This is a genomic window from Enterobacter cloacae complex sp. SHL009 (genome assembly GCF_049237205.1).
In the GTDB taxonomy this organism is placed as follows: Bacteria; Pseudomonadota; Gammaproteobacteria; order Enterobacterales; family Enterobacteriaceae; genus Enterobacter; species Enterobacter cloacae_M.
Window position 1 is genome coordinate 1 of the sequence record NZ_JBMKIW010000008.1, and the last position, 115,343, is coordinate 115,343.

General features: G+C 55.1%; 106 protein-coding genes, 10 tRNA genes and 1 pseudogene (1 of these 117 running past the window's edge). 64 read left to right on the top strand and 53 right to left on the bottom strand.

The genetic code is table 11. The features are described 5' to 3' along the window. Positions 1-5: 5 nt before the first annotated feature. From ACOTZC_RS17225 to mngA, 16 genes are all read right to left on the bottom strand, one after another. Positions 6-81 (bottom strand) — tRNA-Lys (locus ACOTZC_RS17225). Between the two features lie 3 nt (positions 82-84). After that, positions 85-160, bottom strand: a tRNA-Val gene (locus tag ACOTZC_RS17230). Positions 161-286: 126 nt separating this feature from the next. Beyond that, positions 287-362 (bottom strand) — tRNA-Lys (locus tag ACOTZC_RS17235). 161 nt (positions 363-523) lie between these two features. Continuing rightward, a complete protein-coding gene (gene cpoB / locus ACOTZC_RS17240) occupies positions 524-1,318 on the bottom strand; it encodes a cell division protein CpoB (protein ID WP_248161419.1) in 795 nt (264 codons plus the stop codon). Between the two features lie 9 nt (positions 1,319-1,327). Continuing rightward, positions 1,328-1,849: a peptidoglycan-associated lipoprotein Pal gene (gene pal / locus ACOTZC_RS17245; protein ID WP_003858578.1), complete on the bottom strand. Its 522-nt coding sequence runs from the start codon at positions 1,847-1,849 to the stop codon at positions 1,328-1,330. 35 nt (positions 1,850-1,884) lie between these two features. Continuing rightward, positions 1,885-3,177, bottom strand: a complete 1,293-nt coding sequence (gene tolB / locus ACOTZC_RS17250; protein ID WP_013097529.1) for a Tol-Pal system beta propeller repeat protein TolB — start codon at positions 3,175-3,177, stop codon at positions 1,885-1,887. A gap of 134 nt (positions 3,178-3,311) precedes the next feature. Further along, on the bottom strand, positions 3,312-4,550 hold the full coding sequence (gene tolA / locus ACOTZC_RS17255; protein WP_248168883.1) for a cell envelope integrity protein TolA: 1,239 nt from the start codon (positions 4,548-4,550) through the stop codon (positions 3,312-3,314). Positions 4,551-4,578: 28 nt separating this feature from the next. Then, the gene (gene tolR / locus ACOTZC_RS17260; protein ID WP_003858589.1) at positions 4,579-5,007 is read right to left on the bottom strand and encodes a colicin uptake protein TolR; all 429 of its coding nucleotides are present in this window, start codon (positions 5,005-5,007) and stop codon (positions 4,579-4,581) included. Positions 5,008-5,010: 3 nt separating this feature from the next. Continuing rightward, entirely contained in the window at positions 5,011-5,703 is a 693-nt protein-coding gene (tolQ, locus tag ACOTZC_RS17265) for a Tol-Pal system protein TolQ (RefSeq protein WP_008501101.1), read from the bottom strand. Continuing rightward, on the bottom strand, positions 5,700-6,104 hold the full coding sequence (gene ybgC, locus ACOTZC_RS17270; protein WP_003858593.1) for a tol-pal system-associated acyl-CoA thioesterase: 405 nt from the start codon (positions 6,102-6,104) through the stop codon (positions 5,700-5,702). Before ybgC ends, tolQ begins: the two co-directional genes overlap by 4 nt. A 148-nt stretch (positions 6,105-6,252) precedes the next feature. Then, complete coding sequence (gene ybgE / locus ACOTZC_RS17275; RefSeq protein WP_010428735.1) at positions 6,253-6,543, bottom strand: cyd operon protein YbgE; 291 nt, start codon at positions 6,541-6,543, stop codon at positions 6,253-6,255. After that, entirely contained in the window at positions 6,543-6,656 is a 114-nt protein-coding gene (gene cydX, locus ACOTZC_RS17280; RefSeq protein WP_003858598.1) for a cytochrome bd-I oxidase subunit CydX, read from the bottom strand. The genes ybgE and cydX overlap by 1 nt, the downstream gene beginning before the upstream one ends. Before the next feature lie 14 nt (positions 6,657-6,670). After that, a complete protein-coding gene (gene cydB / locus ACOTZC_RS17285; protein ID WP_023334940.1) occupies positions 6,671-7,810 on the bottom strand; it encodes a cytochrome d ubiquinol oxidase subunit II in 1,140 nt (379 codons plus the stop codon). A gap of 15 nt (positions 7,811-7,825) precedes the next feature. Beyond that, positions 7,826-9,394, bottom strand: a complete 1,569-nt coding sequence (gene cydA, locus ACOTZC_RS17290) for a cytochrome ubiquinol oxidase subunit I (RefSeq protein WP_163354087.1) — start codon at positions 9,392-9,394, stop codon at positions 7,826-7,828. A 680-nt stretch (positions 9,395-10,074) separates the two neighbouring features. Continuing rightward, positions 10,075-12,705, bottom strand: coding sequence for a mannosylglycerate hydrolase (gene mngB, locus ACOTZC_RS17295; protein WP_045402218.1), 2,631 nt, complete (start codon positions 12,703-12,705; stop codon positions 10,075-10,077). 23 nt (positions 12,706-12,728) lie between these two features. Next, positions 12,729-14,645 (bottom strand): PTS 2-O-a-mannosyl-D-glycerate transporter subunit IIABC, encoded by a 1,917-nt coding sequence (gene mngA, locus ACOTZC_RS17300; protein WP_421635891.1) that lies wholly within the window; start codon positions 14,643-14,645, stop codon positions 12,729-12,731. A 170-nt stretch (positions 14,646-14,815) separates the two neighbouring features. Between mngA and ACOTZC_RS17305 the strand changes: the two genes are divergently transcribed. Next, positions 14,816-15,532 carry a GntR family transcriptional regulator gene (locus ACOTZC_RS17305; protein ID WP_021241016.1) on the top strand — a complete coding sequence of 239 codons (717 nt, stop codon included), beginning with the start codon at positions 14,816-14,818 and terminating at the stop codon, positions 15,530-15,532. An 83-nt stretch (positions 15,533-15,615) separates the two neighbouring features. On the opposite strand, the gene sucD is transcribed toward ACOTZC_RS17305, so the two are convergent. From sucD to sdhC, 8 genes are all read right to left on the bottom strand, one after another. Then, positions 15,616-16,485 carry a succinate--CoA ligase subunit alpha gene (gene sucD / locus ACOTZC_RS17310; RefSeq protein ID WP_008501094.1) on the bottom strand — a complete coding sequence of 290 codons (870 nt, stop codon included), beginning with the start codon at positions 16,483-16,485 and terminating at the stop codon, positions 15,616-15,618. After that, positions 16,485-17,651 carry an ADP-forming succinate--CoA ligase subunit beta gene (gene sucC / locus ACOTZC_RS17315; RefSeq protein WP_006809579.1) on the bottom strand — a complete coding sequence of 389 codons (1,167 nt, stop codon included), beginning with the start codon at positions 17,649-17,651 and terminating at the stop codon, positions 16,485-16,487. Before sucC ends, sucD begins: the two co-directional genes overlap by 1 nt. Before the next feature lie 83 nt (positions 17,652-17,734). Continuing rightward, positions 17,735-18,955 (bottom strand): 2-oxoglutarate dehydrogenase complex dihydrolipoyllysine-residue succinyltransferase, encoded by a 1,221-nt coding sequence (gene odhB / locus ACOTZC_RS17320; RefSeq protein ID WP_028019435.1) that lies wholly within the window; start codon positions 18,953-18,955, stop codon positions 17,735-17,737. A 14-nt stretch (positions 18,956-18,969) separates the two neighbouring features. Next, positions 18,970-21,777, bottom strand: coding sequence for a 2-oxoglutarate dehydrogenase E1 component (gene sucA, locus ACOTZC_RS17325; RefSeq protein WP_421635892.1), 2,808 nt, complete (start codon positions 21,775-21,777; stop codon positions 18,970-18,972). A gap of 270 nt (positions 21,778-22,047) precedes the next feature. After that, entirely contained in the window at positions 22,048-22,764 is a 717-nt protein-coding gene (sdhB, locus tag ACOTZC_RS17330; protein WP_008501090.1) for a succinate dehydrogenase iron-sulfur subunit SdhB, read from the bottom strand. A gap of 15 nt (positions 22,765-22,779) precedes the next feature. Continuing rightward, positions 22,780-24,546 carry a succinate dehydrogenase flavoprotein subunit gene (gene sdhA / locus ACOTZC_RS17335; RefSeq protein ID WP_023310789.1) on the bottom strand — a complete coding sequence of 589 codons (1,767 nt, stop codon included), beginning with the start codon at positions 24,544-24,546 and terminating at the stop codon, positions 22,780-22,782. Next, complete coding sequence (gene sdhD / locus ACOTZC_RS17340; protein ID WP_008501088.1) at positions 24,546-24,893, bottom strand: succinate dehydrogenase membrane anchor subunit; 348 nt, start codon at positions 24,891-24,893, stop codon at positions 24,546-24,548. The genes sdhA and sdhD overlap by 1 nt, the downstream gene beginning before the upstream one ends. After that, complete coding sequence (gene sdhC / locus ACOTZC_RS17345; RefSeq protein WP_020684965.1) at positions 24,887-25,291, bottom strand: succinate dehydrogenase cytochrome b556 subunit; 405 nt, start codon at positions 25,289-25,291, stop codon at positions 24,887-24,889. The genes sdhD and sdhC overlap by 7 nt, the downstream gene beginning before the upstream one ends. A gap of 639 nt (positions 25,292-25,930) precedes the next feature. On the opposite strand from sdhC, the gene ACOTZC_RS17350 reads away from it, so the two are divergent. Then, complete coding sequence (locus ACOTZC_RS17350) at positions 25,931-27,214, top strand: citrate synthase (protein ID WP_023310788.1); 1,284 nt, start codon at positions 25,931-25,933, stop codon at positions 27,212-27,214. 99 nt (positions 27,215-27,313) lie between these two features. Here ACOTZC_RS17350 and nei read toward each other — a convergent pair whose 3' ends face one another. From nei to ACOTZC_RS17385, 7 genes are all read right to left on the bottom strand, one after another. Next, on the bottom strand, positions 27,314-28,105 hold the full coding sequence (nei, locus tag ACOTZC_RS17355; RefSeq protein ID WP_023310787.1) for an endonuclease VIII: 792 nt from the start codon (positions 28,103-28,105) through the stop codon (positions 27,314-27,316). 19 nt (positions 28,106-28,124) lie between these two features. Then, on the bottom strand, positions 28,125-28,865 hold the full coding sequence (pxpA, locus tag ACOTZC_RS17360) for a 5-oxoprolinase subunit PxpA (protein ID WP_063408977.1): 741 nt from the start codon (positions 28,863-28,865) through the stop codon (positions 28,125-28,127). After that, a complete protein-coding gene (gene pxpC, locus ACOTZC_RS17365; protein WP_023310785.1) occupies positions 28,852-29,784 on the bottom strand; it encodes a 5-oxoprolinase subunit PxpC in 933 nt (310 codons plus the stop codon). The genes pxpA and pxpC overlap by 14 nt, the downstream gene beginning before the upstream one ends. Beyond that, entirely contained in the window at positions 29,778-30,434 is a 657-nt protein-coding gene (gene pxpB / locus ACOTZC_RS17370; protein ID WP_045402199.1) for a 5-oxoprolinase subunit PxpB, read from the bottom strand. Before pxpB ends, pxpC begins: the two co-directional genes overlap by 7 nt. Before the next feature lie 14 nt (positions 30,435-30,448). Beyond that, positions 30,449-31,192 carry a type 2 GTP cyclohydrolase I gene (locus ACOTZC_RS17375; protein ID WP_023310783.1) on the bottom strand — a complete coding sequence of 248 codons (744 nt, stop codon included), beginning with the start codon at positions 31,190-31,192 and terminating at the stop codon, positions 30,449-30,451. A gap of 10 nt (positions 31,193-31,202) precedes the next feature. Next, entirely contained in the window at positions 31,203-32,615 is a 1,413-nt protein-coding gene (gene phrB, locus ACOTZC_RS17380; protein WP_421635893.1) for a deoxyribodipyrimidine photo-lyase, read from the bottom strand. Between the two features lie 391 nt (positions 32,616-33,006). Further along, positions 33,007-33,213, bottom strand: coding sequence for a YbfA family protein (locus ACOTZC_RS17385; RefSeq protein ID WP_008501079.1), 207 nt, complete (start codon positions 33,211-33,213; stop codon positions 33,007-33,009). A gap of 309 nt (positions 33,214-33,522) precedes the next feature. On the opposite strand from ACOTZC_RS17385, the gene kdpF reads away from it, so the two are divergent. The 9 genes and pseudogenes from kdpF (at position 33,523) to potE (ending at position 45,455) form a co-directional block, all read left to right on the top strand. Continuing rightward, complete coding sequence (kdpF, locus tag ACOTZC_RS17390; RefSeq protein ID WP_014069365.1) at positions 33,523-33,612, top strand: K(+)-transporting ATPase subunit F; 90 nt, start codon at positions 33,523-33,525, stop codon at positions 33,610-33,612. Further along, the gene (gene kdpA / locus ACOTZC_RS17395) at positions 33,612-35,291 is read left to right on the top strand and encodes a potassium-transporting ATPase subunit KdpA (protein ID WP_133293999.1); all 1,680 of its coding nucleotides are present in this window, start codon (positions 33,612-33,614) and stop codon (positions 35,289-35,291) included. Before kdpF ends, kdpA begins: the two co-directional genes overlap by 1 nt. An 18-nt stretch (positions 35,292-35,309) precedes the next feature. Beyond that, positions 35,310-37,358, top strand: coding sequence for a potassium-transporting ATPase subunit KdpB (kdpB, locus tag ACOTZC_RS17400; RefSeq protein WP_421635894.1), 2,049 nt, complete (start codon positions 35,310-35,312; stop codon positions 37,356-37,358). 12 nt (positions 37,359-37,370) lie between these two features. Next, positions 37,371-37,946, top strand: coding sequence for a potassium-transporting ATPase subunit KdpC (gene kdpC, locus ACOTZC_RS17405; RefSeq protein ID WP_023310778.1), 576 nt, complete (start codon positions 37,371-37,373; stop codon positions 37,944-37,946). Beyond that, a complete protein-coding gene (kdpD, locus tag ACOTZC_RS17410; protein ID WP_047173426.1) occupies positions 37,947-40,634 on the top strand; it encodes a two-component system sensor histidine kinase KdpD in 2,688 nt (895 codons plus the stop codon). It abuts the gene before it with no gap. Next, a complete protein-coding gene (kdpE, locus tag ACOTZC_RS17415; protein ID WP_008501074.1) occupies positions 40,631-41,308 on the top strand; it encodes a two-component system response regulator KdpE in 678 nt (225 codons plus the stop codon). Before kdpD ends, kdpE begins: the two co-directional genes overlap by 4 nt. A 279-nt stretch (positions 41,309-41,587) precedes the next feature. After that, positions 41,588-41,692, top strand: coding sequence for a leader peptide SpeFL (gene speFL / locus ACOTZC_RS17420; RefSeq protein WP_003858645.1), 105 nt, complete (start codon positions 41,588-41,590; stop codon positions 41,690-41,692). A gap of 254 nt (positions 41,693-41,946) precedes the next feature. After that, positions 41,947-44,145, top strand: a pseudogene (gene speF / locus ACOTZC_RS17425) (ornithine decarboxylase SpeF). Next, positions 44,142-45,455: a putrescine-ornithine antiporter gene (gene potE / locus ACOTZC_RS17430; RefSeq protein WP_095907516.1), complete on the top strand. Its 1,314-nt coding sequence runs from the start codon at positions 44,142-44,144 to the stop codon at positions 45,453-45,455. The pseudogene speF and the gene potE overlap by 4 nt, the downstream one beginning before the upstream one ends. Positions 45,456-45,559: 104 nt before the next feature. Here potE and pgm read toward each other — a convergent pair whose 3' ends face one another. Continuing rightward, the gene (pgm, locus tag ACOTZC_RS17435; protein WP_045356603.1) at positions 45,560-47,200 is read right to left on the bottom strand and encodes a phosphoglucomutase (alpha-D-glucose-1,6-bisphosphate-dependent); all 1,641 of its coding nucleotides are present in this window, start codon (positions 47,198-47,200) and stop codon (positions 45,560-45,562) included. Positions 47,201-47,224: 24 nt separating this feature from the next. Next, entirely contained in the window at positions 47,225-47,773 is a 549-nt protein-coding gene (gene seqA, locus ACOTZC_RS17440; RefSeq protein WP_008501070.1) for a replication initiation negative regulator SeqA, read from the bottom strand. 183 nt (positions 47,774-47,956) lie between these two features. On the opposite strand from seqA, the gene ybfF reads away from it, so the two are divergent. From ybfF to fur, 4 genes are all read left to right on the top strand, one after another. Continuing rightward, positions 47,957-48,730 (top strand): esterase, encoded by a 774-nt coding sequence (ybfF, locus tag ACOTZC_RS17445; protein ID WP_047173424.1) that lies wholly within the window; start codon positions 47,957-47,959, stop codon positions 48,728-48,730. Positions 48,731-48,858: 128 nt separating this feature from the next. After that, on the top strand, positions 48,859-49,146 hold the full coding sequence (gene ybfE / locus ACOTZC_RS17450; protein WP_023310772.1) for a LexA regulated protein: 288 nt from the start codon (positions 48,859-48,861) through the stop codon (positions 49,144-49,146). A 155-nt stretch (positions 49,147-49,301) separates the two neighbouring features. Continuing rightward, on the top strand, positions 49,302-49,832 hold the full coding sequence (gene fldA, locus ACOTZC_RS17455) for a flavodoxin FldA (protein ID WP_248168874.1): 531 nt from the start codon (positions 49,302-49,304) through the stop codon (positions 49,830-49,832). A gap of 290 nt (positions 49,833-50,122) precedes the next feature. Beyond that, positions 50,123-50,569: a ferric iron uptake transcriptional regulator gene (gene fur, locus ACOTZC_RS17460; RefSeq protein WP_023310771.1), complete on the top strand. Its 447-nt coding sequence runs from the start codon at positions 50,123-50,125 to the stop codon at positions 50,567-50,569. 141 nt (positions 50,570-50,710) lie between these two features. On the opposite strand, the gene chiQ is transcribed toward fur, so the two are convergent. From chiQ to nagE, 4 genes are all read right to left on the bottom strand, one after another. Continuing rightward, entirely contained in the window at positions 50,711-51,037 is a 327-nt protein-coding gene (gene chiQ / locus ACOTZC_RS17465) for a ChiQ/YbfN family lipoprotein (RefSeq protein WP_032668313.1), read from the bottom strand. Positions 51,038-51,084: 47 nt separating this feature from the next. After that, the gene (gene chiP, locus ACOTZC_RS17470) at positions 51,085-52,482 is read right to left on the bottom strand and encodes a chitoporin ChiP (protein WP_023310769.1); all 1,398 of its coding nucleotides are present in this window, start codon (positions 52,480-52,482) and stop codon (positions 51,085-51,087) included. A gap of 446 nt (positions 52,483-52,928) precedes the next feature. Further along, positions 52,929-54,596, bottom strand: a complete 1,668-nt coding sequence (glnS, locus tag ACOTZC_RS17475; protein WP_029740147.1) for a glutamine--tRNA ligase — start codon at positions 54,594-54,596, stop codon at positions 52,929-52,931. A 169-nt stretch (positions 54,597-54,765) separates the two neighbouring features. After that, on the bottom strand, positions 54,766-56,787 hold the full coding sequence (gene nagE / locus ACOTZC_RS17480; RefSeq protein WP_071949254.1) for an N-acetylglucosamine-specific PTS transporter subunit IIBC: 2,022 nt from the start codon (positions 56,785-56,787) through the stop codon (positions 54,766-54,768). Between the two features lie 328 nt (positions 56,788-57,115). Between nagE and nagB the strand changes: the two genes are divergently transcribed. From nagB to ACOTZC_RS17540, 12 genes are all read left to right on the top strand, one after another. Next, a complete protein-coding gene (gene nagB, locus ACOTZC_RS17485) occupies positions 57,116-57,916 on the top strand; it encodes a glucosamine-6-phosphate deaminase (protein ID WP_023310765.1) in 801 nt (266 codons plus the stop codon). A 56-nt stretch (positions 57,917-57,972) separates the two neighbouring features. Next, a complete protein-coding gene (gene nagA, locus ACOTZC_RS17490; protein WP_023310764.1) occupies positions 57,973-59,121 on the top strand; it encodes an N-acetylglucosamine-6-phosphate deacetylase in 1,149 nt (382 codons plus the stop codon). Positions 59,122-59,129: 8 nt separating this feature from the next. After that, positions 59,130-60,350: a DNA-binding transcriptional regulator NagC gene (nagC, locus tag ACOTZC_RS17495; protein ID WP_021242995.1), complete on the top strand. Its 1,221-nt coding sequence runs from the start codon at positions 59,130-59,132 to the stop codon at positions 60,348-60,350. Positions 60,351-60,395: 45 nt separating this feature from the next. Further along, entirely contained in the window at positions 60,396-61,148 is a 753-nt protein-coding gene (gene nagD, locus ACOTZC_RS17500; RefSeq protein ID WP_023310763.1) for a ribonucleotide monophosphatase NagD, read from the top strand. Between the two features lie 249 nt (positions 61,149-61,397). Further along, positions 61,398-63,062, top strand: coding sequence for an asparagine synthase B (asnB, locus tag ACOTZC_RS17505; RefSeq protein ID WP_023310762.1), 1,665 nt, complete (start codon positions 61,398-61,400; stop codon positions 63,060-63,062). A 226-nt stretch (positions 63,063-63,288) separates the two neighbouring features. Beyond that, positions 63,289-63,365 (top strand) — tRNA-Met (locus ACOTZC_RS17510). 8 nt (positions 63,366-63,373) lie between these two features. Further along, positions 63,374-63,458 (top strand) — tRNA-Leu (locus ACOTZC_RS17515). A 23-nt stretch (positions 63,459-63,481) separates the two neighbouring features. Continuing rightward, positions 63,482-63,556: transfer RNA gene (locus tag ACOTZC_RS17520), tRNA-Gln, on the top strand. A 32-nt stretch (positions 63,557-63,588) separates the two neighbouring features. Further along, positions 63,589-63,663 (top strand) — tRNA-Gln (locus tag ACOTZC_RS17525). Positions 63,664-63,680: 17 nt separating this feature from the next. Continuing rightward, a tRNA-Met gene (locus tag ACOTZC_RS17530) sits at positions 63,681-63,757 on the top strand. A 40-nt stretch (positions 63,758-63,797) separates the two neighbouring features. After that, a tRNA-Gln gene (locus tag ACOTZC_RS17535) sits at positions 63,798-63,872 on the top strand. A gap of 36 nt (positions 63,873-63,908) precedes the next feature. Continuing rightward, a tRNA-Gln gene (locus ACOTZC_RS17540) sits at positions 63,909-63,983 on the top strand. A 109-nt stretch (positions 63,984-64,092) separates the two neighbouring features. Here ACOTZC_RS17540 and ubiF read toward each other — a convergent pair. Further along, positions 64,093-65,268 carry a 3-demethoxyubiquinol 3-hydroxylase gene (ubiF, locus tag ACOTZC_RS17545; protein WP_163353561.1) on the bottom strand — a complete coding sequence of 392 codons (1,176 nt, stop codon included), beginning with the start codon at positions 65,266-65,268 and terminating at the stop codon, positions 64,093-64,095. A 135-nt stretch (positions 65,269-65,403) separates the two neighbouring features. On the opposite strand from ubiF, the gene miaB reads away from it, so the two are divergent. The 10 genes from miaB (at position 65,404) to rihA (ending at position 75,629) form a co-directional block, all read left to right on the top strand. Continuing rightward, the gene (gene miaB, locus ACOTZC_RS17550) at positions 65,404-66,828 is read left to right on the top strand and encodes a tRNA (N6-isopentenyl adenosine(37)-C2)-methylthiotransferase MiaB (protein WP_023310760.1); all 1,425 of its coding nucleotides are present in this window, start codon (positions 65,404-65,406) and stop codon (positions 66,826-66,828) included. 163 nt (positions 66,829-66,991) lie between these two features. Beyond that, positions 66,992-68,038, top strand: coding sequence for a PhoH family protein (locus tag ACOTZC_RS17555; protein ID WP_023310759.1), 1,047 nt, complete (start codon positions 66,992-66,994; stop codon positions 68,036-68,038). Continuing rightward, entirely contained in the window at positions 68,035-68,502 is a 468-nt protein-coding gene (gene ybeY / locus ACOTZC_RS17560) for an rRNA maturation RNase YbeY (RefSeq protein WP_008501052.1), read from the top strand. The genes ACOTZC_RS17555 and ybeY overlap by 4 nt, the downstream gene beginning before the upstream one ends. Positions 68,503-68,591: 89 nt before the next feature. Beyond that, positions 68,592-69,470: a CNNM family magnesium/cobalt transport protein CorC gene (gene corC / locus ACOTZC_RS17565; protein WP_021242574.1), complete on the top strand. Its 879-nt coding sequence runs from the start codon at positions 68,592-68,594 to the stop codon at positions 69,468-69,470. Between the two features lie 5 nt (positions 69,471-69,475). After that, positions 69,476-71,014, top strand: coding sequence for an apolipoprotein N-acyltransferase (gene lnt / locus ACOTZC_RS17570; protein WP_163353560.1), 1,539 nt, complete (start codon positions 69,476-69,478; stop codon positions 71,012-71,014). A 352-nt stretch (positions 71,015-71,366) separates the two neighbouring features. Next, complete coding sequence (locus ACOTZC_RS17575) at positions 71,367-72,272, top strand: amino acid ABC transporter substrate-binding protein (protein ID WP_008501049.1); 906 nt, start codon at positions 71,367-71,369, stop codon at positions 72,270-72,272. Between the two features lie 155 nt (positions 72,273-72,427). Then, a complete protein-coding gene (locus ACOTZC_RS17580) occupies positions 72,428-73,168 on the top strand; it encodes an amino acid ABC transporter permease (RefSeq protein ID WP_023310756.1) in 741 nt (246 codons plus the stop codon). Then, positions 73,168-73,842, top strand: coding sequence for a glutamate/aspartate ABC transporter permease GltK (gene gltK, locus ACOTZC_RS17585; RefSeq protein ID WP_014883002.1), 675 nt, complete (start codon positions 73,168-73,170; stop codon positions 73,840-73,842). The genes ACOTZC_RS17580 and gltK overlap by 1 nt, the downstream gene beginning before the upstream one ends. Continuing rightward, complete coding sequence (locus ACOTZC_RS17590) at positions 73,842-74,567, top strand: amino acid ABC transporter ATP-binding protein (RefSeq protein WP_014883001.1); 726 nt, start codon at positions 73,842-73,844, stop codon at positions 74,565-74,567. Before gltK ends, ACOTZC_RS17590 begins: the two co-directional genes overlap by 1 nt. A gap of 120 nt (positions 74,568-74,687) precedes the next feature. Next, positions 74,688-75,629, top strand: coding sequence for a pyrimidine-specific ribonucleoside hydrolase RihA (gene rihA / locus ACOTZC_RS17595; RefSeq protein ID WP_421635895.1), 942 nt, complete (start codon positions 74,688-74,690; stop codon positions 75,627-75,629). A 79-nt stretch (positions 75,630-75,708) separates the two neighbouring features. On the opposite strand, the gene ACOTZC_RS17600 is transcribed toward rihA, so the two are convergent. After that, on the bottom strand, positions 75,709-76,191 hold the full coding sequence (locus ACOTZC_RS17600) for a zinc ribbon-containing protein (RefSeq protein ID WP_045402228.1): 483 nt from the start codon (positions 76,189-76,191) through the stop codon (positions 75,709-75,711). A 214-nt stretch (positions 76,192-76,405) separates the two neighbouring features. Between ACOTZC_RS17600 and leuS the strand changes: the two genes are divergently transcribed. The 14 genes from leuS (at position 76,406) to lipA (ending at position 91,332) form a co-directional block, all read left to right on the top strand. Then, on the top strand, positions 76,406-78,988 hold the full coding sequence (gene leuS, locus ACOTZC_RS17605; protein ID WP_045402152.1) for a leucine--tRNA ligase: 2,583 nt from the start codon (positions 76,406-76,408) through the stop codon (positions 78,986-78,988). 14 nt (positions 78,989-79,002) lie between these two features. After that, on the top strand, positions 79,003-79,572 hold the full coding sequence (lptE, locus tag ACOTZC_RS17610) for an LPS assembly lipoprotein LptE (RefSeq protein WP_045356587.1): 570 nt from the start codon (positions 79,003-79,005) through the stop codon (positions 79,570-79,572). Beyond that, positions 79,572-80,603, top strand: coding sequence for a DNA polymerase III subunit delta (holA, locus tag ACOTZC_RS17615; RefSeq protein WP_059446433.1), 1,032 nt, complete (start codon positions 79,572-79,574; stop codon positions 80,601-80,603). The genes lptE and holA overlap by 1 nt, the downstream gene beginning before the upstream one ends. Beyond that, complete coding sequence (nadD, locus tag ACOTZC_RS17620) at positions 80,596-81,261, top strand: nicotinate-nucleotide adenylyltransferase (RefSeq protein ID WP_045402141.1); 666 nt, start codon at positions 80,596-80,598, stop codon at positions 81,259-81,261. The genes holA and nadD overlap by 8 nt, the downstream gene beginning before the upstream one ends. Positions 81,262-81,530: 269 nt before the next feature. Then, the gene (rsfS, locus tag ACOTZC_RS17625; protein WP_023334893.1) at positions 81,531-81,848 is read left to right on the top strand and encodes a ribosome silencing factor; all 318 of its coding nucleotides are present in this window, start codon (positions 81,531-81,533) and stop codon (positions 81,846-81,848) included. Positions 81,849-81,851: 3 nt separating this feature from the next. Next, positions 81,852-82,319 carry a 23S rRNA (pseudouridine(1915)-N(3))-methyltransferase RlmH gene (rlmH, locus tag ACOTZC_RS17630; protein WP_023310748.1) on the top strand — a complete coding sequence of 156 codons (468 nt, stop codon included), beginning with the start codon at positions 81,852-81,854 and terminating at the stop codon, positions 82,317-82,319. Between the two features lie 28 nt (positions 82,320-82,347). Further along, a complete protein-coding gene (gene mrdA, locus ACOTZC_RS17635) occupies positions 82,348-84,249 on the top strand; it encodes a peptidoglycan DD-transpeptidase MrdA (protein ID WP_008501038.1) in 1,902 nt (633 codons plus the stop codon). 2 nt (positions 84,250-84,251) lie between these two features. Continuing rightward, complete coding sequence (gene mrdB, locus ACOTZC_RS17640) at positions 84,252-85,364, top strand: peptidoglycan glycosyltransferase MrdB (protein ID WP_023310746.1); 1,113 nt, start codon at positions 84,252-84,254, stop codon at positions 85,362-85,364. Between the two features lie 16 nt (positions 85,365-85,380). Then, positions 85,381-86,457 carry an endolytic peptidoglycan transglycosylase RlpA gene (gene rlpA / locus ACOTZC_RS17645; RefSeq protein ID WP_163353559.1) on the top strand — a complete coding sequence of 359 codons (1,077 nt, stop codon included), beginning with the start codon at positions 85,381-85,383 and terminating at the stop codon, positions 86,455-86,457. 139 nt (positions 86,458-86,596) lie between these two features. Next, a complete protein-coding gene (gene dacA / locus ACOTZC_RS17650) occupies positions 86,597-87,808 on the top strand; it encodes a D-alanyl-D-alanine carboxypeptidase DacA (protein ID WP_014069323.1) in 1,212 nt (403 codons plus the stop codon). A gap of 106 nt (positions 87,809-87,914) precedes the next feature. Continuing rightward, positions 87,915-88,178, top strand: coding sequence for a DUF493 family protein YbeD (gene ybeD / locus ACOTZC_RS17655; protein WP_006177135.1), 264 nt, complete (start codon positions 87,915-87,917; stop codon positions 88,176-88,178). Positions 88,179-88,272: 94 nt separating this feature from the next. Further along, positions 88,273-88,914, top strand: coding sequence for a lipoyl(octanoyl) transferase LipB (gene lipB, locus ACOTZC_RS17660; RefSeq protein WP_045402138.1), 642 nt, complete (start codon positions 88,273-88,275; stop codon positions 88,912-88,914). A gap of 291 nt (positions 88,915-89,205) precedes the next feature. After that, positions 89,206-90,159 (top strand): YbeF family transcriptional regulator, encoded by a 954-nt coding sequence (locus tag ACOTZC_RS17665; protein WP_032665064.1) that lies wholly within the window; start codon positions 89,206-89,208, stop codon positions 90,157-90,159. Between the two features lie 207 nt (positions 90,160-90,366). After that, entirely contained in the window at positions 90,367-91,332 is a 966-nt protein-coding gene (gene lipA, locus ACOTZC_RS17670) for a lipoyl synthase (RefSeq protein ID WP_013097595.1), read from the top strand. 81 nt (positions 91,333-91,413) lie between these two features. On the opposite strand, the gene tatE is transcribed toward lipA, so the two are convergent. Both tatE and ACOTZC_RS17680 read right to left on the bottom strand, forming a co-directional pair. Next, positions 91,414-91,617, bottom strand: a complete 204-nt coding sequence (tatE, locus tag ACOTZC_RS17675; protein ID WP_023310742.1) for a twin-arginine translocase subunit TatE — start codon at positions 91,615-91,617, stop codon at positions 91,414-91,416. Between the two features lie 125 nt (positions 91,618-91,742). After that, positions 91,743-92,531, bottom strand: a complete 789-nt coding sequence (locus ACOTZC_RS17680; protein WP_163354086.1) for a deaminated glutathione amidase — start codon at positions 92,529-92,531, stop codon at positions 91,743-91,745. Between the two features lie 67 nt (positions 92,532-92,598). On the opposite strand from ACOTZC_RS17680, the gene crcB reads away from it, so the two are divergent. Next, complete coding sequence (gene crcB, locus ACOTZC_RS17685) at positions 92,599-92,982, top strand: fluoride efflux transporter CrcB (protein ID WP_023310740.1); 384 nt, start codon at positions 92,599-92,601, stop codon at positions 92,980-92,982. A 219-nt stretch (positions 92,983-93,201) separates the two neighbouring features. Here the strand turns inward: crcB and cspE are convergent, their stop codons facing one another. Together cspE and pagP are read right to left on the bottom strand one after the other, a co-directional pair. After that, the gene (gene cspE / locus ACOTZC_RS17690; protein WP_002439184.1) at positions 93,202-93,411 is read right to left on the bottom strand and encodes a transcription antiterminator/RNA stability regulator CspE; all 210 of its coding nucleotides are present in this window, start codon (positions 93,409-93,411) and stop codon (positions 93,202-93,204) included. Between the two features lie 190 nt (positions 93,412-93,601). Beyond that, positions 93,602-94,219: a lipid IV(A) palmitoyltransferase PagP gene (gene pagP / locus ACOTZC_RS17695; RefSeq protein WP_047173413.1), complete on the bottom strand. Its 618-nt coding sequence runs from the start codon at positions 94,217-94,219 to the stop codon at positions 93,602-93,604. A gap of 392 nt (positions 94,220-94,611) precedes the next feature. On the opposite strand from pagP, the gene dcuC reads away from it, so the two are divergent. Together dcuC and rna are read left to right on the top strand one after the other, a co-directional pair. Continuing rightward, on the top strand, positions 94,612-95,979 hold the full coding sequence (dcuC, locus tag ACOTZC_RS17700) for an anaerobic C4-dicarboxylate transporter DcuC (protein WP_023310737.1): 1,368 nt from the start codon (positions 94,612-94,614) through the stop codon (positions 95,977-95,979). 94 nt (positions 95,980-96,073) lie between these two features. Continuing rightward, positions 96,074-96,883, top strand: a complete 810-nt coding sequence (rna, locus tag ACOTZC_RS17705) for a ribonuclease I (RefSeq protein ID WP_047173411.1) — start codon at positions 96,074-96,076, stop codon at positions 96,881-96,883. Here the strand turns inward: rna and ACOTZC_RS17710 are convergent. After that, positions 96,877-97,494 (bottom strand): flavin reductase family protein, encoded by a 618-nt coding sequence (locus ACOTZC_RS17710; protein WP_047173410.1) that lies wholly within the window; start codon positions 97,492-97,494, stop codon positions 96,877-96,879. The genes rna and ACOTZC_RS17710 overlap by 7 nt on opposite strands. 267 nt (positions 97,495-97,761) lie before the next feature. Here ACOTZC_RS17710 and rnk point away from each other — a divergent pair, with 267 nt between their 5' ends. Both rnk and yldA read left to right on the top strand, forming a co-directional pair. Beyond that, entirely contained in the window at positions 97,762-98,172 is a 411-nt protein-coding gene (gene rnk, locus ACOTZC_RS17715; protein ID WP_023310734.1) for a nucleoside diphosphate kinase regulator, read from the top strand. Between the two features lie 139 nt (positions 98,173-98,311). After that, positions 98,312-98,401 (top strand): small membrane protein YldA, encoded by a 90-nt coding sequence (gene yldA / locus ACOTZC_RS17720; protein ID WP_023310733.1) that lies wholly within the window; start codon positions 98,312-98,314, stop codon positions 98,399-98,401. A gap of 8 nt (positions 98,402-98,409) precedes the next feature. On the opposite strand, the gene ACOTZC_RS17725 is transcribed toward yldA, so the two are convergent. Then, positions 98,410-99,648 (bottom strand): zinc-dependent alcohol dehydrogenase, encoded by a 1,239-nt coding sequence (locus ACOTZC_RS17725; RefSeq protein ID WP_421635896.1) that lies wholly within the window; start codon positions 99,646-99,648, stop codon positions 98,410-98,412. A gap of 180 nt (positions 99,649-99,828) precedes the next feature. Here ACOTZC_RS17725 and uspG point away from each other — a divergent pair, with 180 nt between their 5' ends. Beyond that, positions 99,829-100,257, top strand: coding sequence for a universal stress protein UspG (gene uspG, locus ACOTZC_RS17730; RefSeq protein WP_023310731.1), 429 nt, complete (start codon positions 99,829-99,831; stop codon positions 100,255-100,257). Positions 100,258-100,317: 60 nt separating this feature from the next. On the opposite strand, the gene ahpF is transcribed toward uspG, so the two are convergent. After that, positions 100,318-101,883 carry an alkyl hydroperoxide reductase subunit F gene (gene ahpF / locus ACOTZC_RS17735; protein WP_023310730.1) on the bottom strand — a complete coding sequence of 522 codons (1,566 nt, stop codon included), beginning with the start codon at positions 101,881-101,883 and terminating at the stop codon, positions 100,318-100,320. Between the two features lie 187 nt (positions 101,884-102,070). Then, positions 102,071-102,634, bottom strand: a complete 564-nt coding sequence (gene ahpC, locus ACOTZC_RS17740; RefSeq protein WP_008501015.1) for an alkyl hydroperoxide reductase subunit C — start codon at positions 102,632-102,634, stop codon at positions 102,071-102,073. 623 nt (positions 102,635-103,257) lie between these two features. Between ahpC and citR the strand changes: the two genes are divergently transcribed. The 3 genes from citR to ACOTZC_RS17755 all read left to right on the top strand — a co-directional run bounded on the left by citR (position 103,258) and on the right by ACOTZC_RS17755 (position 106,078). Beyond that, positions 103,258-104,157 (top strand): DNA-binding transcriptional repressor CitR, encoded by a 900-nt coding sequence (gene citR, locus ACOTZC_RS17745; RefSeq protein ID WP_045402116.1) that lies wholly within the window; start codon positions 103,258-103,260, stop codon positions 104,155-104,157. 86 nt (positions 104,158-104,243) lie between these two features. Next, a complete protein-coding gene (locus ACOTZC_RS17750) occupies positions 104,244-105,467 on the top strand; it encodes a phosphoadenosine phosphosulfate reductase (RefSeq protein WP_023310728.1) in 1,224 nt (407 codons plus the stop codon). Beyond that, positions 105,452-106,078 (top strand): IbrB-like domain-containing protein, encoded by a 627-nt coding sequence (locus ACOTZC_RS17755; protein ID WP_045402112.1) that lies wholly within the window; start codon positions 105,452-105,454, stop codon positions 106,076-106,078. The genes ACOTZC_RS17750 and ACOTZC_RS17755 overlap by 16 nt, the downstream gene beginning before the upstream one ends. On the opposite strand, the gene ACOTZC_RS17760 is transcribed toward ACOTZC_RS17755, so the two are convergent. Beyond that, complete coding sequence (locus ACOTZC_RS17760; protein ID WP_047173408.1) at positions 106,079-107,239, bottom strand: pyridoxal phosphate-dependent aminotransferase; 1,161 nt, start codon at positions 107,237-107,239, stop codon at positions 106,079-106,081. 122 nt (positions 107,240-107,361) lie between these two features. On the opposite strand from ACOTZC_RS17760, the gene ACOTZC_RS17765 reads away from it, so the two are divergent. Genes ACOTZC_RS17765 through ACOTZC_RS17775 form a run of 3 tightly spaced genes read left to right on the top strand, consistent with a single transcriptional unit; the run spans position 107,362 to position 109,201 of the window. Next, the gene (locus ACOTZC_RS17765) at positions 107,362-107,976 is read left to right on the top strand and encodes a methylthioribulose 1-phosphate dehydratase (protein ID WP_047173407.1); all 615 of its coding nucleotides are present in this window, start codon (positions 107,362-107,364) and stop codon (positions 107,974-107,976) included. Beyond that, on the top strand, positions 107,973-108,662 hold the full coding sequence (mtnC, locus tag ACOTZC_RS17770; RefSeq protein WP_047173406.1) for an acireductone synthase: 690 nt from the start codon (positions 107,973-107,975) through the stop codon (positions 108,660-108,662). The genes ACOTZC_RS17765 and mtnC overlap by 4 nt, the downstream gene beginning before the upstream one ends. Next, on the top strand, positions 108,659-109,201 hold the full coding sequence (locus ACOTZC_RS17775) for a 1,2-dihydroxy-3-keto-5-methylthiopentene dioxygenase (protein ID WP_174259787.1): 543 nt from the start codon (positions 108,659-108,661) through the stop codon (positions 109,199-109,201). The genes mtnC and ACOTZC_RS17775 overlap by 4 nt, the downstream gene beginning before the upstream one ends. Before the next feature lie 96 nt (positions 109,202-109,297). Here the strand turns inward: ACOTZC_RS17775 and ACOTZC_RS17780 are convergent, their stop codons facing one another. Continuing rightward, positions 109,298-109,768 carry an SRPBCC family protein gene (locus ACOTZC_RS17780; protein WP_045402093.1) on the bottom strand — a complete coding sequence of 157 codons (471 nt, stop codon included), beginning with the start codon at positions 109,766-109,768 and terminating at the stop codon, positions 109,298-109,300. A 42-nt stretch (positions 109,769-109,810) separates the two neighbouring features. Further along, positions 109,811-110,827 (bottom strand): S-methyl-5-thioribose-1-phosphate isomerase, encoded by a 1,017-nt coding sequence (gene mtnA, locus ACOTZC_RS17785; RefSeq protein ID WP_252040782.1) that lies wholly within the window; start codon positions 110,825-110,827, stop codon positions 109,811-109,813. A 104-nt stretch (positions 110,828-110,931) separates the two neighbouring features. Between mtnA and mtnK the strand changes: the two genes are divergently transcribed. Further along, on the top strand, positions 110,932-112,131 hold the full coding sequence (mtnK, locus tag ACOTZC_RS17790) for an S-methyl-5-thioribose kinase (protein WP_047173404.1): 1,200 nt from the start codon (positions 110,932-110,934) through the stop codon (positions 112,129-112,131). Positions 112,132-112,234: 103 nt separating this feature from the next. On the opposite strand, the gene ACOTZC_RS17795 is transcribed toward mtnK, so the two are convergent. From ACOTZC_RS17795 to ACOTZC_RS17805, 3 genes are all read right to left on the bottom strand, one after another. Beyond that, positions 112,235-113,476 (bottom strand): LVIVD repeat-containing protein, encoded by a 1,242-nt coding sequence (locus ACOTZC_RS17795; protein WP_213750975.1) that lies wholly within the window; start codon positions 113,474-113,476, stop codon positions 112,235-112,237. A 129-nt stretch (positions 113,477-113,605) separates the two neighbouring features. Beyond that, positions 113,606-114,670, bottom strand: coding sequence for a sugar ABC transporter substrate-binding protein (locus ACOTZC_RS17800; protein WP_163353554.1), 1,065 nt, complete (start codon positions 114,668-114,670; stop codon positions 113,606-113,608). 19 nt (positions 114,671-114,689) lie between these two features. Beyond that, positions 114,690-115,343 carry the 3' portion of an ABC transporter permease gene (locus ACOTZC_RS17805; protein WP_023310717.1) on the bottom strand. 342 nt of this gene lie beyond the right edge of the window, so 654 of the gene's 996 nt are visible here — the last part of the coding sequence; its start codon lies beyond the right edge, outside the window; it ends in the stop codon at positions 114,690-114,692.

Consider the following 115,343-nt stretch of genomic DNA (forward strand, 5'->3'; position numbering starts at 1 on the left):
AAAATTGGTGGGTCGTGCAGGATTCGAACCTGCGACCAATTGATTAAAAGTCAACTGCTCTACCAACTGAGCTAACGACCCGAGTGGTGGGTGATGACGGGCTCGAACCGCCGACCCCCTCCGTGTAAAGGAGATGCTCTACCAACTGAGCTAATCACCCACTCTGTACTGCCGATATGCGTTAAGTGGTGGGTCGTGCAGGATGACTCGGCTTCGCCTCGCCCTACGGGCCGTTGCTGACGCAACGTTATCCTTCACGTTTTACTACTACTTCCACCTGACTTAGTGGTGGGTCGTGCAGGATTCGAACCTGCGACCAATTGATTAAAAGTCAACTGCTCTACCAACTGAGCTAACGACCCACTTTTACGCTGTTTTCACGTTGTTTGATATCCCGTGGCAACGGCGGCATATATTACTGATTTAAGAATTCAGCGCAACAAAAATTTCGATGAAGATCACTTAACTGCTTACGAATCATGCTGCACGACCAGAAATAACGCGATTTCTGGTCATGCGATAATCATCCCATCGAATTCAGACGTTTTTGCGCCTGCTTAGCACCTTCGGTACCCGGGAATTTTGAGACTACCTGCTGGTAAACCGCTTTGGCTTTCGCAGTGTCGCCTTTGTCCTGCATGATGACGCCCACTTTGTACATCGCATCAGGCGCTTTTGGCGATTTCGGGTAGTTTTTTACCACGGAGGCAAAATAAAACGCCGCATCGTCCTTTTTACCCTTGTTGTAATTCAACTGACCGAGCCAGTAATTCGCATTTGGCTGATAAGTGGAATCAGGGTATTTCTTAACAAAGTTCTGAAACGCAGCAAGCGCGTCATCCTGACGAGATTGATCCTGCACCAGGGCAATGGCCGCGTTGTAGTCCGTATTCGCGTCACCGCTCTGTACAGGCGCCCCTGTTGAAGCAGAAGCATCCGCAGCCGGAGCTGATGTCGCCGCACCGGTCTGATCGCCCGCGGCTGGCTGTGCTTGTGTTGCTGCACCACCGCTATTCAGGCTATCTATCTGCAGCAAAATCTGCTTCTGACGTTCCACAACCTGGTTCAACTGATACTGGCTTTCCTGAATCTGGCCGCGGAGAGAGTCAATATCGTTTTGGTTATCGGAAAGTTGTTGCTGGAGTTGGGTTAAAAGCTGGCTGTGAGCGTTAGAAATACGCTCGAGTTGAGTGACCCGGTCTTCTACCGAGCCTGAGCCGACACTACTGATTGGTGCCTGAGCAAAAGCGGCCCAGGGGGCCGCTATTCCAACCAGTAACGACAGACTCAACAGATGATGTCTGAAGTTACTGCTCATGCAATTCTCTTAGTAAACCAGTACGGCACGACGGTTTTTGGAGTAAGCCGCTTCGTCGTGACCCAGTACTGCAGGTTTTTCTTTACCGTAAGAAACGATGGAGATCTGGTCAGCAGAAACGCCTTTACCCTGCAGGTACATTTTAACAGCGTTAGCACGACGTTCACCCAGGGAGATGTTGTACTCTGGAGTACCACGTTCGTCCGCGTGACCTTCTACGGTGACTTTGTAAGATGGGTTGCTACGCAGGAAGTTAGCGTGAGCATCCAGCATCGCAGCGAAGTCAGAACGGATGTCGTATTTATCCAGATCGAAGTAAACGATGTTGTTCTGCTGCAGCTGCTGCATCTGAAGACGCGCTTGCTCTTCAGAAGACATGTTGCCATTGCCGTTCGCGTCCATACCGGTGCCGGCACCCATCATGCCTTCGCCGCTCTGGTCATTGCTGGCGTTCTTGTTAGAAGAACACGCTGCGATTGCCATTACAGGCAGAGCGATCATCAGCCCCTTCAGCACTTTGTTCAGTTGCATTTCTATGATTCCTTTAGTAATCAATTAATTATTATTTACAGATACGGCGACCAGGCAGGTGATTTTACCTGTCCATCAGTTGCCGGAATACGCGCTTTGAAACGCCCATCTGTAGAAACCAGATTCAGCACAGATCCCATCCCCTGAGAAGAGCTGTAGATTACCATCGTGCCGTTAGGTGCCAGACTTGGCGTTTCATCCAGGAACGTTGACGACAGAACTTGAACGCCACCCGCTACCAGATCTTGTTTGGCAATGTGCTGCTGCCCACCGTTGGAGCTCACCATTACCATAAATTTACCGTCGCTGCTCACGTCTGCGTTCTGGTTCTGCGAACCTTCCCAGGTAATACGCTGCGGAGCACCGCCGTTGATGTTGACTTTGTAAATTTGTGGACGGCCAGCCTGGTCAGAGGTAAACGCCAGGTTTTGACTGTCCGGGAACCATGAAGGTTCGGTGTTGTTGCTGCGACCGTCGGTCACCTGACGAATCTGGCCAGAGCCAATGTCCATCACGTACAGGTTCAGGCTACCGGTTTTTGACAGCGCAAACGCCAGTTTGGACCCGTCCGGAGAGAAGGAAGGCGCACCGTTGTGACGTGGGAAAGAGGCCACCTGACGAACAGCACCGTTTGCCAGCGTCTGGATAACCAGCGCTGAACGACCGCTTTCGAAGGTTACATAGGCCAGTTTAGAACCGTCCGGAGACCAGGCTGGAGACATCAGCGGCTGAGAAGAACGTTTCACCAGGAACTGGTTGTAGCCGTCGTAGTCAGATACGCGCAGCTCATACGGGAACTGACCACCGTTGGTCTGAACCACATAAGCAATACGGGTACGGAACGCCCCTTTAATGCCGGTCAGTTTTTCAAATACCGCATCGCTGGCAGCGTGTGCCGCGTAGCGCAGGTACTGCTTAGTGACCTTGTAAGAGTTCTGTGCCAGAACGGTACCCGGTGCACCGCCGGTATCGACCAGCTGCCAGGCCACGTTGTAAGAGCCGTCCGGGTTAGGCGTAACCTGACCCACAACCACGGCATCAATACCCAGTGCAGACCATGCTGCAGGCTGTACTTCCTGCGCGCTGCCCGGCTGCTGCGGCAGACGAGAACGATCTAACGGGTTGAATTTACCGCTGTTACGCAGGTCAGCCGCCACGATGCCACCGGCATCTTCAGGTGCAGCGCCAGGACCGGCCCACTGGAACGGAACAACACCGATTGGGCGTGCCGAGTCCACCCCCTGGGTGATCTCGATACGTACTTCTGCGTGCAGTACTGCTGCCCACAGCATTAAAAAACTAAATGCTACACGTAATGCCTGCTTCATCATATCTCCCTTATCCGGGTAACCTTACCCACGATAATTTAGCAGAATGTTAACAAACTCAAATAGACAAAACTACCAGAACCCTGTGACTAAACCTGGTCTATTTTTCCCCGTTTGCACGGGGAAAATGTAACTTAAGGTTTGAAGTCCAGCGGCGCATTTTTGAAGACTTCGTAAACTGCCTGAGACGGCGGTTTAGGCATCTTCGCCTGACGCGCTGCAGCCAGGGCCGCAGTACATAAAGCCGGGTCGCCACCTTCAGACTTAATATCCAGCAGCATGCCGTCCGGAGCCAGTTTTATACGCAACGTACACGTTTTACCGGTATAGGAAGACGCATCATAGAATCGGCTTTCAATAGCGGATTTAATCTGCGCGGCATAACCGTTGATTTCAGCCCCTGTCGCACCGTTACTCTTAGTGTTACCACTTCCCGTCGGCGCTGCGTTGTTTCCTTTCGCCCCACCGCCCGTTTTCGGTGCATTCTTACCGGAGCTCAAATCGCCCAGCAGATCGTCAACCCCTGCGGCGGCAGCGGCTTTTTCAGCAGCAGCGGCCTTTTTGGCAGCCGCTTTATCAGCAGCAGCTTTCTTATCGGCAGCGGCCTTCTCAGCTGCAGCTTTCTTATCGGCAGCAGCCTTCTCAGCTGCAGCTTTTTTATCGGCAGCGGCTTTTTCAGCGGCGGCAGCTTTTTCTGCAGCCGCTTTCTCAGCCGCAGCCGCTTTCTTCGCGGCCTCGGCAGCAGCTTTCTTCTCTGCTTCCTGAGCGGCTTTTTTCGCGGCTTCCGCTTCGGCTTTCTTCTGAGCATCAGCTGCGGCTTTCTTCGCGGCTTCCGCTTCAGCTTTCTTCTGGGCATCAGCAGCGGCTTTCTTCGCCGCTTCTGCCGCTAATTTTGCCTGGGCATCAGCCTGTGCTTTCGCGTCCGCTGCGGCTTTTGCTGCCGCCTCTTCCGCCTGCTTTTGCTGTTCCTGGGCTTTCTTCGCGGCCTCTTCGGCTTGCTTCTGCTGTTCCGCCTGCTCTTTCGCGGCTTCCTGCGCCTGCAAACGCTCTTTCTCAAGCTTCTTCAGACGCTCCTGCTCTGCGGCCTGCTTTTCACGCAGTTCTTCCGCCTGCTGTTGCGACTGTTTTTCACGCTGCTCTTCAGCCCGTTTGGCACTCGCCTTCTGCTGTTGTTCGCGATTATAGTTCTGTACTACCGCACCGGGATCCACCATCACGGCGTCAATGGAAGACCCTCCACCGCCGCCGGCTGATGCATCAATATGCTCGTCGAACGAACTCCAGATCAGCGCTGCAAAGAGAATCACGTGCAGCACTGCGGAGACGATTATCGCTCGCTTAAGCTTGTCGTTCTGTTCGGTTGCCTTTGACACTATCGGTTCCCAAAAACTACGCGGATGATCAAATAGGTTGGGTCATTAAGCCAACTGACTTAACACCCGCACTATGTAGCAAGTTCAGCGCTTTAATAATTTCATCGTAGGGTACGTCTTTCGCGCCACCGATTAAGAAGACCGTTTTCGGATTTGACTCGAGGCGACGCTGCGCTTCAGCAATAACCTGCTCAGGCGGCAGCTGATCCATACGATCTTTCTCAACCACGACGCTGTATTGCCCTACGCCGGAAACCTCAATGATAACAGGAGGATCGTCATTGGTGCTCACCGCCTGTGATTCTGTCGCATCCGGCAGATCCACTTCCACACTCTGGGTAATGATTGGCGCTGTCGCCATGAAGATCAGCAGCAGTACCAGCAGGACGTCCAGCAGTGGAACGATATTGATTTCGGACTTGAGCTCGCGACGACCTCGTCCACGCGATCTGGCCATGGTTTACCCCTTGTTGCTCTCGGTGCTGGTAAACGCCTGACGGTGCAGAATCGCAGTGAACTCTTCCATAAAGTTGTCGTAGTTCAGTTCCAGTTTGTTCACGCGCTGGTTCAGACGGTTGTAAGCCATAACCGCAGGAATTGCCGCAAACAGACCGATAGCGGTCGCAATCAGTGCTTCAGCGATACCCGGTGCAACCATCTGCAACGTTGCCTGCTTCACCGCGCCCAGCGCGATAAAGGCGTGCATAATCCCCCACACGGTACCAAACAGGCCGATATACGGGCTGATGGAACCAACAGTGCCGAGGAATGGAATATGCGTTTCGAGATTTTCCAGCTCGCGGTTCATAGAGATGCGCATCGCACGCGAGGCACCTTCTACCACCGCTTCCGGAGCATGATTGTTTGCACGATGCAGACGAGCAAACTCTTTGAAACCGCTATAAAAAATTTGCTCGGAGCCTGTAAGGTTTTCACGGCGTCCCTGGCTTTCCTGATACAGACGAGAAAGCTCAATACCCGACCAGAACTTATCTTCAAACGCTTCAGCTTCACGGCCAGCGGCATTGAGGATACGCGTTCTCTGGATGATGATGGCCCAGGATGCGATTGAAAAACCAATCAAAATCAACATGATAAGTTTAACCAGAAGGCTTGCCTTCAGGAACAAATCAAGGATATTCATGTCAGTCACTGCTTAAACTCCGCGACAATAGACTTAGGAAGCGCACGAGGCTTCATTATGGTTGGATCAACACAAACAATCAGCACTTCAGCTGAGTTCAGTACGGTATTCTCTGCGTTGACTATCCGCTGCGTGAAAACCAGTGAGGTCCCGCGCATTGATGTAATTTCAGTTTGGACTTCGAGCATATCGTCGAGTCTGGCAGGCGCAAAATACTCAAGCGTCATCTTGCGTACCACGAAGGCAACTCGCTCAGCCAACAGCACCTGTTGACTAAAGTGATGATGGCGCAGCATCTCTGTGCGTGCCCGTTCATAAAAAGCAACGTAGCTGGCGTGGTAAACCACACCACCGGCATCGGTATCTTCGTAATAGACACGAACCGGCCATCGAAACAGCGTTGTATTCACTTTACATCCCGGTAATGCAACAAAAGTTAATGCTTTTAAACTTCGCTACTATACGCGCGGGAAAGAGGGTTGGGAATGGGAGAAAGTAAACGGAGAGTAAATTTTTATGGGCTCGGGTAAGCCCATAACGTTAACGGACATTTCTTATTCAGAAGAAGAAGAAAATCAAACCGGCGAGAAGCACCAGATCGGCAATCAGCGGGCAAAAAATTCCCTGCCAGTGAACGGCTTTCGGACGAAAGCCCACGCCGTGGATCACACCTGCACACACCGCCCACATAATGAGGAAGCCGTGCCAGATTTCAAGCTCGCTGGTTTTCGCTGCAAAGCGCGAAGGGTCCCAGAAGATACAACCTGCCAGCAGTAATGCCATCACTAAAGAAAGCGCCCGTAACGGGCGCTTGTCCATTACCGCGTAAAGCGTCGCGATAATATTCATCAGTGTTTTTCTTCACCCGCTTTGGTCGCTTCGACGTGCTCAAGCGCCAGGGCAGTGATGACACCAAATGCACAGGCAAGAAGCGTCCCTAAAATCCATGCGAAATACCACATATTCAGCTCCTTACTTAGTACATAGAGTGGGTGTTGCTTTCGATATGTTCTTTAGTGATACGACCGAACATTTTCCAGTAACACCAGATGGTGTAGGCCAGAACAATCGGAACGAACACGCAAGCAACATACGTCATCAGGTTCAGCGTCATATGGCTGGACGTTGCGTCCCACATGGTCAGGCTAGCATTCAGCATGGTGCTGGATGGCATGACGAATGGGAACATCGCGATACCCGATGTCAGGATGATGCACGCCAGGGTCAGTGATGAGAACACGAACGCCAGAGCGCCTTTCTCCAGACGAGACGTCAACACGGTCAGCAGCGGCAGCAATACGCCCAGAGCCGGGATAGCCCACAGCGCAGGGGTATTGTTAAAGTTCACCAGCCATGCACCTGCCTGACGCGCCACTTCTTTGGTCAGCGGATTAGACGGCGCAGTATGGTTGATTGCAGACGTCACCACGTAGCCATCGATGCCGTACACCACCCACACGCCGGCCAGTGCAAAGCAGACCAGCGTGACCAGCGCAGCGACCTGAGCCGTCGCGCGAGAACGCAGGTGCAGTTCACCAACCGTACGCATCTGCAGATAGGTTGCGCCCTGAGTGATGATCATCGCCACGCTCACCACGCCGGCCAGCAGGCCAAACGGATTCAGCAGCTGGAAGAAATTACCGGTGTAGTAAAGACGCATGTATTCGTCCAGGTGGAACGGTACGCCCTGCAGCAGGTTACCGAACGCCACGCCGATCACCAGCGGTGGAACGAAGCTACCGATGAAGATGCCCCAGTCCCACATGTTGCGCCAGCGGGTGTCTTCAATCTTGGAACGGTAGTCGAAACCGACCGGACGGAAGAATAAAGAGGCCAGCACCAGAATCATCGCCACGTAGAAGCCGGAGAACGCAGCCGCGTAGACCATCGGCCAGGCAGCGAACAGCGCGCCGCCAGCGGTGATCAGCCACACCTGGTTACCGTCCCAGTGAGGGGCGATGGAGTTGATCATGATTCGACGCTCAGTGTCATTACGACCGAGGAAACGGGTGAGCATCCCCACCCCCATGTCGAAACCATCCGTGACGGCGAAACCGATCAGCAGAACGCCGATCAACAGCCACCAGATAAAACGCAATACTTCATAATCGATCATTTGATGACTCCTGTCTTAGCGTGCCGGCTGAGTAGTCGTGGTGGACTGCTCGTAGTGATAGCGACCGGTTTTCAGGCTGCTTGGGCCAAGGCGCGCGAACTTGAACATCAGGAACAGTTCAGCCACCAGGAACAGGGTGTACAGACCACAGATCAGCAGCATGGAGAAGATCAGGTCGCCCGCTGTCAGGGACGAGTTAGCTACCGCCGTTGGCAGTACCTCACCAATCGCCCATGGCTGACGGCCGTACTCCGCAACAAACCAGCCGGATTCGATCGCGATCCACGGCAGTGGAATACCGTACAGCGCGGTGCGCAGCAGCCATTTTTTCTCGCCGATGCGGTTGCGAATCACGGACCAGAAGGACGCCGCAATGATCAGCAGCATGATGATGCCGCAGCCCACCATGATACGGAATGCGAAGTACAGTGGCGCAACGCGTGGAATCGAGTCTTTGGTTGCCATCTGGATCTGCGCTTCTGTCGCATCAGAAACGTTCGGGGTATAACGCTTCAGCAGCAAACCGTAACCCAGATCTTTCTTCACGTTGTTGAACTGGTCGCGAACGGCCTGGTCGGTAGAACCGGCACGCAGCTGTTCCAGCAGCGAGTAGGCTTTCATACCGTTACGGATACGCTCTTCGTGCTGAACCATCAGCTCTTTAAGACCTGTCACCTGCTTATCAACAGAACGGGTGGCGATGATACCCAGCGCGTAAGGGATCTGAATGGCGAAGCGGTTTTCCTGCGCGTCCTGATCGGGAATGCCGAACAGCGTAAAGGCAGCAGGCGCCGGTTGGGTTTCCCATTCGGCTTCGATGGCAGCCAGTTTGGTTTTCTGCACGTCACCCATTTCGTAACCGGATTCATCACCCAGAACGATAACAGAGAGGATTGCTGCCATACCGAAGCTTGCAGCGATAGCAAAGGAGCGCTTAGCAAACGCGAAGTCACGACCGCGCAGCATGTAGTAAGAGCTGATGCCCAGTACAAACATCGCACCGCACACGTAGCCAGAGGCGACGGTGTGAACGAATTTAACCTGCGCAACCGGGTTCAGGACCAGCTCGGCAAAGCTGACCATCTCCATACGCATAGTTTCGAAGTTGAAATCAGACGCGATAGGGTTCTGCATCCAGCCATTCGCCACCAGGATCCACAGCGCGGACAGGTTCGAACCTAATGCCACCAGCCAGGTCACCGCCATATGCTGGACTTTACCCAGACGGTCCCAGCCGAAGAAGAACAGACCTACAAAGGTGGATTCGAGGAAGAATGCCATCAGACCTTCAATGGCCAGCGGCGCACCGAAGATATCCCCGACATAGTGGGAATAGTAAGACCAGTTAGTCCCGAACTGGAACTCCATGGTCAAACCGGTTGCCACGCCCAGTGCGAAGTTGATACCAAACAACTTGCCCCAGAACTTGGTCATATCTTTATAAATCTGTTTGCCGGAGAGAACGTATACCGTTTCCATAATGGCCAGCAGGAACGCCATACCGAGCGTCAGTGGCACAAACAGGAAGTGGTACATCGCGGTCAAGGCAAACTGTAAGCGCGACAGTTCGACTATATCTAACATCATGACTCCTTGCTCATCGCATGAAGACTCCGAGAGTGAACCCCGTCAGAGAGAGATCCACACGCATGCCCCAATACAAATTATTCGCATCCTTGTCGTCGTTATTACCCTGAAGAAGGATAAAAACGATGACGTGAGGTTACAAATACGTTAATAAAAAACTCAAATTGATCCCGCAAATATAATACGCTGCAAAACCCTTACAATAAACAGGTTTTTATTGAATCACATTTACGTTTTTCGACGGCGATCAATTTATAGCAAAATTACCACTTTTCGGCCATTTTGATCGGGGATCAATTTAGCGCTTTTCGACACCTTTTTCCAAGGATTAAACTTTGATTTAAATCAAAAACAAACCTTGATGTTAACTATGTTTAATCGTGGTAAGAATGGTAAAAACCATGTTAATGATATGTGCATGTAAAGATGTGATTGGTTATCGAAGACGAAAAAAAATATAAACAGAAGTGATTTTAATTAACGCGAAACAAAAGCCTCATTTCGATGCGCGGCAAACAATAAAGCATAGTCAGGCCGGGTTATTTTTCCATGGCATTTATGCAACCCTTCGTAATTACATTTATTTTACTTTTCCCCCCCCCTAACTTAACACCGCGGAGTGACTATTAATGAAAAAGGCCGCAAACAGTGCAGCCTTTTAATGATATCAGCGGTTCTCAGGCAAGAAGAAGGCTAAAGGTTCGCGACTGTCCCGGTTTGAACGCCCCGACAATGCCTTCGTCTTCACCGTGGTCCTTCAGCCGTTCATTCATGTCCGTTTCGCAGCACCGCTTCACCCCCGGATTGACGGCTAGCGTCGCGTCACATGCTCTGGACTGCGAAGGGTTGAACAGACGAAGAATGAGCTCATCGCGATCTTCCGCTTTTTTGATCGCACTGAGTACGCATCCCGTTGGCGAAAGCGCTAACAGGCTGTAACTTTCCGGCGTGGTCAACGAGGCGCGATTCAGCTTCATTGCATCCCAGGGGATCTTGTTATAACACTGCACCGGCGTTAACCACGATTGAGCCTGCTGCGCGACACCCGCGTTTTCCGGCGAGCCGCTGAAGCTGAAGAGGCTAAAGCGACAGCTTAGCGGACCACGCACCTGAGAGTCCGGGACCGGCATTTTGATACCGGATGGTCTGCCGGGGCGCAGGAGCAGATCTTCTTTGCCGAGTACCCCCACGCCGCGCAGCAAGGTCAGAGCAAATGCTTTTTGTTCATCGCCCACGACTTCAAATTCACGCAGCCCCTCGGTAAATAGCGCAAGCCCGTTTCGTTTTTCCTGCAATACGGCGTAGTTAAGTAAATTCCAGACGGGAACCGGCGCTTCTTTCCACCCCTCCTCCCGCCAGTTTTCCATCGCCGCGTCCTGCACCGGGCGAGTGATCGAGCCAAACTGCGTATCCGCTAACACTTCCTCTGTCATAAACGGCGTTGGGATCAGCACGCGAACGCGGTGGTCGTTGGCCTGATTATCCAGGCGCACCGCCACGTCAATGCGTCTGCTGTTATGGCTTAGCGTAATCTCAAATTCAGCGTCGAGATAGCCGTTTCGCTGGCGCGCCGCGCGTTCGGCCAGGTTCGCCGGAACGGCTATTCGATGGCGGATAACCGCCCTGCTCTGCCAGCCTTCATGCGTAACCTCAAATTCATGCTCGCCCTGCGTGGAAGTGAGTCTCCACTCTTCCCGCGAAGGTGAGTAGTCGTACTCATCGCCATCATCCGAGCTCTCTTCGATTTCCAGCACGCGGTCATAAACAAGCCCGGTTTCTTTGTCGCGCAGGCGCAGCGTACCGTCGTCATTTAAGTCAATCTGCCAGAAGGCGTTTTCAAGTAAGGATGCGGTATTTACCCCCGGAGAGAGCACCTTCCCGGCCACGTTAGGTTCGATAAACAGCGTACGGTAGCCCATCGCCGGCAGTATCTGGCTGAGCTGAATATCAAACTCCATAAACGGTTCGTAATTGCCGTAGTGAACAATCTGCCGGTCAATGAGGCCCGGGTCTAGGTCGCGCGCGCTGCGAATGAAATACGGGATCTCATTGCCTTTGTCATCCCGCAGACGGAACTGGCTGGCGCGCAGTCGAATCGTGGTGTTCATCACCTCTTCACGCGGCCAGGGCATCAGGTTGAACATCACCAGCTTATCGGCGTCGCTTTGCGGCATGTTGTCGACAATCTTGCGCATAAAGAAACGCGCCAGGTTATCTGCCATGTCCTCAGCCAGTTCAAAGCGGGAGACAATCTCGCGATGCACCTTGTCGCTGCAGCAGCAGCCGATGCTGTCGTGAGCGTGGTTTTTCAGGATCTCTTTCCACATTTTCTCCAGCAAGCCGTGGTGATAGTCGAAGCCCAGCGTCCAGGCAAGCGTCGCCAGCGGCTCAAGGATATTGACAATTTTGTTCTCAATACGCGCATGGGCGATTTTGATATCCATGCGCGTGGAGCCGATGGTCCGGTGCACGCGCATGTATTTCCCGTCGATAAACTCACCTTTTAAGGTTGCCAGGTCATCGCGGTGCGCGTCGATGCGATCAAAGACCTCCTCAAACCGGCTCATCACAAATTGACGCTGCGGATAGATTTCACGAAGCTTATCCATCACCGCGAAAATGTTCTGCTGCAGCGGCATCTGGTCGTGGCCGTTGGGCAGCAAAATCGCTTTGGTGACGGACGCCTTTTCCAGAACCTCAAAATAGCTGTCGAGCCGTTTTCGCAGCCCCGCTTCGTCCTCCGGTAAGTACTTACCAATCGCGTAGCCCAGCGGCAGCACCTGTGCCGTCACTTCACTGCCGTCCTGGCTCTGCCAGAGAAATTCGGTTTTATCGGTCCCGTGGCGTTCAGAACAGCCGCGCCAGAACATCGTGCGGGTAATGCCAAACCCGTTATAGATATGCGGAAGCTGGCAGGACATGCCAAACGAATCCGGCAGATAGCCGATTTTCATCGGCTCGCCGAAGGCCATACAATCCCGGATGCCGTACATCAGGTTGCGGACAATCGACTCGCCGCTCACAATCGTGGTATCGGTCTGGGTATACCAGGGGCCGATAATCAGTTTTCCACGTTCGACAAGCGCCTTCACGCGAGAGCGGTTTTCGGGCACAACGGCAAAATAATCCTCCAGCACCGCCGTCTGTCCATCGAGGACGTAGTATTTGTACTCATCATCCTGCTCCAGACGGGTCAGGATCTCTTCCATATTATTGACCAGAAGAATACGCGACTCTTCGGTGGTGAAGTACCACTCACGGTCCCAGTGCATATGCGGCGTGATATGAACGCGAGATACAGCTTTCATCTTCGTTTCCTGTTTGTGCGTTTTTACGATAAGGCGTCTTCAGTGACGTAGTTGCCCTTTTTTACCGCCTGGCGTCGCCAGAGCAGCAGAACCAGGGTGGAGATAGCGGTACCCACCAGCGCCGCGCCAAACCAGCCCGCCGCAGCAACCACACCACCCAACCCGGCATCGTGAAGTAAAAAAAGAGAGAAAATCCCGGCCCCCGGCGTAGACAACCCGATCCCCATCGCACCGACAGCCGCGCCTGTCACCATGGATCCGAGTACAAATGAGCCAATAACGCGAAGCGGATCTTCTATCGCCATCGGAATCGCCCCTTCGGTAATGCCCGCGAGGCCGAGCAGCCAGGTCGATTTGCCGGTTTCAATTTCAAATGACTTGAACAGCTTCGGTGCCAGCATCGTTGACGCCGTGACGGTAAAGGCTGAGACCATTTTGACGGAAGCAAAGATGGCATAGGGACCGTATACCCCGTTCGCCATCGCCCCCAGGCAGAACGCGTAAGAGGCTTTGTTGACTGGGCCACCCAAATCGAATGAGCACATAAACCCGAGGATTGCCCCCAGAAGCAGCGCATTCGCGCCGGACAGACCGTTAAGCCAGACGGTGAGCGTGTCATTGAGCCAGGCCACCGGTTCGCCAATCACAAACAGCATCAGGCTGCCCGCGCCCAGCACGCCAATCACCGGATAGAGATAAAAAGTCAGAAAGCCGTTGTAGCGGCTACTAAGCCGGATGTGGTTTTTCACCCAGCGCATCAGATAGCCCGCGATCAGCCCGCCGACGATAGCGCCGAGAAAACCGGAGCCGATCATGTTGGCAGCCAGACCGGCCGCAAAGCCCGGCGTCAGCGCAGGTTTATCCGCCAGCGAGTAGGCGGTGTAGGCCGACAGGACAGGCACCATCAAAATGCCGAGCATGCCGCCGCCAAGCTTACGGTACATCCACAGCCATGAGTTTTCCTGGTCAAACAGGTGCTGCAGGCCAAGGATTTGCGCCAGCAGTACCGATACGGCCAGCACCGTACCGCCGGCGACGATCAGCGGCACCGCAAAAGAGATGCCGCTGAGAAGCGCCTGCTTGAGTTCAGCTTTAACGCGCTTTTTCGTTTCGGTATCGACCTGGGCATGGCGCGCATCGGTAGAAGGCTTTAGCGCCAGCGCGCGCTCAATCAACGCTTCAGCATTGCGCAGGGGTTCCGCGACGGGCACGGAAATGGCGGGGATGCCCTGAAAGCGCTCGCTCTCTTTGATCGCCACTTCTGCGGCAAAAATACATGCTTTCGCCTCCAGCAACTGCTGGGCAGTAATACGCCCTTCAATACCGTTCGCACCCTGCTTTTCGACCACCACGTTGACGCCGAGCTTACGTCCCGCTTTTTCCAGGTACTCTGCGGCCATATAGGTATGCGCGATCCCCGCCGGACAGGCAGTGACACAGACGACGGTTGGTGCATTCACCCGCGTATCAGCCTCGTCTTCCTTCGAGACACCGTTCAGCGCATCAAGCAGATCCTCTGCCGTCTCTGCAGCCATAAGGCGTTCCCGGAGGGCATCATCGGCAAGGCGAGACGTCAGCGCCGTCAGCACCTGGATATGCGTGGATCCTGCTTCAGCTGGCGGGATGCCAAGCAGGACGATCAGCTCTACGCGTTCAGGGCCATCCACCCCCTCCCACTCCAGCGGTTCGCGCAGCGTAGCAACCGCAAAAGCCGCTTCGTTCACCGCGCTCGATTTACCATGCGGGACAGCCAGCCCTTCACCCAGGGCGGTTGGCCCCTGCGATTCGCGACGGTAGACCTCCGCCAAAAATGCATCGCCATCTGTAATTTTGCCCAGCGCCACCAGCCGCATTGTAAGCTGGCGAATGGCCTCATCACGGCTGGCATAGTGCGCCTGCACGCAGACAGCACTGGTGTGGGTCAGAGTCGTCAGGTTCATAAGATCCTCACACTTAAGTTGTTATTGTCTGGCGGCAATTGTGGCAGGTCGCACAATACATTTATGTGATCATTTTCACTAACAATGCAAATTTGTATTTAAGTTGTATTATTTACAAATTTTAAGTGAGAGGCATAATTCCATGCAAAGGTATTAGAAAGGCAGATTCGATGGGTAACAAACCGATGTACCGGCAAATAGCCGATGCGCTTCGCGAAAAAATCAGCGCGGGAGAGTTAAAGCCTGGCGATGCGTTACCGACGGAATCCAGCCTTCAGGAGGCATTCAACGTGAGTCGCGTCACGGTTAGACAGGCGCTAAAGCTGCTTACGGAAGAGCAGATCGTCGAGAGCATTCAGGGCAGCGGCACCTACGTAAAAGAAGAGCGCGTCAATTACGACATTTACCAGCTCACCGGGTTTTACGAAAAACTGGCGGACCGGAACGTGGATACCCACAGTGAGGTGAGCATTTTCGAAGTGCTGAAAGCCGATGCGAAACTTGCCGAAAAGCTGAATCTCTCTCATGACGATAAAGTCTGGCACGTCAAACGCGTCCGCTTTATCAAACAAAAACCGGTAAATCTGGAAGAAACGTGGATGCCGCTGGCCCTGTTCCCCGACCTCACCTGGGAAGTGATGGAGAATTCGAAATACCACTACGTTGAGCAGATCAAAAAGCTGGTTATCGATCGCAGCGAACAGGAGCTGGTGCCGATCATGCCGTCAGAGGAGGCGATCGCCGCGCTGTCGCTCGATCCGGCAAAGCCGATCCTGGAAAAAGTCTCCCGCGGGTTTCTGAAGGACGGACGGGTATTTGAATACAGCCGCAACGTGTTCAATACCGACGATTACAAGTTCACGCTAGTCGCCAGACGCAGGCAATAAAAAAGGCCGCTTTACAGCGGCCAACCATGTCGAAACGGACATTTTTATACTTCAACGCCCCCCTTCCAGGGAGCAGAGAGGACTTACTTAATGATGGATTTCAGTGCTTCGCCGATATCCGCCAGGCTGCGAACGGTCTTCACGCCTGCGGCTTCCAGCGCTGCGAATTTCTCATCAGCCGTACCTTTACCACCGGCGATGATCGCGCCCGCGTGACCCATACGCTTGCCTTTCGGCGCAGTCACACCCGCGATGTAACCGACAACTGGCTTGGTCACGTGTTCTTTGATGTAAGCAGCGGCTTCTTCTTCCGCGCTACCACCGATCTCACCGATCATCACGATCGCTTCGGTCTGTGGATCTTCCTGGAACAGCTTCAGGATGTCGATGAAGTTAGAGCCCGGGATCGGGTCACCGCCGATGCCCACACAGGTGGACTGGCCGAAGCCGTAATCGGTGGTCTGTTTGACCGCTTCATAGGTCAGCGTACCGGAACGGGACACGATGCCCACTTTGCCCGGCTTGTGAATGTGGCCTGGCATGATACCGATTTTGCATTCGCCTGGAGTGATAACGCCTGGGCAGTTCGGGCCGATCATACGCACGCCAGCTTCATCCAGCTTAACCTTCACGGTCAGCATATCCAGCGTCGGGATGCCTTCAGTGATGGTGATGATCAGTTTAATACCTGCATCGATCGCTTCCAGAATGGAGTCTTTGCAGAACGGTGCCGGAACGTAGATCACGGTCGCGGTTGCGCCCGTCGCTTCTACAGCTTCACGCACGGTGTTAAACACCGGCAGACCCAGGTGCGTAGTACCGCCTTTACCTGGCGTTACGCCGCCAACCATCTGCGTACCGTAGGCAATCGCCTGTTCGGAGTGGAAAGTCCCCTGGCTACCGGTGAAGCCCTGGCAGATAACCTTGGTATCTTTATTAATTAAAACGGACATTATTTCCCCTCCACTGCGGCAACAACCTGCTGAGCTGCATCCGTCAGACTTTTCGCTGCAATAATATTCAGGCCGCTGTCAGCCAGTTTTTTCGCGCCGAGTTCAGCGTTGTTACCTTCCAGACGCACAACAACCGGAACGTTAACACCCACTTCTTCTACCGCACCGATGATACCGTCGGCGATCAGGTCGCAACGAACGATGCCGCCGAAGATGTTAACCAGAACGGCCTTCACGTTATCGTCAGACAGGATGATTTTGAACGCTTCGGTTACGCGCTCTTTGGTTGCGCCACCGCCTACGTCGAGGAAGTTTGCTGGCTCACCGCCGTGCAGCTTAACGATGTCCATGGTGCCCATTGCCAGGCCCGCACCGTTAACCATGCAGCCGATGTTGCCGTCCAGCGCCACGTAGTTCAGTTCCCACTGAGCAGCCTGTGCTTCACGCGGGTCTTCCTGAGACTGGTCGCGCATTTCGCGCAGATCCGGCTGGCGGAACAGCGCGTTGCCGTCAGCGCCCAGCTTGCCGTCGAGGCAGATCAAATCGCCCTGGGTGGTGATCACCAGTGGGTTGATCTCGATCAGCGCCAGATCGCGCTCCAGGAAGATAGTTGCCAGACCCATGAAGATCTTGGTGAACTGCTGAACCAATTTACCTTCCAGGCCCAGCTTGAACGCCAGCTCGCGACCCTGGTAAGGCATTGGGCCTGCCAGCGGATCGATAGCCACTTTGTGGATCAGGTGCGGGGTTTCTTCCGCCACTTTTTCGATTTCCACGCCGCCTTCGGTAGACGCCATGAACACCACGCGACGGGAGCTACGGTCAACAACCGCACCCAGATAAAGTTCTTTCGCGATATCGGTCGCCGCTTCCACCAGGATCTGGTTAACCGGCTGGCCGTTCGCATCTGTCTGGTACGTTACCAGACGCTTGCCGAGCCAATGTTCAGCAAACGCACGAATCTCTTCTTTGCTCTTAACAACCTTCACACCGCCCGCTTTACCACGGCCACCAGCGTGAACCTGACACTTAACTACCCAAGGGCCGGAACCGATTTTAGATGCGGCTTCTTCTGCTTCACGCGGGGTAGTACAGGCATAACCCACCGGAGCCGGTAAGCCATACCGGGCAAACAGCTGTTTGGCCTGATATTCATGTAAGTTCATGTGTTCTATCCATCCTTCAGGTAATCGTTAGGTCGTGCTTTTATTGGCCCGGCAGCCATACGCCGCCGGGCAAGACTGCAAAACTAGACGTCCAGCAGCAGACGGGTTGGATCTTCCAGCAGCTCTTTAATCGCAACCAGGAAGCCCACGGACTCGCGGCCGTCGATCAGACGGTGATCGTAAGACAGTGCCAGGTACATCATTGGCAGGATCTCAACTTTACCGTCTACCGCCATAGGGCGATCTTTGATGGCATGCATACCCAGGATCGCGCTCTGCGGCGGGTTAATGATCGGGGTAGACATCAGCGAGCCGAATACGCCGCCGTTGGTAATGGTGAAGTTACCGCCGGTCAGGTCATCTACGGTCAGCTTGCCGTCGCGGCCTTTCACGGCCAGCTCTTTAATGTTTTTCTCGATGTCAGCCATACCCAGGGTATCCACATCACGCAGAACCGGCGTTACCAGGCCGCGTGGAGTAGAAACCGCCATGCTGACGTCGAAATAGTTGTGGTAAACCACGTCATCGCCATCGATGGACGCGTTCACTTCCGGATAGCGTTTCAGCGCTTCAACCACCGCCTTCACGTAGAAGGACATAAAGCCCAGACGGATACCGTGACGTTTTTCAAACGCGTCACCGTACTGCTTGCGCAGGTCCATGATTGGCTTCATGTTCACTTCGTTGAAGGTGGTCAGCATCGCGGTGGAGTTTTTCGCTTCCAGCAGACGCTCAGCCACACGCTTACGCAGGCGAGTCATTGGCACACGTTTTTCGCTGCGGGCACCCAGAGCAGGCTGTGCTGCTGGCGCTGCCGCAGGGGCTTTTGCTTCTGCTTTCGCAGGCGCTTTCGCCAGGTGCTTCTCGATATCTTCACGGGTCAGACGACCACCCACACCGGTGCCTTTAATGGCCGCCGCGTCCAGGTTGTGCTCAGCCAGCAGGCGACGGATCGCCGGGCTGAGCGCATCGTTGGTCTGCTCTTCCAGAGAAGCCTGCTGGCGTTGAGCCGGCGTAGAGGCTTTCTCTTCAGATTTCGCGCTGGACTCTTTGCCCGCGCTGTTGCCTTCGCGCAGGCGACCCAGGATCTGACGAGAGGTTACGGTTGTGCCTTCATCTTCCAGCACAGCATCCAGAACACCATCCGCCGAAGCCGGTACTTCCAGTACCACTTTGTCAGTTTCGATTTCTACCAGCACTTCATCGCGCTTAACGGCATCGCCTGGTTTTTTGTGCCAGGTAGCGACGGTCGCATCTGCTACGGATTCAGGCAGGTCGGGAACAAGAATATCTACGCTACTCATTATGTATCCTTTAATTAATCGACGTTCAGCGCGTCATTGACCAGATCTTGTTGCTGCTTCTGGTGAACGGACATATACCCTACCGCCGGAGAGGCGGAGGCCGGGCGACCTGCATAACGCAGGGCTGACCCAAATGGAATCACTTCACGGAAATGATGCTGGCTGCAGTACCATGCGCCCTGGTTAAGCGGCTCTTCCTGGCACCAGACAAAATCATGAACGTGAGCGTACGGTTTCAGCGCTTCCTGCACCGCCTGGTGCGGGAACGGATAAAGCTGTTCGATACGCACGATGGCGACATCTTTCTGATCGTTCTTACGGCGCTGTTCCAGCAGGTCGTAATAAACCTTACCAGAACACATCACCACACGCTTCACGGCCTGCGGATCCAGCTCGTCAATTTCACCGATGGCCGGCAGGAAGGTGCCGTTTGCCAGCTCATCCAGGCTCGACACCGCCAGCGGGTGACGCAGCAGGGACTTCGGCGACATTACCACCAGCGGACGGCGCATACCGCGCAGCGCCTGACGACGCAGCATGTGGTAGACCTGCGCCGGGGTGGACGGCACGCAGACCTGCATGTTCTGCTCGGCGCAGAGCTGCAGATAACGTTCCAGACGCGCGGAGGAGTGCTCCGGACCCTGACCTTCATAACCGTGCGGCAGCAGCATTACCAGGCCACACATACGGCCCCACTTCTGCTCGCCGGAGGAGATGAACTGGTCGATCACCACCTGCGCACCGTTGGCGAAGTCACCGAACTGCGCTTCCCAGATGGTCAGGGTACGTGGTTCAGCGGTGGCGTAACCGTATTCGAAGGCCAGAACCGCTTCTTCAGACAGCACGGAGTCCCAGACCTTGAACTGGCCCTGACCGTTGTGCACGTGCTGCAGCGGGGTGTAGGTTGAACCGTTGGACTGGTTGTGAACAACCGCGTGACGGTGGAAGAAGGTCCCACGGCCGGCATCTTCACCGGACAGACGAACAGGAATGCCTTCGTCAACCAGCGTTGCGTAGGCCAGCGTTTCCGCGCCGCCCCAGTCGAACAGCTTCTCGCCTGCCGCCATGGACTGACGGTCAGCGTAGATTTTCGCCACGCGAGACTGCATCTCGATAGCGTCCGGTACGGTGCTGATGCGTTTAGCCAGCTCCTGCAGGCGCTTCATCTCAACCTTGTTCGGGTAGCTCTCATCCCACTCGTGGTTGAGGTACGGCGACCAGGTAAAGGAGTGCATGTTCATCGGGCGCAGCTCTTTGACCACGCATTCACCCGCATCCAGCGCGTCGCGGTAGAGGTTGACCATTTCGGTCGCATCTTCCAGCGTCGTCACTTTGTCGCTCTCCAGCTTGTCAGCATAGATTTTGCGCGGGGTCGGGTGTTTTTTGATTTTCTGATACATCAACGGCTGGGTTGCACTTGGCTCGTCCGCTTCGTTGTGGCCGTGACGGCGGTAGCAGAAGAGGTCAATGAACACATCGCGTTTAAAGGTATTACGGAAGTCCAGCGCCAGACGGGTAACGAAAGCAACGGCTTCCGGGTCATCCGCGTTAACGTGGAAGATTGGCGCCTGCACCATCTTACCGATGTCGGTGCAGTACGGGGTAGAACGCGCGTCAAGCGGGTTAGAGGTGGTAAAGCCCACCTGGTTGTTAATCACGATGCGAACGGTACCGCCCACTTCGTAACCACGCGCTTTCGACATGTTCAGGGTTTCCTGAACTACGCCCTGCCCTGTTACCGCCGCATCACCGTGGATGGTAATTGGCAGTACTTTATTGCTGCTCGGCTCGTCCAGACGATCCAGACGCGCACGCACGGAACCGATAACCACCGGGCTAACGATTTCCAGGTGTGACGGGTTAAACGCCAACGCCAGGTGAACCAGACCGCCTTCGGTTTCGATATCTGACGAGAAGCCCATGTGGTACTTCACGTCGCCGGTGCCGAGGTGTTCTTTATGTTTGCCCGCGAACTCGTCGAACAGGTCCTGAGGTTTTTTACCCAGCACGTTGACCAGCACGTTCAGACGACCACGGTGCGCCATACCCAGAACCACTTCACGGGTGCCGCTCTTGCCTGCGTGACGAATCAGCTCTTTGAGCATCGGCACCAGCGCATCGCCGCCTTCCAGCGAGAAGCGTTTTGCGCCCGGGAATTTCGCGCCCAGATAGCGCTCAAGCCCTTCCGCTGCGGTCAGTTCGTTCAGGAAGCGTTTTTTCTCGTCAGCCGAGAAGGTCGCGTGGCCCGCTACGGATTCGATGCGCTGCTGGATCCAGCGTTTCTCTTCGGTAGAGGTAATGTGCATGTATTCCGCGCCGATGGAGCCGCAGTAGGTTTGCTTGAGCGCGTCAATCAGATCGCCCAGCTTCATCGTGTCTTTGCCGATGGCAAAGGAACCTACGTTAAAGCTTTCCTGGAAATCGGCCTCGGTCAGATCGTGATACGCCGGATCGAGATCGGCCACACGGTCTTGCTGCCACAGTCCCAGCGGATCGAGATTCGCATGCTGGTGACCGCGGAAGCGATAAGCGTTGATGAGCTGCAGGACTTTTACCTGCTTCGCATTGGTGTCAGGGTCGGAAATCGCAGAAGAGTAACGTGAGGCATCCTTCGCCAGACGACGGAAATAATCACGTGTTTTGGAATGGAATTGATCCGGTTTGACCCCTGTGCCAGGCAACTGCTGGAACGTGGAACGCCAGTTAGCGTCCACTGAGTCAGGATCGGTTAAGAAGTCTTCATAGAGCTGTTCAATCCAGCTCTGGTTCGCACCAGAAAGGAAAGAAGAGTCCAGCCAGGCTTTCATTGCGCCGTTCTGCATCGTGATCCCTTAAGCATTTTTATGCTTACTTTCGCCGTAGAAACTACCACGCACACCACGTGTACGTGCCGGGGTTCACCTGCGAGCTCTTTTACTTTGGCCCGCGAAGGAACCTTTAGAAACTGTCTAAGGGTCTTTACCCTCACCCCTACCCTCTCCCTAAGGGAGAGGGGGAATGCCGTCGGCAGTTTTTAAAGATTTCCTGCAATCTGTCCCCTCTCCCTTAGGGAGAGGGTTAGGGTGAGGGGAACACCGCTCCCCTCTCACTACTTACGCACTGCGCTGCAGCAGCATCGACTTAATATGGCCGATGGCGCGCGTCGGGTTCAGCCCCTTCGGACACACACTGACGCAGTTCATGATGCTATGGCAGCGGAATACGCTGAAAGCGTCACTCAGTCCTTCCAGACGGCTGTCGGTTTCGGTGTCGCGGCTATCGATCAGGAAGCGATAGGCAGCCAGCAAACCGGCCGGACCGATAAACTTGTCCGGGTTCCACCAGAACGACGGGCAGGACGTTGAACAGCATGCGCAGAGAATACACTCGTACAACCCATCGAGTTTTTCACGCTGCTCAGGAGACTGTAAGTGCTCGCGAGCGGGTGGATTTTGCCCATTATTCAATAAGTAAGGCTTAATCTTCTCATATTGTGCATAGAATTGCCCCATGTCTACCACCAAATCACGCACGACCGGCAGGCCTGGCAGAGGACGGATAACAATTTTCTGACCAGGACGCTGCAGCGCTGAAATTGGCGTGATGCAGGCCAGGCCATTTTTGCCGTTCATGTTCACACCGTCAGAGCCGCAAACCCCTTCACGGCAGGAGCGGCGAAACGACAGCGTTGGATCTTTTTCTTTAAGCTGGATTAAGGCATCCAGCAGCATCATATCGCGACCTTCTTCCGCTTCCAGGGTGTAGTCCTGCATACGCGGAGCGTCATCAACATCCGGGTTATAACGATAAACTGAGAATTCGAGTTTCATTATCCTGTCTCCGCATTAGTAAGTACGAATCTTCGGCGGGAACGCCGGACGCAGTTTCGGTTCCATGTTGACGCTACGACGCGTCATGGATTCCGACTCTGGCAGATACAGGGAATGGCACAGCCAGTTTTCGTCATCACGATCCGGGAAGTCGAAGCGGCTATGCGCGCCACGGCTTTCGGTACGGAAGTTTGCCGACATCGCCGTCGCGAACGCGGTTTCCATCAGGTTATCCAGCTCCAGGCACTCAACGCGCTGGGTGTTGAATTCGCTGGAGGTGTCGTCCAGACGGGCATTTTTCAGACGCTCGCGGATCGCTTTCAGCTGCTCAAGACCTTTGGCCATCGCGTCGCCTTCGCGGAATACCGAGAAGTTGTGCTGCATACATTCCTGCAGCGCTTTACGGATTTCCACCGGATCTTCGCCGTTGCGGTTACCGTTCCAGCGGTTGAGGCGCTCAAGAGAGGCATCAATTTCGTCGTCGGTCGCGTCACGCAGCGCGCCCTGCTCGGCAATGGATTCCTGCAGATGCAGACCGACTGCACGACCAAACACCACCAGGTCCAGCAGGGAGTTGCCACCCAGACGGTTTGCACCGTGTACGGATACGCAGGCAATTTCGCCTACCGCGAACAGGCCAGGAATAACCACGTCTTCGCCCTGCTCGTTTACGGTCAGCGCCTGACCGGTCACTTTGGTCGGAATACCGCCCATCATGTAGTGGCAGGTTGGGATAACCGGAATCGGCTCTTTCACCGGGTCGACGTGTGCGAAGGTGCGGGACAGTTCCAGGATGCCCGGCAGACGGGACTCCAGAACTTCTTTACCCAGGTGGTCGAGCTTCAGCTTCGCGTGTGGACCCCATGGGCCGTCACAGCCGCGGCCTTCACGGATTTCGATCATGATGGAACGCGCCACCACGTCACGACCCGCCAGGTCTTTCGCATTCGGGGCATAACGCTCCATGAAGCGCTCGCCGTGTTTGTTCAGCAGGTAGCCACCTTCACCGCGGCAGCCTTCCGTCACCAGAACGCCCGCACCGGCGATACCGGTTGGGTGGAACTGCCACATCTCCATATCCTGAACCGGCACGCCCGCGCGGATAGCCATACCGACGCCGTCACCGGTGTTGATGTGGGCGTTGGTGGTGGACTGATAGATACGGCCTGCGCCGCCGGTAGCCAGCACGGTAGCACGGGCTTTGAAGTAAACCACTTCACCGGTTTCGATGCACAGCGCGGTACAGCCGACGATTGCGCCATCGGCGTTTTTCACCAGATCCAGCGCGTACCACTCGGAGAAGATGGTGGTATGGTTTTTCAGGTTCTGCTGATACAGGGTGTGCAGCAGTGCGTGACCGGTACGGTCAGCCGCCGCCGCGGTGCGTGCCGCCTGCTCGCCGCCGAAGTTTTTCGACTGGCCGCCAAACGGACGCTGATAGATAGTGCCATTTTCCAGACGGGAGAACGGCAGACCCATGTGGTCCAGCTCCAGAATCGCTTCCGGGCCGGTTTTACACATATATTCGATGGCATCCTGGTCGCCGATGTAGTCGGAACCTTTTACCGTGTCGTACATGTGCCATTCCCAGTTATCTTCATGGGAGTTACCCAGCGCAACGGTGATACCGCCCTGCGCAGACACAGTGTGGGAACGGGTCGGGAAAACTTTAGAGAGCAGCGCACAGGTCTGGCCGCTCTGGGAAATTTGCAGTGCGGCACGCATACCTGCGCCACCGGCACCAATTACAACAGCATCAAATTCTCTGACTGGCAGTTTCATTACACACCCCACACCACAACGAATCCATAAATAACGTAAACCACCAGTGCAACAACAATGGCCAGCTGCAGTGGGAGGCGAATCGCCAGCGGTTTAACGTAATCGGTCAACACCTGCCACATGCCAATCCACGCATGAATAAGGATGGAGAACAGAGCCAGCAGGGTGAACACTTTGGTGAAGGCGGATCCGAAGAACCCACTCCAGATTTCCCACGTCAGCGTGCCGCTGGTCGCGAAGAAACCGATCATATAGATGATGTAAAGAGTGAGAACGATGGCGGTAGCACGGACCAGAATGAAGTCATGTACGCCGTTGCGTCCTAATGCGGAGGCGTTGCTTACCATACGAGAACTCCTGCGAGAAGTGAAAGCACGACAGTAATCACAAATGAAATGTTAGCGGAGCGTTTTCCGGCTTCGAAAGTCTCTTCCAGGTAGCCAAAGTCCATCAGCATATGGCGAACACCCACAACGACGTGGTACGCCAGCGCGGTCAGAATGCCCCACATGATGAATTTCACGAAGAAGCTGTTCATGATGGCAGAGGCCTGGAGGAATCCTTCAGGGGAAGAGAGGCTGGTGCCCAGTAACCACAGCAAAATACCGACCGCCACAAACGTAATCACACCAGAAACACGGTGCAGAATGGACGCTATTGCTGTTACAGGGAACCGGATCGTTTTGAGATCCAGATTGACAGGTCTTTGTTTTTTCACATTTCTTATCATGAATAACGCCCACATGCTGTTCTTATTGTTTCCTTCCTCCGGACTGCGATGCGGGTCAAGCAGCGTTCCTTTTCTATAACTGCGCGTCATGCAAAACACTGCTTCCAGATGCTTAAACGACACGTTACAACGCTGGGTGGCTCGGGATTGCAGGGTGTTCCGGAGACCTGGCGGCAGTATAGGCCGTTCACAAAATCATTACAATTAACCTACATACAGTTTGTCGGGTTTTCTCTGGAACAGTGATCAGGGTCACGATAACAACATCTTTTTAATTTTTAATCATCTGATTTGACAAATGTTAAACAATATTGTTACAAACGTCATCAGAAAAGGCATATAATGCGCAAAAGTTATGAGGTCTCTCTTTCACCTGACAAATAGTTATGTAACAGTGTGATGGTATTGACCGAAGTTATCAGGACAGTTATTAGTGATATACAGGTTTGAATAATTCGGACTGCAAAAACGCTGATTTGCTGTGGTTTCACTGATATTTCATTCGTTTACCTGCAAGGCGCCATAGCTCTGTACCCTGGTTTGTCCTCGTGAGCTGAGCGGAAAGCCAAATAACAATCTGGTAACGGTGATTAACAGCTGAAAGCAAATCCGGTAAAGCGCAGTCTTAAGCATAAGGCGCTAAGGAGACCGTAAATGGCTGATACAAAGGCAACGCTCACCCTAAATGGTGACACTGCTATTGAACTGGATGTGCTAAAAGGCACGCTCGGTCAGGATGTTATTGATATCCGTACGCTGGGCTCTAAAGGTGTATTCACCTTTGACCCTGGATTTACCTCTACCGCATCTTGCGAATCCAAAATCACCTACATTGACGGTGACGAAGGTATCCTGCTCCATCGCGGCTTCCCCATCGATCAGTTAGCCACCGAATCCAACTATCTGGAAGTGTGCTACATCCTGCTGAACGGCGAAAAACCGACGCAGGCACAGTACGATGAATTCAAAACCACCGTGACCCGTCACACCATGATCCATGAGCAGATTACCCGTCTGTTCCATGCGTTCCGCCGTGACTCTCACCCGATGGCGGTGATGTGCGGTATCACCGGTGCGCTGGCGGCGTTCTACCACGACTCCCTTGACGTGAATAACCCGCGTCACCGTGATATCGCGGCGTTCCGCCTGCTGTCCAAAATGCCGACCATGGCGGCGATGTGCTACAAATACTCCATCGGCCAGCCGTTTGTGTATCCGCGCAATGACCTCTCTTACGCGGGTAACTTCCTGCGCATGATGTTCTCCACACCGTGCGAAGAGTACGAAGTGAACCCGGTGCTGGAACGCGCAATGGACCGTATTCTGATCCTGCACGCTGACCACGAACAAAACGCCTCTACCTCTACCGTCCGTACCGCGGGCTCTTCAGGCGCGAACCCGTTCGCCTGTATCGCTGCGGGCATCGCTTCCCTGTGGGGACCGGCGCACGGCGGCGCGAACGAAGCGGCACTGAAGATGCTGGAAGAGATCAGCACCGTTGAGCACATTCCTGAGTTCGTGCGTCGCGCGAAAGACAAGAATGACTCCTTCCGCCTGATGGGCTTCGGTCACCGTGTTTACAAAAACTACGACCCGCGCGCCACCGTCATGCGTGAGACCTGCCACGAAGTGCTGAAAGAGCTGGGTACCAAAGATGATCTGCTGGAAGTGGCGATGGAGCTGGAACACATCGCACTGAACGACCCGTACTTCATCGAGAAGAAACTCTACCCGAACGTCGATTTCTACTCTGGCATTATTCTGAAAGCGATGGGCATTCCGTCTTCCATGTTCACCGTGATCTTCGCTATGGCCCGTACCGTAGGCTGGATTGCGCACTGGAACGAAATGCACAGCGAAGGCATGAAAATCGCCCGTCCTCGTCAGCTGTATACCGGCTACGAGCAGCGTGATTTTAAGTCTGACCTGAAGCGCTAAAAGATGTTGGGTGCGGCCTGATGCCCTCACCCCGACCCTCTCCCACAGGGAGAGGGTGAAAACATTAAAAACGGTAACCCAAGGGTTACCGTTTTACTTTTATTTCTGGCAGTGCGGGCACCAGTAAAAAGGTCTGGAAGAGAGCATAATCCTGTCGATAATCCCGCCGCATCGCTCGCACTTCTTCCCCGCCCGATGAAACACCTTGAACCGGAACAGCGCCCCGTGATGCGTGTTCTCATCCGCCACGCCGCGCGTGTTGTACGAGAGCCGCGGAATATCCAGCAGCGCGTGGGACAACGCCTCCAGCTGTTCATCATTCAGCTCAGACGCTTTATGCTGCGCCGCCAGCCCGACTTCCCAGAGGATCTCTACCCGCAGGTAGTTGCCCAGCCCGGCCAGAAAGGCCTGGTCGAGAAACAAACCGGAAAACTGTCGGTTACGGAATTTAGGTGATAACAGCCGGGCCTTCACGTCGCTCGCCGTCAGGCGCATGTCCAGCACGTCCGGCCCGACCCGCTGCAGAAACGGGTGCGTCAGCAGCTGCTCCGGCGTAAGCATTTCGATATCCGACGCGCTATAGAGCAGGATCGCTTTATCCGCCGTTTGCAGCCTGACGCGCAGCACGCGGGTGGTTTGCGGCTGCTCGTCCGCCTCCACCACGCGCCAGACGCCGTAAAGCTGGTTATGGCTATATAACGTCAGGTTATGGGAAAAGTGCGTAAGCAAGGCTTTGCCGCGCGTTTCAATATGGGTCACCGTCTGGCCCACCAGCTGTGATTCAAACGGTTTCAGTTGAGGAAAAGCAAACCAGACATCCGTCAGGGGTTTGCCCTTTATCGCCGCCTCCAGGCTATCCGCCGCGCGGCGGATCTCCGGACCTTCAGGCATTTTTGTGTCCTTATCGTCATTATTCGGCGCTGACGAGGATACCCTCTTCAGAGAACGCTGCCCGCAAGCGGCGCGCGAACTGGAGCGCATGCTCGCCATCGCCGTGTAAACATACCGTATCGGCCTGCACGTTTGCCGGTGTTCCGTCCACGGCGATCACCCGCCCGGCGCGCACCATCTCCAGCGTCTGCGCCAGCGCTTTAGCTTCGTCGGTAATCAGCGCCCCGGCCTGCGTCCGCGGCACCAGGCTGCCGTCCGGCTGGTATCCCCGATCGGCAAACACTTCCTGACGGGTGGTCAGGCCCAGCCGTTCTCCGGCACGAATCAGCTGGCTGCCCGCAAGGCCTACCAGAATCAGCTGCGGATTACAGTCCCGCACCGCGCGGGCAATGGCGTCCGCCAGATCCGCATCTTTCGCCGCCTGGTTGTAGAGCATGCCGTGCGGCTTCACGTGGCGCATCACGCCGTTCTGGGCGCGCACCATCGCCTCCAGCGCGCCGATCTGGTAGAGCACCTGAGCGTAGACCGTCTCAGGGGGCAGATCCATCGCCGTACGGCCAAAGTTTTCCCGATCGGGAAAGCTGGGGTGAGCCCCAATCGCGACGCCGTTTTTAATGGCATTACGCACGCTCTCCAGCATGGTTTGGGCATCACCCGCGTGAAAGCCGCAGGCGATATTGACCGAAGTGACCAGGGTCATCAGTTCCGAATCAGCGCTGCTTCCCTCCCCCAGATCGGCGTTCAAATCAATCTTTACCATCAAGCCTCCACGCCAGCTGTTCAAGATAACGCTGCTGATCCTGCCGCGCCTTAAGCGCCTCCTCCAGCGAACACTGCACGAAGTGAATCGGCTGGCCGAGGGGAATTTGCGCCAGATGGTAGCGATCCGCTTCAATGATGCAGGCAATGCGCGGATAGCCGCCGGTAGTTTGCGCATCGTTCATTAATACGATGGGCTGACCGTTTCCCGGCACCTGAATAACCCCAGGCAATAAACCGTGGGAGAGCAGCTCCCGGTCCGTCGTGCGGGTCAGCGGCTGCCCCTGAAGGCGGTAGCCCATGCGGTTACTCTGCGGGCTGATCTTCCACGGCGCACGCCAGAAGGACTCTTTAGAAGCCTCGTCAAACTCATGATATTCCGGCCCCGGTAAGGCGCGGATCTGGTTTCCCCACAGCAGCTGTTTTACGCCCTGCGTGGTCGAGAAATGGCGCGCGGAGGGTTTGATTGCCAGCCGATCGCCGTCGCGCAGCAAACGTCCTTCGTGACCGCCGATCCCGGCCTTCTGATCGGTACTGGATGAACCCAGCACCTCCGGCACGTCAATGCCGCCAGCCACCGCGAGATAGCTACGCACGCCGTGCAGCGGACGTTTGAGCGTCAGGCGCTGCCCGGCTTTCGCCCGCAGCCGCCAGCCGGTCCACACCGCTTTACCATCCAGCGTCGCATCACACCCTGCGCCGGTTAAGGCAAACCAGGTTTCCTGACCAAACTCAATCACACACTGACCCAGCGTAATTTCTAGCGCCGCCGTGCTGCCTTCGTTGCCCACAAGCAGGTTGGCAATCTCCAGCGAAGGACGGTCAAGCGCACCGCAGTAGCTCACGCCCGACTGGCGCAGACCAAAGCGACCGGCATCCTGTACGGAGGTGTAAAGCCCGGCGCGAATAAGCGTTAACATACCCCCTCCTTCTGCGGAATAAAGCGAAGGGTATCCCCGGGACGCAAGAGTATTGGCGTCTCCAGCCCGGGTTCAAATAACGGTGTCGCGGTATGCCCAATAAGCTGCCAGCCGCCAGGCGATGTCAGCGGATAAACGCCGGTCTGCTCACCGCCGATAGCCACCGTCCCCGCCGGCACGCTCACGCGCGGCTCGGCACGGCGTGGCGTATGCAGCCGGGGAGATAATCCGCCCAGATACGGGAATCCGGGCTGAAACCCAAGGAACCAGACCACGTAGTCAACCGAGCTGTGCAGCTCAACAACCTGCTTTTCTGTTAATCCGCAGTGGTCTGCCACCACGCCAAGATCTGGCCCACCCGTACCGCCATAAACGACCGGGACCTGAATGGCACGCGACTCCGGTTCCAGCGCCTCGCTCTCTTCCCACCAGCGCTGCAAACGTTCAATGGCATCCAGCGCCAGGGTATGCGGGCTACGCAGCACGACGGTTATGTTATTCATACCCGGAATGGTCTCAACCACTTCAGGCATGTCGGCCAGACGCTGGGTCAGCCGCCAGATACGCTTTTGCGTGGCAAGCGTCACCGGTGGTTCAAGCTCCAGAACCACTGCGGTTTCACCCAGAAGATAACAACGTGCTCGCTGCACTTAACTACCTCTCGTCAGGCTGGGTTAGGGATATCAATAAAGGTCACATCCAGATCGGTATTTTCCGTCAGCCACTCGCTGAGGGCGCGAATGCCGCCGCGCTCGGTGGCATGATGGCCAGCGGCGTAAAAATGCAGCCCCTGTTCACGCGCCGAGTGAATGGTCTGCTCGGAAACCTCGCCGGTGATAAAGGCATCAACACCGAAGCGCGCGGCGCTGTCGATAAAGCCCTGACCGCCACCGGTACACCATGCGACACGCTTCACCGTATCCGGACCGGTATCACCGCTCCACAGCGGACGACGGCCCAGGCGCGCTTCAATCCACGAGGCCAGCTCCAGCCCCGGAACCGGCATCGCCAGCTCGCCCCACGGCACCAGCGGCTCAATTTCACCCATCACGGTAATCCCCAGTAGCTGCGCCAGCTGAACGTTGTTGCCGAGCTCCGGGTGCGCATCCAGCGGCAGATGGTAGCCGTACAGGTTGATGTCATTAGCCAGCAGCGTTTTCAGGCGATTGCGCTTCATCCCACGAATAATCGGCGATTCGTTTTTCCAGAAGTAACCGTGATGAACAATCACCGCGTCGGCGTTCTGACGAACGGCCTCGTCCAGCAGCGCCTGGCTTGCCGTCACGCCGGTGATAATTTTTTGCACCGTCTCACGGCCTTCAACCTGGAGCCCGTTCGGGCCGTAATCGCTGAAGGAGGTACTGTTCAGTTTTTCGTTAATCAGGCTTTCCAGTTCGCTGTTTTTCATCATCACTCTCTTATGCTTTGCGGGCAGCTTCGTACGCCGCCAGCGTGGCGACACGCGCCTGTTTATGGTCGACAATCGGACGAGGGTAATCCAGCTTTACACGCTGTTTATCCGCCCATGCCCACGGTTCGTGGATCGCTTTAGCAGGTATACCGTTAAGTTCAGGAACCCAGCGGCGGATAAACTCGCCGTCCGCATCAAATTTTTGCCCCTGCGTGGTCGGATTGAAAATCCGGAAATAGGGTGCGGCATCGGTGCCGGTAGAGGCCGCCCACTGCCAGCCGCCGTTATTCGCCGCGAGATCGCCATCGATCAGCTGAGAGATAAAATAGCGCTCTCCGATACGCCAGTCGATAAGCAGATCCTTCACCAGAAAGCTGGCGGTAATCATTCGCAGGCGGTTATGCATCCACCCCGTCTCATTAAGCTGACGCATGGCGGCATCGACTATCGGATAGCCCGTCTGCCCGCTTTGCCAGGCTTTCAGCTGCTTATCATTCGATTGCCACTTTACGTTATCGGTCCAGCCAATGAAGGGCCGATGCTTACATAAACCTGGATGAAAGGTCATCAGATGGCGATAAAACTCGCGCCAGACAAGTTCATTCAGCCAGACAGACCCTGCGCCGCCCTCCAGCGCCTGCGGCTGCTCCGCCAGCAGACGGTGCAAACACTGGCGCGGTGAGATCGCGCCCAGCGCCAGACAGGCCGACAGGCGGCTGGTACCCTCGATGGCGGGAAAATCCCGACGCGCGTCGTAACTGGCCGCGTCCTGCTTGCAGAACTGGCGCAGTTGGGCGATGGCAGATTTCTCATCGGCGGGGAACAGCGTTTCATCAAACGGCTGCTGAGGGTAATCAAACGTCAGCTCAGGTAGCTCTTTTATAGCTTCGCCTCGCACGGCAGGCGCGGCAACGCACTCCGGCAGCGACTCTTTCAGACGCTTGATAAAGGCATTTTTAAACGGAGTGAAAACTTTATACATCTCACGGTTGCCGGTCATCACGCTGCCCGGTGCCAGCATCACGCTGTCATCAAACCCTTCGCAGACCACCCCTTCCAGCATCTTCTCCAGCTGACGGTCGCGCTGCTGCTCGTTGAATTCGTACTGATAGTTGTAAAAAAGATGCGTGACCTTGTGCTGCTTACAGATCTCCTGCACCGTCTGAAGCTGTGCGGCAAAATCACCCACCTCTTTATAGAGAAGCGGTATGCCTTTTCCAGCGAGCGAGTGCTGCAGATCGTTCAGATACGCCCGGAGCAAGGCCGCCTGCCGGGGGGCCATATCGTGCTGCCGCCACTGCTCGGGCGTGGCCATAAACAGTGCCAATACGTTAGCGTCTTTGGCGCGGCAGGCTGCCGCAAGGGCGATGTTGTCATGTACGCGCAGGTCCGCGCGAAACCAAACCAGATGGGTGGGCATAAAACTCCAGGCAATTATCCATTATGTCCGTAAGGGCATGCCGTAAAAGGAAAAAGCATGCATTGAACTACTTTGCCATGAAGTGTAGACGGGATGAAATAAAAAAGGCCGCCCGAGGCGGCCTTACAGACTGCTAACAAAGAGCTTGATGTGCGTTTCGCCCGGCGGCGCTACGCTTGCACGGGCCTGGAATGAAACATGCCATACTTGATATCCTTGCACTGTGTAGGCCGGGTAAGCGCAGCGTCACCCGGCAAGAAAGAGGGCTAAATATATGCCTGTAACCTCTGACGAGGGCCTGAAGCCACCCAACGGACCGCGAATCCCGAGGGACAAAAAAACCGCCACATTGCTGTTGGCGGTTTTTTTATTGCTATGTGTAGTCTTCGTATCAGTAGAAATCGCAGGTCGCTTTCTCGGCCTGATCCATCCACACCGGCTTCTCGCTGGTTTTCGCCCAGACGCGGTGCAGATAGCTATAAAAACGCGCACGATCTTTCCAGAACAGCATCACCGGCAGAGCCAGCACGCCAGCCACTACGGCGAAAGCGCGGCGCATGAACACGATATGAGCCGGAAACTCTTTATAAAGATCCATATTTTTCTCCCCTATAGTTGGCCGGAAACGTTATCCGGAAAATTCAAAATCTGTGACCTGGCTAAAATAATATCGCTTTGTTTGTAATTTTACTACTCATCCGACCACTTATTTTCGTCCGTTTAGCGAAAATTTACATTCACGCCGTAATTAAGTTACAAAAAAGTTAACGATTTACTTATCAATAGTTAAATTGTGGGCTTTGCCATTTTTATACTTTTTTTACACCCGCCCTTCTCATTTTTGCGAAATCTTTGCGCCATAAATCCTACCGTTAGCACAACAACAAAAGTCACCCGGAGGTGGATTGTGAGTGCAGGTCTTATTGCCGGCATCGTGCTGGTGTTCCTGTTATTGGGTTATCTGGTTTATGCCCTGATTAATGCGGAGGCATTCTGATGGCTGCTCAGGCGTTTTTGCTTATTGCCAGTTTCTTAGTGGTGTTGTTCGTTCTGGCAAGGCCACTGGGCTCGGGGCTGGCACGGCTAATCAATAACGTTCCCCTGCCCGGCACGGGAAGCGTTGAAAAAGGGATCTGGCGCGTACTGGGTATAGACGATCGGGAGATGAACTGGCGTGACTATCTGATCGCCATTCTGCTGCTGAACATCGTCGGGCTCATTGCGCTTTTTGCCATGCTGATGTTGCAGGGTATCCTGCCTTTGAATCCGCAACAGTTACCGGGCCTGTCCTGGCATCTCGCGCTTAACACGGCAGTCAGTTTTGTCACTAACACCAACTGGCAGTCCTATGCTGGTGAAACCACGCTCAGCTACTTCAGCCAGATGGTCGGGCTAACCGTGCAGAACTTCCTCTCTGCCGCCAGCGGTATTGCGGTGATCTTCGCGCTGACGCGTGCGTTTGCCCGCCAGAAAGTGAGTACGCTGGGTAACGCGTGGGTAGACCTGACGCGCATTACGCTGTGGATCCTGCTGCCGATTGCGCTGCTGATCGCGCTGTTCTTCATTCAGCAGGGCAGCCTGCAAAACCTGCTGCCTTACGCGCCATATACCTCGCTGGAAGGCGCAAAACAGCTCCTGCCGATGGGGCCAGTGGCGTCGCAGGAAGCCATCAAAATGCTCGGAACGAACGGCGGGGGCTTCTTCAACGCCAACTCCTCGCACCCGTTTGAAAACCCGACCGCCCTGACTAATTTTGTGCAGATGCTGGCGATTTTCCTGATCCCCGCCGCGCTCTGCTTTGCCTTTGGTGACGTGGTTAACGATCGCCGTCAGGGCCGCACCCTGCTCTGGACCATGTCGCTGATCTTTGTGGTCTGTGTTGCGCTGGTGATGTGGGCCGAATGGCAGGGTAACCCGCACTTCCTCTCACTCGGTGCCGATAGCGCGATCAACATGGAAGGTAAAGAGAGCCGCTTTGGCATTCTCGCCAGCAGCCTGTATGCGGTGGTCACCACGGCAGCTTCGTGCGGGGCCGTCAATGCCATGCATGATTCCTTTACGGCGCTGGGTGGCATGATCCCGATGTGGCTGATGCAGATTGGCGAGGTGGTGTTTGGCGGCGTGGGCTCCGGTCTTTACGGCATGCTGCTGTTCGTGCTGCTGGCGGTGTTTATTGCCGGTCTGATGATTGGCCGCACGCCGGAATATCTGGGTAAAAAAATCGACGTTCGCGAGATGAAATTAACCGCGCTGGCGATTCTGGTCACCCCGGCTCTCGTGCTGCTCGGCACCGCGCTGGCGCTGATGACCGAGGCCGGACGCAGCGGCATCTTTAACCCCGGCATTCACGGTTTTAGCGAAGTGCTGTATGCCGTCTCCTCGGCCGCCAACAACAACGGCAGCGCCTTTGCGGGCCTAAGCGCCAACTCACCGTTCTGGAACTGCCTGCTGGCGTTCTGCATGTTTGTGGGCCGCTTCGGGATCATTGTGCCGGTTATGGCGATTGCCGGATCGCTGGTGAATAAAAAAATCCAACCGACCACCACCGGGACGTTACCGACCCACGGCGCGCTGTTTATCGGCCTGCTGACGGGCACCGTGTTGCTGGTCGGCGCCCTGACCTTTATCCCCGCCCTCGCGTTAGGCCCGGTCGCGGAATACCTCTCTTTACGCTGATTTTGCGGAGAAATTGTCATGAGTCGTAAACAACTGGCCCTGTTCGAACCGTCATTAGTTCGCCAGGCGCTCATGGATGCGGTGAAAAAGCTGAGCCCGCGCGTGCAGTGGCACAACCCGGTGATGTTTATCGTCTGGGCGGGAAGCGTCCTGACCACCGCCCTGGCGATTGCCATGGGAACGGGCCATATGCCGGGAAATGCGATGTTTACCGGCGCCATCAGCCTGTGGCTATGGTTTACCGTGCTGTTCGCCAACTTTGCGGAAGCGCTGGCGGAAGGCCGGAGTAAAGCCCAGGCCAACAGCCTGAAAGGGGTGAAAAAAACCGCCTTCGCACGCAAGTTACGTGAGCCGAAATACGGTTCCCAGATGGACCACGTTCCGGCGGATGAACTGCGTAAAGGCGATGTGGTGCTGGTGGAAGCCGGTGACATCATCCCTTGCGACGGCGAAGTCATTGAAGGGGGCGCATCGGTGGATGAAAGCGCCATCACCGGTGAATCCGCGCCGGTGATCCGTGAGTCCGGCGGCGATTTCGCCTCCGTGACGGGCGGGACGCGCATTCTCTCCGACTGGCTGGTGATCCAGTCCAGCGTTAACCCGGGTGAAACCTTCCTCGACCGGATGATCGCCATGGTGGAAGGCGCACAGCGCCGAAAAACGCCAAACGAGATTGCCCTGACCATCCTGCTGGTGGCCCTGACCATTGTCTTCCTGCTGGCAACCGCCACGCTGTGGCCATTCTCTGCCTATGGCGGTACCGCGGTCACCGTCACGGTGCTGGTGGCGCTGCTGGTCTGCCTGATCCCCACCACCATCGGCGGCCTGCTGTCGGCCATCGGCGTGGCCGGCATGAGCCGTATGCTCGGAGCCAACGTTATCGCCACCAGCGGGCGTGCTGTAGAAGCCGCCGGTGACGTGGATGTGTTGCTGCTGGATAAAACCGGCACCATTACCCTTGGTAACCGTCAGGCGTCAGATTTCCTACCCGCCCCGGGCGTGGATGAAAAAACGCTGGCGGATGCCGCGCAGCTCTCCTCGCTTGCTGATGAAACCCCGGAAGGCCGCAGCATTGTGATCCTCGCCAAGCAGCGCTTTAACCTGCGCCAGCGCGACGTTCAGAGCCTGCACGCCACCTTCGTGCCCTTTACGGCGCAAACCCGCATGAGCGGCATCAACATCCAGGATCGCATGATCCGCAAAGGCTCTGTTGACGCTATCCGTCGCCACATTGAGGCCAACAACGGCCACTTCCCACCTGAAGTGGACAGCCTGGTCGAAAGCGTGGCCCGTCAGGGGGCGACGCCGCTGGTGGTGGCCGAGGGCGCACACGTGCTGGGGGTGATTGCCCTGAAGGATATCGTCAAAGGCGGTATCAAGGAGCGCTTTGCCCAGCTGCGTAAAATGGGGATCAAAACGGTGATGATCACCGGGGATAACCGTCTTACCGCCGCGGCGATTGCCGCCGAAGCGGGCGTGGATGATTTTCTTTCCGAAGCCACACCGGAAGCGAAACTGGCGTTGATTCGTCAGTATCAGGCGGAAGGCCGCCTGGTGGCGATGACCGGCGACGGTACCAACGACGCCCCAGCCCTGGCGCAGGCCGACGTGGCGGTGGCGATGAACTCTGGTACTCAGGCGGCAAAAGAGGCGGGCAACATGGTCGACCTCGACTCTAACCCGACCAAGCTGATTGAAGTGGTGCACATTGGCAAGCAGATGCTGATGACGCGCGGGTCGCTGACTACGTTCAGTATCGCCAACGATGTGGCGAAATATTTCGCCATCATTCCGGCGGCGTTTGCTGCGACCTACCCGCAATTAAACGCGTTGAACGTGATGCACCTGCACTCTCCGGCATCGGCCATCCTGAGCGCAGTGATCTTTAACGCTCTGATTATTGTCTTCCTGATCCCGCTCGCGCTGAAGGGCGTGAGCTATAAGCCGCTCACGGCCGCCGCCATGCTGCGCCGCAACCTGTGGATTTACGGGCTGGGCGGGCTGGTGGTGCCCTTCATCGGTATCAAGGTGATCGACCTGCTGTTGACGCTGTTCGGCCTGGTTTAAAAGGTGAATCAAATGACGATGTTACGCCCCGCTATACTTCTGTTTATTCTGCTGTCTCTCATTACCGGCGGGCTGTACCCGCTGGTGACCACCGCGCTGGGCCAGTGGTGGTTTAAGGATCGGGCCAACGGCTCGCTGATTATGCAAAACGGTGAAAACCGCGGTTCGCGCCTGATTGGTCAGAACTTTACGGATGCCCGTTACTTCCAGGGACGCCCTTCCGCCACTGCCGAAAGCCCGTATAATCCGATGGCATCCGGCGGCAGTAACCTGGCGGGCAGCAACCCCGAGCTGGACAAAGCCGTTGCTGAGCGCGTGGCAGCCCTGCGCGCCGCTAATCCGCAGGCCAGCCGTGAGGTGCCCGTAGAGCTGGTGACCGCCTCGGCCAGTGGGCTGGACTACAGCCTGACGCCGGCAGCCGCGGCATGGCAAATCCCGCGCGTCGCCGCGGCCCGTCAGCTGACCGTCGAGCAGGTTAGCCAGCTGGTTGCAGAGCACACGCAAAAGCCGCTGGTCAGCTTTATCGGCATGCCCGTGGTGAATATTGTTGAGCTGAATCTGGCGCTGGACGCGCTAAGGAAAAACTAAATGACCGACGAGCCCATGCGCCCGGATCCGGACAGGCTGCTTGAACAGACGGCCGAAGCCCATCGCGGCAAACTGAAAATTTTCTTTGGCGCCTGCGCAGGCGTCGGGAAAACCTTCGCCATGCTGACGGAAGCCCAGCGGCTTCGGGCGCAGGGGCTCGATATATTGATAGGCGTGGTAGAAACCCACGGACGCAAAGAGACCGCATCGCTGCTGAAGGGGCTGGCCACCCAGCCGCCCCGCCGTATCAGCCACCGCGGTCGGCTAGTCACCGAATTCGATCTTGATGCCGCCCTCGCCCGCCGTCCCGCCCTTATCCTGATGGACGAACTGGCGCACAGCAATGCGCCAGGCTCACGCCATCCAAAACGCTGGCAGGATGTAGAAGAACTACTTGAAGCCGGTATAGATGTATTCACGACGGTTAACGTTCAGCATCTGGAGAGCCTGAACGACGTGGTCAGCGGCGTGACCGGCATTCAGGTGCGCGAGACGGTGCCCGACCCCTTCTTTGATTCTGCCGATGAAGTGGTGCTGGTCGACCTGCCCCCCGACGATTTACGCCAGCGCCTGCATGAAGGCAAAGTCTATATCGCCGGCCAGGCCGAGCGCGCCATCGAGCATTTCTTCCGTAAAGGCAACCTGATTGCCCTGCGCGAGCTGGCCCTGCGTCGTACTGCCGATCGCGTCGACGATCAGATGCGTGCCTGGCGCGATCTGCAGGGCCAGGAGCGCGTCTGGCATACGCGAGATGCCATCCTGCTGTGCGTAGGGCACGGCAGCGGCAATGAAAAGCTTGTCCGCACCGCCGCGCGCCTGGCGGCCAAATTTGGCAGCGTCTGGCATGCGGTGTATGTCGAAACGCCACAGCTGCACGCGCTGCCCGAGAACCAGCGCCGCGCGATATTGAGTTCGCTTCGCCTGGCGCAGGAGCTGGGTGCCGAAACCGCCACCCTTTCCGATCCTCAGGAAGATAAAGCCATTTTGCGCTACGCGCGCGAGCATAACCTGGGGAAAATCGTCATTGGCCGTCGTCAGCATCGCCGCTGGTTTAGCCGCGAATCCTTTGCCGACAAGCTGGCCCGTCGCGCGCCGGATCTGGATCTGGTGATCGTGGCGCTGGACGACAAACCTACCCCCTTACCCAATCGTGCGCCGGACAGCCGCACCTTCAGCGATAAATGGCGCATTCAGCTTCGCGGCTGTCTTGTCGCCGTCGTGCTCTGCGCCCTGATTACCGTGATTGCCAGCCAGTGGCTGATTGCGTTTGACGCCGCCAACCTGGTGATGATCTACCTTCTCGGCGTGGTGGTGGTGGCGCTCTTTTACGGGCGCTGGCCGTCGGTTCTGGCGACGGTGATTAACGTCATCAGCTTCGATCTGTTCTTTATTGCTCCCCGCGGGACGCTCGCCGTCTCGGACGTGCAGTACATCCTCACCTTTGCCGTGATGCTCACCGTCGGGCTGGTGATCGGCAATCTGACGGCGGGCGTGCGCTATCAGGCGCGTATCGCCCGCTATCGCGAACAGCGCACGCGCCATCTCTATGAGATGTCGAAATCGCTGGCGGTGGGCCGCACGCCGCTGGATATCGTACAGACCAGCGAGCAGTTTATCCGCTCGACGTTTCATGCCAGCAACCTGATTTTACTTCCGGACGAACACGGCAAGCTGCGCCCGCTGACGTCGGCCTCAGGCATGACGCCCTGGGACGAAGCCATCGCGCGCTGGAGCTTTGACAAAGGCTTACCGGCGGGCGCAGGGACCGACACCCTGCCCGGCGTTCCCTATCAAATTCTGCCCCTGCGCAGCGCCGATAAAAATCAGGGGCTGGTCATCGTGGAGCCTTCCAACCTGCGCCAGCTGATGATCCCCGAACAGCAGAGACTGCTGGAGACCTTTACCCTACTGGTTGCCAGCGCGCTGGAACGACTGGCCCTCACCGCCAGCGAGGAACAGGCCCGTCTGGCGAGCGAGCGTGAAAGCATTCGTAACTCGCTGCTGGCGGCGCTGTCTCACGATCTGCGTACCCCGCTCACCGTCCTGTTCGGCCAGTCAGAAATTCTGACGCTGGACCTGGCGGCGGAAGGCTCTAAACATGCCCTTCAGGCCAGCGAGATCCGCCAGCACGTGCTGAATACCACGCGCCTGGTGAATAACCTGCTCGACATGGCGCGTATCCAGTCGGGCGGTTTTAACCTCAAAAAAGAGTGGCTCACGCTGGAAGAGGTGGTGGGCAGCGCGCTGAAAATGCTCGAACCCGGTCTGGGCGGGCGACATATCGCGCTGAACATGCCCGAGCCCCTGACGTTAATTCATGTCGATGGTCCGCTGTTTGAACGGGTGCTGATCAACCTGCTGGAAAATGCCGGCAAATATGCGGGCGCCAGTGCTCAAATTGGCGTTGATGCGACAGTGGAAGATGGCGCGCTTCGCCTTAACGTCTGGGATACCGGCCCCGGCATTCCAGCCGGGCAGGAGTTGGCTATTTTCGAGAAATTCGCACGCGGCAATAAGGAGTCGGCCATTCCGGGCGTGGGGCTGGGGCTGGCGATTTGCCAGGCAATCATTGACGTCCACGGCGGGTCCATTTCCGCAGAGAATCGTCCCGAAGGCGGCGCACGTTTTTGTGTTACACTTCCTCTGGAAACCCCGCCAGAACTTAATGAATTACCAGAGGATTTGTGATTAACGTTCTGATTGTTGAAGATGAGATCGCCATTAGCCGTTTTCTGCGCGCTGCGCTGGAAGGAGACGGTCTGCGCGTTCATGATGCGGGTACGCTTCAGCGGGGTTTAATTGAGGCCGCCACCCGCAAGCCGGACCTGGTGATCCTCGATCTTGGTCTGCCGGACGGCGACGGCATCGATTTTATCCGGGAAGTTCGTCAGTGGAGCCAGATGCCGATCCTCGTGCTCTCCGCGCGTACGGAAGAGACGGATAAAATCGCGGCGCTGGATGCCGGGGCGGATGACTATCTGATTAAACCTTTTGGTATCGGCGAGTTACAGGCTCGCCTTCGCGTGGCGCTGCGTCGCCACAGCGCAACCACGCCTGCTGACCCAACCTACACGTTTGGGGATATCCGGGTTGACCTGGCCGCGCGGCGTATTGTGCGCGGTGAAGAAGAAATCCATCTGACGCCAATAGAATTTCGCCTGCTCGCCGTTCTGCTCAACAACCACGGCAAGGTTCTCACCCAACGCCAGCTGCTAAGTCAGGTGTGGGGGCCCAACGCGGTGGAACATAGTCATTATTTACGCATATATATGGGACATCTTCGTCAGAAACTCGAAGTTGATCCCGCTCGCCCTCGCCATTTATTAACTGAAACCGGTATCGGTTATCGGTTTATGCTTTGAATAACTATTCATTTTATTTTTAAATAAAATCAAAATACCTCAGAAAATATTTCATAAATAACCCATGCATTATTTTTACGGGTTATTTTTGTTCATTTAAAACATTGATAACACAACCTGTTAACGTAACACCAACAAATCAGAATTTTGATCTGCGATATTCATCTAAAACGAATATTTATTTCTGATTTGATCGGTTAACGGTGATCTACCTCACGGTTAATCGCCTTTTCCTGGATAAAATGATCATGCTTTCAATTACTGAAAGGAAAATGAAACATGGAAAACAACAATCGCTTAATGCCCCATATAAGGCGGACAACACATATCATGATGTTTGCCCACCGAAACTGCTTTGACTTTCATCTCTTTAATGCCCGGTAGTCCTTCGACTTCTGGCGCACCCGCTTACAGGTTATCCTGAAACACCTTATTTTACAGGCGATTGCCTGTGAACTCGTGCGCTCATTCATTTTAATTCAGACTCATCCGCACCGGGCGGACTGAATTTCAATCATCAAAAAAGCAATTCACTGATTTTAATCAGCGGCCACCCTTTGCTTTTTTTCCGGTAAATTATCGATTTCTTTCTTGCAGGAAATCGAGGGACGCTTATTACCTAAAATAAAGAGAGAAAGATGAAAAGTTTAAAAATCGCAGCCAGTCGTGCATGTCCGGATTGCTTTACTACCCAGCGTGAACTGGTAGATGTCCGTGCCTCTGATTATATTGATGTTGCCGCCATTGTTCTGGCGGTCACGGATATTGCCAGCGGTATCCTGGACGAAATAGAAGCCACCGGTTTTGGCATTCCTGTTTTTGTCGCGACGCACAAAGAGGAATTCATTCCGGCAGACTATTTATCGCGCATTCACGGCGTATTTGAGTATTAAGACACCAGCAACGACTTTTATGGACGCCAGCTGGAAGCGGCAGCCCAGAAGTATGAAACCCAGCTGCGCCCGCCGTTTTTCCGCGCCCTTGTCGACTATGTGAAACAGGGCAACAGCGCGTTTGACTGCCCGGGGCATCAGGGTGGCCAGTTCTTCCGCCGTCATCCTGCCGGTAATCAGTTTGTCGATTTCTTTGGTGAGACGCTTTTCCGCTCCGACCTGTGTAACGCCGACGTGGCGATGGGCGATCTGCTGATCCACGAAGGCGCGCCGTGCATCGCCCAGCAGCATGCGGCAAAGGTCTTTAATGCCGATAAGACCTACTTCGTGCTGAATGGCACCTCGTCATCCAACAAAGTGGTGCTTAACGCCCTGCTCACCCCGGGCGACCTGGTGCTGTTTGACCGTAACAACCACAAATCTAACCATCACGGTGCCCTCCTCCAGGCTGGCGCAACGCCGGTCTATCTGGAAACCGCGCGTAACCCGTACGGCTTTATTGGCGGCATTGACGCCCACTGTTTTGAAGAAAGTTATCTGCGCGAGCTGGTGGCAGAGGTGGCGCCGGGCCGTGCACGCGATGCGCGTCCGTTCCGTCTGGCGGTGATCCAGCTGGGTACCTACGATGGCACCATCTATAACGCCCGTCAGGTGGTGGATAAGATTGGGCATCTGTGTGATTACATCCTGTTTGACTCCGCCTGGGTGGGTTACGAGCAGTTTATTCCGATGATGGCCGACTGCTCTCCGCTGCTGCTGGAGCTGAACGAAAACGATCCGGGGATCCTGGTCACCCAGTCCGTGCATAAACAGCAGGCCGGCTTCTCGCAGACCTCGCAAATCCATAAGAAAGACAGCCATATCAAAGGGCAACAGCGCTATGTCCCGCACAAGCGGCTGAACAATGCCTTTATGATGCACGCCTCCACCAGCCCGTTTTATCCGCTGTTCGCTGCGCTGGACATTAACGCCCGTATGCATGAAGGCCAGAGCGGCCGCAACATGTGGATGGATTGCGTGGTGAACGGTATCGAAGCGCGCAAGCTGATCCTGGAGAACTGCCGGTATCTGCGCCCCTTCGTGCCGGAAACGGTGGATGGCCGCCCGTGGGAAAGCTGGGACACGGCGGAAATTGCGACCGATCTGCGCTTCTTCCACTTCGTACCGGGTGAAAACTGGCACGCTTTTGAAGGCTACGCTGAGCATCAGTATTTTATCGACCCGTGCAAGCTCCTGCTGACCACACCGGGCATCAACGCCCGCACCGGGGAGTATGACGACTTCGGCGTGCCCGCCACTATCCTTGCCAACTTCCTGCGTGAAAATGGCATCGTGCCGGAAAAATGCGATCTCAACTCGATCCTGTTCCTGCTCACGCCTGCGGAAGATATGGGCAAACTGCAGCAGCTGGTGGCGCAGCTGGTGCGCTTCGAAAAACTGCTCGAGAGCGATGTTCCGCTGAAAGACGTCCTGCCTTCTCTCTACAAACAACATCCGGAACGTTACACGGATTACACCCTGCGCCAGATCTGCCAGGAGATGCATGACCTGTACGCCCGCCACAACGTGAAACAGCTGCAGAAAGAGATGTTCCGCAAGTCTCACTTCCCGCGCGTGATGATGAACCCGCAGGACGCGAACTACGCCTATCTGCGCGGTGAGGTTGAACTGGTCTCCCTGCGCGACGCGGAAGGCCGCATCGCCGCCGAAGGCGCGCTCCCTTATCCACCGGGGGTATTGTGCGTGGTTCCAGGGGAAGTCTGGGGCGGTTCCGTGCTGCGCTACTTTGCCGCGCTGGAAGAAGGCATCAACCTTCTGCCGGGCTTCGCGCCGGAGCTGCAGGGTGTGTACGTCGAGGAGTGTGAGGGTCGCAAACAGGTTCGCTGCAACGTCATCAAACAACCCGCCGCTCAGCCCGCGCTGCTGAAAGGAGAGAAATTATGAGTAAGTCCAATAAGATGGGCGTGGTGCAGCTGACCATCCTCACCATGGTGAACATGATGGGCTCCGGGATTATCATGCTGCCCACCAAACTGGCAGAGGTGGGTACCATCTCTATCATCTCCTGGCTGGTGACGGCAGTCGGTTCAATGGCGCTGGCGTGGGCGTTCGCCAAGTGCGGGATGTTCAGCCGTAAGTCAGGCGGCATGGGCGGCTACGCCGAATACGCCTTTGGCAAGTCGGGTAACTTTATGGCCAACTACACCTACGGCGTGTCGCTGCTGATCGCCAACGTGGCGATTGCCATCTCCGCCGTGGGCTACGGTACGGAGCTGTTTGGCGCAACGCTCAGTCCTGTGCAAATTGGGCTGGCGACCATCGGCGTGCTGTGGATCTGCACCGTGGCTAACTTTGGCGGCGCGCGTATCACCGGACAGCTATCCAGCATCACCGTCTGGGGCGTGATTATCCCGGTTGTCGGCCTGTGCATCATCGGCTGGTTCTGGTTTAGCCCGACGCTCTACGCCAACTCCTGGAACCCGCACCATGTGCCGTTCTTTACCGCTGTCGGCTCTTCTATCGCCATGACGCTCTGGGCCTTCCTGGGTCTGGAATCCGCCTGCGCGAACGCGGAAGTGGTAGAGAATCCTGAAAAGAACGTGCCGATTGCGGTCCTCGGCGGCACGCTGGGCGCGGCGGTGATCTATATCGTCTCGACTAACGTGATTGCCGGGATTGTGCCAAACATGGATCTGGCAAACTCTACGGCGCCGTTTGGGCTGGCCTTCGCGCAGATGTTCACCCCGGAAGTCGGGAAGGTGATTATGGGTCTGATGGTAATGTCCTGCTGCGGTTCACTCCTCGGCTGGCAGTTCACCATCGCACAGGTGTTTAAATCCTCGGCTGATGAAGGTTACTTCCCAAAAATCTTCTCCCGCGTGACCAAAGCGGATGCGCCGGTGCAGGGCATGCTGGCGATTGTCATCTTCCAGAGTGGATTGTCGCTGATGACCATTAGCCCGTCGCTGAACAGCCAGTTCAACGTGCTGGTCAACCTGGCGGTGGTGACGAACATCATTCCGTATATTCTGTCGATGGCAGCGCTGGTGATCATCCAGAAGGTGGCGAAGGTAGATCCACGCAAAGCAAGAGTGGCGAATATTGTGGCGCTGATTGGGGCAATCTACAGCTTCTATGCGCTCTACTCATCCGGCCAGGAAGCGATGCTCTACGGGGCAATGGTGACCTTTATGGGCTGGACGCTGTACGGTCTGGTGTCACCGCGGTTTGAATTGAAGAACAAGCACAGTTAAGTAAAAGCAAAACGGCAACCCATGGGTTGCCGTTTTTAGTGTTTTCTCCCTCTCCCTGTGGGAGAGGGCCGGGGTGAAGGCATCAGCCCGCACCCATACCGCACTTACGCGTTTTTCAGCACTTCGCTGACAATCTCTACCGCTTCTTTCTCAATCTGCTGACGGTGCTCAGCGCCGAGGAAGCTTTCGCAATAGATTTTGTACGCATCTTCCGTACCGGACGGACGCGCGGCGAACCAGCCATTCTCGGTCATCACTTTCAGACCACCAATGGATGCGCCGTTGCCCGGTGCCGCCGTCAGACGAGCAGTGATCGGATCACCCGCCAGGGTGCTTGCGCTGACCATCTCTGGAGAGAGTTTGGACAGGGCCGCTTTCTGGGCTGACGTCGCGCCAGCCTGAATACGGTTATAGCTTGGTGCACCAAAGCGTGCCGCCAGGTCGTTGTAGTGTTCCTGCGGGTTCTTACCGGTGACAGCGGTGATTTCCGCCGCCAGCAGGCACATGATGATGCCGTCTTTATCGGTTGACCATGGCGTGCCGTCGAAACGCAGGAAAGATGCGCCCGCGCTCTCTTCACCGCCGAAGCCGAAGCTGCCGTCGTGCAGACCGTCAACGAACCATTTGAAGCCCACCGGCACTTCCACCAGCTTGCGGCCCAGCGCCTCCACCACGCGGTCGATCATCGCGGAGGAAACCAGCGTTTTACCGACGGCCACCTCTTTGCCCCACTGCGGGCGGTGCTGGAACAGATAGTTAATTGCAACAGCCAGATAGTGGTTCGGGTTCATCAGCCCGGCAGGGGTGACGATACCGTGACGGTCATAATCCGGGTCGTTAGCAAACGCCAGATCGAATTTATCACGCAGCGCCAGCAGGCCCGCCATCGCGCACTCGGAGGAGCAGTCCATACGGATCGCGCCGTCTTTGTCCAGGTGCATAAAGCGGAAGGTCTGATCGACGTGATCGTTCACGATGGTCAGATCCAGCTTGTAATGCTCGGCGATACGTTTCCAGTATTCGATACCGGAGCCGCCCAGCGGATCCACGCCCAGCTTCAGCCCGGCTTTCTGGATGGCCGCCATATCGACGATATCCGCCAGCCCTTCCACGAACGGCTGAACCAGATCCTGCTCTTTCACGTGACCGGACGCCATGGCCGCATCCAGAGAAATGCGCTTCACGCCTTTCAGACCGTCAGCCAGCAGCGCGTTCGCACGATCTTCCACCACTTTGGTGACGTTAGTGTCGGCCGGGCCGCCGTTAGGCGGGTTGTATTTGATACCACCGTCTTCCGGCGGGTTGTGGGATGGCGTGATAACGATACCGTCCGCCAGCGCGCCACCTTTTTTGTTATGCACCAGGATGGCGTTAGAGACCGCAGGGGTTGGGGTGAAGCCATTGTTCTCCTGAACAATCACGTCGACGCCGTTTGCCGCCAGCACTTCCACAACAGAGATGAACGCCGGTTCAGACAAGGCATGGGTATCTTTCCCCACGTAGCACGGACCGGTAACGCCATTTTTAGCGCGCTCTTCCGCAATGGCCTGAGCAATGGCCAGAATGTGCGGTTCGTTAAAGCTGTGGCGCGCCGCGCTGCCGCGGTGACCGGATGTACCAAACTTCACTGCGTGTTCTGCGTTGCCCACGACCGGTTTCAGCACATAATACTGCGCGGTCAGCTGAGCGACGTTAATCAAATCGCTTTGTTGTGCAGGTTGGCCTGCACGGCTGTGATTTGCCATTACCGGGTCCTTCTGATGCAAGGGTTAAATTGTACCGCAAACCTTTTCAATCAATTCCGCCGGGAACTGCATGGACTGCATGATGTGTTCAATCATGCTGCACTTGCGGCCCGTATTGGTATTGGTGATCACCCAGTACGGGGTGCCAGGAACATGTTTGGGTTTGGTTTGATTGCCATTTTGCAGCAGCGTCTGCTCGTCGCCCGCGAAATAGACGCGAGTACGGCCGTGAAGCGACTCGGTCGCTTCAGCAAACGCTTTGTTATCCAGTGAGTAAAGTGTAGACAGCACCAGCATAAAGCGGTTTACGGCCTTTTTCTGCTCCGCGTATTCATCGGAGAGCAGCAGCTCGCGCATCGCGCGCACTTTATCTTTTGCCGGCGTCACGGCAGGTTTTGCTTGTGCAACAACGCTCGGCTGAGACACGACATCTTTGGTGACTGGGGTAGCAGGCTGTGAAGCGGCGGAAATTTTAAGCATGCGCCGTAAAATGTCGGACGCGCTCTCCCCGATATGCCGCGTCTGGCTGGCAATATACTGATAGAGTTCGTCATCAACTTCGATTGTTTTCATCTTAATCCAGTGCGATATCTTATCTGAATACAAGTCATTGGGATTATAAGGTCAAATCCCAACAGCGGATAGCGTCAAACCAGGTTGGCGGCAAAAGTCAGATTAAACTGGAACCTTGCAGCCGGGCGGCAGAATGGTCAACATGATACCCTAACCTGACATACGTAAAAAAAGAACTTTGCCATGAAATTGAATACCCGAGCGCAAACTGCACAATCGCCGAACAATAATTCTCCCATCGTACTGGTTCACGGGCTTTTTGGTAGTCTGGATAACCTGGGCGTGCTGGCGCGCGATCTGGTTACCGACCACGATATTTTACAGGTCGATATGCGCAATCATGGTCTTTCCGGGCGTTCCGACGAGATGACCTACGCGGCGATGGCGCAGGATCTGCTGGATACGCTGGATGCCCACGACCTGCAAAAGGTGACCCTCATCGGGCATTCAATGGGTGGCAAAGCGGTGATGGCCCTGACGGCACTGGCCCCGGACCGTATTAGCGGCCTGGTGGTGATTGACGTCGCGCCCGTGGATTACGACGTCCGTCGTCACGACGAGATTTTTGCCGCTATTAATGCGGTCACAGAAGCGGGTGTCGCGACGCGCCAACAGGCGGCTGCCGTCATGCGTGAGCATCTTAATGAAGAAGGCGTCGTTCAGTTCCTGCTGAAGTCGTTTGTTGACGGGCAATGGCGTTTTAACGTGCCGGTGCTCTGGGACCAGTACAATAACATCGTCGGCTGGGAAACCGTCCCCGCCTGGCCATACCCTACTCTCTTTATTCGCGGCGGCAACTCGCCTTACGTTACCGACGCGTACCGCGACACGCTGCTGGCCCAATTCCCGCAGGCTCGCGCCCACGTGATTGCCGGTGCAGGGCACTGGGTGCATGCGGAAAAACCGGATGCTGTGCTGCGCGCCATTCGCCGCTATCTCGCTGATACTGCAAATTGATTAAAAAGAAAGCGACTGGAAGGCTACAGGCGTCCAGTCGTTGGCGTGCCGTTTTTGGTGATGTATGATGGCGCGCTTATCGCCCGGGCATTAGCAGGGCGGCGTGTTTCCCCCGAAGTCTCAGAATCATGGCCAAAGAACAAACGGACCGTACGACACTAGATCTGTTCGCGAATGAGCGTCGCCCGGGACGACCCAAGACGAATCCGCTTTCGCGCGATGAACAGCTGCGTATCAATAAACGCAACCAGCTTAAACGCGATAAAAATCGTGGGCTTAAGCGTGTCGAACTGAAGCTCAACGCCGACGCGGTCGATGCACTTAATGAGCTGGCCGAGGCCCGAAATATCAGCCGTAGCGAGCTCATTGAAGAGATGCTGATCGCCCAGCTTGAAACGTTACGCGGCCAGGCATAAGTCTGAAAATCCCCTTTATCGCCCTTTTCATGTAGCACAGAGTGCAGTCCTGCGCGATAGCTGTTTCCGCAGGGTTGCCAGTTCTGCTATTATTGCCCTTATCCGTGGCCAAATTGCGCCACCATACTATTAAGTTTCAAGAGGTTATTTTACTCATGGCAATCATCGGCATTTTCTTTGGCAGTGATACCGGCAATACTGAAAATATCGCAAAAAACATTCAAAAACAGCTCGGTAAAGACGTTGCTGATGTGCATGACATCGCCAAGAGCAGCAAAGAAGATCTGGAAGGCTATGACATTCTGCTGCTGGGTATCCCAACATGGTACTACGGTGAAGCCCAGTGCGACTGGGATGATTTCTTCCCGACGCTGGAAGAAGTGGACTTCAACGGTAAGCTGGTCGCCCTGTTTGGCTGTGGCGATCAGGAAGACTACGCCGAATACTTCTGTGACGCGCTGGGCACCATCCGCGATATCATTGAGCCGAACGGCGCGGTTATCGTAGGCCACTGGCCGACCGCCGGTTACCACTTCGAAGCGTCTAAAGGCCTGGCCGATGACGATCATTTCGTGGGTCTGGCCATCGACGAAGACCGTCAGCCAGAGCTGACCGCAGAGCGTGTTGAGAAGTGGGTTAAGCAGATCCGTGAGGAACTGCACCTGAACGATATTCTGAACGCCTGATTTTATCGCGGCGCAGCGGCGGCTGCGCCCGTGCTTCAGGTCAAACCGATTAAATTAATCGCTACAATCTTTTAACTTTTTCGCCCAGACCTGTACAATGTCTCCCTGATAAAACGTGGTTTTCCATTGAGCAAGTTTGTTGGTGATACCACGTTTTTATAAGCATATTTTGCCTGAGACTTGCAGTTTTCATTTAGCCATGGCAGTTCTATAATGAGACGCATTATCCCGGGTGCATTTTCTGTCACTTCCTACAGAAGTGAATCGTTTAGCAACAGGACAGATTCCGCATGACTGACAACAATACCGCATTAAAGAAGGCTGGCCTGAAAGTTACGCTTCCTCGGTTAAAAATCCTTGAAGTGCTTCAGGGTCCAGACAATCACCATGTCAGTGCGGAAGACCTCTATAAACGTCTTATCGACATGGGTGAAGAGATCGGGCTGGCTACCGTCTATCGCGTGCTGAACCAGTTTGATGACGCGGGCATTGTTACCCGTCATAATTTCGAAGGCGGTAAATCTGTTTTCGAACTGACCCAGCAGCAGCACCACGATCACCTGATCTGCCTCGATTGCGGCAAGGTCATTGAATTCAGCGATGATTCCATTGAATCACGCCAGCGTGAAATCGCGGCGCGTCATGGCATCCGCCTGACGAACCACAGCCTGTATCTTTACGGTCACTGCGCTGAAGGCGACTGCCGCGAAGACGACCACGCGCACGACGCGAAATAATCAGTATTCATACTCTGAGCCAGCCGCAAGGTTGGCTTTTTTTTTTGCCTGAAAAAGCCCGGTGGCGCTGCGCTTACCGGGCCTACGGGCTATGACACCTTTGTAGGCCCGGCAAGCGCAGCGCCACCGGGCGTAAAGCACTTATTTATTGTTATTGCGTATCTCGTTCCAGATCTTATCGCAACGCTTCGCCACTTCCTGATCGTTACCGGTTTTACGCGCCTGGATACAGGCCTGGTAATCCATCACGCGGACGTTCTCCTGCGTCGCGAACTGCTCATGCGCTTTCTCTTTCTTCAGCACGTTCAGCACGCTCTGACAGGCTTGAATTTTCTCCGGCGATCCTTCCGCAGTATTTATGCAGGCGCTATACGCCTCCTTCAGACGGGAGTCCTCTTTCGGCGCCTGATTCTGAGCACACGCCACCAGCCCTGATGCCAGCAACGCGACGATAACGATTTTTTTCATCATGTGCAGTCTCCATACCGGCGGGACTCAGCCCGCCGGTGCGTTCATCAGAAGATGGTGAATGGGGCAATAACCATGAATTTCACGTCACGTTCATCCTGGAAGATGTTGCCGTAACCGCCCGCATAGCTCGGGATATCGGAGTGGTTGTCATACTGAGTGAAGTGCAGTTTGAACATCGTGCCTTTCGCGCGGCCATCCTGCAGGGTATAGATAGCATCGAGGCTGTAGGAAGACTCTTTCAGGCGATAGTTAGGATCGTAGTATGCGTCCGGCGTGGCCATATCGGCAGGTTTTGCGTCCCAGGCGTAAGCGTAAGAGGCACCCACGGCCCAGCCCGGCAGATTCCAGTTTTTCAGGTCATACATTGCGCCAAAGAAGACCGCTTTCTCACCGTCGGCGTTGAAGTCAGAGCGGTTATCCCACCAGATATCAAGACGACCGTTGGAGGAGGCGTAGGTCGGGGTCATACGCTGCAGGAAGTAGCCCTGCTGCCCTTCCGCCTTCACCCATGTGCCTTCCAGACGTAAATCAACCTGACCGACCTTGTAGCCGAAGGTTAACGCCTGCAGCCACGCGGTGCCGTCATAAATGTCGTTGACGCCACCGTTGCTGACCTTGTCGCGCGTACCGTAGAACTGGTAGCTGGTGCTCAGCGGGCTACCCGCGACATCGAATTTATAGCTGGCCTTGGCAAAATACTGATCGACATAGCCTTGTGCCTGACCGAATGCCGCTTCAAGCACCAGATCGTTTTTGAAGTCGTACTTCGCGCCCAGCGAGTGCAGGTAATCGACTTTGGTTTTTTTATCGTTCTGGTAGAACTTGTCCATTTCAATGTGCCACGGCGCTTTGTACTCGTTGGTCCACATATAGGAGAAGCTCAACGCCCCCGCATCACCGTAGTCAAAATTCGCCCCGGCTTCCGCACCCTGATAGGTACCCGGCATAAAGCTCCAGTGCGGCGCTAACAGAGTCTGACCGGTTGGCTGAATATAACCCCCGCGCGCCCAAACCGGACCGTATTTAAATTTTGCAGCGGCTTTATAAAGGCTGATACCGCTCTTATCCCCGGACCAGTCTTCTTTATAGGCTTTGTTGCTGGAGGAGAAGGCAATTTCGTTCGGGTGGGCGCTGTCACCGTTTTCCGCCATTTCAATCGCGGTAAACGCAGCAATATCCAGACCGAACATATCCGCGGCATAGCCTGACTGGAAGTCCAGGTTGGCGTTCCAGGTGGAGTGAGAAAGGTTGGTTTTGTATTTGTCTTCGGTGACGTCTTTACGGTCACGTTCACGCTGCCAGTAATAAATACCGCCCGTGAGGGTAGAATCGTCGATGAAGCCTGCCGCTTTCGCCTCTGGTGTCACCACCAGGCCCGACATTGCTGTCACACCGGCAATAGCCAGCGCCAGCGCACTACGTTTGCCACTGAACGTACGCATAGATTATTCCTCTTTGACGAATTAAAACGCCTGAAGCGGCGTAAATAAAAAAGACCAAATGGTCAGGGGTAGTTTTAAATACCCTCGAATTAACTACCGTCTTTAGGTTATTTTTCGCGACGCGAATTATCAATGCTTTTTAGCGGGCAAAAGTCAGGATTATGACGAAGTGCACATAATTGGTAGTGATTTGTAACATTTGCAGAGAGGCGAGCAATGGCGGGGAATTATCAGGTATTTCAGTGGTTAGACGTGGATTATCTTTCCTTTTTTATCACCTTTTTGTTTTTCGTAATGACACAAACTTTTTTTAAAAAAATAAGTAGCACCTCATTGACCTGATATTTTTATCACACCTTTTTAGGCCCTGTCTTAATACCCTGATCGTTAAATAAAAAAACGCCGCATGGTGCGGCGTTTGTCTCTCATTGACCAGACCAGCAATATTATTCGCCGATCTTCGTCCAGGTATCACGCAGACCTACGGTACGGTTGAATACCGGTTTTTCTGCCGTGCTGTAACGGCTGTCCAGGCAGAAGTAACCTTCACGTTCGAACTGGAACGCTTTGCCCGCTTCAGCGGCTTTCAGAGAAGGCTCCGCATAACCCTGCTTGATCACCAGAGATTCCGGGTTGATGGTCGCCAGGAAGTCTTCCGCAGCACCTGGGTTAGGCACGCTAAACAGACGATCGTACAGACGGATTTCTACCGGCAGCGCGTGGGAAGCGCTCACCCAGTGAATCACGCCTTTCACCTTGCGGCCATCCGCCGGATCTTTGCTCAGCGTTTCAGCGTCATATGAACAGAAGATGGTGGTGATATTCCCTTCTGCATCTTTCTCTACGCGCTCGGCTTTGATGACGTAGGCGTTACGCAGACGCACTTCTTTACCCAGCACCAGACGCTTGTACTGCTTGTTGGCTTCTTCGCGGAAGTCAGCGCGGTCAATCCAGATGTCACCGCTGAACGGCACGTCACGGCTACCCATTTCCGGTTTGTTCGGATGGTTAGGCATGGAGACCAGCTCGCTTTCACCCTGCGGATAGTTTTCGATAACCAGTTTCACCGGGTCGATAACCGCCATCGCGCGCGGAGCGTTTTCGTTGAGATCTTCGCGAATGCAGGATTCCAGGGAGGCCATCTCGATGGTGTTATCCTGCTTAGTCACGCCGATACGTTTGCAGAACTCACGAATAGAGGCGGCAGTGTAACCACGACGACGCAGACCCGAGATGGTTGGCATACGCGGATCGTCCCAGCCCTCAACGTGCTTGTCGGTCACCAGCAGGTTCAGCTTACGCTTGGACATCACGGTGTATTCCAGATTCAGACGAGAGAACTCGTACTGGCGCGGATGCACAGGAATGGTGATGTTATCCAGAACCCAGTCGTACAGACGACGGTTGTCCTGAAACTCCAGCGTACACAAAGAGTGCGTAATGCCTTCCAGCGCATCGCTGATGCAGTGGGTAAAGTCGTACATCGGGTAGATGCACCACTTGTTGCCGGTCTGGTGGTGTTCCGCAAACTTAATGCGGTACAGCACCGGATCGCGCATCACGATGAACGGAGACGCCATGTCGATTTTGGCACGCAGGCACGCTTTGCCTTCTTCGAAGCCGCCAGCACGCATTTTTTCAAACAGCGCCAGGTTCTCTTCCACGCTGCGATCGCGGAACGGGCTGTTTTTGCCCGGCGCGGTCAGCGTACCGCGATATTCACGGATTTCATCAGCAGACAGTTCGTCAACATACGCCAGACCCTTGTTGATCAGTTCAACCGCGTAGGCGTACAGCTGATCAAAATAGTCAGAGGAGTAGCAGATATCGCCAGACCAGTTGAAGCCCAGCCATTGCACGTCATTCTTGATGGACTCAACGTATTCGATGTCTTCTTTTACTGGGTTGGTGTCATCGAAACGCAGGTTGCACTGTCCCTGGTAGTCTTGCGCAATGCCAAAGTTCAGGCAGATGGACTTCGCATGCCCGATATGCAGGTAGCCGTTCGGCTCCGGCGGGAAGCGGGTATGAACTGTGGTGTGCTTACCACTGGCCAGATCTTCATCGATGATCTGACGAATAAAGTTACTCGGGCGGGCTTCTGCCTCACTCATCGTGGATTCCTCAAAGCGTAAACAACGTATAACGGCATATGATCTTATAAGCCGGACGTAGTGACAACCCTTAAAACGTCTCTGAAGAAAATAATGGGGGCTTTTGCTGCAAAAAAAAGCGGCGGAGGATATCCCCCGCCGCTTAAGGCATGACTCTACTCAGGAGCGATTACTTGCCTTTAATCTCATACAGCGGCGTTTGCCCCGCAACAACCTGACCTTTCGCCTGAATGACCAGGCCACTGAAGTCGTCGATGTTGCTGCAAACGACCGGACTTATCATGGAGCGCGCGTTGGCGTTCAGGAAGTCCAGATCCATTTCCAGAATCGGCTGGCCTGCCACTACTTCTGCACCCTCTTCCACCAGGCGAGTAAAGCCCTGGCCGTTCAGCGCGACGGTATCGATACCCATGTGGACAACGATCTCCGCGCCATTTTCGGTTTCGAGGCAGAACGCGTGGTTGGTGTTGAAGATTTTCACGATGGTACCGGCCGCCGGAGACACAACGATTTTTTCCGTTGGTTTCACCGCCACACCGTCACCCACCGCTTTGCTGGCGAAGGCTTCATCAGGCACCTGCTCAATCGCAACGACTTCACCGGTTACCGGTGAAACCAGCGCGGCTACCGTTTTCGCGTTCGGTACCGCCTGCGGTTTTGCAGCCGCTGGCGCGGCGGCAGGTGCGGCAGAAGCTTCTGCTGCGGCTACCGGACCGGTGGTTTTCATGGCATTAGCAATTTTCTCTGCCACGAAGCCAACGATAATCTGCACGCTGGTTTTGTTCAGGCGAATAACACCGGAAGCACCAAGACGTTTAGCCAGCGCTTCGTTCACCAGGGAAGAGTCTTTGACGTTCAGACGCAGACGAGTGATACAGGCGTCGATACCGGTCAGGTTGTCAGAACCCCCGACAGCGGCGATGTACTGACGCGCCAGGCCTGAAACGTCCTGATCCTGAGCACCGCTCACGTTCACATCCTGACCATCCGCTTCGCTACCGGCCACGGCCAGTTCACGACCCGGGGTCATCAGGTTGAATTTGGTGATAGTGAAACGGAACACCATGTAGTAGATCGCGAAGAACACCAGACCTTGCGGGATCAGCATCCACCAGTGGGTCGCCAGCGGGTTACGGGACGACAGCACCATATCCACCAGACCGGCGCTGAAGCCGAAACCGGCAATCCAGTGCATGCTGGCAGCGATGAACACGGAGATACCGGTCAGCACGGCGTGGATCACATACAGAACCGGCGCCACGAACATGAAGGAGAACTCCAGCGGCTCGGTGATACCGGTGAAGAAGGCCGCGAACGCCCCCGCCATCATGATACCCAGCACTTTCGCTTTGTTCTCTGGACGCGCGCAGTGGTAGATAGCCAGCGCAGCACCCGGCAGACCAAACATCATGATCGGGAAGAAGCCCGCCTGGTAACGACCGGTGATACCGACAACCGCTTTACCTGCTTCGATGGACTGTGCGCCACCCAGGAAGTTAGGGATATCGTTAATACCGGCAACGTCGAACCAGAATACGGAGTTCAGCGCGTGGTGCAGACCGACCGGGATCAGCAGACGGTTGAAGAACGCGTACACGCCCGCACCGACAGAACCCAGTTTCTGGATGTGCTCACCGAAGTTCACCAGGCCGTCGAAGATCATCGGCCAGACGTACATCATGATGAACGCGACAACGATCATCACAAACGAGGTCAGGATAGGAACCAGGCGGCGACCGCTAAAGAAGGAGAGCGCTTTCGGCAGCTCTACGCTGCTGAAGCGGTTATACAGTTCGGCGGAGATGATACCCACAAGGATACCGACAAACTGGTTGCTGATCTTACCGAACGCCGCCGGAACCTGGTCCGCCGGAATTTTTTGGATCATGGCCACCGCTGCAGGCGAGCAGAGGGTGGTTAACACGAGGAAACCGACAAAACCGGTCAGCGCAGCGGCACCGTCTTTGTCTTTGGACATACCGTAAGCCACACCAATCGCGAACAACACGGACATGTTGTCGATAATGGCGGAACCTGACTTGATAAAGAACGCCGCCAGCGCGCTGGTATTACCCCAGCCGTTGGGGTCGATCCAGTAGCCGACACCCATCAGGATGGCTGCGGCAGGCAGCGTGGCGACCGGCACCATAAGCGCGCGGCCAACCTTTTGTAAATAACCTAGAATACTCACTTTCTTCCCCCTATGAGACCCCGTTTAAGGCATGTTCTCAGCTCTGTTTTTTATTGTGTCACGAACTATAGATACAGTTGATGCTTCACTGGCATTGTGAGTGTGTGAAAAATTAATTCGTATCGCAAATTAAACGCGTACTTTTTGTGATTTTTGTCACCAAATATCGTTATTTACCCTCCCTTATACTGGCTAACAGCGAAAACTTATTTTATCATTCAAAAAATCAAGACGGATTGATCCGGCCTGAAAGTTTCCAGGTTACGCTTAAGTATCAGGTCCCGATAGCCATCCGCCCACTCTTCTACTTAAACTCTTGAGGTGAACAATGAGACTGATTCCCCTGGCAACTGCTGAACAAGTCGGTAAATGGGCCGCTCGCCATATCGTTAACCGTATTAACGCCTTTAAACCGACCGCAGATCGTCCTTTCGTTCTTGGACTTCCGACAGGCGGCACGCCGCTGACCGCCTATAAGGCGCTGGTTGAGATGCATAAAGCAGGCCAGGTTAGCTTCAAACATGTTGTAACCTTCAATATGGATGAATACGTTGGCTTACCGAAAGACCACCCGGAAAGCTACCATAGCTTTATGCACCGCAATTTCTTTGATCACGTTGATATTCCATCTGAAAATATTAACCTGCTGAATGGAAACGCGCCTGATATTGACGCAGAATGCCGTCAGTATGAAGAAAAAATCCGTTCTTACGGTAAGATCCACCTGTTCATGGGTGGCGTAGGCAATGATGGTCATATTGCGTTTAACGAACCGGCGTCATCTCTGGCTTCCCGCACCCGTATTAAAACGCTGACCCATGACACGCGCGTGGCAAACTCCCGCTTCTTTGACGGCGATGTTAACCAGGTTCCAAAATACGCCCTGACCGTAGGCGTAGGCACCCTGCTGGATGCCGAAGAAGTGATGATTCTGGTGCTGGGCGGCGTGAAAGCGCAAGCGCTCCAGGCTGCCGTTGAAGGCAACGTAAACCATATGTGGACCATCAGCTGCCTGCAGCTGCATCCGAAATCAGTCATCGTCTGTGACGAACCGTCCACGATGGAGCTGAAGGTTAAAACGCTGAAATACTTCAACGAGTTAGAAGCTGAGAATATCAAAGGTCTGTAATTGAATAACCGCCTCTTCATCAAGAGGCGGCCGCTTTTTTTTAACCGGGGGTCGTTATGTACGCTTTAACCCACGGTCGGATTTATACCGGCCATGAAATTCTGGATGACCATGCGATTGTTATCGCTGATGGCCTGATTGAACGTGTTTGCCCGCTGGCAGAACTGCCGCCGGAGATTGAACAGCGCTCACTCAATGGAGCAGTAATCTCCCCCGGTTTCATCGACGTACAGCTCAACGGCTGCGGCGGTGTGCAATTCAATGACACCGCGGATGCGGTGACGGTCGAAACGCTGGAGATCATGCAGAAAGCCAACGAGAAATCGGGCTGCACCAGCTATTTGCCAACGCTCATCACCAGCAGTGATGACCTCATGAAGCAGGGTATCCGCGTGATGCGCGAATACCTGGCCAAACACCCTAACCAGGCGCTGGGTCTGCACCTTGAAGGGCCATGGCTGAATATGGTCAAGAAAGGAACGCATAACCCGAATTACGTGCGTAAACCTGATGCGGAACTGGTTGACTACATGTGTGCGAACGCCGATGTGATCGTCAAAGTGACGCTGGCGCCTGAAATGACGGGTACGGATGTCATCAGCAAACTGGCTGGTGCCGGGATTATCGTTTCAGCAGGTCACTCAAACGCGACGCTGAAAGAAGCAAAAGCCGGTTTCCGCGCGGGGATTACCTTCGCAACGCACCTATACAACGCCATGCCGTATATCACAGGCCGTGAACCGGGTCTGGTCGGGGCGATACTGGATGAGCCAGACGTCTACTGCGGCATTATTGCTGACGGCATGCATGTCGATTACACCAACATCCGCAACGCTAAGCGGCTGAAAGGTGACAAGCTTTGTCTGGTGACGGATGCCACCGCACCGGCAGGTGCAAATATTGAGCAGTTCATTTTTGCCGGTAAAACAATATACTACCGCAATGGACTGTGTGTGGATGAAAACGGTACGCTGAGCGGTTCCTCTTTGACCATGATTGAAGGGGTGCGTAACCTGGTTGAACATTGCGGGATTGCGCTTGATGAAGTCCTGCGTATGGCAACCCTTTATCCGGCTCGCGCAATGGGCGTGGATAAACAGCTTGGCGGAATTGCACCAGGTATGGTTGCAAACCTGACGGCATTCACACACGATTATAAAATTATTAAGACCATCGTTAATGGTAACGAGGTCGTCACTGAGTAAGTAAAAGTATGACACCTGGCGGACAAGCTCAAATCGGTAATGTCGATCTCGTTAAACAACTTAACAGTGCGGCGGTATACCGCCTGATTGACCAGCACGGACCAATCTCGCGAATTCAGATAGCCGAACAAAGCCAGCTTGCTCCCGCCAGCGTGACAAAAATTACCCGCCAGCTCATTGAGCGCGGTCTGATCAAAGAAGTCGATCAGCAGGCCTCCACCGGGGGCCGCCGCGCCATCTCCATTATCACCGAAACCCGCAATTTTCAGGCCATTGGCGTCCGTCTGGGCCGTCATGACACCACGCTCACACTGTACGATCTGAGCAGTAAAGCCATTGCGGAAGAGCACTACCCTCTTCCGGAGCGCACCCAGGAGACGCTGGAGCATGCGCTGCTGAATACCATAGCGCAGTTTATTGAAAGCTGTCAGCGCAAGATCCGCGAACTCATCGCCATCTCCGTGATTCTGCCCGGCCTGGTCGACCCGGAAAGCGGCGTTATCCGCTATATGCCGCATATTCAGGTTGAAAACTGGGGGCTGGTCGACGCGCTGGAAAAGCGTTTTAAAGTGACCTGCTTTGTGGGCCACGACATTCGCTCGCTGGCGCTGGCAGAGCACTACTTTGGTGCGAGCCAGGACTGCGAAGACTCTATTCTGGTGCGCGTTCACCGCGGAACGGGCGCCGGTATTATCTCTAACGGCCGTATTTTTATTGGTCGCAACGGTAACGTCGGCGAGATTGGCCACATTCAGGTTGAGCCCCTCGGGGAGCGCTGCCACTGCGGCAACTTCGGCTGTCTTGAAACGATTGCCGCCAACACTGCCATTGAGCAGCGCGTTCGCCATCTCCTTGAACAGGGTTACCAAAGCCGCGTCACGCTGGACGATTGCAAAATTGGCACCATCTGCAAAGCCGCCAATAAGGGTGACGCGCTGGCCTGCGAAGTGATTGAGCAGGTAGGACGCCACCTGGGGAAAACCATCGCCATCGCCATTAACCTGTTTAACCCACAAAAAGTGGTGATCGCCGGTGAAATTGTGGAGGCGGAAAAGGTGCTGCTCCCCGCCATTGAAGGCTGTATTAACACCCAGGCGCTGAAAGCATTCCGCCAGAACCTCCCGGTGGTTCGTTCAAAGCTTGACCATCGCTCGGCGATCGGCGCGTTCGCGCTGGTCAAACGCGCCATGCTCAACGGAATTCTGCTGCAGCATTTGCTGGAAAGTTGATCGGACCTTATAGTAACGCCTTCTTTTTTTGATGTCGGACTGTCCATGACCATTAAGAATGTAATTTGTGATATCGACGGCGTGCTGATGCACGACAACGTTGCCGTGCCGGGTGCTGCGGAGTTTCTACACCGCATCATCGACAAAGGAATGCCTCTGGTTCTGCTCACGAACTACCCTTCCCAAACCGGTCAGGATCTGGCTAACCGCTTTGCCACGGCGGGCGTCGACGTTCCAGACAGCGTGTTTTATACCTCGGCAATGGCCACGGCGGATTTTCTTAAGCGTCAGGAAGGGAAAAAAGCCTACGTGGTGGGTGAAGGTGCACTGATACACGAGCTGTACAAAGCTGGCTTTACCATCACTGACGTGAACCCGGACTTTGTGATTGTCGGCGAAACGCGCTCCTTTAACTGGGAGATGATGCATAAGGCAGCATACTTTGTCGCCAGCGGCGCGCGCTTTATCGCTACCAACCCGGATACGCACGGCCGTGGTTTTTATCCGGCCTGCGGCGCGCTGTGCGCCGGTATCGAAAAAATCTCAGGTCGTCAGCCGTTTGTGGTCGGTAAACCGAGCCCGTGGATCATTCGTGCCGCGCTCAACAAGATGCAGGCCCACTCTGAAGAAACCGTTATTGTCGGCGACAACCTGCGCACCGATATTCTGGCCGGATTTCAGGCGGGTCTGGAGACGATTCTGGTCCTCTCCGGCGTCTCTCAACTTGATGACATTGATTCGATGCCGTTCCGGCCAAGCTGGATTTACCCCTCCGTCGATGAAATCGACATCATCTGATACCGAACCACGCCGCAGGGCGTGGTTTTTCATTTATAGCCTACACAAATAGAACACCATCTAACAAAAAACACGTTTTATTGCACAATCATCAATAAAAGAATCCATGACGTACTCTTTTTTCACTATTCCGCAATCACTATTGCACTATTTCCGTTTTCACCCGTAAAACGCTTGCGCGCCCTGCCCCTTTGCGGCATTTTCATAAGCAAGCAACATTACAAAGCAACAGGGTTAACGGAGAAGGTTATGTGTTCAATTTTTGGCGTACTGGATATTAAAACTGACGCGGGCGAACTGCGTAAAAAGGCACTCGAACTGTCCCGCCTGATGCGCCACCGCGGTCCGGACTGGTCAGGCGTTTACGCCAGTGACAAAGCGATTCTGGCTCACGAACGTCTGTCCATTGTTGACGTCAACGCCGGTGCACAGCCGCTGTATAACGAGAAAAAAACGCACGCGCTGGCTGTCAACGGTGAGATCTACAACCACCAGGCGCTGCGCGCCGAATACGGCGACCGCTACGCGTTCCAGACCGGTTCTGACTGTGAAGTGATCCTGGCGCTGTATCAGGAGAAAGGACCCGAGTTCCTGGACGACCTGCAGGGCATGTTTGCCTTCGCCCTGTACGACAGCGAAAAAGACGCTTACCTCATTGGCCGTGACCATATCGGCATTATCCCGCTGTACATGGGTCACGATGAGCACGGCAACTTCTACGTCGCCTCTGAAATGAAAGCCCTGGTGCCGGTCTGCCGCACCATTAAAGAGTTCCCGGCAGGCAGCTATCTGTGGAGCAAAGACGGCGAGATCCGCTCCTATTACCAGCGTGACTGGTTCGACTATGATGCGGTGAAAGACAACGTCACGGACAAAGCCGAGCTGCGTCAGGCCCTGGAAGATTCCGTGAAAAGCCACCTGATGTCCGACGTGCCGTACGGCGTGCTGCTCTCCGGCGGTCTGGACTCCTCCGTGATCTCCGCGATCACCAAGAAATTCGCGGCCCGTCGCGTGGAAGATCAGGAGCGCTCAGAAGCCTGGTGGCCACAGCTGCACTCTTTTGCCGTTGGCCTGGAAGGCGCACCTGACCTGAAAGCCGCGCAGGAAGTGGCGAACCACCTCGGCACCGTGCACCATGAGATTCACTTCACCGTGCAGGAAGGTCTGGATGCGATCCGCGATGTGATCTATCACATTGAAACCTATGACGTAACCACTATCCGCGCCTCAACACCGATGTACCTGATGTCGCGTAAGATTAAAGCGATGGGCATCAAGATGGTGCTCTCCGGTGAAGGGTCTGACGAAGTGTTTGGCGGCTACCTGTACTTCCACAAGGCGCCAAACGCCAAAGAGCTGCACGAAGAGACCGTGCGCAAGCTGCAGGCGCTGCACATGTTCGACTGTGCGCGTGCCAACAAAGCGATGTCGGCCTGGGGCGTGGAAGCGCGCGTGCCGTTCCTCGATAAGAAATTCCTCGACGTGGCGATGCGCATCAACCCGCAGGACAAGATGTGCGGCAACGGCAAAATGGAAAAACATATCCTGCGTGAATGTTTTGAATCCTACCTGCCGGCGAGCGTGGCATGGCGTCAGAAAGAACAGTTCTCTGATGGCGTAGGCTATAGCTGGATCGACACCCTGAAAGAGGTCGCGGCGAAACAGGTTTCTGACCAACAGCTGGAAACCGCGAGCTTCCGCTTCCCGTACAACACGCCGGGCTCGAAAGAGGCCTATCTGTATCGTGAAATTTTTGAAGAGCTGTTCCCGGTACCGAGCGCCGCGGAGTGCGTACCGGGTGGCCCGTCCGTCGCCTGCTCTTCTGCCAAAGCGATTGAATGGGATGAATCTTTCAAATCCATGAACGATCCGTCAGGACGCGCGGTAGGCGTTCATCAGTCAGCCTACAAATAATCACTCAGATCGCAATCGGGCCCCTCAGGGGCCTGATTTTTTTGCCTCACATTTCACCGCCTAAATCTGATTAATAACCAATAATTGCCGAATATTCGGTCACGCTGTTCGCAACCTAACCAAACAGTCACATTCCGGCTATTTTCGTTGAAAAAGGTGTTGACGCTGCAAGGGTCTATACGCATAATGCGCCCCGCAACGCCGATAAGGTAACGCGAAAAAAGATGGCTACGTAGCTCAGTTGGTTAGAGCACATCACTCATAATGATGGGGTCACAGGTTCGAATCCCGTCGTAGCCACCATCTTTTTTGCGGGAGTGGCGAAATTGGTAGACGCACCAGATTTAGGTTCTGGCGCCGCAAGGTGTGCGAGTTCAAGTCTCGCCTCCCGCACCATTCCCGGGTAAGCGTTGCACGGATGGGGTATCGCCAAGCGGTAAGGCACCGGTTTTTGATACCGGCATTCCCTGGTTCGAATCCAGGTACCCCAGCCATATTTCTTCGATTTTGCGGTTCTCCGCGGTATTGGGGTATCGCCAAGCGGTAAGGCACCGGTTTTTGATACCGGCATTCCCTGGTTCGAATCCAGGTACCCCAGCCATCGAAGATTGCAGTACTGGCTACGTAGCTCAGTTGGTTAGAGCACATCACTCATAATGATGGGGTCACAGGTTCGAATCCCGTCGTAGCCACCAAATTAAGATTATCGATTTTTCGGTAATCAAGACAAATTGTTGGGGTATCGCCAAGCGGTAAGGCACCGGATTCTGATTCCGGCATTCCGAGGTTCGAATCCTCGTACCCCAGCCAATTTAAAAAGTCGTTAAGCAGTTTGTTTAACGCAATTGGGGTGTCGCCAAGCGGTAAGGCTCTGGTTTCTGATACCAGCATTCCGGGGTTCGAATCCCTGCACCCCAGCCACTTAAGTAACAAAAAAGCCCGCTCTGCGGGCTTTTTTGTTTTTGTTGTTAGTATTGTGCAGCCTGATGCCCTCACCCTGCCCCTCTCCCACGGGGAGAGGGAATGAAAACTAAAGTCCTAAGGCGTATTTCAGCGCCTGACGCTTCAAACCACCTGCACGCTCCGCTGCCATCAATCCAATATTACGCAGAATGCGCACCGGGGCTAAGTCATTGCTGAACCCGGCATAGAACAGATCCATCCCCGACTGCATAATAAAGTTATCCGCCATGCGTCGCGTCTGGTAACGCTTCAGAATCTGATGGCTGGCCCAGTTTTCCGCGTGCCCGCGGGCGCTGCTCAGCACATCCAGTAACGCATCGACATCACGGTACCCCAGATTCACGCCCTGCCCGGCCAGCGGATGAATGGTGTGCGCTGCATCGCCCACCAGCGCCAGCCCTTCACGGGCATACTGCAAAGCATGGCGCCGAGTGAGGGGAAACGCCCCGGCAGCCACCGGCGTAACGTTGCCCAGACGGCTCGGAAAATGCAGGCGAATTTCCCGCTGCAATTGTTCCATTGAAAGCCCCTGCAGCTGGCGAATGCGTGCCGGTTTGTCGTACCAGACCAGCGATGCCCAGTTATCAAACAGCGGTAAAAACGCATGCGGGCCATTCGGCGTAAAGTGCTGCCACGTGCTTTCTCCCGGCGCATTCTCGCACTCGACGGTAATCAGCATGCAGGACTGCTCATACTGCCAGGCATGAACGCCAATTCCCGCCATCTGTCTGACCTGCGAGTTAGCGCCGTCCGCTCCGACGACAAGCTTAACGGCCAGTTCATCGCCGCTGTCGAGCGTCAGCGAATACCCGCTCTCCTGAGGATGCAGAGCCTTAATCGACGCCGGAACGCGCAGCGTCACCTTCGGGTGCGCCTCCAGCGCCTGCCAGAGCGCCTGCTGAAGCACGTTGTTTTCCACCATATAACCCAGGCGCGGCAGCTTTAGCTCAGCGGCATCAAACGCGACGTGGGCATTTTCCCACTCCCAGGTTTCAAGACGGCTATAGGGGTGCGTGCGCATCGCCAGCACCGCCTCCCAGACGCCCAGCCCGCGCAGCAGATCGACGGACGCCGCGCTGATCGCGGAAATGCGCACATCCGGTTTGCTGGCGGGATCGAAGGCCGACGGTGCAGCCTGTTCGATTACCGTTACCTCAAATCCCTGCTGCGCCAGCCCCAGCGCCAGCGCGCCGCCGACCATACCGCCGCCGACAACGGCAACTTCGGTGTGTAGGAGTGTCATGGTCAATTTTCCTTATTGGAGAATCCCTTAAGTTTACCGGATTTTTGCGGTCCTGAGACACATAACCTTCATACTGGTCACAACCCCACCAAAGCATTACAATACGCGGCTTGCAATCCTGAGCTGAGCAAGTCGATGACTAAAAAACTCCATATAAAAACCTGGGGCTGTCAGATGAACGAATACGATTCATCCAAGATGGCCGATCTGCTGGATTCAACCCACGGATACCAGCTGACAGAAAATGTGAAAGAAGCGGACGTGCTGCTGCTGAACACCTGTTCGATTCGTGAAAAAGCGCAGGAAAAAGTCTTTCACGTGTTAGGCCGCTGGAAGCTTCTCAAGCGAAAAAATCCGGACCTGATCATCGGCGTGGGTGGCTGCGTCGCGTCGCAGGAAGGTAAGCTGATCCGCCAGAGAGCCCCGTATGTGGATATTGTCTTTGGTCCTCAGACCCTGCACCGCCTGCCGGAGATGATCAATCAGGTTCGCGGCAGCCGCAGCCCGGTCGTTGACGTCAGCTTCCCGGAAATCGAAAAGTTTGACCGTCTGCCGGAGCCGCGCGCCGATGGCCCGACCGCCTTCGTCTCCATCATGGAAGGCTGCAACAAATACTGCACTTACTGCGTGGTGCCTTACACCCGCGGTGAAGAAGTCAGCCGTCCGGCAGACGATATTCTGTTTGAAATTGCGCAGCTTGCCGCACAGGGCGTTCGCGAAGTGAATCTGCTGGGCCAGAACGTAAACGCCTGGCGCGGGGAAAACTACGACGGCACCACCGGCAGCTTTGCCGAGCTGCTGCGTCTGGTGGCCGCGATTGACGGTATAGACCGCATTCGCTTTACCACCAGCCACCCGATGGAGTTTACCGACGACATCATTGACGTGTATCGCGATACGCCAGAGCTGGTGAGCTTCCTGCACCTGCCGATTCAGTGTGGCTCTGACCGCGTGCTGAACCTGATGGGCCGCCCGCATACGGTGCTGGAGTACAAGTCCACCATTCGCAAGCTGCGTGAAGCGCGTCCGGATATCCAGATCAGCTCCGACTTTATCGTCGGCTTCCCTGGCGAAACCGCTGATGACTTCGAGCGCACCATGAAGCTCATCGGTGAAGTGAATTTTGACGTCAGCTACAGCTTCATCTTCTCTGCGCGTCCTGGAACACCTGCGGCCGATATGGTTGACGATGTGCCGGAAGAAGAGAAAAAGCAGCGTCTGTATATTCTGCAGGAGCGTATTAACCAGCAGGCCAACGCGTGGAGCCGCCGTATGCTCGGCACCGTTCAGCGCATTCTGGTGGAAGGCACCTCCCGCAAGAGCATTATGGAACTCTCCGGTCGTACCGAAAACAACCGCGTGGTGAACTTTGAAGGCACACCGGATATGATCGGTAAATTCGTGGACGTCGAGATTGTTGAAGTGCTGACCAACTCGCTGCGCGCGAAGCTGGTACGCACCGAGGACGAAATGGGCCTGCGTATTGCCGAGTCACCGGAATCCGTGATCTCTCGTACCCGTAAAGAAAACGATTCTGGCGTGGGGATTTACCAGCCTTAATCCTCCTGGCCTGCCTTTCCGGCAGGCCTTGTATTTCCTCTCATCGTCCCCAATATCTTCCGCAACGCTTGCGCCTTTATTCTGCGGCGTGAATAATTTCGGTAATGACCGTTTTATTACGCCCTATCGCAATGGGTCAGTTAAACAATTAAAGAGGAACAGTTTGAATATAGATACGCGTGAAATTAGCCTTGAGCCAGCAGACAACGCTCGCCTGCTGAGCCTGTGCGGGCCGTTTGATGACAACATCAAACAACTGGAGCGACGTCTGGGTATCGAAATCAATCGTCGCGATAATCATTTCAAACTTACCGGACGCCCTATCTGCGTCAACGCCGCTGCGGACATTCTGCGTAGCCTGTATGTTGATACCGCCCCAATGCGCGGCGAAACGCAGGATATCGAGCCGGAACAGATCCACCTCGCCATTAAAGAGGCGCGCGTGCTTGAGCAAAGCGCGGAAAGCGTGCCGGACTACGGTAAGGCAATCAATATCAAGACCAAACGTGGCGTCATTAAGCCGCGTACGCCAAACCAGGCGCAGTACATCGCCAATATCCTGGACCACGACATCACCTTCGGCGTGGGTCCGGCGGGTACGGGTAAAACCTATCTGGCCGTTGCCGCTGCGGTAGATGCGCTGGAACGCCAGGAGATACGTCGCATCCTGCTGACCCGCCCTGCCGTCGAAGCGGGCGAAAAGCTGGGCTTCCTGCCGGGCGATCTGAGTCAAAAGGTCGACCCGTATCTGCGTCCTTTATACGATGCGCTGTTCGAGATGCTCGGCTTTGAGAAGGTTGAGAAGCTCATTGAGCGTAACGTTATCGAAGTTGCCCCGCTCGCCTACATGCGCGGTCGTACGCTGAACGATGCGTTCATCATTCTCGATGAGAGCCAGAACACCACCATCGAACAGATGAAGATGTTTCTGACGCGTATCGGCTTTAACTCGAAAGCGGTCATTACCGGTGACGTCACCCAGATCGACCTGCCGCGCAGCACCAAATCAGGACTGCGCCACGCGATTGAGGTGCTGGCCGAGGTCGATGAAATCAGCTTTAACTTCTTCCACAGTGAAGACGTGGTACGCCACCCGGTGGTCGCGCGTATCGTTAACGCCTATGAAGCCTGGGAAGAGGCGGATCAGAAGCGTAAGGCCGAACTGGCCGCAGAACGTAAGCGCGAAGCGCAGGAGCAAGAACAGAAATGAGTCAGGTGATCCTCGATTTACAGCTGGCCTGTGAAGACAATTCCGGCATGCCAGATGAGGCACAGTTTCAGAAATGGCTGGATGCCGTTATTCCTCAGTTTCAGGAAGAATCAGAAGTGACGATTCGCCTGGTGGATGAAGCAGAAAGCCATGAGCTTAACCTGACCTATCGCGGGAAAGATAAGCCGACCAACGTGCTCTCTTTCCCGTTTGAAGCGCCTCCGGGCATTGAGATGCCGCTGCTGGGCGATCTGATCATCTGCCGTCAGGTGGTTGAACAGGAAGCGAAAGAGCAGCAAAAGCCGCTTGAGGCCCACTGGGCGCATATGGTGGTACACGGCAGCCTGCATCTGCTCGGCTACGATCACATTGAAGATGACGAAGCGGAAGAGATGGAGTCCCTCGAGACAGAGATAATGCTTGCTCTGGGCTATGAGGATCCGTACATTGCCGAGAAAGAATAGTCCGTCACCTGACTGACTCACATGCCGCCACGAAAGGATATCGCGTGGCGGTAAACGTTGAACTAACAAGAGAACCCTTAACAAACGCCATGAGCGACGACAATTCACACAGTAGCGACACGACAACCAGTAAAAAGGGATTTTTCTCCCTCATTCTGAACCAGCTTTTCCACGGCGAACCCAAAAACCGTGATGAGCTGCTGGAGCTGATTCGTGATTCCGGGCAGAACGACCTTATCGACGAAGATACGCGCGAAATGCTCGAAGGGGTTATGGACATCGCCGACCAGCGCGTTCGCGATATCATGATCCCACGCTCGCAAATGATCACCCTGAAACGTAACCAGACTCTGGACGAGTGCCTCGATGTGATCATCGAATCGGCCCACTCGCGTTTCCCGGTCATCAGCGAAGACAAAGATCACATCGAAGGGATTTTGATGGCGAAAGATCTGCTGCCGTTTATGCGCAGCGATGCCGAAGCCTTCAGCATGGAAAAAGTGTTACGCCAGGCCGTGGTTGTGCCGGAAAGTAAACGTGTGGATCGGATGCTGAAAGAATTTCGCTCTCAGCGTTACCACATGGCGATTGTTATTGATGAGTTTGGTGGCGTTTCCGGTCTGGTCACGATCGAGGATATTCTTGAGCTGATCGTGGGCGAAATCGAAGACGAGTACGACGAAGAAGAAGATATCGACTTCCGTCAGCTTAGCCGCCACACCTGGACCGTGCGCGCGCTGGCCTCCATCGAGGACTTCAACGACGCCTTCGGTACCCACTTCAGCGATGAAGAGGTCGATACCATTGGCGGGCTGGTGATGCAGGCCTTTGGCCACCTCCCGGCGCGCGGTGAGACCGTTGACATCGACGGTTACCAGTTCAAAGTGGCAATGGCCGACAGCCGACGTATTATACAGGTTCACGTCAGAACGCCGGACGACTCACCGGTGCCAAAACTGGAAGATTAATGTAAATGGCATTTGCCCCACTGCTTGAACGCCAGCGCGTCCGTTTGCTGCTGGCGCTGTTACTCGGAGCCAGCGGTACGCTGGCTTTTTCTCCTTACGATATCTGGCCTGCGGCCATTCTCTCCCTGATGGGGCTTCAGGGCCTGACCCTGAATCGTCGTCCGGTACAGGCTGCGGCCATCGGTTACTTCTGGGGACTGGGGCTGTTTGGCTCAGGCATCAACTGGGTTTATGTCAGCATCGCCCAGTTTGGCGGTATGCCTGGCCCGGTAAACGTCTTCCTGGTGGTATTGCTCGCCGCATATCTCTCGCTCTATACCGGTCTGTTCGCCGGCATCCTTTCTCGCCTGTGGCCCAAAACCACCTGGCTGCGCGTCGCCATTGCCGCGCCGGTGGTCTGGCAGATAACCGAGTTCCTGCGCGGCTGGGTGCTGACGGGCTTCCCGTGGCTACAGTTCGGCTACAGCCAGATTGACGGCCCGCTGAAGGGGCTGGCGCCGGTCATGGGCGTTGAGGCCATTAACTTCCTGCTGATGGTGGTGAGCGGCCTGCTGGTATTAGCGCTGGTCACACGCTGCTGGAAGCCGCTGGCTGTGGCGCTGGTGCTGTTTGCCCTGCCCTTCCCGCTGTGCTATATCCAGTGGTTCACGCCCGAGCCAGAGCGCACCCTGCAGGTTTCCATGGTGCAGGGGAACATCCCGCAGTCCATGAAGTGGGACGAGAAAGAGCTGCTGAATACGCTGAAGATCTACGCCAACGCCACCGAAGAGGTGATGGGAAAATCACAGCTGATTATCTGGCCGGAGTCTGCCATTCCCGATCTGGAGCTCAACCAGCAGCCGTTCCTCAACATGATGAACGACCTGCTGCTGGCGCGCGGCAGCACCCTGATCACCGGGATTGTCGATGCGCGTCTGAATCAGCAGAACCGCTACGACACCTACAACAGCATCATTACGCTCGGGAAAGGTAGCGAGTACAGCTACCACTCCACAGACCGGTACAACAAAAATCACCTGGTGCCATTTGGTGAATTTGTCCCGCTGGAGTCGATTCTGCGCCCGCTGGCCCCGTTCTTTGACCTGCCGATGTCCTCTTTCAGCCGCGGCCCGTACGTACAGCCTCAGCTGCACGCGCACGGCCTGGCCCTGACGGCGGCCATCTGCTACGAAATCATTCTCGGCGAGCAGGTACGCGATAACTTCCGCCCGGATACCGACTATCTGCTGACCATCTCCAATGATGCCTGGTTTGGTAAGTCAATCGGGCCGTGGCAGCACTTCCAGATGGCACGTATGCGCTCTCTGGAGCTGGCGCGTCCGCTACTGCGCAGCACCAACAACGGCATCACCGCTGTGATTGGTCCGCAGGGCGAGATTCAGGCGATGATCCCGCAGTTTACACGCGAGGTGCTGACCACTAAAGTCACGCCAACCACGGGGCTGACGCCATATGCGCGCACCGGCAACTGGCCGCTGTGGGTACTGACCGCGCTGTTCGGCTTTGGCGCGGTGCTGATGAGCCTGCGTCAGCGTCGTAAATAACCTTTCCTTCTGTTGCCGGGTGGCGTAGCCGCCACCCGACAATTTTCTCCAGACTCCCATTCTGGCACGCCTATTGCTTTGTTTATTCAGGTAAACGCAGTTTGGCTTAACGTGCAACTTTGTCGCACCAGCGTAGATCATCGGCAGCACCGAAACGGTGCAACGGGAGATATTTGCCTCTGAATGGTGCGGCGCGCTTCGCAAAAATAAACAATAACGCAGCAAAATCTTTACATTAAGCCAGACTAAATGTTAACAAGCTTGCATAACACTGCACTCGCACTGCGCGAGATATAACAACATCACAATGGGTATCAATGCGTCGCTGGCGCTGATAAAAAAGGAGTTGGGTATGCAATTACGTAAACTGGCCACAGCAATGCTGGTTATGGGAATGTCTGCAGGCGTGGTTCACGCTGAAGATGCTCCGGCAGCAGGCAGCACTCTCGACAAGATTGCCAAAAACGGCGTTATCGTGGTCGGCCACCGTGAATCTTCTGTCCCGTTCTCTTACTACGACAACACGCAAAAAGTCGTGGGCTATTCACAGGATTACTCCAACGCCATCGTTGAAGCTGTGAAGAAAAAGCTGAACAAACCTGACCTGCAGGTGAAGCTGATCCCAATCACTTCACAGAACCGTATTCCACTGCTGCAAAACGGCACCTTTGACTTCGAGTGTGGCTCCACCACCAACAACCTCGAGCGTCAGAAACAGGCAGCATTCTCTGACACTATCTTTGTCGTGGGCACCCGTCTGCTGACGAAGAAAGGCGGCGAGATCAAAGACTTCGCTGACCTGAAAGGTAAAGCGGTTGTTGTGACCTCCGGCACCACGTCAGAAGTGCTGCTGCACAAGCTGAACGACGAGAAGAAAATGGATATGCGCATCATCAGCGCGAAAGACCATGGCGACTCCTTCCGTACCCTGGAAAGCGGTCGTGCCGTCGCGTTTATGATGGATGATGCTCTGCTGGCGGGCGAGCGTGCGAAAGCGAAAAAACCAGACAACTGGGATATCGTCGGTACCGCGCAGTCCAAAGAAGCCTACGGCTGTATGCTGCGTAAAGACGATCCGCAGTTCAAAAAGCTGATCGATGACACCATCGCTCAGGTGCAGACCTCCGGCGAAGCGGAGAAATGGTTCGACAAGTGGTTCAAGAACCCGATTCCACCAAAAAACCTGAACATGAATTTTGAACTGTCTGACGACATGAAAGCGCTGTTCAAATCACCAAATGACAAGGCTCTTAACTAATTAGAACTACAGGGGCGGGATCTCCTGCCCTCTCGATTGTCGGGAAGCATGGACAGACTATACGTTGAGTGGTCGTTCCCCACTGAGCGCGAAAAATGAGCTTCTCACCAATCTTCGAGGGTAGCGCTGCTACCCTTTTTTTTCTGGAGTTTATTATGTCAATAGACTGGAACTGGGGCATATTCCTGCAACAAGCCCCGTTCGGCAACACCACCTATCTTGGCTGGCTGTGGAGCGGCTTTCAGGTCACCGTGGCACTATCGATAACGGCGTGGATTATCGCGTTTCTTGTCGGTTCTTTGTTCGGTATTCTGCGCACCGTCCCTAACCGTTTTCTTTCAACGCTTGGCACCCTGTATGTGGAACTGTTCCGTAACGTTCCGCTGATCGTGCAATTCTTTACCTGGTATCTGGTCATCCCGGAACTGCTGCCGGAAAATATTGGCATGTGGTTCAAGTCAGAGCTGGATCCGAACGTGCAGTTCTTTGTCTCCTCCATGATGTGTCTGGGGCTGTTTACCGCTGCGCGCGTTTGCGAGCAGGTGCGTGCCGCCATTCAGTCATTGCCGCGTGGACAAAAAAACGCGGGCCTGGCAATGGGCCTGACGCTGCCCCAAACCTACCGCTACGTGCTGCTGCCTAACGCCTACCGCGTTATCGTTCCGCCGATGACCTCCGAGATGATGAACCTGGTGAAAAACTCGGCCATCGCCTCGACTATCGGCCTGGTCGACATGGCTGCGCAGGCGGGCAAGCTGCTGGATTACTCCGCTCACGCGTGGGAATCCTTCACCGCGATCACGCTCGCGTATGTTCTGATTAACGCTTTCATCATGCTGGTGATGAACCTGGTTGAACGCAAAATCCGCCTGCCGGGTAATCTGGGGGGCAAATAATGTACGAATTTGACTGGAGTTCTATCGTTCCATCGATGCCTTACCTGCTTGATGGCCTGGTGATTACCTTAAAAATCACCGTTATTGCCATCATCATTGGTATCGTCTGGGGCACCCTGCTGGCCGTCATGCGCCTGTCGAGCTTTAAGCCGCTCGCCTGGTTTGCGACCGCCTACGTTAACGTGTTCCGTTCCATCCCGCTGGTGATGGTGCTGCTGTGGTTTTACCTGATTGTGCCCGGTTTCCTGCAGAACGTGCTGGGGCTTTCGCCGAAAACCGATATCCGTCTGATCTCCGCTATGGTGGCGTTCTCAATGTTCGAGGCCGCTTACTACTCGGAGATTATCCGAGCTGGCATTCAGAGTATCTCCCGCGGGCAATCCAGCGCCGCGCTGGCGCTGGGAATGACGCACTGGCAGTCCATGCAGCTCATTATTCTGCCGCAGGCGTTTCGCGCCATGGTTCCGCTCCTGCTGACCCAGGGCATCGTGCTGTTCCAGGATACCTCGCTGGTCTACGTTCTGAGTCTGGCAGACTTCTTCCGTACCGCGTCAACCATCGGTGAACGTGATGGTACGCAGGTCGAAATGGTGCTCTTCGCGGGTGCGGTCTATTTTGTGATTAGTTTAAGCGCGTCGCTGTTGGTCAGCTGGCTGAAGAAAAGGACGGTATAATGATTTCCCTGAAAAATGTTTCTAAATGGTATGGGCACTTTCAGGTGCTGACCGACTGCTCCACCGAAGTCAAGAAAGGCGACGTGGTGGTGGTGTGCGGGCCGTCCGGCTCCGGTAAATCGACGCTGATCAAAACCGTCAACGGACTGGAGCCGGTGCAGCAGGGTGAGATCGTCGTCAACGGCACCAAGGTCAACGACAAGAAAACCAACCTCGCTCAGCTTCGCTCTCACGTTGGCATGGTGTTCCAGCATTTTGAGCTGTTCCCTCACCTCTCCATTATTGAGAACCTGACGCTGGCGCAGGTAAAAGTGCTTAAGCGTGATAAAAAAGCGTCGCGCGAGAAAGGTCTGAAGCTGCTGGAACGCGTTGGGCTTTCGGCGCATGCCGATAAGTTCCCGGCACAGCTTTCTGGCGGCCAACAGCAGCGTGTGGCGATCGCCCGCGCGCTGTGTATGGATCCGGTGGCAATGCTGTTTGATGAGCCAACGTCGGCGCTCGATCCAGAGATGATCAACGAAGTGCTGGACGTAATGGTCGAGCTGGCTCACGAAGGGATGACCATGATGGTGGTGACCCACGAAATGGGCTTCGCCCGTAAAGTGGCCAACCGCGTGATCTTTATGGACGAAGGGAAAATTGTCGAAGACTCACCGAAAGAAGAGTTCTTCGCTAACCCGAAATCCGAGCGTGCGAAAGATTTCCTTGCGAAAATCCTGCACTAACCTTCCCGGTGCGCAATCTGCGGATTGCGCACTGCTTCACGCTTTCACTCAGTTCCTCTCGTCGGCGTCACATTGCAGCGTTAACCTTGTCACAAAATAACGCTACGTATGGAGAACGCTATGGCACTGCCTATTATTCTCGATTGTGATCCGGGTCATGACGACGCGATCGCGCTCGTCCTCGCTCTTGCCTCCCCTGAACTCGAGGTAAAAGCCGTCACCTCGTCCGCCGGAAACCAGACGCCAGACAAAACCCTGCGCAACGTGCTGCGCATGCTCACGCTGCTCAAACGCACCGATATTCCTGTCGCCGGCGGGGCCGTGAAGCCGCTGATGCGCGAGCTGATTATTGCCGACAACGTTCATGGTGAAAGCGGGCTGGATGGTCCGGCACTGCCGGAGCCGGGCTTCACGCCGCAAAACTGTACCGCCGTGGAGCTGATGGCGAAGGTGCTGCGTGAGAGTGCAGAACCGGTAACGCTGGTGGCAACCGGACCGCAAACCAACGTTGCGCTGCTGCTGAACAGCCATCCTGAGCTGCATAATAAAATTGCCCGTATTGTGATTATGGGCGGGGCAATGGGGCTGGGGAACTGGACGCCTGCGGCGGAGTTCAACATCTTTGTCGACCCGGAAGCGGCGGAAATCGTCTTCCAGTCTGGCTTACCGATTGTGATGGCAGGGCTGGACGTTACCCACCGCGCGCAGATTATGGCGGACGATATTGAGCGATTCCGCTCCGTGGGTAATACGGTCGCGACAACCGTGGCCGAACTGCTCGACTTCTTTATGGAGTATCACAAAGCCGAGAAATGGGGCTTCCACGGCGCGCCGCTGCACGACCCGTGCACCATTGCCTGGCTACTGAAGCCGGAGATGTTCACCACGGTGGACAGATGGGTTGGTGTTGAGACGCAGGGAAAATACACCCAGGGAATGACGGTGGTGGATTACTACTCGCTGACGGGGAATAAAGCGAATACCACGGTGATGGTGGATATCGATCGCGAGGCGTTTGTGGATTTGCTGGCGGAGAGACTGGCTTACTATAGTGCAGCCTGATGCCCTCACCCCAACCCTCTCCCACGGGGAGAGGGGGCAAACACTAAAAACGGCAACATAGTTGCCGTTTTGCTTTTATTTAGGGCTCAAACGGCCGACGCTGGAACTGATCGTGGCCGCATTTCGGACACAGCGGCAGGACATCCGGCGTATATACCGCAATATGATGGTGGCAATTCTCGCACACCAGATTTCCCAAGCCGACCACCTCTCCACTGTGATAAACACCGTGATGGTTCAAATCCTGAAAGACCTCGCGCCACTCCAGCTGCGTTTTATCCGTGATGTCGGCCAGCTCTTGCCACAGGCTCTCTTTAATCACCCGCATAAAAACGCTGTCCGTGACCTCCTCCTGACTCTCCTGGTAGCTGCGCGCGAACTCTTCCAGATCGCGACGCACGGCGCGCGTCACCTCTTCCACTTCGGTTCGCGTTAACTCACCCGTTTTCGTCACGCGGGCACGCGCCTGCTCCACCAGCGCATCGATATCTCGCTCGCCGTTACGCAGCCGTTCCGTCAGTGTCGCCACCAGTTCGCGGTAAAATTGAGCAACCTTGTTCATCATTTTGCCTCCCGGGTAAGTAACTATTTCTAATAATAGACCTTATTTCATCGCCGCTTTGTCAGGTGAAGCACAGACCCGGTAAATTCCTGCAAAGCGCATTTGTGCGAAAGGCTGTTTTGACGCGGGCGTTTGGGCTATGCTATGCGGATCTGAATTACCACATCCATTGGCTACATTTGTAGCTGTATTGAAAACAGGACCACTGGCTGCCATGCAAGAGCAATACCGCCCGGAAGAGATAGAATCAAAAGTCCAGCAACACTGGGACGAGAAGCGCACCTTTGAAGTAACCGAAGACGAGAGCAAAGAGAAGTATTACTGCCTGTCGATGCTTCCCTATCCTTCTGGTCGACTACACATGGGCCATGTGCGTAACTACACCATCGGCGATGTGATTGCACGCTACCAGCGCATGCTGGGTAAAAACGTTCTGCAGCCTATCGGCTGGGATGCGTTCGGTCTGCCTGCGGAAGGCGCGGCGGTCAAAAACAACACCGCTCCGGCGCCGTGGACGTACGACAACATCGCGTACATGAAAAACCAGCTCAAAATGCTGGGCTTTGGCTATGACTGGAGCCGCGAGCTGGCAACCTGTACCCCGGAATACTATCGTTGGGAGCAGAAGTTCTTCACCGAGCTGTACAAAAAAGGCCTGGTGTATAAGAAGACCTCTGCCGTTAACTGGTGTCCAAATGACCAGACCGTTCTCGCGAACGAACAGGTTATCGACGGCTGCTGCTGGCGCTGTGACACCAAAGTTGAGCGTAAAGAGATCCCACAGTGGTTTATCAAAATCACCGCTTACGCTGATGAGCTGCTGAACGATCTGGATAACCTGGATCACTGGCCAGATACCGTTAAGACCATGCAGCGCAACTGGATCGGCCGTTCTGAAGGCGTGGAGATTACCTTCAACGTTGAGAACTACGACCAGACTCTGACTGTCTACACCACCCGTCCGGACACCTTCATGGGCGCGACCTACCTGGCCGTAGCCGCAGGTCATCCGCTGGCGCAGAAAGCGGCGGAAAACAATCCGGAGCTGGCGTCATTCATCGATGAGTGCCGCAACACCAAAGTGGCCGAAGCCGACATGGCGACGATGGAGAAAAAAGGGGTTGATACCGGCTTTAAAGCCATTCACCCACTGACAGGCGAAGCAATCCCTGTCTGGGCCGCCAACTTCGTTCTGATGGAGTACGGCACTGGCGCCGTGATGGCTGTTCCGGGTCACGACCAGCGCGACTACGAATTTGCCACCAAATATGGCCTGACCATCAAGCCTGTCATCCTGGCGGCTGACGGTTCAGAACCAGACCTGTCTGAACACGCCCTGACTGAAAAAGGCACCCTGTTCAACTCCGGTGAATTTAGCGGTCTGAGCTTCGAAGAGGGCTTCAACGCCATCGCCGATAAGCTGGCCTCTCTGGGCGTGGGCGAACGTAAAGTTAACTTCCGTCTGCGCGACTGGGGCGTGTCCCGTCAGCGTTACTGGGGTGCGCCAATCCCGATGGTGACGCTGGAAGATGGCACCGTGATGCCAACGCCAGAAGATCAGCTCCCGGTGATCCTGCCGGAAGACGTGGTCATGGACGGTATCACCAGCCCGATTAAAGCCGATCCTGAGTGGGCAAAAACCACCGTTAACGGACAGCCTGCGCTGCGTGAAACCGACACCTTTGACACCTTTATGGAGTCATCCTGGTACTATGCGCGCTACACCTGCCCGCAGTATCAGGACGGTATGCTCGATTCCGATGCGGCAAACTACTGGCTGCCGGTTGATATCTATATCGGCGGCATCGAACACGCCATCATGCACCTGCTCTACTTCCGCTTCTTCCACAAACTGATGCGCGATGCAGGCATGGTGAACTCTGACGAACCAGCAAAACAGCTGCTGTGTCAGGGCATGGTGCTGGCAGATGCGTTCTATTATGTTGGTGCCAACGGCGAGCGTAACTGGGTTTCACCGGTTGATGCGATCGTCGAGCGTGACGAGAAGGGCCGTATTGTTAAGGCGAAAGACGCCGAAGGTCATGAACTGGTCTACACCGGCATGAGCAAGATGTCCAAGTCGAAAAACAACGGTATCGATCCACAGGTGATGGTTGAGCGTTACGGTGCGGATACCGTGCGTCTGTTCATGATGTTTGCCTCTCCGGCGGACATGACCCTGGAATGGCAGGAGTCCGGCGTGGAAGGGGCGAACCGCTTCCTGAAACGCGTCTGGAAACTGGTTTACGAACACACTGCACTGGGCGATGCCCCGGCGCTGAACGCCGCCGCACTGACTGAAGATCAGCAGGCGCTGCGTCGCGATGTTCATAAAACGATTGCGAAAGTGACCGATGATATTGGTCGTCGTCAGACCTTCAATACCGCAATTGCGGCTATTATGGAACTGATGAACAAGCTGGCGAAGGCTCCGCAGGACGGCGAGCAGGATCGTGCCTTAATGCGTGAAGCGCTGCTTGCTGTTGTTCGCATGCTAAACCCGTTCACTCCGCACGTCAGCTTCACCCTGTGGCAGGAGCTGAAAGGCGAAGGCGATATCGACAACGCGCCGTGGCCGCAGGCTGACGAATCAGCGATGGTAGAAAACACGACGCTGGTTGTGGTCCAGGTAAACGGCAAAGTCCGCGGTAAAATTACCGTGGCGGTCGATGCAACCGAAGAACAGGTTCGCGAGCGCGCGGGCCAGGAACCTCTGGTCGCAAAATATCTTGAGGGCGTTACTGTACGTAAAGTGATCTACGTACCGGGTAAACTGCTCAATCTGGTCGTTGGCTAAGCGCGGGAGGAAACGTGCGACAACTGGCAACAATACTCTTATCACTGGCGGTGCTTGTCACCGCCGGCTGTGGCTGGCACCTGCGCAATACCACGGCGGTGCCTGCTGAGATGAAAACGATGATTTTCGACTCATCCGATCCGAATGGTCCACTCAGCCGGGCAATTCGTAATCAGCTGCGTCTGAACGGCGTTGAGCTTGTTGAGAAACAAACGCTGCGCCAGGACATTCCATCTCTGCGTGTTCTGGGGATGACTCTCGGCAAAGATACGGCATCTATCTTCCAGGATGGTCGTACCGCAGAATACCAGATGGTTATGACGGTCAACGCAGCGGTCCTGATCCCGGGTAAAGACATCTATCCGATCAGCACGAAAGTGTACCGTTCGTTCTTCGATAACCCGCAGACGGCGCTGGCAAAAGATGCCGAACAGCAGATTATCATCAACGAAATGTACGACAAGGCGGCGGAACAGCTGATCCGTAAACTGCCAGGTATTGCAGCGTCTACCAGACAAGGCTCTGACATTGTTGAAAAACCCGTTGCCGGCACGCTTCCTGCTGCTAACTCTCTGGGTAAATGATGATCAGGCTGTATCCTGAACAACTCCGCGCGCAGCTCAAAGAAGGGCTGCGCGCGGCGTATCTGCTTCTTGGAAACGATCCCTTATTACTTCAGGAAAGCCTGGATGCCGTGCGGCATGAGGCCGCCTCTCAGGGCTTCGATGAGCACCACACCGTCCAGCTGGATAACAACACCGACTGGAATGCCCTCTTCTCACTCTGTCAGGCGATGAGCCTTTTTGCGTCGCGCCAGACTATTCAGATCCTGCTGCCGGAAAACGGCCCTAACGCGGCCATCAATGAACAGCTGGCCACGCTGGTCAGCCTGCTTCACAGCGATCTGCTGCTGATTGTGCGCGGCAACAAGCTCACCAAAGCGCAGGAAAATGCGGCGTGGTTTACCCAGCTCGCAGCCCACGCGGTGCAGGTCACCTGCCAGACGCCTGAACAGGCGCATCTGCCTAAATGGGTGGCAGCGAGAGCGAAGCAGAACAACCTTCAGCTGGATGATGCGGCGAACCAACTGCTCTGCTACTGCTATGAAGGTAACCTGCTGGCCCTGGCGCAGGCGCTGGACAGACTCTCCCTGCTCTGGCCGGATGGCAAGCTGACCTTGCCGCGCGTCGAGCAGGCCGTTAACGACGCGGCGCACTTCACGCCGTTCCACTGGGTGGACGCGCTGCTGTCGGCGAAAAGCAAACGCGCCCTGCATATTCTGCAACAGCTGCGTCTCGAAGGGAGCGAACCGGTTATTTTGCTGCGTACGCTGCAGCGCGAATTGCTGCTGCTGATTACGCTCAAGCGTCAGTCTGCCCATACGCCGCTGCGTTCGCTGTTTGATAAACACCGCGTGTGGCAAAATCGCCGGGCTTTGACCACCGAGGCCGTCAACCGCCTGAGTCATGAACAGCTTCGTCAGGCTGTGCAGCTTCTGATGCGCGCTGAGCTCACGTTAAAACAAGATTACGGCCAGTCGGTCTGGGCGGAGCTGGAAAGCCTTTCCCTGCTGCTCTGCCACAAGGCGCTGGCAGACGTTTTTATTGATGGATAGCATGCATTCTTTACAGGCCTTATATGGCGGCACCTTCGACCCGGTACATTACGGGCATCTGAAGCCGGTTGAAATTCTGGCGAATCTGATCGGACTTCAGCGCGTCACCATCATGCCCAACAATGTCCCGCCCCATCGTCCACAGCCCGAGGCGACTAGCGAGCAGCGAAAAGAGATGCTTGCCCTTGCCATCGCAGATAAACCGCTCTTCCGACTTGACGAGCGTGAGCTGCGTCGCGACACGCCCTCCTGGACGTCTCAGACGCTTCAGGAGTGGCGCGCCGAACAAGGACCAGACCAGCCGCTTGCCTTTATCATCGGCCAGGATTCTCTGCTGAATTTCCCTACGTGGCATCAGTATGAAACCATCCTGGAGAACAGCCACCTGCTCGTCTGCCGCCGCCCCGGCTATCCGCTGACCATGCGCGAAGCGCAGTACCAGCAGTGGCTGGAAGACCATCTCACCGATAATGTTGAAGATCTTCACAATCAGCCTGCCGGGAAGATCTATCTTGCGGAAACGCCGTGGTTCGATATCTCTGCGACCCTCATTCGTGAGCGTTTACAGCAGGGTTTAGCCTGTGACGATCTGCTCCCCGCACCGGTGTTAGCCTATATCCATGCGCACGGTTTGTATCAGAAAAGCGCAGATGAATAGCCGGAGGGCATAAAAAGGGGCTTATTGTTTATCCTGCCTTGACAGGGTAAGCCATACTGTTATTCTCCGCTGCCAGACTTTCCCGCCGATAATTGCTTTACAGAAATTGTTTTACAAAAATGGCGATGCAATCTCAGGCGGAGGGTGGGATGATACCGGCCTTCTGAAGCCCGACCGGAGACATTTGTCCCGACGCAGGCGTGAGTTCAGGTATACTGTCTGGCTACGAATTCAAAGTTTTACAATCTCATTCACCCCAGGGGGAAAACTTGCAGGGTAAAGCACTCCAGGATTTTGTTATTGACAAAATTGATGACCTGAAAGGTCAGGACATCATCGCTATCGACGTTAAGGGTAAATCCAGTATTACCGACTGCATGATCATCTGCACCGGTACATCGACGCGTCATGTTGTTTCAATTGCCGATCACGTGGTTCAGGAATCGCGTGCAGCAGGGCTGTTGCCGCTGGGCGTTGAAGGTGAAGCGACGGCTGACTGGGTAGTAGTCGACCTCGGCGATGTGATTGTCCACGTCATGCAGGACGAGAGCCGTCGCCTGTATGAGCTGGAAAAACTCTGGGGTTAATGCGTGAAGTTGCAGCTGGTCGCCGTCGGCACCAAAATGCCGGACTGGGTACAAACCGGTTTTACTGAATATCTGCGTCGTTTTCCAAAAGACATGCCGTTCGAGCTGGTGGAAATTCCCGCCGGTAAGCGCGGCAAGAACGCTGATATCAAACGTATTCTCGATAAAGAGGGCGAACTGATGCTGGCTGCCGCAGGCAAAAACCGCATCGTCACCCTCGATATTCCAGGTAAACCCTGGGATACGCCGCAGCTGGCGCAAGAACTGGAGCGCTGGAAGCAGGATGGTCGTGACGTCAGTCTGTTGATTGGCGGACCAGAAGGGTTATCCCCTGCCTGCAAAGCGGCGGCTGAACAAAGTTGGTCTCTCTCCGCGCTGACGCTTCCCCACCCGCTCGTTCGGGTACTGGTGGCAGAAAGCCTGTATCGCGCGTGGAGCATTACTACCAACCACCCCTATCACCGCGAGTAATGACTGACCAGGGTAGATTAAGCAGCGGATGAAACTACAGAATTCTTTTCGCGACTATACGGCTGAGTCCGCGCTGTTTGTGCGCCGGGCGCTGGTCGCCTTTACCGGGATTTTGCTGCTTACCGGCGTGCTGATCGCCAACCTCTATAATCTGCAAATTGTCCGCTTTACCGACTACCAGACGCGTTCAAACGAAAACCGCATTAAGCTGGTGCCTATCGCACCCAGCCGCGGCATTATTTACGATCGTAACGGCACACCGCTGGCGTTGAACCGCACCATCTATCAAATCGAGATGATGCCGGAAAAAGTCGATAATGTTCAGGATACGCTGGAAGCGCTGAAAAGCGTTGTCGACCTTAACGATGACGATATCGCGGCCTTCAAAAAAGAGCGCGCCCGCTCTCACCGCTTCACCTCGATTCCGGTTAAAACCAATCTTACGGAAGTCCAGGTGGCCCGCTTTGCGGTGAATCAGTACCGTTTCCCCGGCGTGGAAGTGAAGGGATATAAGCGTCGCTACTATCCCTACGGCTCCGCGCTGACGCATGTAATTGGCTACGTTTCCAAGATTAACGACAAAGACGTCGACCGCCTTGATAAAGACGGCAAGCTGGCCAACTACGCCGCAACGCACGATATCGGTAAGCTGGGGATCGAACGTTACTACGAAGACGTTCTGCACGGGCAAACCGGCTATGAAGAGGTTGAGGTTAACAACCGTGGCCGCGTGATCCGCCAGCTGAAAGAAGTGCCGCCTCAGGCGGGGCATGACGTCTATCTGACGCTCGACCTCAAGCTTCAGCAGTATATTGAAACCCTGCTAGCGGGCAGTCGTGCAGCCGTTGTGGTCACCGATCCTCGTACCGGCGGCATCCTGGCGATGGTCTCCATGCCTAGCTATGACCCGAACCTCTTCGTTGACGGCATATCCAGTAAAGACTATTCCGGTCTGCTGAACGATCCGAACACGCCGCTGGTGAACCGTGCAACGCAAGGGGTTTACCCGCCGGCATCAACGGTTAAACCGTACGTCGCGGTTTCTGCGCTGAGTGCCGGCGTCATCAACCGTAATACCAGCCTGTTTGACCCAGGCTGGTGGCAGCTACCTGGCTCAGATAAGCGCTATCGTGACTGGAAAAAATGGGGCCACGGTCATCTGAACGTCACCAAATCGCTGGAGGAGTCTGCGGATACCTTCTTCTATCAGGTGGCGTATGACATGGGGATCGACCGCCTGTCAGAATGGATGAGCAAATTCGGCTACGGACACTATACCGGAGTTGACCTTGCAGAAGAACGCTCCGGCAACATGCCTACGCGCGAATGGAAGCTGAAGCGCTTTAAAAAACCGTGGTATCAGGGCGACACCATTCCGGTGGGTATCGGTCAGGGCTACTGGACGGCAACGCCGCTTCAGATGAACAAAGCCATGATGATCCTCATCAATGACGGCGTGGTGAAAGTGCCGCATCTGCTGCAGAGTACGGTTGAAGACGGCAAAAAAGTGCCGTGGAACCAGCCGCATGAAGCCCCGGTGGGTGACATACATTCAGGCTTCTGGGAAATTGCGAAAGACGGTATGTACGGCGTGGCAAACCGCCCGAACGGTACCGCACACAAGTATTTCGCCGGGACGCCGTACAAAGTGGCGGCGAAGTCCGGTACTGCGCAGGTGTTTGGTCTTAAGGCCAATGAAACCTATAACGCGCACCGCATTGCTGAACGTCTGCGTGACCATAAGCTGATGACGGCGTTTGCCCCTTATGATAACCCGCAGGTCGCGGTGGCGATGATTCTGGAGAACGGCGGTGCCGGGCCAGCAGTAGGGACCATCATGCGCCAGATTCTTGACCACATTATGCTGGGTGATAACAACACCGAACTGCCGGCTGAAAACCCGGCCGCCGCTGCGGCGGAGGACCAATAATCATGACGGATAATCCAAATAAAAAATCGCTGTGGGATAAAATCCACATCGACCCAGCCATGCTGCTGATCCTGCTGGCTCTACTGGTGTACAGCGCCCTGGTTATCTGGAGCGCCAGCGGCCAGGACATCGGCATGATGGAGCGCAAAATCGGCCAGATCGCCATGGGTCTGATCATCATGGTAGTGATGGCGCAAATCCCGCCGCGCGTCTACGAAGGCTGGGCACCCTATCTTTACATCTTTTGTATTATTTTGCTGGTTGCGGTAGATGCGTTTGGCGCCATTTCAAAAGGGGCGCAGCGCTGGCTGGATCTGGGCGTTGTCCGCTTCCAGCCCTCGGAAATTGCCAAAATCGCCGTTCCATTGATGGTGGCACGCTTTATCAACCGCGACGTCTGTCCGCCGTCGCTGAAAAATACCGCCATCGCGCTGGTGCTGATTTTCCTGCCAACGCTGCTGGTTGCGGCACAGCCTGACCTGGGGACCTCAATCCTTATTGCCCTCTCCGGCCTGTTTGTCCTGTTCCTGTCGGGACTGAGCTGGCGCCTGATTGGTATCGCGGTGGTGCTGATTGCGGCTTTCATTCCTATCCTGTGGTTCTTCCTGATGCATGATTACCAGCGCCAGCGCGTCATGATGCTGCTCGATCCGGAAACCGATCCGCTGGGCGCGGGCTATCATATTATTCAGTCCAAGATTGCGATTGGCTCCGGCGGCCTGCGCGGTAAAGGCTGGCTGCACGGCACGCAGTCGCAGCTGGAGTTTTTACCGGAACGCCACACCGACTTTATCTTTGCGGTACTGGCGGAAGAGCTGGGGCTGGTTGGCATCTTAATATTGCTGGCGCTGTACGTCCTGCTGATCATGCGGGGATTGTGGATTGCAGCGCGCGCGCAAACCACCTTTGGTCGCGTCATGGCCGGCGGGTTGATGCTGATTTTATTCGTTTATGTCTTCGTAAATATTGGTATGGTGAGTGGTATTCTGCCGGTGGTAGGCGTACCGCTGCCGCTGGTGAGTTACGGAGGCTCGGCACTGATCGTGTTGATGGCCGGGTTTGGTATCGTGATGTCGATCCATACCCACAGAAAAATGTTGTCAAAAAGCGTATAAAAATAAGGGGATCGGAATGCGTAAGCAGTGGCTGGGGATCTGCATCGCGGCAAGTTTACTTGCGGCCTGCACAAGTGATGATGGTCAGCAACAGGCAACCGTCGCGCCGCCGCAGCCTGCGGTATGTAATGGCCCGATCGTTGAAATCAGCGGTGCCGATCCCGTTTATGAACCGCTGAATGCCAGTGCCAATCAGGATTACGAGCGCGATGGCAAAAGCTATAAAATTGTTCAGGATCCTTCCCGTTTCAGTCAGGCGGGCTTTGCCGCCATTTATGATGCCGAGCCAGGAAGTAACCTGACGGCTTCCGGGGAAGCGTTCGACCCAATGCAGCTGACGGCGGCACACCCGACGCTGCCGATCCCGAGCTACGCCCGTATCACCAACCTGGCGAATGGCCGTATGATCGTCGTGCGGATCAACGACCGTGGACCTTACGGGAATGACCGGGTGATTTCCCTGTCGCGCGCGTCTGCCGATCGCCTGAATACCTCGAACAACACCAAAGTCCGTATTGATCCGATTATCGTCGCACAGGATGGTTCGCTCTCCGGGCCGGGTACCGCGTGTACGACGGTGGCAAAACAGACCTATGCCCTTCCTGACCGCCCAAATCTTGACGGCGGAATGGGAAGCGTCTCGTCTCCGGCAGAGCCAGCTCAGCCGGGGGGAGAAATTCGCCCGATCAGCAATGACACGCTGCAAAGCGAGGATTCTACCGGCGCGCCGGTAAAGAGTAGCGGCTTTCTTGGCGCACCGACGACCTTAGCCTCGGGCGTGCTGGAAGGCAGTGAGCCGACTCCGGCCCCTGCTCCCGTTGCTGCGCCAGCGACCCAGCCGGCTCCCGTAACGGCGCCAGCGGCCAGCGGCAACTATGTGGTTCAGGTAGGCGCAGTGAGCGATCAGGCCCGGGCCAAGCAGTACCAACAGCGTCTGAGCCAGCAGTTTGGCGTACCGGGACGCGTTGAGCAGAACGGCGCGGTCTGGCGCATTCAGATGGGGCCGTTTGCCAGCAAATCGCAGGCCGCATCCCTGCAGCAGCGTCTGCAGAATGAAGCTCAACTTCAGTCATTTATCGCTGTTGCGAAATAATTAACCGGCGGTATCCGAATTGTCAGTTAGTGTAAAACACATTCACAAACTCATGCTTAAAGTCGGATGCCTGCCTGAATAGCATTTGCTATAGTAAGGCACTTTTTTTAATTCCATCACGGATGTCGTAGTTCTGACCATGAAGACCACTTTTTCTGCTCGTTTTGTGCAGCGCATGGCGCTGACCACGGCCCTTTGCGCTGCTGCGCTCTCTGCAGCTCACGCCGATGACCTGAATATCAAGACCATGATCCCTGGCGTTCCGCAAATCGACGCGGAATCCTACATCCTGATCGATTACAACTCTGGCAAAGTACTGGCAGAACAGAATGCCGATGCCCGCCGTGACCCGGCCAGCCTGACCAAAATGATGACCAGCTACGTTATCGGCCAGGCGATGAAGGCAGGTAAATTCAAAGAATCGGATCTGGTCACCATCGGTAACGATGCGTGGGCAACCGGGAACCCTGTTTTCAAAGGTTCCTCTCTGATGTTCCTGAAGCCGGGTATGCAGGTTCCTGTTTCCCAGCTGATTCGCGGTATCAACCTGCAGTCTGGTAACGATGCCTGCGTGGCGATGGCCGATTTCGCCGCCGGTAGCCAGGATGCCTTTGTGGGCCTGATGAACAGCTACGTTACCGCGCTGGGTCTGAAAAACAGCCATTTCCAGACCGTACACGGCCTGGACGCAGACGGTCAGTACAGCTCCGCACGTGATATGGCCCTGATTGGTCAGGCGCTGATCCGCGATGTACCTAACGAATACTCTATCTATAAAGAGAAAGAGTTCACCTTCAACGGTATTCGTCAGACCAACCGTAACGGCCTGCTGTGGGATAACAGCCTGAACGTTGACGGCATCAAAACTGGCCACACCGACAAAGCGGGCTACAACCTGGTGGCCTCTGCCACTGAAGGTCAGATGCGTCTGATCTCTGCCGTGATGGGCGGCCGCACCTTTAAAGGTCGTGAAACAGAAAGCAAGAAACTGCTGACCTGGGGCTTCCGCTTCTTCGAAACCGTGAATCCACTGAAAGCAGGCAAAGAGTTTGCGTCTGAACCCGTCTGGTTCGGCGACAACGACCGTGCTTCACTCGGCGTTGATAAAGACCTCTACCTGACCATTCCACGCGGTCGCATGAAGGATCTGAAAGCCAGCTACGTGCTGAACAGCACCGAGCTGCATGCCCCGCTGCAGAAAAACCAGGTTGTGGGCACGATCAACTTCCAGCTGGATGGAAAAACGATCGATCAGCGTCCGCTGGTTGTCCTGCAAGAAATTCCTGAAGGCAATTTCTTCGGCAAAATCATTGATTACATTAAATTGATGTTCCACCACTGGTTTGGTTAAAAATTGAACACTTGAAAGTGTGATTTTGATCCCCATATACTAAGTATCCTGATAACTCCCATCTGACGTGGGAGTTATTATTTTTTGACGTTACGCCGGAGCTGACATGAAAACCAAACTTAACGAACTGCTTGAATTCCCTACCTCATTTACCTACAAAGTAATGGGTCTGGCGAAACCTGAGCTGGTTGATCAGGTGGTTGAAGTGGTACAGCGCCATGCGCCGGGTGACTACTCTCCGTCAGTAAAACCAAGCAGCAAGGGCAACTACCACTCTGTCTCTATTACCATCACTGCGACACACATTGAGCAGGTTGAAACGCTGTACGAAGAGCTCGGCAATATCGAAATTGTTCGTATGGTGCTGTAGTCCCTTTGCGGTTACCCGGTTTGCCGGGTAACCCCTCTCCCCGCTGTGATATACTCCCCCACACCTTTTGTCCCTCGTCTTCGGAGACGCAGTTTTGTATCAGGATAAAATTCTGGTCCGTCACCTCGGCCTGCAACCTTATGAGCCTGTCTCCCAGGCCATGCATGACTTCACCGATTCACGCGATGACAGCACCCCGGATGAGATCTGGCTGGTCGAACACCTGCCGGTATTTACGCAGGGCCAGGCGGGTAAAGCAGAGCATTTGTTAATGACGGGAGATATCCCGGTTATTCAGAGCGATCGCGGCGGTCAGGTCACTTATCATGGGCCCGGACAGCAGGTGATGTACGTCCTGCTCAATCTGAAACGCAGAAAGCTTGGCGTACGTGAACTGGTTACCTTACTGGAACAAACTGTCGTCAACACGCTGGCGGAATATGGTATTGACGCGCATCCACGCGCCGATGCGCCAGGCGTTTACGTTGGGGAAATGAAGATCTGCTCCCTGGGGCTGCGTATTCGTAAAGGCTGCTCATTCCATGGCCTGGCCTTGAATATTAATATGGACCTCGCGCCTTTCCAACGCATTAACCCCTGCGGCTATGCCGGCATGGAAATGACGCAGGTACGCCAGTGGGTTGAAACCGCTACGCCAGAAACTATTCGTCCCGTGCTTTTAAAGCAGATGTTAGCGCTACTTAACAATCCCCCATACGAATATATCCCTGCTTAATACATCATACAACATGGCTCGATAATTTGGCGGGCCACTGTTTATTTACCGCTTTTGCACTTTACAATAATCCACAGATTCTATATTTTCGAAGCGCCCGAATATTACCGCTACATATTATTTAGCCTCCAGCAAGCACGGCAAACACGGCATAAGTAACGTGAGCAATAATCACTCAACTGTTTGTTTTTGATAAACAAGTGAAACAAAACCAACACTTTACGAATCTCTACAAGCATAATAAATAAATTCAACTATCATTCATATTGTGAATGTATACGGAGTGAAAGCGTGGAGTATAATAATTTACCAGCCAAACGACTGAATGAACCCGGTGGCGAAGACAAGCCACAAATTTTTCGGACTTTACGTAATATTGATCTCAATTTACTGACTATTTTTGAGGCGGTATATGTCCATAAGGGTATCGTTAACGCTGCGAAAATTCTTAATCTCACGCCATCAGCAATAAGCCAGTCAATCCAAAAGCTTCGCGCTATATTTCCTGACCCATTATTTATCCGCAAGGGCCAGGGGGTAACGCCGACGGCTTACGCCACGCATCTCCATGAGTACATTAGTCAGGGGCTGGAGTCGATTCTGGGCGCGCTGGATTTAACCGGAAGCTATGATAAGCAGCGAACCATCACCATCGGCTGTTCCCCTTCTGTAGGGGTGCTGGTGATGCCAGCGATCTTCCAGGCCGTGAAAGAACATGCTCCGCAGCTCCTGCTTCGCAACGTGCCTCTCAATGAACCAGACATTCAGCTTGCCCAGTTCCAGACGGACCTGATTATTGAAAGCGGCAGCTTCAGTGCCAGAGCGCTGGGGCAAAATGTGCTTTATGCGGATAACCTGGTATTGGTTTGCCGCCAGCAGCATCCTGCTCTTAGCGAGCCGTTAACCATCGAAAACCTGCGCAACTACGATCACTCATCTTTCATGACCGAAGGGCAATCTAATCACGCACTTCGTCAGCGTATTGATGAAATTTTCCCGGAACGTCAGATCAGCTTCAGCAGTTACAATATGTTTACCACCGCATCCCTGATCGGCAGCAGCGACATGCTGTGCGTTATGCCATCACGCCTGTACAGTCTGCTACAAAAATGCTGGCCGCTGGAAAGCATCCCGCTCAGTCAGCTTAATGCGGAATCTATCGAGATTTCACTGCATTATAACAAGCTGAGTTTGCGCGATCCGGTCCTGGAAAACGTCATCCGCATTATCCGTCAGGCCTTCTGACAGGTTTAGCCAGTTCAAGTCCCTGCAACCCGCAGGGCAAAAGGCACAAAACAACAACTATTTTACAAATTGGCGATCTGGCAGGCTGCTTTAACGACCGTTTCAATGATATACTGCCTGTCGTTCGTTCAAAAATAGTTGATAAATACAACATTCCCTTGAATTGAAACGCTTTCCTTCGATATTCGCAACTGGAACACGCACGCTATGAGTAAACCCATTGTGATGGAACGCGGTGTTAAATACCGCGATGCCGATAAAATGGCCCTTATCCCGGTTAAAAACGTGGCTACAGAGCGCGAGGCGCTGTTAAGAAAACCGGAATGGATGAAAATCAAACTTCCGGCCGACTCTTCGCGTATCCAGGGGATCAAAGCGGCGATGCGCAAGAATGGCCTTCACTCCGTCTGTGAAGAAGCCTCTTGCCCGAACCTTGCTGAATGTTTCAATCATGGTACCGCGACGTTTATGATTCTGGGTGCTATCTGTACCCGCCGCTGCCCGTTCTGCGATGTTGCTCATGGCCGTCCAGTCGCGCCTGATGCTAACGAACCCCAGAAACTGGCGCAGACCATCGCCGACATGGCGCTGCGTTATGTGGTTATCACGTCCGTTGACCGTGACGACCTGCGTGACGGTGGTGCTCAGCACTTCGCCGACTGCATTACGGCCATTCGAGAGAAAAGCCCTAACATCAAAATCGAGACGCTGGTGCCTGACTTCCGCGGCCGTATGGACCGTGCGCTGGATATCCTGACCGCAACGCCGCCAGATGTGTTTAACCACAACCTGGAGAACGTGCCGCGTCTTTACCGTCAGGTCCGTCCGGGCGCTGACTACAACTGGTCCCTGAAGCTGCTGGAGCGTTTCAAAGAAGCGCATCCGCATATTCCGACCAAGTCTGGTCTGATGGTGGGTCTGGGTGAAACCAATGATGAAATCATCGAGGTGATGCGCGATCTTCGCCGCCACGGTGTGACCATGTTGACCCTCGGACAGTATCTGCAGCCAAGCCGTCACCACCTGCCGGTACAGCGCTACGTGAGCCCGGACGAATTCGATGAAATGAAAGCCGAAGCGATGGCGATGGGCTTCACCCATGCTGCCTGCGGCCCATTCGTTCGCTCCTCATACCATGCCGATATGCAGGCTAAAGGCGAAGAAGTTAAATAATGCTGTAATATTCATTTACAGTAATACAAAAAAACCGGCCTCATGAGCCGGTTTTTTTTCGCAAGCCCTCAGGCGTTGCTGTCACTCTTTGTGAGAAAGCTTGTCTGCCGGGACGTCATCCTCGGCGCTTTTCTTCGCCGCTGCATCATCATCGTTCATCGCTTTCTTAAAGCCTTTGATGGCAGCCCCCAGGTCACCACCCAGCGTGCGTAACTTCTTGGTACCAAACAGCAGGACGACCAGTGCGGCAACCACCAGCAGTTTGGTAATACTAATCTCACCCATAGATACCTTCTTTACTTAAAACAGGCTGCATTCAGCGCCAAAGCCTGACTGTATTAACGGTCATTTAGCGCGTGCACACAATAGCAATCTGTAACAAGGTGAATCAAGCATTGTTGAAAAAAACATCACAATAATTGCGGTGGCGCAAACCGACGATTGCGAAGAACGGGTAATTGCTGACGCGCAAGCGCAATTCTCTCAAAGTTTATCTCCGCCACCAACAAATACGGGGCTTCAGCGGCGGCGGCGATCGTCACCCCCAGCGGATCAACCACCCTGCTTTGCCCGATGTTTTTCGTGCCACATTCTCCTGCGGCAACGACATAGCAGGTTGTATCCAGCGCGCGCGCCGCAAGCAGCGTTGCCCAGTGGTGCTCTTTTAACGGCCCTCTGACCCACGCGGCAGGGAGTACCAGCACGTTCGCCCCCTGCAGCGCCAGATGCAGCGCCAGCTCGGGAAAACGCAGGTCATAGCACGTCATCAGCCCGATCTTAAATCCGTCAATCTCCAGCAGCGGAGGGAGCTCGTCTCCGGGGTCAACGCGACGCGATTCCTGGATGCTGAACGCATCATAGAGATGAAGCTTGGCGTAACGTGCGACGATGGCCCCGTCACGAATCGTCACGAGCGTATTCACCGCGCGACCCGGCTTGGAGGGAACATGGATCGTTAAGATCGTCGTCATCGTATTGCCCGCGCTTTGGGCGAGTAATTGCTGTAAGAATTCGCCATCCAGCGGCTGCGCGGACTTCACGGATAAATCCGGGTCATTATCGTCCCTGGCCAGCAGCGCCTCGGGGAGAACCAACAGCGACGCGCCTTTCTGCCGGGCCTGCATCATCAGTTCGACGCATGTTCTCGCATTCTCATGCCAGTCAGGCGTGACAGCAAACTGCCCTACCGCTACATACATATTTGTCCCCTCATCATAAACGGCGTTAAACTCGCTACTCTTACACATCAAATAGCAGGTATTAAGCGTGTTACAACTACTTTTAGCCGTTTTTATTGGTGGGGGAACGGGTAGCGTTGCGCGATGGTTTCTGAGTATGCGGTTTAACCCCCTGCATCAGGCGATTCCCATGGGGACGCTTGCCGCTAACCTGATTGGTGCCTTTATCATCGGCATGGGGCTGGCCTGGTTTAACCGAATGACGCACATTGACCCAATGTGGAAGGTATTGATTACCACCGGATTCTGCGGCGGTTTGACCACCTTCTCAACCTTTTCTGCGGAAACGGTTTTTCTCTTTCAGGAAGGCCGCATTGGCTGGGCGCTGATGAATATGGCGATCAATATGTTCGGCTCGTTTGCGATGACGGGGATCGCATTTTGGCTATTTTCTTCCGCAAGCGCGCATTAACAACCGAACCGTTAATGTTGGCTTAATTTTTCTCTGTCACTCTGAATGCAATACTGAACGAGGGTGACAGAATGAAACAGAGTCTGATGAGCGCAGGAATGGTGTTGTTGAGCGTGCTGATCGTAGCCAGCTTCCTGAAAATGTATCTGCTTGGCTGATTCAAAACGAAAAAAACCCGCTCAATGAGCGGGTTTTGAAATTCTTGCTGACGCGTCTGAATTACAGAGCGATTACGTTAGCAGCAGAAGGGCCTTTGGCACCGTTAGTGATTTCGAACTCTACACGCTGACCTTCAGCCAGAGTTTTGAAACCATTAGACTGGATTGCAGAGAAGTGTACGAACACGTCTTTGCTGCCATCTTCAGGAGTAATGAAACCGAATCCTTTGGACTCATTAAACCACTTAACGTTACCTTTAATCTTAGACATCAAAATTACCTTTACATTAAAAAACGACACAAATGCTGTGTCGGTTATCAGTACATCAATTGTGGGACCTTTTGTCCAGCGGATCTTTGATAAAAAGTGACTAAAGTCGCGTTAATTTTCACTGACAGATTTTTATCGCTTATGAATCAACAACTGCGCGTTTTATCACCAGTATGTAACGTTTTGTCAGTTAAAACTGAAAACGCATCCAGGCGAAGTAAACGTTACCGTTGTTGTACGTACCCGGGATGTAGGTCATCTGGAACGTTGCGGGACCATAGCCAATAGAGGCCAAAGGCAGTAGGACCGGGATCGGAATATAGTTCCAGTTGTCACGTGCAGTGACCCCGGCGGTATAGCCCAAACCGACGTGGAAGTTCTCGTCCGCTAGCGGACGCCAGGTTTTCTCCCAACCATACCCCCCAATCGGTTCCCATTTATTAAACGAGTCTTTGAAGGCCATCAGATAGATGCCATGCCAGTTTCCCTTTTCATCCCAGCGCGACTGGCCAAAACCCGCGCCCCACGGACGCTCGTTGTATTTATCGGTTTTCTCTTTGTCATAAGCAAAACGCGCATGCCACGTTATTGCCGGGACATAGAGATCATAATGTTCAGGTGCCGTCCATGTCTGGGAAACATTATCCGTAAAGGTTGAGAACCAGCCTTTACCCGTCGCGTTGCTTTCTGCCTGAGCAACAGAAGAAAACGTTAACTGCCCAAAAATAAACAACAAAATAGAGAAAAATGTATTACGTACGATCACAATGCAATTACCATTCTTAGTATTCGAGGCAAAGTTTACCATAAAATAGTTGAATCAAGGCTTAACGACATCAGCTTTATTCCTAATTATTCGGGCTCTTTCCGGGAATATTCTTAAAGAAAGCGAGAGATACGTGCAAATAAGCCCACAAGGGGTGTGACTTTCACATTACTCTTTGTTAATCAGCAACATGCAAAACCATACAAAACATTAACAATTTGTTATCATTAATGGGGCATGTTGCGCTATTTCTGACGGTCAAGGGCCACATGACATAAATGTACGGGCCATGGCAAAACACGGTTGTTCGGTTCTCTAGTCGTCTGTTTATTGATTTTAATCAGCAAGAACAGGCCAATTATTCGGCACATTTTCATCCTTCTTTTTTTTATTGATTTTTTGTGCTCCATAGCAGCAGAGATACAGGGGAAATCATGCTTACGTTATTCGAACTCCTTATTGGAGTCGTCGTCATTGTCGGGGTCGCACGCTACATCATTAAAGGCTACTCGGCCACGGGCGTATTATTTGTCGGCGGTCTAACGCTGCTGATTATCAGCGCAATAATGGGGCACCAGGTGTTACCTGCCAGCGCGACCAGCACCGGTTACACTGCTACAGATATTGTTGAATATATTAAAATATTGCTCATGAGCCGCGGCGGCGATCTGGGTATGATGATCATGATGCTGTGCGGTTTTGCAGCCTACATGACCCACATTGGCGCCAACGACATGGTCGTTAAGCTTGCCTCTAAACCCCTGCAATACATTAACTCGCCGTATCTGCTAATGGTCGCCGCCTATTTCCTCGCCTGCCTCATGTCGCTGGCCGTTTCGTCAGCTACCGGACTTGGGGTACTGCTCATGGCGACGCTGTTCCCGGTCATGGTGAACGTCGGTATCAGCCGTGGCGCGGCCGCGGCAATTTGCGCGTCTCCGGCAGCGATTATTCTCTCCCCGACCTCCGGCGACGTTGTGCTGGCGGCAAAGGCGGCGGAGATGTCACTCATCGACTTCGCCTTTAAAACCACGTTACCGATCTCGATCGTTGCCATCGTGGGCATGGGGATCGCACATTTCTTCTGGCAGCGCTATCTCGATAAGAAAGAAAACATCAGCCATGAAATGATGGACGTGAGTGAAATCACCACGACCGCTCCCGCGTTCTATGCCATTCTGCCGTTCACCCCGATCGTCGGAGTGCTGATTTTTGACGGCAAATGGGGTCCACAGCTGCACATCATCACCATTCTGGTCATCTGTATGCTGCTGGCCGCCGTGCTGGAGTTTGTGCGCGGTTTTAACACGCAAAAAGTCTTCTCGGGTCTGGAAGTAGCGTATCGCGGTATGGCGGATGCCTTCGCTGGCGTGGTGATCCTGCTGGTTGCAGCGGGCGTTTTTGCCCAAGGTCTGAGCACGATCGGCTTTATCCAGAGCCTGATTTCTATCGCCACCTCGTTCGGCTCGGCCAGTATTATCCTGATGCTGGTTCTGGTGGTGCTCACCATGCTGGCGGCGATGACCACCGGGTCCGGTAATGCGCCTTTCTACGCTTTCGTTGAGATGATCCCGAAACTGGCTCACTCCTCCGGTATTAACCCAGCCTACCTCTCCATTCCCATGCTGCAGGCGTCAAACCTCGGCCGGACCATTTCGCCGGTGTCGGGTGTGGTCGTCGCCGTTGCCGGGATGGCGAAAATTTCGCCATTCGAAGTCGTCAAACGCACCTCAGTGCCCGTTATAGTTGGTCTGATTATCGTGATTATCGCCACGGAAGTGCTGGTACCCGGCGCGGCCTAAGCTAAATTATGGATATCCAAAAAGCGCCTGCGGGCGCTTTTTGTGCTTTAATAACTTCCAGAAATAAATCGTGCTCATTCGATCAGGAAATCATATGTTCAGGAAGGATATCGTCATCCCGTCTGGCGCAATGGCGCTTTCTCTCTGTCTCTCCTCCGCGCAGGCGGAACCGCTGAAGGCAACACAGTATGGCGATTTCGATCGCTATGTGCTGGCTCTGTCCTGGCAAACCGGGTTTTGCCAGAGCATGGTCGAGCGCAACCGCAATGAACCTGACGAATGTCGCCTGCAAAAAGAGCGCGATAATAAAGCCGATTTTCTGACCGTCCACGGTCTATGGCCTGGCCTGCCAAAATCTATTGCCGCACGCGGCGTGGATGAACGTCGATGGATGCGTTTTGGCTGCGCCACACGCCCGATTCCGAACATGCCGGAAGTGAAGGCCAGCCGCAAATGCGATGCCGCCGAAACCGGACTCTCGCTTTCCGCTGCCGCTAAGCTCAACGATGTCATGCCGGGTGCGGGCGGTAATTCCTGCCTGGAACGTTACGAATATGCCAAACATGGCGTCTGCTTTGGTTTCGATCCGGATGCCTATTTCGGCACGATGGTGCGGATGAATCAGGAAGTTAAAAACAGCGCGGTCGGTAAATTCCTCGCCGATAATTACGGGAAAACCGTCAATCGCAGCGACTTTGACAGTGCCGTTGCCAAAAGCTGGGGCAAGGAGAACATCAAAGCGATCAAGCTGACCTGCAACGGCAATCCGGCGTATCTGACCGAGATGCAGATTTCGCTTAAGGCGGATACCATTAACAACCCGCTTTCTCCGGCGTCATTTGCACCGCAGCCACATCCGGGTAACTGCGGAAAACAGTTCGTGATTGATAAAGCCGGTTACTGATCCGCGCCCGGGCGCACCATGTCAAACCGGTTTTCGTCACTGATGCCATAGTACGCCGTCGGCCCACCCGCACGCAGGATGGGCTGCGCTTTAGCCGTCTGGTATATCCCCTCTTCCAGCAGCGTTTCGGCAATATGGATACCGACCACCTCCCCCAGCACCAGCCACGTATCGACCGGTGTGCCGTCGGCACCGGTAAGCTGAATGCACTGCGACAGGCGGCACTCAAAGTTAACCGGGCTTTCCGCGACGCGGGGCGCGTTAACCAGCTGGCTCGCCGCCGGCGTGAGTCCGGCAAAGCTAAATTCATCCCGATCGTGAGGAAGCATGGCAGAGGTTTGGTTCATGGCTTCGGCAAGATCGCGGGTTGCGAGGTTCCAGACAAACTCTTTTGTTTCGTTAATATTACGCACGCTGTCCTTCCAGCCGTTGCTGGAAAAGCCGATGATCGGCGGGCGATAGTTAAAGCAGTTAAAGAAGCTGTACGGTGCGAGATTCAGCTGACCGGCCTTATCGCATGACGAGATCCAGCCGATCGGACGTGGACCAATAATGGCGTTCAGCGGATCGTGCGGCAGGCCGTGACCCTGAGACGGTTGGTAGAAGTACATAATTCTCTCTCGTTGGTGGGCTGACGCGAATTGCACTTCGCGCAACGCCCGGGTTCAGGACTCTCAGCGTAACGTATTCCGTCCGGAATGAAGACTGAATAAATTTCAGCGAAAATTCATATGGACCATGAATGTGACCTTCATCACTTCAAACTTACGCGCTCAGCCAGTATCATCGGGAGAGTTAAACCCTCGCTGCCAGACGGCGAGGGTTTTCTTTTGGATTGGTTTCTGCGTTACACGCAGCATTAACGACATGGAGTAAAAATGTCCAGACCTACAATTATCATCAACGAGCTCGACGCAGAACGTATCGACAGGCTGCTGGAAAAAGCAGAGTTTGCCTCACTTCCCGTGGCCGACGCCCTGAATGAGGAGCTCGACCGGGCGCAGATGTGCACGCCTGAGACGATGCCGCATGACGTGGTCACCATGAACAGCCAGGTAAAATTCCGTAACCTGACCACCGGTGAAGAGCTGACCCGCACGCTGGTTTACCCGGCTCAGATGACCGACAGCAGCGCACAGCTTTCTGTTCTTGCGCCTGTGGGTGCCGCACTGCTGGGCCTGCGCACGGGCGATACCATCCACTGGGAATTGCCGGGCGGCGCCTCTGCCCATCTTGAAGTTCTGGCGTTGCTCTACCAGCCAGAAGCCGCGGGCGATTACCTGCGTTAACCACTTCTGACCAAGCGCCCACCCGCTTTGCACAGAGGATGCAGCCGCATCCTCTTTCCGTAAATTCACCCCATTTTCTTATATCGCGCAAAAAGCCCTTAATCCACGCTTAATCTGTTTTGGTGCCGTGGGGACGGTCATGAGTGAGATACTGGCTATCACACTTATTTTTCTGATTATTGCGGCGATTATCGTCTTGGCCGTGCTTTATCTTGAACGCCACAGCTAGGCGAGTATTCATGCAACCCCACCGGGGAAAGCATTCACCAGGCCCTTAACTTTCTGCTCTGCGGCCTCGGGCGTTTCTGCGCCAGGGACCAGAATCACCTTCCGGCACTCCTCCTCCCGTTTTTCGAACACCTTATAGGCGCGTTCCGCATCGGCAAGGGGAAGATAATGGGTCACGATCTCTTCCGGCGTAAGCAGCCCTTTTTCGATCAGCGGTAGCAGTTCACCCAGCCAGGCATGGACGTGGGTCTGGCCCATCTTGAACGTCAGCCCCTTATCAAAGGCATCGCCAAACAGAAATCCATGAATAAACCCGGCGTACGCGCCGGGTACGCTAACTACGCCACCGCGTCGAACGGCAGCAATGCACTGCCGCAGCGCTTTGCCGCTGCTACCTTCAATTTTAAGATTGCTGAGGATCGTTTCGGTGGTGCTGCCTTTCGCTTCGAACCCTACCGCATCAATCACGGCGTCAACGCCGCGCTGGCCAGCGGTTTGCTCGATGATTTTTTCCGCTGCGTCGTTATCATCATCAAAGTTGATGGGAATCGCGCCGTAACGCGCCTCGGCAAATCGCAAACGGTACGGGTGGTGATCGATAACAAAGATCTGCTCAGCCCCTAACAGCCGCGCGCAGGCAATAGTCAGTAGCCCCACCGGCCCGGCGCCGAAAACCGCAACGCTTGAGCCTTTTTCAATCTGCGCATTTTTTGCCGCCTGCCAGGCCGTGGGCAAAATATCGGACAGGAACAGCGCCTTATCATCGGAAAGGAGTTGCGGGACCTTAAACGGCCCGACGTTGCCTTTTGGCACGCGGACATATTCCGCCTGTCCCCCCGGCACGCCGCCGTAGAGATGGCTGTAGCCAAACAGCGCGGCCGGCGCGGGAATTTGCTTTTTGTTCAGCGCGGCGCCCTGCCCGACATTGGTATTCTCACAGGCCGCGTATTGCTGCAGACGGCAGAAGAAACAGTCTCCGCAGGCAATGACAAAGGGGATCACCACGCGATCGCCTTTTTGCAAATTCTTTACCTCTGCGCCGCACTCGACGATTTCCCCCATAAACTCATGGCCAAAAATGTCGCCGTGCTGCACCTTCGGGATCTTTCCGCGATAGAGATGCAAATCGGAGCCGCAGATCGCCGTGGCCGTGACGCGCAAAATGATATCGTCGGGCTGCTCGATAATGGGATCGGGGACATTCTCGACGCGAACATGGTGCGGACCGTGATACGTAAGTGCTTTCATGCGACCTCCGAAAGGTTCCAGGTAAGTGTATAAGGGTAGCTACCGCTCAAGGTCTGCCCCGGAATATGGGCCTTTTGAGATTTATCCTGGCGAGATAAGAAAACTGACGGGGCGCTTACAGAAACCATTTATTTTTTATGGTTGAATGAGTTCAGCGTTTATAAACAAGGAGAAACGGGTATGTATCAGAGAATCATTATGCCGGTTGATGTTTTTGAGATGGAGCTGAGCGACAAGGCCGTTCGCCATGCGGAGTTTCTGGCGCAGCAGGACGGTGTTATCCATCTTTTACACGTACTGCCGGGCTCCGCCAGCCTGAGCCTGCACCGCTTTGCCGCCGACGTGCGTCGCTTCGAGGAGCATTTGCAGCATGAAGCGGAAACTCGTCTGCAAACCATGGTCAGCCACTTCAGCATCGACCCTTCTCGCATCAAAACGCACGTCAGATTCGGCAGCGTACGCGATGCGGTAAACGAACTGGCGAACGAGCTGAAAGCAGACGTGGTGGTCATCGGTTCGCGCAACCCTTCCATTACCACGCATCTGCTGGGCTCTAACGCCTCCAGCGTGATCCGCCACACCCATATACCGGTGATGGTCGTAAGATAAAAAAAGAGGCCACCTTTCGGTGGCCTCTCGCTATTGCAGGTGTAGCCTTACTTTCTTCTGTTATGCGGTTTTGGTGCGAATCAGGTAGTCAAAGGAACTCAGAGACGCCTTCGCCCCTTCGCCCGTGGCGATAATGATCTGTTTGTACGGCACGGTGGTGCAGTCGCCCGCCGCAAACACGCCTTTCACGCTGGTTTCACATTTCGCATCGATGATGATTTCGCCCATGCGGTTGCGCTCAATCGCGCCTTCCAGCCAGGTGGTATTTGGCAGCAGACCAATCTGCACGAAGATCCCTGACAGCTGAACGCTGTGCACGTCGCCGCTCACGCGGTCGCGATATTCCAGGCCGGTCACTTTGCTGCCGTCGCCCTTCACTTCCGTGGTCTGCGCGTTCAGTACGATGTCGACGTTTTTCAGGCTGCGAACTTTATCCTGCAGTACCTGGTCGGCCTTCATCTCTGGAGCGAACTCCAGAAGGGTAACGTGCTCAACAATCCCCGCCAGGTCGATAGCCGCTTCCACGCCCGAGTTACCGCCGCCGATCACCGCCACGCGTTTACCTTTAAACAGCGGGCCATCACAGTGCGGACAGTAGGTCACGCCTTTGGTACGGTACTGATCTTCGCCCGGAACGTTCATGTTGCGCCATTTCGCGCCGGTGGCAATGATAATGCTGCGCGCTTTCAGCACCGCGCCGGACGCGGTTTCAATCTGGTGTAAACCACCCTCGGCCGCGGCCGGAACCAGCTTGCTGGCGCTCTGGCTGTCGATCACGTCTACGTCATAGTCGCTGACGTGCGCCTTCAGCGCCCCTGCCAGCTTCTGACCTTCGGTCTTCGGCACGGAAATGTAGTTTTCGATGTCCACGGTATCGAGCACCTGGCCGCCAAAGCGTTCACCCATCAGGCCGGTACGAATACCTTTACGCGCGGAGTACACCGCTGCCGCCGCGCCCGCAGGACCGGAACCGACGATCAGCACGTCGTAAGCATCGCGTTTGTTCAGCTCTTCCGCCGCACGTTTTTCAGCACCGGTATCCACTTTGGCTACGATTTCGGTCAGCGTCATACGGCCCTGGCCGAACTCTTTGCCGTTCATGTAGACCGCCGGAACGCCCATCACGTTGCGTTCGGTGATTTCATTCTGGAAGGTACCGCCGTCAATCGCCGTGTGCTTGATGCGCGGGTTCAGGACCGACATCAGGTTCAGCGCCTGCACCACGTCCGGGCAGTTGTGGCAGGAGAGCGAGTAATAGGTTTCAAATTCGAAATCACCGTCGATATCGCGGATCTGCTCCAGCAGCGCCTGCGCTTCTTTTGACGGATGACCACCGGTCCACAGCAGTGCCAGCACCAGTGAGGTAAATTCGTGACCCAGCGGCGAGCCGGCAAAGCGCGGTCCCTGGTCGGAGCCTGGGTTGGTAATCAGGAAAGAGGGCTTACGGACCGGCAGCGCGTTGTCTTCTTTGAAGGTCACTTTCGGCGACAGCTCGGCGATTTCCGCCAGCAGTTCCTTGATCTCTGCCGATTTGGCGCTGTCGTCCAGCGTGGCAATCAGCTCAACGGGTTTGGTCAGTTTCTCAAGGTAGGCCTTGAGCTGGGTTTTCATGTTAGTGTCGAGCATTGTTCTTCCCTCTCTTAAGACGTCATCATGCAAGCTGCCTTATACGGGCGGCCTGAATGCAACTTGCATCATGGTGCTGGAATGAAATGGGCGCGGGTGCGCCCATTGATTGCCGGGTGGCACTTCGTTTAGCCGGCCTACGATACTGTAGGCCTGTGCAAGCGCAGCGCCGCCAGGCTTTACAAACTTAGATCTTGCCAACCAGGTCCAGGGATGGAGCCAGCGTCGCTTCGCCTTCTTTCCATTTCGCCGGGCATACTTCGCCAGGGTGAGAAGCCACGTACTGAGCGGCTTTCACTTTACGCAGCAGGTCAGAAGCATCACGGCCGATACCTTCAGCGGTAACTTCGATAGCCTGGATAATGCCCTGTGGGTCAACAACGAAGGTGGCGCGGTCAGCCAGGCCTTCATCTTCACGCATGTTGTCGAAGTTACGGGTCAGGGCGCCAGTCGGGTCGCCGATCATCGCGTATTTGATTTTCGCGATGGTTTCAGAGCTGCTGTGCCATGCTTTGTGGGTGAAGTGGGTATCGGTAGAGACAGAGTAAACGTCTACGCCCAGCTTCTGCAGTTCGTCGTAATGGTCTGCCACGTCACCCAGTTCAGTCGGGCAAACGAAGGTAAAGTCAGCCGGATAGAAGAAGAAGACGCTCCAGCGGCCTTCGGTATCTTTCTCGGTAACTTCGATGAACTCACCGTTTTTGAACGCCTGGTTTTTGAAAGGTTTAATTTTGGTGTTAATCAAAGACATCTGTACTTCCTCCGTGTTTTCGTTGAGATGTAAGGTAACCAACTTTATTCATCGGGGCTAATGCGTATGCTTTATCAAATCAATCAGCCAAACCTTACAACGTCGACAAGACAACAAGGTGAACCTTTTACAGGAAAGCCTAAAAGTAAAAAGGCCGCCTCAACGGGCGGCCCTGATACCTGAATTCCCCGCAGGTACATTCAGTGCCAGCCGAAACTGGCGTTGCGTTGCGCTCTACAACCCTTTATATCAAGGCGGTAACAGCCTTTTGATTACACCACCCGCGCAGGGATTGAGCAATCCATAAGAGAGGCATTCCTGCCTATGGCTGTGATAGGTTGCGTCGAACATCATTCCGGAGCGTTATAGATTTATTTTTATTATAAAACTATCGCGATATATAAATGGCAATTGTCATTTAAAATGATCACTCCCTTTTCTACAATAAAGTTATCTCAATCGCCTTCGAAGCACTATTTCAATAATCTGCCACCGTGATATATTAAGATGTTTTTAATTTAAAACTAAGAGAATTAACCGAAAGAATTATAAATAGTTAGCCTCAAACTATTGTTACCAGTTATATGATAACCACAGCAAACGCAGCACCCTCAGGACGAAACATGGCAAACCTCTATGACCTTAAAAAATTCGATCTTAATCTGTTAGTCATTTTCGAGTGCATTTACCAGCACCTTAGTATCAGTAAAGCCGCCGAGACGCTGTATATCACACCCTCTGCCGTGAGCCAGTCACTGCAGCGTCTGAGAGGGCAACTCAACGATCCTCTGTTTATCCGTTCCGGTAAAGGGATCACGCCCACGACCGTCGGCGTCAATCTGCATCATCATCTGGAACAGAACCTGAACCAGCTGGAGCAGACTATCAATATCATGCACAGCAGCGGGTTGAAGAAGAACTTTGTCATTTATTGCCCGCATTTTATGAGTATGAAAGCAACGCTTGACCCTATAAAATTGCTGATGGAAAACCATAATTATTCAATTGAATTACATGATGTTTTTCTTTCGTCTGATTCAGCAGAAGATCTCTTAGCCTACAGAAGAGCCGACCTGATATTTTCATTTTCTTCTTCTAACAATCATTCTGTCGCCTGTAGCCTCTACCATAAACTTCCTTTCGTCCTCGTTTGTCGTGAGGGCCATCCCCGTCTCAGTGAAAATCCCACGCGTGAAGAGATCCTGAATGAAAACTTCACCGCCTACCTGAACGATGAGAACAGCTTCAAAGACTATCAGGAAAAGGCCGAAAGCCTGTTAACCAAAAGAAATATCGTCTATCGTAGCGACTCTTTTATATCCCTTCTGTCGGCGATCGGTTCGTCCGATCTCATAGGATTAGTACCTGCGCCGGCCTTCGAACAATATGGCCCAGCCCTCAACCTGCGAAAAGTGGAAACTGACATTCAATTCCCAAGCATTGATATTTACATGATGTACAACCGTTCCGCGCTCAATAGCTCGGCATTCGCGAGTTTTATTGAAGAGATATCATTACCGTAGCATATCTAATTAAAATTGACTGATATAATCCTCTCATTAGCATTGACCCTACAGTCAGGTATTTATCCCTCAGGATGAGAATAAGCATGTCACTTTATAAATACTCTTTAAATCAGGATGTTCTTACTGCTGCTCGGGAGCGAATAAAATGGACTCTCGAAAACTTTCCCAAAACCTGTGTTTCTTTTTCAGGAGGTAAAGACTCCACCATTATGCTGCATCTGGTTGCCCAACAGGCGCGACTGATGAAAATCAAAATAGATGTGCTCTTTATCGACTGGGAAGCGCAGTTTTCCCATACCATTACCCATGTGGAACATATGCGCGAGTTGTACAGCGATGTCATCGACCATTTCTGGTGGGTCGCGCTTCCCCTGACAACGCAAAATTCACTGTCACAATTCCAGCCGAAATGGCAATGCTGGGAACCCGGCACCCGATGGGTCCGCCAGCCTCCTGACGATGCGATTACCGATCCCGCTTTTTTTTCCTTCTACCAGCCAGGCATGACGTTTGAAACCTTTGTCCGCAGTTTCTCCGACTGGTTCTCCTGCAATCGCCCGGCGGCGATACTGATTGGCATCCGCGCCGATGAGTCTTACAACCGTTTTCTGGCTATCGCGTCGGCGCGTAAACAGCGGTTTGCCGACGATAAACCCTGGACAACCGTCGCACCGGGAGGACATGCCTGGTATATCTACCCTCTCTACGACTGGAAAACCGCCGATATATGGACCTGGTTCGCCAAATCAGGGTGTTGCTATAACCCACTCTATGACCTGATGTTTCAGGCTGGCGTGCCGCTACGCTACATGCGGATTTGTGAACCCTTTGGTCCTGAACAGCGTCAGGGATTATGGCTCTACCACGTTGTTGAGCCCGATCGCTGGGCGGCCATGTGTGAGCGCGTGAGCGGTGCGCGCAGCGGGGGGATGTACGCCGGACACGATAACCATTTTTATGGTCACCGAAAAATTCTGAAACCCGAACACCTGTGCTGGCGCGAATATGCCATGTTGCTCCTCGACAGCATGCCGCAACATACGGCTGAGCATTACCGCAATAAAATCGCCATTTATCTGCACTGGTATCAGAAGAGAGGCATAAAGGATATTCCCGATACGCAGGACGGTGATATCGGAGCCAAAGACATTCCCTCATGGCGCCGTATTTGCAAGGTTCTCCTGAATAACGACTACTGGTGCAGGGCGCTATCGTTCAGCCCAAACAAACCCAAACATTATCAGCGCTACAGCGAAAGAGTGAAGGCGAAACGCAAGGAGTGGGGCATATTATGCAACAAAGACTAATCACCGAGATGGAAACGTACCTTCAGTCACTTTCCGAAGAGGAGCGCATTAACGCCATAAATGCCTTTCGTGAAGCGATCCATAAACACAGTCCATTTCGTGAGCAACCTATAGACTGCGTCCTCTGGATAAGACAGGACGCTATTACCGCTAACGACTACAACCCCAATAACGTTGCGCCACCAGAAAAACGGCTGCTCAGTCAGTCACTGGAGCTCGATGGATTCACCCAACCTATCGTTGTGACTGAAAGCGAACCGCACCACTACGAAATTGTGGATGGTTTTCATCGCCATGAAATTGGTAAAAATCGGGCGGCGCTGAAGCGTCAGCTCAAGGGCTATCTCCCCATCACCTGCCTGCGTCGGGATCGGCAGGATAAACATAACCGTATGGCCGCCACGATTCGTCACAACCGGGCGCGGGGTCGACACCAGATTAACGCCATGTCGGAGATCGTTCGCGAGCTGGTGCAGCTTGGCTGGAATGACGAGAGAATAAGCAGGGAACTGGGTATGGACGGCGATGAAGTCTTGCGCCTCAAGCAAATCAACGGTCTGCTGGAGCTGTTTGCAGACCGTCGTTACTCAGAAGCCTGGACGGTGAAATAATCAGAGCGTGTTCAGACGCTCTGCCGCCGCCAGCAGCGTCGATTCCTGCTTCGCAAAGCAAAGACGGATCAGCTTATGCGGGAAGGGATCGGCGCAAAATACCGACAGCGGAATAGCGGCCACGCCCACCTCTTTCGTCAGCCACTGGCAGAAACGCACGTCGTCCAGATCCGATATCGCGCTGTAGTCGGCGAGCAGAAAATAGGTCCCTTCTGAGGGTAAAATCTCCAGCCGGCTTTTACTTAGCGCCGCCACAAACAGATCCCGACGTTCACGATAGAAGTGCGGCAGCTCGCGATAATGCCCGGGTTCAGCGCGCAGCATATCCGCCAGCGCCAGCTGAGCCGGCGTGTTCACGGCAAAGGTCAGGTACTGGTGCACCTTGCGCAGCTCGGCGCTAATGGCGGCCGGTGCGACGCAGTAGCCCACTTTCCAGCCGGTCATATGGTAAGTCTTACCGAATGACGAGACAGCGATTGCGCGCTCGCGAAGCTGCGGATGGGCCAGCACGCTGGCGTGTCCTTCTTCTGCAAAGCAGATGTGCTCGTAGACTTCATCGCTGAGCACGTAAATTTCACGCTCCGCAATCGCCTGCCACAGCGCGGCGAAATCGGCTTTCTGCCACACCGTCGCCGACGGGTTGTGCGGGGTGTTCAGGATCACCAGGCGGGTTTTGTCGCTCAGCAGCGCGGCAAACGCCTGCCAGTCAGGGCGAAAGTGCGGCGGCTGAAGCGCCACGCGTTTCACCACGCCGCCGGAGAGTTCAACCGCAGGCGCATAGCTGTCGTAGCTCGGGTCAAAGCAGATAACTTCATCGCCCGCACGCACCAGCGCGGTGATGGCCGCATACAGCGCTTCGGTCGCCCCTGCCGTCACCGTAATGTCGGTGTTCGCATCGGGCTTATGGTCGTACAGCTCCGCCGTTTTATCCGCAATGGCTTCCCGCAGCGCCTGCACGCCCGTCATCGGCGCATACTGATTCGCCCCCTGCGCCACGTGGTACGCCAGACGCTCCTGCAAATAGGTAGGGCCATCGAAATCCGGGAAGCCCTGAGAAAGGTTAATGGCGTTGTGCTGCTGCGCCAGAGCGCTCATCTGCGTAAAGATGGTAGTACCGAGATTGGGAAGTTTACTCTTCGGAATCAAAGCGTTATTGCTCATTGTGTCGTGCCTGCTTGTAATACTTATGTTGCTGCCACTATAACACGATGTTAGTCTTTGGCAATCAAGACGCTTAGACGTCTAAACCATATGAATATTCCTGACCGCGAGGGTAAAAGGAAATGACAGACAACCTGCAACTCACACATCTTGTCGACGCCTGCCGCTGGATTGGCGCTAAAGGCTGGGCGCCAGCCACCGGCGGCAATATGTCGGTGCGTCAGGACGAACACCTCTGCTGGCTCAGCGAATCCGGCAAAGACAAAGGCAGCCTGACAACGGCGGACTTTCTGCAGGTTGAAATTGCCACCAACCGCGCGCCGTCTGGCCGCAGGCCGTCGGCGGAAACCGGTCTTCACACGCTGATTTATCGCCTGTTCCCGGAAGCCAACGCCGTCCTGCACGTTCATACCGTCAACGCCACGGTACTGTCGCGTCTGGTCAAAGAAGCCGAGCTCAACATCAGCGGTTTTGAGATGCAAAAATCCCTCACCGGGCAGACCACGCATCTGGATACGGTGGCTATCCCGGTCTTTGATAACGACCAGGATATCGACGCCCTCGCCTCCCGAATCGCCCATTACGCGCAGGAGCGCCCGCTTAATTATGGTTTTCTTCTGCGCGGTCATGGCTTAACCTGCTGGGGACGCGATGTGGCCGAGGCCCGCCGTCATCTGGAAGGACTAGAATTCCTATTTGAATGCGAAATGCGTTTACGACAACTGGAGAGAGTATGATTCGCGCGATTGTGACGGATATTGAAGGGACCACCAGCGATATTCGTTTTGTCCATGATGTTTTGTTCCCCTACGCGCGTGAGCGGCTGGCGGCCTTCGTGACCGCGCAGCAGTACGCCGAGCCGGTCAAATCCATTCTGGACAACCTGCGTGATGAAATCGATAACCCGCACGCCAGCGTCGGCGAACTTATCGACGCTCTGTTTGCCTTTATGGACGAAGACCGCAAATCGACCGCGCTCAAAGCCCTGCAGGGGATCATCTGGCACGACGGCTACGTTAACGGCGACTTTACCGGACACCTCTACCCGGACGTGCTGCCTGCGCTGGAAAAGTGGAAAGCGCAAGGGATTGATCTCTATGTTTATTCCTCTGGCTCCGTCGCCGCGCAGAAACTGTTATTTGGCTACAGCGACGAAGGTGATATTACTCATCTGTTCAGCGGCTATTTTGACACCCACATCGGCGCCAAGCGCGAGGTGCAGTCTTATCAGAACATTGCGACGCAAACGGGCATCGCCCCGTCGCAGATCCTGTTCCTGTCCGATATTCATCAGGAGCTGGACGCGGCTGAACAGGCAGGTTTTCGCACCCTGCAGCTGATTCGCGGTGATGATGACGGCGCAAGCCATCACCATCAGGTCCACCAGTTTGACGAGATTAATCCGGAGCAGATCCCTTCATGAGCGCATTGACCATTTATTCCGATAAAGACGCCAGTCAACACCAGTGGTACAGCACCGACGCCACCGAGATAGCCCAGCAGCTCAACGCCAAAGGCGTGCGGTTTGAACGCTGGGCTGCGGATCGCGATTTAGGACACGATCCCGCGCCCGAAGCCGTGATCGCGGCGTATCAGCATGCGATCGACAAGCTGGTGGCGGAGAAAGGCTATCAGAGCTGGGATGTGATCAGCCTGCGCGCCGACAACCCGCACAAAGATGCGCTGCGTGCGAAGTTCCTGAACGAACATACCCATGGCGAAGACGAAGTGCGCTTTTTCGTGGAAGGCGCGGGGCTGTTCTGCCTGCACATTGATGATGAGGTGTATCAGGTGCTGTGCGAGAAAAACGACCTGATTTCCGTTCCCGCGGGCACGCCGCACTGGTTTGATATGGGCTCAGAGCCGAATTTTACCGCCATTCGTATTTTCGACAATCCGGAAGGCTGGGTGGCGCAGTTTACGGGCGATGCGATCGCGGATGCGTATCCACGCCTCGCATAGGTAAAAGCAAAACGGCAGCTATAGCTGCCGTTTTTAGCGTTTGCTCCCTCTCCCTGTGGGAGAGGGTCGGAGTGAGGACATCAGGCCGCTCGGGCTTCAACGCTCCAGTCCTTTCACATACCCCACCAGCTGATCCAGCACAATCCCCCACCCTTCGTGGAAGCCCATCTGTTCATGCTGTTCGCGGATTTCTTTCGTCGGATGACGCGCAATCGCCGTGTAGCGGGTCTTGCCCTCGCCCACATCCTCCAGCAGCAGGATCGCCGTCATAAACGGCTTCCCGGCCGGTTTCCAGCCTTCGGTATAGCCGTCGGTAAAGACCAGCTTTTGACCGGGATCGATTTCCAGAAAGACGCCCCGGTTATCCATCCGCTGACCGTCAACATCAAACACGGTGTTGAACCGCCCGCCCACGCGGAGATCGAGATCGCATTCGGTCACCTTATGGGGAGCAGGAATGAAGAAGTTTTTGATGTGTTCCGGCGTGGTCCAGCAGAGCCACAGCAGGTCGCGCGGTGCATCCACCACGCGCTCCAGTTTTAAGTCAGTTTCAGGATCGAGCGTCACGATATTGTCCTCTTAAGGGAACCCCTTAAAGGATAGCCGGACTCAGGCGAATTTCCCGTTTGCCACCGCTTCCGGCGTGACCACGCCCGTATCCAGCACCCAGCCGCTGATCAGCGAGGCAGGGGTCACGTCAAACGCCGGGTTGTAAACCTGCGCGTTTTCCGGCGCCCACTGCACCGCGCCAAAGCTTCCGGCGACGCCCGTCACCTCGCTGGCGGCGCGCTGCTCAATCGGGATCGCGTCCCCGTTCGGGCAGTCCGGATCCAGGGTCGTTTGCGGCGCGGCCACGTAGAACGGAATGCCGTGGAATTTCGCCAGCACCGCCAGAGAATAGGTGCCGATCTTGTTCGCCACGTCGCCGTTGGCGGCAATGCGGTCTGCGCCCACCCACACGGCATCCACCAGCCCTTTCGCCATCAGGCTGGCGGCCATGGAATCGGTAATCAGCTGATACGGCACGCCCAGCTCGCCCAACTCCCACGCGGTCAGTCTACCGCCCTGCAGCAGCGGACGGGTTTCATCCACCCAGACGCTGCTGACGTTACCGTCCTGATGCGCGCGGGCAATCACGCCCAATGCGGTGCCAACGCCTGCCGTTGCCAGCCCGCCGGTGTTGCAGTGGGTCAGCAGACGGCTGCCGGGCTTCACCAGCGCGCTGCCGGCTTTCGCAATCGCGTCGCAAAGCCGTTTGTCTTCGTCAATCAGGCGCAGCGCTTCGGCCACCAGCGCCGGAACATACTCTTCCTGCCACAGCGCAATCTTCATGCGGTCGAGATTGTTCATCAGGTTCACCGCCGTCGGGCGGGAGGCGCGCAGGGTTTCCAGCGCCGCCGCCAGCTCGTCGCGGCTTTTGCCGTTTTCCGCCAGCAGCGCCAGCAGCAGGCTTGCAGAGAGACCAATCAGCGGCGCGCCGCGCACGCGCAGGGCGTGGATATGTCCGACCAGCGCCTCTACCGTCGAGGCATTCAGCCAGCGTTTCTCCTGCGGAAGCGCCTGCTGATCGAGAATAAAGAGCTGATTATTCGCCACCCGCAGGCTGGTCGTCTGTAATGTCTGCATGTCGTTAATTCCCTGTTGCGTTGTTGTAGCACATTGTGTCAGGATGAAATCCAGATGTATAGACGTCTACATGTCTTAATTTAAAAACTCGTGAGGAGCAGGCCATGTCGCAATACCGTACCTTTACCGCTCAGGATGCCGTGGAGTATGCCAGGCAGTTTGGCGGACTTGACGATCCTTCATCGTTGGTAGAGGCGCAGGAGATTGGCGACGGCAACCTCAATCTGGTCTTTAAAATTTTCGACAGCGCGGGCGTGAGCCGCATCGTCGTTAAGCAGGCGCTACCCTACGTGCGCTGCGTCGGCGAGTCCTGGCCGCTGACGCTGGACCGCGCCCGTCTGGAGGCGCAAACCCTGGTCGAGCACTACCGGCACAGCCCGCAGCACACCGTGAAAATCCACCACTTCGATCCGGAGCTGGCGGTGATGATGATGGAAGATCTCTCCAGCCATCGCATCTGGCGCGGCGAGCTGATCAAAAATAATTATTACCCGCTGGCGGCGCGTCAGCTGGGTGAATACCTCGCGCACGCGCTGTTCTACACCAGCGATTTCTACCTGCACCCGCACGAGAAGAAAGCGCAGGTGGCGAAATTCATCAACCCGGAGATGTGCGAGATCACCGAAGATCTGTTCTTCAACGATCCGTACCAGATCCACGAGCGCAACAGCTACCCGGCCGAGCTGGAAAATGACGTCGCGGCCCTGCGCGACGACGCTCAGCTTAAAATTGCCGTGGCCTCCCTGAAGCATCGCTTCTTCTCGCACGCCGAAGCGCTCCTGCACGGCGATATTCACAGCGGCTCGATTTTTGTGGCCGACGGCAGCCTGAAGGCCATCGACGCCGAGTTCGGCTACTTTGGCCCGATTGGCTTTGACGTCGGCACCGCCATCGGCAACCTGCTGCTGAACTTCTGCGGGCTGCCGGGGCACCTGGGCATTCGCGATGCCGCCGCCGCGCGCGAGCAGCGCCTGACCGATATTCAGGAGCTGTGGAACACCTTCGCGGAACGCTTCCAGGCGCTGGCAAACGAGAAAACGCGCGACGCCGCGCTCGGCGCGCCGGGCTATGCCTCCGCGTTCCTGAAAAAGGTCTGGCATGACGCCATCGGCTTCTGCGGCACCGAGCTCATTCGCCGCAGCGTCGGGCTTTCCCACGTGGCGGATATCGACACCATCCAGGACGAGGCGATGCGCCACGAGTGCCTGCGCCACGCGATAACGCTCGGTAAAGCGCTGATTGTCATTGCCGACCGCATCGATAGCGCGGAAGATCTGGTGGCACGAGTGCGGCAGTACAGCTGAGTGCCGGCTTTGTGCCCGGTGGCGCTGCGCTTACCGGGCCTACGATTCTGATTTTCTCCCTCTCCCTGTGGGAGAGGGCCGGGGTGAGGGCATCAAACTGCGCTTACCCCAAATACTCAATCACCGACAGCCCGCCGTTATAATCCGTGCTGTAGATAATTCCCTGTGCATCCACAAACACGTCACACGACTGGATCACCTGCGGGCGATTCGGGCGGGTATCCATCATTTTCTCCGGTGCCGCAGGCACCAGCGCGCCGGTTTCCACCGGACGATACGGATTGGAAATGTCATACGCGCGCACGCCCGCGTTCTGATACGTCGCAAAAATCAGCGTCGAGCTGACGAAGCTCCCCGGCCGGTTCTCGTGCAGGTTATGCGGCCCGAAATGCGCACCTTTCGCCACATAGTCGGTTTCATCCGGCTGCGGGAAGGTCGAGATGCTCACCGGGTTCGACGGCTCGCGGATATCAAACAGCCAGATCAGCTTTTCGCCGTCCTCCTGGTTATCCAGCACCGCTTCGTCCAGCACCACCAGCAAATCGCGGTCCGGCAGCGGCAGCGCGGTGTGCGTCCCGCCGCCAAACGGCGGGCTCCAGTTGCGGTGGCTAATCAGCTTCGGCCGGGTGCGGTCCTTCACGTCCAGCAGCGTCAGGCCGCCGTCGCGCCAGCTGCCGTAGGCGGTATCGCCCGCGATAATCGCGTGGTGCAGCGCGTAGCGTTTCCCTTCCGGCCAGTTCGGCTTCTCCCCTTCCGCCTGGTTCATCCCCGGCAGCCACCAGCGCCCCGCCACTTCAGGCTTGCGCGGGTCCGCCAGGTCGATGGTCAGAAAGATGTAGTCGGTAAAGCCGTCAATGAGTGCTGAAACGTAGGCCCAGCGTCCGCCGACGTACCAGATGCGGTGAATGCCGATGCCGCTCAGCGACAGAAAGCCGATTTCGCGCGGCCTGTCGGGCTTGGAGATATCAAATACGCGCAGCCCGGCGCTCCAGCCTTTGTCCTGCACGTCGCTGACGGTCTCCCCTACCTGGCGGGTGTAGTAGACCTTCTCATCGGCAAAACGCGCATCGGCAAACAGATCCCGGGCGTTAATTACCAGCAGCAGGTCGTCATGCGCCTGCAGGTGCACGTTCCAGGTGCCGGGCGGCGCGGGCACGTAGCCCGCCGCTTTCGGGTTCTTCGGGTCGCGCACGTCGACAATCGAAAAGCCCTGCGACACCATATGGCCGATATAGGCGAAACCGCGATGCACCATCAGCTGTACGCCGTCCGGACGACCGCCCTGATCGCTATGGCCAATCAGCCGCATATTGCGGCTGTATTCGGGTGGGGGTAGTTGAGACACCTTGAACTCCTTTCGCCCGTTGGCGCTACGCTTACCGGGCCTACGGGTACTGTTGGTTTTCCCCCTCTCCCTGCGGGAGAGGGCCGGGGTGAGGGCGTCAGGCCGCACCTGACGCCACCCGGCCTGATTTTATTTATTTTTCGCTTCCAGCGTCGCAAACCATGGCGCGATAAAATCTTCCGTCTGGCCCCAGCCCGGAATGATTTTCCCCAGCGACGCCACGTTCACCGGGCCCGGCTGGGCGGTCAGCAGCGCCTGAGGAATGGCCGCCGCTTTGAAATCGTAGGTCGCTGGCGTCGCTTCCCCGGCAATCTTGTTCGCCACCAGACGCACGTTGGTCGCCCCAATCAGCTTCGGATCCACCGCCACGCTCACTTTCCACGGGCTGCCCGGCTCGCGCATAAGCTGCAGATCCTGGTTGGAGATGTCGATGCTGTAGAGCTTAATCTCGGTGCGGCCGTTCTCTTTCAGCGCCTTATACGCGCCCTGGCTGAAGGCGTCCCAGGTTCCCCAGATGGCATCGATTTTGCCTTTCGGGTATTTAGCGAGGATTGCGCCCACCTTGTTGGCGGTGTCGCCCTGCACGTCGGAAGAGACCGCGCCGATAGACTCCAGCTCTTTAATGTCCGGATACTGTTTTTGCAGCGCTTTATACGCCGCCTGACGACGCTCCATCGGCGGGAAGCCCGCCACCCACAGCTTGACGATATTGGCCTTGCCGTTGAAATCTTTCGCCAGCTGGCCGAAGGAGAGGTTCGTCAGGGAGGCATCGTCCTGCTGGGTGACGGTTACGCCCGGGATCTCGCCGTTAACGGCGGTATCAAAGACGGCGACTTTGATACCGGCATCCACCGCTTTCTTCACCAGCGCGGTGGAGTACGGATCGCGTCCCTGAGAGAGAATAATCCCGTCATATTTCTGGCTGATCGCCTGGTTCACGAAGTCCTGGAATTTGGCGTCGTCCCCGTTGCTTAAAAAGGTGCTGACCTTAAAGCCGAGCTTTTTCCCTTCCTGAATTGCCCCGGCAATAAACTGTGTGGTGTTGTCGTCTGAGCCGAGGTTACGGATCACCGCGATGCGGATCGGGCCGTCATGGTTCGCAATGGCAGCCGGAAGCGGCGCGGGCGTGGCCGCGAAGCCTGGCAGAGCCGTGAGCAACCCAAGTGCCACCAAAGAGAGTGCAATCTTTTTCATTTTTTATCCCGTTGTGTTGTCAGCGTTTTTGTATGTAGGTAATCGCCAGCGCTACCGCGAGCACCAGCCCTTTTATAATGTCCATGGCGTAATACGGCACGGAGAGCATCACCAGCCCGTTCGACAGCACGCCGAGAATGACCGCCCCGACCAGGGTTCCCAGCGCGTTCGGTTTGCCGGATCCGGCCAGCGAGAAGCCAATCCACGCCGCCGCCACCGCATCCATCAGGTATCCGCCGCCCGCATTTACCTGCGACGAACCGATGCGCGAAGCCAGCAAAATCCCGCCCAGGCCCGCCAGCAGCGAGGCAATCACGTAGGCCGCCACCTTGTAGCGCGTGGTACGAATGCCGGAGAGACGCGCGGCTTCGGGGTTGCCGCCGATGGCGTACATCCGGCGCCCGTGAGTGGTCAACGAGAGGCCCAGCTGCGCCAGCACGGTCACCACCAGCATGACGATAACGATGGTCGGCACCTGCCCCAGCAGGCTGAACGCCACCGGAATAGTGCCTTCCGCCATGTCGCCGCTCGGCAGCACCATGTTCTCGGTAATCGACCCGCCGTAGCTGTAGGTCATCGCCACGCCCTGAATGACGAACAGGCTGGCAAGCGTCGCGAGCATGTCAGGAATACGCAGGATGACGATCAGGAAGGCGTTAAACAGCCCCACCAG

Coding starts and splice junctions, on each gene's coding strand:
- ACOTZC_RS17775 (WP_174259787.1), top strand. CDS start 108,659: ATGAGCGCATTGACCATTTATTCCGATAAAGACGCCAGTCAACACCAG.
- yldA (WP_023310733.1), top strand. CDS start 98,312: ATGAGTGAGATACTGGCTATCACACTTATTTTTCTGATTATTGCGGCG.
- ACOTZC_RS17385 (WP_008501079.1), bottom strand. CDS start 33,213: ATGGATCTTTATAAAGAGTTTCCGGCTCATATCGTGTTCATGCGCCGC.
- nagC (WP_021242995.1), top strand. CDS start 59,130: ATGACACCTGGCGGACAAGCTCAAATCGGTAATGTCGATCTCGTTAAA.
- nei (WP_023310787.1), bottom strand. CDS start 28,105: ATGCCTGAAGGTCCGGAGATCCGCCGCGCGGCGGATAGCCTGGAGGCG.
- tolR (WP_003858589.1), bottom strand. CDS start 5,007: ATGGCCAGATCGCGTGGACGAGGTCGTCGCGAGCTCAAGTCCGAAATC.
- fur (WP_023310771.1), top strand. CDS start 50,123: ATGACTGACAACAATACCGCATTAAAGAAGGCTGGCCTGAAAGTTACG.
- tolB (WP_013097529.1), bottom strand. CDS start 3,177: ATGAAGCAGGCATTACGTGTAGCATTTAGTTTTTTAATGCTGTGGGCA.
- pgm (WP_045356603.1), bottom strand. CDS start 47,200: ATGGCAAATCACAGCCGTGCAGGCCAACCTGCACAACAAAGCGATTTG.
- kdpD (WP_047173426.1), top strand. CDS start 37,947: ATGACCGACGAGCCCATGCGCCCGGATCCGGACAGGCTGCTTGAACAG.
- ybeY (WP_008501052.1), top strand. CDS start 68,035: ATGAGTCAGGTGATCCTCGATTTACAGCTGGCCTGTGAAGACAATTCC.
- sucD (WP_008501094.1), bottom strand. CDS start 16,485: ATGTCCGTTTTAATTAATAAAGATACCAAGGTTATCTGCCAGGGCTTC.
- ACOTZC_RS17575 (WP_008501049.1), top strand. CDS start 71,367: ATGCAATTACGTAAACTGGCCACAGCAATGCTGGTTATGGGAATGTCT.
- mrdB (WP_023310746.1), top strand. CDS start 84,252: ATGACGGATAATCCAAATAAAAAATCGCTGTGGGATAAAATCCACATC.
- gltK (WP_014883002.1), top strand. CDS start 73,168: ATGTACGAATTTGACTGGAGTTCTATCGTTCCATCGATGCCTTACCTG.
- lipA (WP_013097595.1), top strand. CDS start 90,367: ATGAGTAAACCCATTGTGATGGAACGCGGTGTTAAATACCGCGATGCC.
- mtnK (WP_047173404.1), top strand. CDS start 110,932: ATGTCGCAATACCGTACCTTTACCGCTCAGGATGCCGTGGAGTATGCC.
- ACOTZC_RS17680 (WP_163354086.1), bottom strand. CDS start 92,531: ATGTATGTAGCGGTAGGGCAGTTTGCTGTCACGCCTGACTGGCATGAG.
- phrB (WP_421635893.1), bottom strand. CDS start 32,615: ATGCCCACCCATCTGGTTTGGTTTCGCGCGGACCTGCGCGTACATGAC.
- holA (WP_059446433.1), top strand. CDS start 79,572: ATGATCAGGCTGTATCCTGAACAACTCCGCGCGCAGCTCAAAGAAGGG.
- sucA (WP_421635892.1), bottom strand. CDS start 21,777: ATGCAGAACGGCGCAATGAAAGCCTGGCTGGACTCTTCTTTCCTTTCT.
- ACOTZC_RS17800 (WP_163353554.1), bottom strand. CDS start 114,670: ATGAAAAAGATTGCACTCTCTTTGGTGGCACTTGGGTTGCTCACGGCT.
- rlpA (WP_163353559.1), top strand. CDS start 85,381: ATGCGTAAGCAGTGGCTGGGGATCTGCATCGCGGCAAGTTTACTTGCG.
- rihA (WP_421635895.1), top strand. CDS start 74,688: ATGGCACTGCCTATTATTCTCGATTGTGATCCGGGTCATGACGACGCG.
- ybeD (WP_006177135.1), top strand. CDS start 87,915: ATGAAAACCAAACTTAACGAACTGCTTGAATTCCCTACCTCATTTACC.
- ahpF (WP_023310730.1), bottom strand. CDS start 101,883: ATGCTCGACACTAACATGAAAACCCAGCTCAAGGCCTACCTTGAGAAA.
- chiP (WP_023310769.1), bottom strand. CDS start 52,482: ATGCGTACGTTCAGTGGCAAACGTAGTGCGCTGGCGCTGGCTATTGCC.
- cydB (WP_023334940.1), bottom strand. CDS start 7,810: ATGATCGATTATGAAGTATTGCGTTTTATCTGGTGGCTGTTGATCGGC.
- chiQ (WP_032668313.1), bottom strand. CDS start 51,037: ATGAAAAAAATCGTTATCGTCGCGTTGCTGGCATCAGGGCTGGTGGCG.
- mngB (WP_045402218.1), bottom strand. CDS start 12,705: ATGAAAGCTGTATCTCGCGTTCATATCACGCCGCATATGCACTGGGAC.
- pxpA (WP_063408977.1), bottom strand. CDS start 28,865: ATGGTAAAGATTGATTTGAACGCCGATCTGGGGGAGGGAAGCAGCGCT.
- seqA (WP_008501070.1), bottom strand. CDS start 47,773: ATGAAAACAATCGAAGTTGATGACGAACTCTATCAGTATATTGCCAGC.
- ACOTZC_RS17600 (WP_045402228.1), bottom strand. CDS start 76,191: ATGAACAAGGTTGCTCAATTTTACCGCGAACTGGTGGCGACACTGACG.
- ybfE (WP_023310772.1), top strand. CDS start 48,859: ATGGCCAAAGAACAAACGGACCGTACGACACTAGATCTGTTCGCGAAT.
- ACOTZC_RS17755 (WP_045402112.1), top strand. CDS start 105,452: ATGCAACAAAGACTAATCACCGAGATGGAAACGTACCTTCAGTCACTT.
- ybgE (WP_010428735.1), bottom strand. CDS start 6,543: ATGAATATTATCGCGACGCTTTACGCGGTAATGGACAAGCGCCCGTTA.
- ACOTZC_RS17765 (WP_047173407.1), top strand. CDS start 107,362: ATGACAGACAACCTGCAACTCACACATCTTGTCGACGCCTGCCGCTGG.
- ACOTZC_RS17375 (WP_023310783.1), bottom strand. CDS start 31,192: ATGAAAAACAGCGAACTGGAAAGCCTGATTAACGAAAAACTGAACAGT.
- leuS (WP_045402152.1), top strand. CDS start 76,406: ATGCAAGAGCAATACCGCCCGGAAGAGATAGAATCAAAAGTCCAGCAA.
- kdpA (WP_133293999.1), top strand. CDS start 33,612: ATGGCTGCTCAGGCGTTTTTGCTTATTGCCAGTTTCTTAGTGGTGTTG.
- ubiF (WP_163353561.1), bottom strand. CDS start 65,268: ATGACACTCCTACACACCGAAGTTGCCGTTGTCGGCGGCGGTATGGTC.
- ACOTZC_RS17350 (WP_023310788.1), top strand. CDS start 25,931: ATGGCTGATACAAAGGCAACGCTCACCCTAAATGGTGACACTGCTATT.
- asnB (WP_023310762.1), top strand. CDS start 61,398: ATGTGTTCAATTTTTGGCGTACTGGATATTAAAACTGACGCGGGCGAA.
- pal (WP_003858578.1), bottom strand. CDS start 1,849: ATGCAACTGAACAAAGTGCTGAAGGGGCTGATGATCGCTCTGCCTGTA.
- ahpC (WP_008501015.1), bottom strand. CDS start 102,634: ATGTCTTTGATTAACACCAAAATTAAACCTTTCAAAAACCAGGCGTTC.
- mtnA (WP_252040782.1), bottom strand. CDS start 110,827: ATGCAGACATTACAGACGACCAGCCTGCGGGTGGCGAATAATCAGCTC.
- cspE (WP_002439184.1), bottom strand. CDS start 93,411: ATGTCTAAGATTAAAGGTAACGTTAAGTGGTTTAATGAGTCCAAAGGA.
- rna (WP_047173411.1), top strand. CDS start 96,074: ATGTTCAGGAAGGATATCGTCATCCCGTCTGGCGCAATGGCGCTTTCT.
- tatE (WP_023310742.1), bottom strand. CDS start 91,617: ATGGGTGAGATTAGTATTACCAAACTGCTGGTGGTTGCCGCACTGGTC.
- rnk (WP_023310734.1), top strand. CDS start 97,762: ATGTCCAGACCTACAATTATCATCAACGAGCTCGACGCAGAACGTATC.
- ACOTZC_RS17725 (WP_421635896.1), bottom strand. CDS start 99,648: ATGAAAGCACTTACGTATCACGGTCCGCACCATGTTCGCGTCGAGAAT.
- nagA (WP_023310764.1), top strand. CDS start 57,973: ATGTACGCTTTAACCCACGGTCGGATTTATACCGGCCATGAAATTCTG.
- ACOTZC_RS17580 (WP_023310756.1), top strand. CDS start 72,428: ATGTCAATAGACTGGAACTGGGGCATATTCCTGCAACAAGCCCCGTTC.
- sdhD (WP_008501088.1), bottom strand. CDS start 24,893: ATGGTAAGCAACGCCTCCGCATTAGGACGCAACGGCGTACATGACTTC.
- cpoB (WP_248161419.1), bottom strand. CDS start 1,318: ATGAGCAGTAACTTCAGACATCATCTGTTGAGTCTGTCGTTACTGGTT.
- dcuC (WP_023310737.1), top strand. CDS start 94,612: ATGCTTACGTTATTCGAACTCCTTATTGGAGTCGTCGTCATTGTCGGG.
- potE (WP_095907516.1), top strand. CDS start 44,142: ATGAGTAAGTCCAATAAGATGGGCGTGGTGCAGCTGACCATCCTCACC.
- mtnC (WP_047173406.1), top strand. CDS start 107,973: ATGATTCGCGCGATTGTGACGGATATTGAAGGGACCACCAGCGATATT.
- ACOTZC_RS17590 (WP_014883001.1), top strand. CDS start 73,842: ATGATTTCCCTGAAAAATGTTTCTAAATGGTATGGGCACTTTCAGGTG.
- cydA (WP_163354087.1), bottom strand. CDS start 9,394: ATGTTAGATATAGTCGAACTGTCGCGCTTACAGTTTGCCTTGACCGCG.
- mngA (WP_421635891.1), bottom strand. CDS start 14,645: ATGAACCTGACGACTCTGACCCACACCAGTGCTGTCTGCGTGCAGGCG.
- mrdA (WP_008501038.1), top strand. CDS start 82,348: ATGAAACTACAGAATTCTTTTCGCGACTATACGGCTGAGTCCGCGCTG.
- nadD (WP_045402141.1), top strand. CDS start 80,596: ATGGATAGCATGCATTCTTTACAGGCCTTATATGGCGGCACCTTCGAC.
- lnt (WP_163353560.1), top strand. CDS start 69,476: ATGGCATTTGCCCCACTGCTTGAACGCCAGCGCGTCCGTTTGCTGCTG.
- miaB (WP_023310760.1), top strand. CDS start 65,404: ATGACTAAAAAACTCCATATAAAAACCTGGGGCTGTCAGATGAACGAA.
- nagB (WP_023310765.1), top strand. CDS start 57,116: ATGAGACTGATTCCCCTGGCAACTGCTGAACAAGTCGGTAAATGGGCC.
- sdhC (WP_020684965.1), bottom strand. CDS start 25,291: ATGTGGGCGTTATTCATGATAAGAAATGTGAAAAAACAAAGACCTGTC.
- fldA (WP_248168874.1), top strand. CDS start 49,302: ATGGCAATCATCGGCATTTTCTTTGGCAGTGATACCGGCAATACTGAA.
- ybfF (WP_047173424.1), top strand. CDS start 47,957: ATGAAATTGAATACCCGAGCGCAAACTGCACAATCGCCGAACAATAAT.
- nagD (WP_023310763.1), top strand. CDS start 60,396: ATGACCATTAAGAATGTAATTTGTGATATCGACGGCGTGCTGATGCAC.
- citR (WP_045402116.1), top strand. CDS start 103,258: ATGGCAAACCTCTATGACCTTAAAAAATTCGATCTTAATCTGTTAGTC.
- ACOTZC_RS17710 (WP_047173410.1), bottom strand. CDS start 97,494: ATGTACTTCTACCAACCGTCTCAGGGTCACGGCCTGCCGCACGATCCG.
- ACOTZC_RS17760 (WP_047173408.1), bottom strand. CDS start 107,239: ATGAGCAATAACGCTTTGATTCCGAAGAGTAAACTTCCCAATCTCGGT.
- odhB (WP_028019435.1), bottom strand. CDS start 18,955: ATGAGTAGCGTAGATATTCTTGTTCCCGACCTGCCTGAATCCGTAGCA.
- ACOTZC_RS17750 (WP_023310728.1), top strand. CDS start 104,244: ATGTCACTTTATAAATACTCTTTAAATCAGGATGTTCTTACTGCTGCT.
- pxpC (WP_023310785.1), bottom strand. CDS start 29,784: ATGTTAACGCTTATTCGCGCCGGGCTTTACACCTCCGTACAGGATGCC.
- sdhB (WP_008501090.1), bottom strand. CDS start 22,764: ATGAAACTCGAATTCTCAGTTTATCGTTATAACCCGGATGTTGATGAC.
- sdhA (WP_023310789.1), bottom strand. CDS start 24,546: ATGAAACTGCCAGTCAGAGAATTTGATGCTGTTGTAATTGGTGCCGGT.
- pagP (WP_047173413.1), bottom strand. CDS start 94,219: ATGGTAAACTTTGCCTCGAATACTAAGAATGGTAATTGCATTGTGATC.
- cydX (WP_003858598.1), bottom strand. CDS start 6,656: ATGTGGTATTTCGCATGGATTTTAGGGACGCTTCTTGCCTGTGCATTT.
- corC (WP_021242574.1), top strand. CDS start 68,592: ATGAGCGACGACAATTCACACAGTAGCGACACGACAACCAGTAAAAAG.
- glnS (WP_029740147.1), bottom strand. CDS start 54,596: ATGAGTGAGGCAGAAGCCCGCCCGAGTAACTTTATTCGTCAGATCATC.
- dacA (WP_014069323.1), top strand. CDS start 86,597: ATGAAGACCACTTTTTCTGCTCGTTTTGTGCAGCGCATGGCGCTGACC.
- kdpB (WP_421635894.1), top strand. CDS start 35,310: ATGAGTCGTAAACAACTGGCCCTGTTCGAACCGTCATTAGTTCGCCAG.
- ACOTZC_RS17305 (WP_021241016.1), top strand. CDS start 14,816: ATGGGTAACAAACCGATGTACCGGCAAATAGCCGATGCGCTTCGCGAA.
- kdpC (WP_023310778.1), top strand. CDS start 37,371: ATGACGATGTTACGCCCCGCTATACTTCTGTTTATTCTGCTGTCTCTC.
- uspG (WP_023310731.1), top strand. CDS start 99,829: ATGTATCAGAGAATCATTATGCCGGTTGATGTTTTTGAGATGGAGCTG.
- sucC (WP_006809579.1), bottom strand. CDS start 17,651: ATGAACTTACATGAATATCAGGCCAAACAGCTGTTTGCCCGGTATGGC.
- speFL (WP_003858645.1), top strand. CDS start 41,588: ATGGAAAACAACAATCGCTTAATGCCCCATATAAGGCGGACAACACAT.